Annotated in this window: 111 protein-coding genes and 1 tRNA gene (1 of these 112 cut by a window edge); 76 read left to right on the top strand and 36 right to left on the bottom strand. The window is 59.5% G+C overall.

From position 1 onward, the window contains the following. The 3 genes in view from AD663_RS22280 to AD663_RS22270 are tightly spaced (at most 1 nt apart) and all read left to right on the top strand, a layout consistent with a single transcriptional unit that may run on beyond the window. Positions 1–349: the 3' portion of a helix-turn-helix domain-containing protein gene (locus tag AD663_RS22280; protein ID WP_172680628.1), read on the top strand. The gene continues 491 nt to the left of window position 1, outside the view; 349 of the gene's 840 nt are visible here — the last part of the coding sequence; its start codon lies off the left edge, out of view; it ends in the stop codon at positions 347–349. Further along, the gene (locus AD663_RS22275) at positions 349–2,751 is read left to right on the top strand and encodes a 7TM-DISM domain-containing protein (RefSeq protein ID WP_053214546.1); all 2,403 of its coding nucleotides are present in this window, start codon (positions 349–351) and stop codon (positions 2,749–2,751) included. The genes AD663_RS22280 and AD663_RS22275 overlap by 1 nt, the downstream gene beginning before the upstream one ends. Before the next feature lies 1 nt (position 2,752). After that, entirely contained in the window at positions 2,753–5,110 is a 2,358-nt protein-coding gene (locus AD663_RS22270; RefSeq protein WP_053214545.1) for a TonB-dependent receptor, read from the top strand. Here the strand turns inward: AD663_RS22270 and AD663_RS22265 are convergent. The 3 genes from AD663_RS22265 to AD663_RS22255 form a co-directional block, all read right to left on the bottom strand. Beyond that, on the bottom strand, positions 5,094–6,179 hold the full coding sequence (locus AD663_RS22265) for a sensor domain-containing diguanylate cyclase (protein ID WP_053214544.1): 1,086 nt from the start codon (positions 6,177–6,179) through the stop codon (positions 5,094–5,096). The two genes, AD663_RS22270 and AD663_RS22265, sit on opposite strands and share 17 nt — an antisense overlap. Before the next feature lie 363 nt (positions 6,180–6,542). Further along, complete coding sequence (locus tag AD663_RS22260) at positions 6,543–6,773, bottom strand: hypothetical protein (protein WP_003185221.1); 231 nt, start codon at positions 6,771–6,773, stop codon at positions 6,543–6,545. Next, positions 6,770–7,963: a colicin E3/pyocin S6 family cytotoxin gene (locus tag AD663_RS22255; protein WP_053214543.1), complete on the bottom strand. Its 1,194-nt coding sequence runs from the start codon at positions 7,961–7,963 to the stop codon at positions 6,770–6,772. Before AD663_RS22255 ends, AD663_RS22260 begins: the two co-directional genes overlap by 4 nt. 450 nt (positions 7,964–8,413) lie before the next feature. On the opposite strand from AD663_RS22255, the gene AD663_RS22250 reads away from it, so the two are divergent. Further along, a complete protein-coding gene (locus AD663_RS22250) occupies positions 8,414–8,662 on the top strand; it encodes a DUF6124 family protein (protein ID WP_256217235.1) in 249 nt (82 codons plus the stop codon). Positions 8,663–8,740: 78 nt separating this feature from the next. Here AD663_RS22250 and AD663_RS22245 read toward each other — a convergent pair whose 3' ends face one another. Next, positions 8,741–10,141, bottom strand: a complete 1,401-nt coding sequence (locus AD663_RS22245; protein WP_053214541.1) for an RICIN domain-containing protein — start codon at positions 10,139–10,141, stop codon at positions 8,741–8,743. A 451-nt stretch (positions 10,142–10,592) separates the two neighbouring features. Between AD663_RS22245 and AD663_RS22240 the strand changes: the two genes are divergently transcribed. The 3 genes from AD663_RS22240 (at position 10,593) to AD663_RS22230 (ending at position 11,741) form a co-directional block, all read left to right on the top strand. Further along, positions 10,593–11,075, top strand: a complete 483-nt coding sequence (locus tag AD663_RS22240) for a hypothetical protein (protein WP_003185212.1) — start codon at positions 10,593–10,595, stop codon at positions 11,073–11,075. A gap of 4 nt (positions 11,076–11,079) precedes the next feature. Next, the gene (locus AD663_RS22235; protein ID WP_003185210.1) at positions 11,080–11,313 is read left to right on the top strand and encodes a hypothetical protein; all 234 of its coding nucleotides are present in this window, start codon (positions 11,080–11,082) and stop codon (positions 11,311–11,313) included. A 197-nt stretch (positions 11,314–11,510) separates the two neighbouring features. Beyond that, the gene (locus AD663_RS22230; RefSeq protein WP_033046261.1) at positions 11,511–11,741 is read left to right on the top strand and encodes a DUF6429 family protein; all 231 of its coding nucleotides are present in this window, start codon (positions 11,511–11,513) and stop codon (positions 11,739–11,741) included. Positions 11,742–11,759: 18 nt separating this feature from the next. Here the strand turns inward: AD663_RS22230 and AD663_RS22225 are convergent, their stop codons facing one another. The 3 genes from AD663_RS22225 to AD663_RS22215 form a co-directional block, all read right to left on the bottom strand. Beyond that, complete coding sequence (locus AD663_RS22225; RefSeq protein ID WP_003185208.1) at positions 11,760–12,026, bottom strand: Rho-binding antiterminator; 267 nt, start codon at positions 12,024–12,026, stop codon at positions 11,760–11,762. 83 nt (positions 12,027–12,109) lie between these two features. Beyond that, the gene (locus AD663_RS22220) at positions 12,110–12,997 is read right to left on the bottom strand and encodes a dihydrodipicolinate synthase family protein (RefSeq protein ID WP_003185206.1); all 888 of its coding nucleotides are present in this window, start codon (positions 12,995–12,997) and stop codon (positions 12,110–12,112) included. A gap of 19 nt (positions 12,998–13,016) precedes the next feature. After that, the gene (locus tag AD663_RS22215; RefSeq protein WP_003185204.1) at positions 13,017–13,799 is read right to left on the bottom strand and encodes an aldolase; all 783 of its coding nucleotides are present in this window, start codon (positions 13,797–13,799) and stop codon (positions 13,017–13,019) included. Positions 13,800–13,949: 150 nt separating this feature from the next. Between AD663_RS22215 and AD663_RS22210 the strand changes: the two genes are divergently transcribed. The 5 genes from AD663_RS22210 (at position 13,950) to AD663_RS22190 (ending at position 19,316) form a co-directional block, all read left to right on the top strand. Then, positions 13,950–14,516 carry a helix-turn-helix domain-containing protein gene (locus AD663_RS22210; RefSeq protein ID WP_003185202.1) on the top strand — a complete coding sequence of 189 codons (567 nt, stop codon included), beginning with the start codon at positions 13,950–13,952 and terminating at the stop codon, positions 14,514–14,516. A gap of 509 nt (positions 14,517–15,025) precedes the next feature. After that, positions 15,026–15,385: a DUF6124 family protein gene (locus AD663_RS22205; protein WP_033046259.1), complete on the top strand. Its 360-nt coding sequence runs from the start codon at positions 15,026–15,028 to the stop codon at positions 15,383–15,385. Between the two features lie 237 nt (positions 15,386–15,622). Beyond that, positions 15,623–17,185 (top strand): ATP-dependent endonuclease, encoded by a 1,563-nt coding sequence (locus AD663_RS22200; protein ID WP_003185201.1) that lies wholly within the window; start codon positions 15,623–15,625, stop codon positions 17,183–17,185. Next, complete coding sequence (locus AD663_RS22195) at positions 17,170–18,204, top strand: AAA family ATPase (protein ID WP_003185199.1); 1,035 nt, start codon at positions 17,170–17,172, stop codon at positions 18,202–18,204. The genes AD663_RS22200 and AD663_RS22195 overlap by 16 nt, the downstream gene beginning before the upstream one ends. A gap of 431 nt (positions 18,205–18,635) precedes the next feature. After that, the gene (locus tag AD663_RS22190) at positions 18,636–19,316 is read left to right on the top strand and encodes a hypothetical protein (protein ID WP_003185196.1); all 681 of its coding nucleotides are present in this window, start codon (positions 18,636–18,638) and stop codon (positions 19,314–19,316) included. A gap of 233 nt (positions 19,317–19,549) precedes the next feature. On the opposite strand, the gene AD663_RS29000 is transcribed toward AD663_RS22190, so the two are convergent. From AD663_RS29000 to AD663_RS28650, 3 genes are all read right to left on the bottom strand, one after another. Beyond that, positions 19,550–20,170, bottom strand: a complete 621-nt coding sequence (locus AD663_RS29000; protein ID WP_157062736.1) for a hypothetical protein — start codon at positions 20,168–20,170, stop codon at positions 19,550–19,552. Between the two features lie 114 nt (positions 20,171–20,284). Then, positions 20,285–21,289, bottom strand: a complete 1,005-nt coding sequence (locus AD663_RS22185) for a DUF2806 domain-containing protein (protein WP_003185193.1) — start codon at positions 21,287–21,289, stop codon at positions 20,285–20,287. A 96-nt stretch (positions 21,290–21,385) separates the two neighbouring features. Then, on the bottom strand, positions 21,386–22,885 hold the full coding sequence (locus AD663_RS28650; protein ID WP_003185192.1) for an SIR2 family protein: 1,500 nt from the start codon (positions 22,883–22,885) through the stop codon (positions 21,386–21,388). A 356-nt stretch (positions 22,886–23,241) separates the two neighbouring features. Here AD663_RS28650 and AD663_RS22180 point away from each other — a divergent pair, with 356 nt between their 5' ends. Both AD663_RS22180 and AD663_RS29670 read left to right on the top strand, forming a co-directional pair. Then, the gene (locus AD663_RS22180; protein ID WP_003185191.1) at positions 23,242–23,436 is read left to right on the top strand and encodes a hypothetical protein; all 195 of its coding nucleotides are present in this window, start codon (positions 23,242–23,244) and stop codon (positions 23,434–23,436) included. Beyond that, positions 23,433–23,759, top strand: a complete 327-nt coding sequence (locus AD663_RS29670) for a low molecular weight protein tyrosine phosphatase family protein (protein WP_003185190.1) — start codon at positions 23,433–23,435, stop codon at positions 23,757–23,759. Before AD663_RS22180 ends, AD663_RS29670 begins: the two co-directional genes overlap by 4 nt. 83 nt (positions 23,760–23,842) lie before the next feature. Here the strand turns inward: AD663_RS29670 and AD663_RS22170 are convergent, their stop codons facing one another. Together AD663_RS22170 and AD663_RS22165 are read right to left on the bottom strand one after the other, a co-directional pair. Next, positions 23,843–24,646 carry a hypothetical protein gene (locus AD663_RS22170; RefSeq protein ID WP_152632820.1) on the bottom strand — a complete coding sequence of 268 codons (804 nt, stop codon included), beginning with the start codon at positions 24,644–24,646 and terminating at the stop codon, positions 23,843–23,845. A gap of 45 nt (positions 24,647–24,691) precedes the next feature. Beyond that, on the bottom strand, positions 24,692–25,180 hold the full coding sequence (locus AD663_RS22165; RefSeq protein ID WP_053214540.1) for a hypothetical protein: 489 nt from the start codon (positions 25,178–25,180) through the stop codon (positions 24,692–24,694). A 55-nt stretch (positions 25,181–25,235) separates the two neighbouring features. Here AD663_RS22165 and AD663_RS22160 point away from each other — a divergent pair, with 55 nt between their 5' ends. Continuing rightward, positions 25,236–25,697, top strand: coding sequence for a hypothetical protein (locus AD663_RS22160; protein WP_003185184.1), 462 nt, complete (start codon positions 25,236–25,238; stop codon positions 25,695–25,697). A gap of 108 nt (positions 25,698–25,805) precedes the next feature. Here AD663_RS22160 and AD663_RS22155 read toward each other — a convergent pair whose 3' ends face one another. Together AD663_RS22155 and AD663_RS22150 are read right to left on the bottom strand one after the other, a co-directional pair. After that, a complete protein-coding gene (locus tag AD663_RS22155; RefSeq protein ID WP_003185181.1) occupies positions 25,806–26,135 on the bottom strand; it encodes a hypothetical protein in 330 nt (109 codons plus the stop codon). A 374-nt stretch (positions 26,136–26,509) separates the two neighbouring features. Beyond that, positions 26,510–26,594 (bottom strand) — tRNA-Leu (locus AD663_RS22150). A gap of 108 nt (positions 26,595–26,702) precedes the next feature. Between AD663_RS22150 and queA the strand changes: the two genes are divergently transcribed. The 6 genes from queA to AD663_RS22120 all read left to right on the top strand — a co-directional run bounded on the left by queA (position 26,703) and on the right by AD663_RS22120 (position 32,785). Next, positions 26,703–27,752, top strand: coding sequence for a tRNA preQ1(34) S-adenosylmethionine ribosyltransferase-isomerase QueA (gene queA, locus AD663_RS22145; protein WP_003185179.1), 1,050 nt, complete (start codon positions 26,703–26,705; stop codon positions 27,750–27,752). A 14-nt stretch (positions 27,753–27,766) separates the two neighbouring features. After that, positions 27,767–28,882, top strand: coding sequence for a tRNA guanosine(34) transglycosylase Tgt (gene tgt, locus AD663_RS22140; protein ID WP_172680631.1), 1,116 nt, complete (start codon positions 27,767–27,769; stop codon positions 28,880–28,882). Between the two features lie 43 nt (positions 28,883–28,925). Further along, a complete protein-coding gene (gene yajC, locus AD663_RS22135) occupies positions 28,926–29,261 on the top strand; it encodes a preprotein translocase subunit YajC (RefSeq protein ID WP_053214538.1) in 336 nt (111 codons plus the stop codon). Between the two features lie 65 nt (positions 29,262–29,326). Further along, entirely contained in the window at positions 29,327–31,195 is a 1,869-nt protein-coding gene (gene secD, locus AD663_RS22130) for a protein translocase subunit SecD (RefSeq protein ID WP_053214537.1), read from the top strand. A gap of 9 nt (positions 31,196–31,204) precedes the next feature. Further along, positions 31,205–32,119 carry a protein translocase subunit SecF gene (secF, locus tag AD663_RS22125; RefSeq protein WP_003185169.1) on the top strand — a complete coding sequence of 305 codons (915 nt, stop codon included), beginning with the start codon at positions 31,205–31,207 and terminating at the stop codon, positions 32,117–32,119. A gap of 117 nt (positions 32,120–32,236) precedes the next feature. After that, entirely contained in the window at positions 32,237–32,785 is a 549-nt protein-coding gene (locus AD663_RS22120; protein WP_003185167.1) for a glycine zipper 2TM domain-containing protein, read from the top strand. A gap of 303 nt (positions 32,786–33,088) precedes the next feature. Here AD663_RS22120 and suhB read toward each other — a convergent pair whose 3' ends face one another. Continuing rightward, the gene (suhB, locus tag AD663_RS22115) at positions 33,089–33,907 is read right to left on the bottom strand and encodes an inositol-phosphate phosphatase (RefSeq protein WP_003185165.1); all 819 of its coding nucleotides are present in this window, start codon (positions 33,905–33,907) and stop codon (positions 33,089–33,091) included. Between the two features lie 144 nt (positions 33,908–34,051). Between suhB and trmJ the strand changes: the two genes are divergently transcribed. The 22 genes from trmJ to AD663_RS22005 all read left to right on the top strand — a co-directional run bounded on the left by trmJ (position 34,052) and on the right by AD663_RS22005 (position 53,426). After that, on the top strand, positions 34,052–34,822 hold the full coding sequence (gene trmJ / locus AD663_RS22110; protein WP_003185164.1) for a tRNA (cytosine(32)/uridine(32)-2'-O)-methyltransferase TrmJ: 771 nt from the start codon (positions 34,052–34,054) through the stop codon (positions 34,820–34,822). A gap of 1 nt (position 34,823) precedes the next feature. Beyond that, on the top strand, positions 34,824–35,600 hold the full coding sequence (gene cysE, locus AD663_RS22105; protein ID WP_003185162.1) for a serine O-acetyltransferase: 777 nt from the start codon (positions 34,824–34,826) through the stop codon (positions 35,598–35,600). 268 nt (positions 35,601–35,868) lie between these two features. Continuing rightward, the gene (gene iscR / locus AD663_RS22100; RefSeq protein ID WP_003185160.1) at positions 35,869–36,360 is read left to right on the top strand and encodes a Fe-S cluster assembly transcriptional regulator IscR; all 492 of its coding nucleotides are present in this window, start codon (positions 35,869–35,871) and stop codon (positions 36,358–36,360) included. Between the two features lie 50 nt (positions 36,361–36,410). Continuing rightward, complete coding sequence (locus AD663_RS22095; protein ID WP_003185159.1) at positions 36,411–37,625, top strand: IscS subfamily cysteine desulfurase; 1,215 nt, start codon at positions 36,411–36,413, stop codon at positions 37,623–37,625. Positions 37,626–37,668: 43 nt separating this feature from the next. Then, positions 37,669–38,055, top strand: coding sequence for a Fe-S cluster assembly scaffold IscU (gene iscU, locus AD663_RS22090; RefSeq protein ID WP_003185157.1), 387 nt, complete (start codon positions 37,669–37,671; stop codon positions 38,053–38,055). 24 nt (positions 38,056–38,079) lie between these two features. After that, entirely contained in the window at positions 38,080–38,403 is a 324-nt protein-coding gene (gene iscA, locus AD663_RS22085; protein WP_003185155.1) for an iron-sulfur cluster assembly protein IscA, read from the top strand. Between the two features lie 8 nt (positions 38,404–38,411). Continuing rightward, entirely contained in the window at positions 38,412–38,933 is a 522-nt protein-coding gene (gene hscB, locus AD663_RS22080; protein ID WP_003185153.1) for a co-chaperone HscB, read from the top strand. 50 nt (positions 38,934–38,983) lie between these two features. Further along, positions 38,984–40,846 carry a Fe-S protein assembly chaperone HscA gene (gene hscA / locus AD663_RS22075; RefSeq protein ID WP_053214536.1) on the top strand — a complete coding sequence of 621 codons (1,863 nt, stop codon included), beginning with the start codon at positions 38,984–38,986 and terminating at the stop codon, positions 40,844–40,846. Positions 40,847–40,849: 3 nt separating this feature from the next. Then, positions 40,850–41,191, top strand: coding sequence for an ISC system 2Fe-2S type ferredoxin (gene fdx, locus AD663_RS22070; RefSeq protein WP_003185149.1), 342 nt, complete (start codon positions 40,850–40,852; stop codon positions 41,189–41,191). A 13-nt stretch (positions 41,192–41,204) separates the two neighbouring features. Then, complete coding sequence (iscX, locus tag AD663_RS22065; protein ID WP_053214535.1) at positions 41,205–41,405, top strand: Fe-S cluster assembly protein IscX; 201 nt, start codon at positions 41,205–41,207, stop codon at positions 41,403–41,405. 88 nt (positions 41,406–41,493) lie between these two features. Beyond that, positions 41,494–41,919 carry a nucleoside-diphosphate kinase gene (gene ndk, locus AD663_RS22060; protein WP_053214534.1) on the top strand — a complete coding sequence of 142 codons (426 nt, stop codon included), beginning with the start codon at positions 41,494–41,496 and terminating at the stop codon, positions 41,917–41,919. Positions 41,920–41,947: 28 nt separating this feature from the next. After that, positions 41,948–43,096 carry a 23S rRNA (adenine(2503)-C(2))-methyltransferase RlmN gene (gene rlmN, locus AD663_RS22055; protein WP_053214533.1) on the top strand — a complete coding sequence of 383 codons (1,149 nt, stop codon included), beginning with the start codon at positions 41,948–41,950 and terminating at the stop codon, positions 43,094–43,096. Between the two features lie 12 nt (positions 43,097–43,108). After that, positions 43,109–43,867: a type IV pilus biogenesis/stability protein PilW gene (gene pilW, locus AD663_RS22050; RefSeq protein WP_003185139.1), complete on the top strand. Its 759-nt coding sequence runs from the start codon at positions 43,109–43,111 to the stop codon at positions 43,865–43,867. After that, positions 43,867–44,892 carry a RodZ family helix-turn-helix domain-containing protein gene (locus AD663_RS22045; protein ID WP_053214532.1) on the top strand — a complete coding sequence of 342 codons (1,026 nt, stop codon included), beginning with the start codon at positions 43,867–43,869 and terminating at the stop codon, positions 44,890–44,892. The genes pilW and AD663_RS22045 overlap by 1 nt, the downstream gene beginning before the upstream one ends. Positions 44,893–44,895: 3 nt before the next feature. Continuing rightward, the gene (gene ispG / locus AD663_RS22040; RefSeq protein WP_003185136.1) at positions 44,896–46,005 is read left to right on the top strand and encodes a flavodoxin-dependent (E)-4-hydroxy-3-methylbut-2-enyl-diphosphate synthase; all 1,110 of its coding nucleotides are present in this window, start codon (positions 44,896–44,898) and stop codon (positions 46,003–46,005) included. Positions 46,006–46,027: 22 nt separating this feature from the next. After that, on the top strand, positions 46,028–47,317 hold the full coding sequence (hisS, locus tag AD663_RS22035) for a histidine--tRNA ligase (protein WP_003185126.1): 1,290 nt from the start codon (positions 46,028–46,030) through the stop codon (positions 47,315–47,317). Between the two features lie 40 nt (positions 47,318–47,357). Beyond that, a complete protein-coding gene (locus tag AD663_RS22030) occupies positions 47,358–47,999 on the top strand; it encodes a tetratricopeptide repeat protein (RefSeq protein WP_003185125.1) in 642 nt (213 codons plus the stop codon). After that, positions 47,992–49,143: an outer membrane protein assembly factor BamB gene (bamB, locus tag AD663_RS22025; protein WP_003185123.1), complete on the top strand. Its 1,152-nt coding sequence runs from the start codon at positions 47,992–47,994 to the stop codon at positions 49,141–49,143. Before AD663_RS22030 ends, bamB begins: the two co-directional genes overlap by 8 nt. Before the next feature lie 133 nt (positions 49,144–49,276). Further along, positions 49,277–50,749 carry a ribosome biogenesis GTPase Der gene (der, locus tag AD663_RS22020; RefSeq protein WP_003185121.1) on the top strand — a complete coding sequence of 491 codons (1,473 nt, stop codon included), beginning with the start codon at positions 49,277–49,279 and terminating at the stop codon, positions 50,747–50,749. 270 nt (positions 50,750–51,019) lie between these two features. Then, a complete protein-coding gene (locus tag AD663_RS22015) occupies positions 51,020–52,168 on the top strand; it encodes a pyridoxal phosphate-dependent aminotransferase (protein WP_053214531.1) in 1,149 nt (382 codons plus the stop codon). Further along, the gene (locus AD663_RS22010; protein WP_053214530.1) at positions 52,156–52,947 is read left to right on the top strand and encodes an amidohydrolase; all 792 of its coding nucleotides are present in this window, start codon (positions 52,156–52,158) and stop codon (positions 52,945–52,947) included. Before AD663_RS22015 ends, AD663_RS22010 begins: the two co-directional genes overlap by 13 nt. A gap of 68 nt (positions 52,948–53,015) precedes the next feature. Continuing rightward, positions 53,016–53,426, top strand: coding sequence for a hypothetical protein (locus AD663_RS22005; protein WP_003185115.1), 411 nt, complete (start codon positions 53,016–53,018; stop codon positions 53,424–53,426). Between the two features lie 187 nt (positions 53,427–53,613). Here AD663_RS22005 and leuA read toward each other — a convergent pair whose 3' ends face one another. From leuA to xseA, 3 genes are all read right to left on the bottom strand, one after another. Next, the gene (leuA, locus tag AD663_RS22000; protein WP_003185113.1) at positions 53,614–55,293 is read right to left on the bottom strand and encodes a 2-isopropylmalate synthase; all 1,680 of its coding nucleotides are present in this window, start codon (positions 55,291–55,293) and stop codon (positions 53,614–53,616) included. A 456-nt stretch (positions 55,294–55,749) separates the two neighbouring features. Next, complete coding sequence (locus tag AD663_RS21995; RefSeq protein ID WP_003185112.1) at positions 55,750–56,571, bottom strand: peptidoglycan DD-metalloendopeptidase family protein; 822 nt, start codon at positions 56,569–56,571, stop codon at positions 55,750–55,752. Between the two features lie 3 nt (positions 56,572–56,574). Next, complete coding sequence (xseA, locus tag AD663_RS21990) at positions 56,575–57,954, bottom strand: exodeoxyribonuclease VII large subunit (protein ID WP_053214529.1); 1,380 nt, start codon at positions 57,952–57,954, stop codon at positions 56,575–56,577. A gap of 256 nt (positions 57,955–58,210) precedes the next feature. Here xseA and AD663_RS21985 point away from each other — a divergent pair, with 256 nt between their 5' ends. The 9 genes from AD663_RS21985 to tadA all read left to right on the top strand — a co-directional run bounded on the left by AD663_RS21985 (position 58,211) and on the right by tadA (position 66,844). Then, positions 58,211–58,978 (top strand): sulfite exporter TauE/SafE family protein, encoded by a 768-nt coding sequence (locus AD663_RS21985; protein WP_003185107.1) that lies wholly within the window; start codon positions 58,211–58,213, stop codon positions 58,976–58,978. 66 nt (positions 58,979–59,044) lie between these two features. Then, entirely contained in the window at positions 59,045–59,593 is a 549-nt protein-coding gene (locus tag AD663_RS21980; protein ID WP_053214528.1) for a hypothetical protein, read from the top strand. Positions 59,594–59,846: 253 nt separating this feature from the next. Beyond that, positions 59,847–61,316: an IMP dehydrogenase gene (guaB, locus tag AD663_RS21975; protein WP_003185102.1), complete on the top strand. Its 1,470-nt coding sequence runs from the start codon at positions 59,847–59,849 to the stop codon at positions 61,314–61,316. A 79-nt stretch (positions 61,317–61,395) separates the two neighbouring features. After that, positions 61,396–62,973, top strand: coding sequence for a glutamine-hydrolyzing GMP synthase (gene guaA, locus AD663_RS21970; RefSeq protein WP_003185099.1), 1,578 nt, complete (start codon positions 61,396–61,398; stop codon positions 62,971–62,973). Positions 62,974–63,363: 390 nt separating this feature from the next. Then, a complete protein-coding gene (locus AD663_RS29440; RefSeq protein ID WP_083455192.1) occupies positions 63,364–63,639 on the top strand; it encodes a hypothetical protein in 276 nt (91 codons plus the stop codon). Positions 63,640–63,643: 4 nt separating this feature from the next. Then, positions 63,644–64,168, top strand: a complete 525-nt coding sequence (locus AD663_RS21965; protein ID WP_003185097.1) for an AlpA family transcriptional regulator — start codon at positions 63,644–63,646, stop codon at positions 64,166–64,168. 219 nt (positions 64,169–64,387) lie between these two features. Then, positions 64,388–64,780, top strand: a complete 393-nt coding sequence (locus tag AD663_RS21960; protein ID WP_003185096.1) for a DUF6632 domain-containing protein — start codon at positions 64,388–64,390, stop codon at positions 64,778–64,780. 190 nt (positions 64,781–64,970) lie between these two features. Continuing rightward, the gene (locus AD663_RS21955; RefSeq protein ID WP_003185095.1) at positions 64,971–66,347 is read left to right on the top strand and encodes a multicopper oxidase family protein; all 1,377 of its coding nucleotides are present in this window, start codon (positions 64,971–64,973) and stop codon (positions 66,345–66,347) included. After that, on the top strand, positions 66,347–66,844 hold the full coding sequence (gene tadA, locus AD663_RS21950) for a tRNA adenosine(34) deaminase TadA (protein WP_053214527.1): 498 nt from the start codon (positions 66,347–66,349) through the stop codon (positions 66,842–66,844). The genes AD663_RS21955 and tadA overlap by 1 nt, the downstream gene beginning before the upstream one ends. Before the next feature lie 32 nt (positions 66,845–66,876). On the opposite strand, the gene cmoB is transcribed toward tadA, so the two are convergent. The 7 genes from cmoB to AD663_RS21915 form a co-directional block, all read right to left on the bottom strand. After that, positions 66,877–67,833: a tRNA 5-methoxyuridine(34)/uridine 5-oxyacetic acid(34) synthase CmoB gene (gene cmoB, locus AD663_RS21945; protein ID WP_053214526.1), complete on the bottom strand. Its 957-nt coding sequence runs from the start codon at positions 67,831–67,833 to the stop codon at positions 66,877–66,879. Beyond that, positions 67,830–68,573, bottom strand: a complete 744-nt coding sequence (cmoA, locus tag AD663_RS21940; protein ID WP_053214525.1) for a carboxy-S-adenosyl-L-methionine synthase CmoA — start codon at positions 68,571–68,573, stop codon at positions 67,830–67,832. Before cmoA ends, cmoB begins: the two co-directional genes overlap by 4 nt. A gap of 141 nt (positions 68,574–68,714) precedes the next feature. Further along, entirely contained in the window at positions 68,715–69,107 is a 393-nt protein-coding gene (locus tag AD663_RS21935; RefSeq protein ID WP_003185085.1) for a protease inhibitor I42 family protein, read from the bottom strand. Between the two features lie 208 nt (positions 69,108–69,315). Further along, entirely contained in the window at positions 69,316–71,730 is a 2,415-nt protein-coding gene (gene lon, locus AD663_RS21930) for an endopeptidase La (protein ID WP_053214524.1), read from the bottom strand. 146 nt (positions 71,731–71,876) lie between these two features. Next, positions 71,877–73,190, bottom strand: a complete 1,314-nt coding sequence (locus AD663_RS21925) for an MFS transporter (protein WP_003185081.1) — start codon at positions 73,188–73,190, stop codon at positions 71,877–71,879. A gap of 280 nt (positions 73,191–73,470) precedes the next feature. Beyond that, entirely contained in the window at positions 73,471–74,712 is a 1,242-nt protein-coding gene (locus AD663_RS21920; protein WP_003185079.1) for a transporter associated domain-containing protein, read from the bottom strand. A 12-nt stretch (positions 74,713–74,724) separates the two neighbouring features. Beyond that, positions 74,725–75,537 (bottom strand): inner membrane protein YpjD, encoded by an 813-nt coding sequence (locus AD663_RS21915; RefSeq protein WP_003185078.1) that lies wholly within the window; start codon positions 75,535–75,537, stop codon positions 74,725–74,727. Positions 75,538–75,733: 196 nt separating this feature from the next. Between AD663_RS21915 and ffh the strand changes: the two genes are divergently transcribed. The 11 genes from ffh (at position 75,734) to AD663_RS21855 (ending at position 86,291) form a co-directional block, all read left to right on the top strand. After that, positions 75,734–77,110, top strand: coding sequence for a signal recognition particle protein (gene ffh / locus AD663_RS21910; protein WP_003185075.1), 1,377 nt, complete (start codon positions 75,734–75,736; stop codon positions 77,108–77,110). Between the two features lie 250 nt (positions 77,111–77,360). Next, positions 77,361–77,612: a 30S ribosomal protein S16 gene (gene rpsP, locus AD663_RS21905; RefSeq protein ID WP_003185073.1), complete on the top strand. Its 252-nt coding sequence runs from the start codon at positions 77,361–77,363 to the stop codon at positions 77,610–77,612. Positions 77,613–77,617: 5 nt separating this feature from the next. Continuing rightward, positions 77,618–78,154 (top strand): ribosome maturation factor RimM, encoded by a 537-nt coding sequence (gene rimM, locus AD663_RS21900; protein ID WP_003185069.1) that lies wholly within the window; start codon positions 77,618–77,620, stop codon positions 78,152–78,154. Further along, on the top strand, positions 78,136–78,909 hold the full coding sequence (gene trmD, locus AD663_RS21895) for a tRNA (guanosine(37)-N1)-methyltransferase TrmD (protein ID WP_170845966.1): 774 nt from the start codon (positions 78,136–78,138) through the stop codon (positions 78,907–78,909). The genes rimM and trmD overlap by 19 nt, the downstream gene beginning before the upstream one ends. A gap of 45 nt (positions 78,910–78,954) precedes the next feature. After that, positions 78,955–79,305, top strand: a complete 351-nt coding sequence (gene rplS, locus AD663_RS21890; protein ID WP_003175895.1) for a 50S ribosomal protein L19 — start codon at positions 78,955–78,957, stop codon at positions 79,303–79,305. A 134-nt stretch (positions 79,306–79,439) separates the two neighbouring features. After that, positions 79,440–80,336 (top strand): site-specific tyrosine recombinase XerD, encoded by an 897-nt coding sequence (gene xerD / locus AD663_RS21885; RefSeq protein ID WP_003185064.1) that lies wholly within the window; start codon positions 79,440–79,442, stop codon positions 80,334–80,336. Between the two features lie 308 nt (positions 80,337–80,644). After that, a complete protein-coding gene (dsbC, locus tag AD663_RS21875) occupies positions 80,645–81,376 on the top strand; it encodes a bifunctional protein-disulfide isomerase/oxidoreductase DsbC (protein ID WP_003185063.1) in 732 nt (243 codons plus the stop codon). A 131-nt stretch (positions 81,377–81,507) separates the two neighbouring features. After that, positions 81,508–82,812, top strand: coding sequence for a homoserine dehydrogenase (locus tag AD663_RS21870; RefSeq protein ID WP_003185061.1), 1,305 nt, complete (start codon positions 81,508–81,510; stop codon positions 82,810–82,812). A 104-nt stretch (positions 82,813–82,916) separates the two neighbouring features. Further along, the gene (gene thrC / locus AD663_RS21865) at positions 82,917–84,326 is read left to right on the top strand and encodes a threonine synthase (protein WP_003185059.1); all 1,410 of its coding nucleotides are present in this window, start codon (positions 82,917–82,919) and stop codon (positions 84,324–84,326) included. A 120-nt stretch (positions 84,327–84,446) separates the two neighbouring features. Further along, a complete protein-coding gene (locus tag AD663_RS21860) occupies positions 84,447–85,817 on the top strand; it encodes a transporter substrate-binding domain-containing protein (RefSeq protein WP_003185058.1) in 1,371 nt (456 codons plus the stop codon). A gap of 186 nt (positions 85,818–86,003) precedes the next feature. Beyond that, complete coding sequence (locus AD663_RS21855; RefSeq protein ID WP_033046253.1) at positions 86,004–86,291, top strand: DUF3509 domain-containing protein; 288 nt, start codon at positions 86,004–86,006, stop codon at positions 86,289–86,291. Positions 86,292–86,622: 331 nt separating this feature from the next. Here the strand turns inward: AD663_RS21855 and AD663_RS21850 are convergent, their stop codons facing one another. Further along, positions 86,623–87,822, bottom strand: coding sequence for a CaiB/BaiF CoA-transferase family protein (locus tag AD663_RS21850; RefSeq protein ID WP_003185054.1), 1,200 nt, complete (start codon positions 87,820–87,822; stop codon positions 86,623–86,625). Positions 87,823–87,969: 147 nt separating this feature from the next. Here AD663_RS21850 and AD663_RS21845 point away from each other — a divergent pair, with 147 nt between their 5' ends. The 3 genes from AD663_RS21845 (at position 87,970) to AD663_RS21835 (ending at position 91,598) form a co-directional block, all read left to right on the top strand. Beyond that, positions 87,970–88,512 (top strand): YaeQ family protein, encoded by a 543-nt coding sequence (locus AD663_RS21845; protein WP_003185052.1) that lies wholly within the window; start codon positions 87,970–87,972, stop codon positions 88,510–88,512. 63 nt (positions 88,513–88,575) lie between these two features. Further along, entirely contained in the window at positions 88,576–90,285 is a 1,710-nt protein-coding gene (gene recJ, locus AD663_RS21840) for a single-stranded-DNA-specific exonuclease RecJ (protein WP_003185050.1), read from the top strand. A 206-nt stretch (positions 90,286–90,491) separates the two neighbouring features. After that, positions 90,492–91,598, top strand: a complete 1,107-nt coding sequence (locus tag AD663_RS21835) for an NADH:flavin oxidoreductase/NADH oxidase (RefSeq protein ID WP_003185048.1) — start codon at positions 90,492–90,494, stop codon at positions 91,596–91,598. 409 nt (positions 91,599–92,007) lie between these two features. Here AD663_RS21835 and AD663_RS21830 read toward each other — a convergent pair whose 3' ends face one another. Continuing rightward, positions 92,008–93,633 carry a glucan biosynthesis protein D gene (locus AD663_RS21830; RefSeq protein ID WP_003185045.1) on the bottom strand — a complete coding sequence of 542 codons (1,626 nt, stop codon included), beginning with the start codon at positions 93,631–93,633 and terminating at the stop codon, positions 92,008–92,010. A 363-nt stretch (positions 93,634–93,996) separates the two neighbouring features. Here AD663_RS21830 and AD663_RS21825 point away from each other — a divergent pair, with 363 nt between their 5' ends. Then, positions 93,997–94,182, top strand: coding sequence for a hypothetical protein (locus tag AD663_RS21825; protein ID WP_003185042.1), 186 nt, complete (start codon positions 93,997–93,999; stop codon positions 94,180–94,182). 42 nt (positions 94,183–94,224) lie between these two features. On the opposite strand, the gene AD663_RS21820 is transcribed toward AD663_RS21825, so the two are convergent. The 9 genes from AD663_RS21820 to AD663_RS21780 form a co-directional block, all read right to left on the bottom strand. Further along, positions 94,225–94,524, bottom strand: a complete 300-nt coding sequence (locus AD663_RS21820) for a type II toxin-antitoxin system RelE/ParE family toxin (RefSeq protein ID WP_003185040.1) — start codon at positions 94,522–94,524, stop codon at positions 94,225–94,227. Beyond that, positions 94,487–94,750, bottom strand: coding sequence for a CopG family ribbon-helix-helix protein (locus AD663_RS21815; RefSeq protein WP_003185038.1), 264 nt, complete (start codon positions 94,748–94,750; stop codon positions 94,487–94,489). Before AD663_RS21815 ends, AD663_RS21820 begins: the two co-directional genes overlap by 38 nt. Positions 94,751–94,896: 146 nt before the next feature. Then, positions 94,897–96,321 (bottom strand): gamma-aminobutyraldehyde dehydrogenase, encoded by a 1,425-nt coding sequence (locus AD663_RS21810; protein WP_053214523.1) that lies wholly within the window; start codon positions 96,319–96,321, stop codon positions 94,897–94,899. 145 nt (positions 96,322–96,466) lie between these two features. After that, positions 96,467–97,291 carry an ABC transporter permease gene (locus AD663_RS21805; protein WP_003185034.1) on the bottom strand — a complete coding sequence of 275 codons (825 nt, stop codon included), beginning with the start codon at positions 97,289–97,291 and terminating at the stop codon, positions 96,467–96,469. Then, the gene (locus AD663_RS21800; RefSeq protein ID WP_053214522.1) at positions 97,281–98,228 is read right to left on the bottom strand and encodes an ABC transporter permease; all 948 of its coding nucleotides are present in this window, start codon (positions 98,226–98,228) and stop codon (positions 97,281–97,283) included. Before AD663_RS21800 ends, AD663_RS21805 begins: the two co-directional genes overlap by 11 nt. A 1-nt stretch (position 98,229) precedes the next feature. Beyond that, the gene (locus AD663_RS21795) at positions 98,230–99,267 is read right to left on the bottom strand and encodes an ABC transporter ATP-binding protein (protein ID WP_053214521.1); all 1,038 of its coding nucleotides are present in this window, start codon (positions 99,265–99,267) and stop codon (positions 98,230–98,232) included. 229 nt (positions 99,268–99,496) lie between these two features. Continuing rightward, the gene (gene ydcS / locus AD663_RS21790) at positions 99,497–100,648 is read right to left on the bottom strand and encodes a putative ABC transporter substrate-binding protein YdcS (RefSeq protein ID WP_003185029.1); all 1,152 of its coding nucleotides are present in this window, start codon (positions 100,646–100,648) and stop codon (positions 99,497–99,499) included. Positions 100,649–100,770: 122 nt separating this feature from the next. Then, positions 100,771–102,228: a gamma-aminobutyraldehyde dehydrogenase gene (locus AD663_RS21785; protein WP_053214520.1), complete on the bottom strand. Its 1,458-nt coding sequence runs from the start codon at positions 102,226–102,228 to the stop codon at positions 100,771–100,773. 101 nt (positions 102,229–102,329) lie between these two features. Further along, positions 102,330–103,244, bottom strand: coding sequence for a LysR family transcriptional regulator (locus AD663_RS21780; RefSeq protein ID WP_053214519.1), 915 nt, complete (start codon positions 103,242–103,244; stop codon positions 102,330–102,332). A 179-nt stretch (positions 103,245–103,423) separates the two neighbouring features. Between AD663_RS21780 and AD663_RS21775 the strand changes: the two genes are divergently transcribed. The 9 genes from AD663_RS21775 to AD663_RS21730 form a co-directional block, all read left to right on the top strand. Then, entirely contained in the window at positions 103,424–104,146 is a 723-nt protein-coding gene (locus tag AD663_RS21775; RefSeq protein WP_053214518.1) for a tellurite resistance TerB family protein, read from the top strand. A 170-nt stretch (positions 104,147–104,316) separates the two neighbouring features. Further along, positions 104,317–105,939 (top strand): methyl-accepting chemotaxis protein, encoded by a 1,623-nt coding sequence (locus AD663_RS21770; RefSeq protein WP_003185021.1) that lies wholly within the window; start codon positions 104,317–104,319, stop codon positions 105,937–105,939. Continuing rightward, entirely contained in the window at positions 105,939–106,475 is a 537-nt protein-coding gene (locus AD663_RS21765) for a chemotaxis protein CheW (RefSeq protein ID WP_053214517.1), read from the top strand. The genes AD663_RS21770 and AD663_RS21765 overlap by 1 nt, the downstream gene beginning before the upstream one ends. Beyond that, positions 106,472–107,761 (top strand): protein-glutamate O-methyltransferase CheR, encoded by a 1,290-nt coding sequence (locus AD663_RS21760; RefSeq protein WP_053214516.1) that lies wholly within the window; start codon positions 106,472–106,474, stop codon positions 107,759–107,761. Before AD663_RS21765 ends, AD663_RS21760 begins: the two co-directional genes overlap by 4 nt. Further along, positions 107,758–108,429 (top strand): chemotaxis protein CheW, encoded by a 672-nt coding sequence (locus tag AD663_RS21755; protein ID WP_003185014.1) that lies wholly within the window; start codon positions 107,758–107,760, stop codon positions 108,427–108,429. The genes AD663_RS21760 and AD663_RS21755 overlap by 4 nt, the downstream gene beginning before the upstream one ends. Further along, positions 108,426–110,696: a hybrid sensor histidine kinase/response regulator gene (locus tag AD663_RS21750; protein ID WP_003185011.1), complete on the top strand. Its 2,271-nt coding sequence runs from the start codon at positions 108,426–108,428 to the stop codon at positions 110,694–110,696. Before AD663_RS21755 ends, AD663_RS21750 begins: the two co-directional genes overlap by 4 nt. After that, positions 110,693–111,703, top strand: a complete 1,011-nt coding sequence (locus AD663_RS21745; RefSeq protein ID WP_003185010.1) for a chemotaxis response regulator protein-glutamate methylesterase — start codon at positions 110,693–110,695, stop codon at positions 111,701–111,703. The genes AD663_RS21750 and AD663_RS21745 overlap by 4 nt, the downstream gene beginning before the upstream one ends. A 45-nt stretch (positions 111,704–111,748) precedes the next feature. Further along, positions 111,749–112,750 (top strand): PleD family two-component system response regulator, encoded by a 1,002-nt coding sequence (locus AD663_RS21740; protein WP_003185009.1) that lies wholly within the window; start codon positions 111,749–111,751, stop codon positions 112,748–112,750. Positions 112,751–113,030: 280 nt separating this feature from the next. Further along, a partial coding sequence (locus tag AD663_RS21730) for a transposase (protein ID WP_157062735.1) occupies positions 113,031–113,479 on the top strand: 449 nt, incomplete at its 3' end.

The following is a 113,479-nucleotide window of genomic DNA, read 5'->3' as shown; positions in this document are numbered from 1 at the left end:
GATCGTGCTGCGCGCCGCGATGCGGCTCATTGAACAGCACCTCGATGACATGCCGTCCCTGGTCCAGCTTGCGCAAAAAGTCGGTACCCATGAGAAACGTCTCTCACGGATCTTCCGCGAATTCCTGGGCCTGACCGTGTTCGCCTATATCCGCGATGCGCGGCTGCGTCGCGGTCAGGAATTGCTCTGCGAAAGCGCCATGAGCGTGCAGGACGTCGCCGAACTGATCGGTTTTCGCAGTGCCTGCAACTTCACCACGGCCTTTCGCCAGCGAATCGGCATGACGCCCAGCCAGTTTCGCCAGCAGACCCTTGGCATCGCTGATGCAGAGTCGGCCGGGCGCGTCTGATGCGGCTTCTACAGGTTCTATTACTGGCGATGGCGTTGTTATCCACAGGCCTGCTGCGGGCGGCGCCTGTGGATATCTGCCAGTCTGAATACCTCGACGTGATGCCGGCGATACGGATTTTCGAGGACGTCGAGGCAAAGTCGAGCCTGGCAGAAATCGCGCAGCTGCCCGAAACGCGATTCCACGCCGCAACGCCGAGTTGGCCGTCACAAGGCTATAGCCGCTCGGCCTTCTGGTTGAAACTGCAATTCACTAATTCCAGCGCTGCGACCTGTTCGCGTTTGCTGGTAGTCGGGGCGCCGCGCCTCGAAGACGTCCGCGTCTATCAGTTTGCCGACGGGCGCTGGCGTGATGCCCATGCCGGCGGCGCCCATCCCCTGGCCGACTGGCCGCAGCCGGCGGCGCGGCAACCGGCGTTCCCGGTCTCGCTGGCGGCAGGACAGAGCGCCACGGTGTACGTCCGGGTGACGAGCCATTTCCAGATGCTGCTGGAGCCGGAACTGTGGTCCGAACCGGCGCTGCTGCGCAGTCAGCAACGGACTTACCTGAGCGATGGGCTCACCCTGGGCATTGTCCTGCTGGTGGTCCCGTTCGGCTTCATTGTGGGCTGGATCTTGCGCTCCCGGTTGCTGAGCGTGAATGCCGGCGCGGTGCTGAGTTATATCCTGCTGACCTGCATCCTCAACGGCTACCTGATCTACTGGCCCAGCGTGCTGGGCTGGACCCGCGAGCTGCTGACGTGCGCCAGCGCGGTCTCGTTCGTGTTGTTCCTGGCCTACATGCGCGTGCTGCTGCAGGTTTCCCGGCTGCCCAGAATCGTTGGCTGGAGCTACTGGCTGCCGCTGTTGGGCTGTGTCCTTGGCCGACTCTGGTGGTTGAAGGTCGATCCTATCCAGGGCGCGCAGTGGGTCCAGCTGTCCTTGATGAGTTTCTACGGCGTGCTCCTCGCCACGCTGTTCATGGCCTGGCGCAGACGGCTCGCTTATCACTGGATGGCCTGGCTGGTGCCGGGGTTGTTGTTCGCGCAATTGCTGATGCGGCTGTTTTTCCCCCAGGAGCAATTGCCCTGGCAGTCGCCGCAAAGCAAATACAGCTTGTCCTCGACCCTGCCGGGCGTGGCGTTTCTGGTGTGCACGCTGATCATGGAAGTCAGCCGCAGCCGCCATCGCGAAAAGCATGCCCTATCCAGCCTCGAACAACAGCGCCAAGCCGAGCAGGAACGCCTGGAAAGCACCGTGGCCCTGCGCACCACCCAGTTGCGAGAATCGCTTGCGGCGCGCAGTGCATTGATGGCGCGGATCAGCCATGACCTGCGCTCGCCGCTCGTGCGCATCATCGACTACGCGCGCCTGCTGCACGCCGGGCCCAACCGCGACTACCAGGCCACCATCGAGCGCAATGCCCGCCAGCAACTGGAGCTGATCGATGAGATGCTCGAATTCTCCCGTGGCGAGCTGGAACAGATGCAACTGACCCTCGCGCCGGGTTACCTCTACGGCTTTCTCCAAGAGATCGCCGATGAGGCAAGTTTTCTCGCTGCGCGCCAGGGCAACACCTTCGAGGCGGTGCTGGCGGATGATCTGCCGCCGCTCGTGGAGGCCGATTTCAAACGCCTCCGACAGGTCCTCATGAACCTCTTGGCCAATGCGGCGAAATTCACTCGCAACGGCCAGATTGGTTTCGAAGTGAGCGCGACTCCGGGGGCGACGCCTGAAACCGTCGGGCTGCGCTTCAGCGTGATCGACACCGGCATCGGCATCGATCCGCAAGAATTCGAACAACTGCTGCAACCGTTCCGCCGCGGCCGCAATGCGCAGCGCTACGAAGGCAGCGGGCTGGGCTTGTCCATCGTCACCCAACTGCTGGAGCGCATGAACAGCCGGCTGGAACCGCAAACCGCCGAGGGGGGCGGCAGCCATTTCAGTTTCAGCCTGCAATTGATCTGCGCCCAGGAACACGACCTTGAAATCGGCATCGTCGATAACCATGCCGCGCCGTTTGATGGCCAAGGCAAGCATGTCCTGCTGGTGGACGACATCGAGCAGAACAGCGAATGGCTCTACGACCTGCTGGCCGGTTATGGGTTTGACGTGAGCATGGTGGCGAACGGTGAAGACGCCTTGGCCTGCCTGGCGCAGCAGCCGGTCGACCTGCTGATCAGCGACCAGATGATGCCCGGCATGGATGGCTGGGAACTGCTGCGCAATGTGCGCGAGCGCTGGCGCCATCTTCCGGTGATGCTGTATTCCGCCGTCCCGGCACGCAGGCCGGAAGGCTACCCAAAAGACCTGGCATTCGATGCGGTACTGCTCAAGCCCGCCGATAGCCGCGAATTGCTGGCCAGGGTCAAGACGCTGGCTTGCTCGGATACGTTGCACCGCGCGATGGCTCGGGAGCAATAGCATGTCGGGGATGGGTTACCGGCTGCTCTGGCTCGGCAGCCTTTCGGCGTTGCCTTGGATGTCTGTTGCCGCGCTAGAGCAACCGCCGTCCGCGCCAAACGTCATCGCCCTCGACGCAACCACCGTCACCGCTCGCCGCCGCGAGGAAGACCCGCAGCACGTGCCGATCCCGATCAACGTCCTCTACGGCGAGCAGTTGGACGAGGCCGGCCTGCACACGCTTCAAGACATCCAGCAACGGGTGCCCGGCTTGGTCGTGTCCGGCCATGACGCCCGTTATGCCGGCTTCGGCCTGCGCGGGTTCGGCGCGACCGCCTACAACGAAGGTCTGGAAGGCAGCGTCGGCACTTACGTCGACGGCGTTTACCAGGCGCGCCAGGGCATGGCCTTCACCGAGTTGATGGACATCGAGCGCATCGAAGTGCTGCGCGGGCCGCAAGGCACCTTGTTTGGCAAGAACACCACGGCGGGCGCGCTGAACATCATCACCCGTCCACCGACGTTTCAACCCGAGGCCAACCTCGAAGCCAGTTACGGTGAGCGCGGTTTGCGCGAATATCGCGGAACGATTTCCGGGGCGCTGCGGGACGACGTGCTTGCCGGACGACTCAATGTTTTTGACCGCGCCTCCGATGGCTCGGTGGAAAACCTGCAAGACGGCGCCCGCCTCGGCGACGCCGACAGCCAAGGTTTGCGCGGGCAGCTGCTGTGGACGCCGAACCCGGATTTCAGCGCGCGCCTGATCGCCGACTATGCCGAGCAAAACGAGGCCGGCAACGTGCTGCTGGTCAATCACTACAGCCAGCAAACCCGCCAGCGCGCCAAATTCCTTGGCTATCCGCTGGCGGAGCCCGACCCTTACAAACGGGAGACGCGCATCGACGCGCCGGGGCGCCCGCAAACCCTGCAGAACGGTGTCTCGCTGGAATTGAACTGGGACCTGGACGAGGCGATGCGCTTCACCAGCATCACCGCCTACCGCGACTGGGACTACCGCGCCACCCGCGACGGCGACAGCACCGCGCTTTCCGTGGCGCAGTCCGAGACGGAACTGGCGCACCGGCAATTCAGCCAGGAATGGCGCCTGTCCGGCACCGCCGGTTCGTCCATCGATTATGTCGCCGGGCTCTATTACCTGCGCCAACAGCTCGACCGCGACATCGACGCCGAATTCGGCAAGGACGCCGCGCCCTGGTTTGTCGGTGATCAACTGGAGCAACTGAAGAAACTGGGCATCAACATCACCGATCCGAGCCAGGTGCCGGCCATGCTGCTGGACGGCGCCCGGCAACATTACGGCGGCGAGCAGAAGGGCGACAGCCGGGCAGTCTTCGGCCAGATCTCCTGGCGCCCCATCGACCCCCTCGAACTCACTGGCGGCCTGCGCTACAGCCAAGAGCGCAAGGACGGCTGGGTCTCCCGCGACGTCAGCAACCTCGCACCTTTGACCGGACTGCCGCCGGTTTTCCAGGCGGGCGGCCAACTGCTACGCGACATCGCCCTCGGCGCAAGCTATTACCGCGACGACTCGATTGCAGAAGACAACGTCTCCGGCCTGCTCAGCGCCGGCTACCGCTTCAGCGATGCCGTGATGGGTTACGTCAGTTGGTCGCGGGGCTACAAGGCCGGCGGCATCAACTTCGACGTGGTCGGCCCGTTCACCGCGCCGACCTTCGAGCCGGAGCGCGCTACGTCGCTGGAACTGGGCATGAAGACGCGCTTCTGGAATGACCGTGCGCTGCTCGACCTCGCCGTCTACCAGACCGACGTCGACAACTACCAAGCGCTGACCTACAGCCCGCCAACGTCGGTGTTCGCGCCACCGCTGCGGGACAACCTGATCAACGTCGGCAAAGTCCGCCTGCGCGGCATCGAACTGGATTCGGCCTGGCAACTCACCTCGCAACTCACCGGGCGCCTCGGCCTGGCCTGGAGCGATGCCCGCTACCGGAGCTTCCCCAACGCCCCATGCCCACCGGCCTCGGGCCAATGGACCTGCGACCTCAGCGGCGACCGGGTCTACAACGCGCCAGAATGGAACCTCAGCAGCGGCCTCGACCACACCCACCCGTTGCCCTACGGCTTGGAGGCCTACAGCGGCGTCGACTACAGCTTCCGGAGCGGTTACTACGGCACCCTCGAAGGCGGCGAAGGCAGTTATCAACCCAGCTACGGCCTCACCAATCTGCGCCTGGGCCTGCGCAGCCAGGACCGTGCGTGGGAAGTCGAAGGCTGGGTGCGCAACGTCTTCGACCGTCAGTACATCACTGCCGTCTATTCACTGCTCGGCGCCGGCGACTACGGTGTCATGACCGGCAACGAACGAACCGTCGGCACCACCGTCAGGCTTCGTTATTGACCGAAAGACAGCGGGTCGGACAAAACGCCAAGCGATTACCACCGGCCTTTTTCGACAGGTACATCGCCTGATCCGCCTTGCTGATCAGTCCATCGACCTCCAGCCCATGCTCCGGAAAAAACGCCACGCCGATACTCGCAGCGATCTCCACCGTTTGCGCACCAATCAAAATCGGCGCATTCGCCGCCGCCAGCATCCGCTTGAGCAAAGGCTCGCTGTCCTCCGCCTCCTGCAAACCCACCAACGCCGCGACAAACTCATCCCCGCCCAGCCGCGCCAACGTATCGCTCTCGCGCAGCGTCGCATTGATCCGCGCTGCGACGATCTGCAACACCCGGTCCCCCCAGTCATGCCCATAACTGTCGTTCAACGCCTTGAACCCATCCAGGTCAATAAACGCGATGGCCACCTTATGCTGATGAATCCGCGCCTTGCCCAACGCCTGACGCATGCGCTCGGCCAACAGCAAGCGATTGGGCAATTGCGTGAGCGCGTCATACCGGGCATCCCGCTCCAACAACTGCAGGCGCTGCTTCATCTGCGTCATGTCGCTGAGCAGCGCCACATAATGCTGAACATTGCCGTGCCGGTCGTGCACCGCACTGATGCTGATCCGCGACGTCATCTCCCGGCCATCCTTATGGTTGCTTTGAATCTCACCGGACCAATGCCCGTGGAAATCCAGCGCAATTTTCATCGGCCCATAAAACGCCGCGAGCCGACGCACCATGCGATGGGCATTCAGTTCGCGGCCTTTTATTTCTTCTGGCGCGTAACCGGTGAGGCGGGTGAAAGCCTCGTTCACGGCGATGACCCGGCCGAATGGGTCGACCAGCATGATGCCTTCGCGGGCGTGGCTGAACACAGTAGCGGCCAGCTCTGGGCACACAGTGTTGAGGCGACGGTCCAGGGCGCCTTCGTCGCGGGTGGCCGGCCAGGTGTTGGAATCGAAGCCTTGCCGGGCCAGATAGCGGACCAGGGAAGAGAGCGTCCGGTGCAGGCGGAGTAGGGCATTCGTGGCGAGCCTGGAATTGAGGCAATAGCTGCGAATGAAGGTGCGTAGGTTCATGGGGTTTATAGGGTGCTGGCGGTAAGGGGCGGGCTAGCGAAGTGGACATTATCGGGGTACGGATTGGCCGGGGACTTTGCTGGAGCGGATGGGAGCTTTGCGGGAAGGGATGGAACTGAAAGATTTTTATGCCGGGTCTGTCAGGCGTTGGACGGCCAGACTCACGAGCCGACGTCGCCTTGCGCCATTACCTACAACTACGCCAGAATCCGCCGGCTTGTGCGCCTTGGGTTGCATCGGTAGTTTGGGTTCGGTCACTGCTCATCAGTGATCGGGTTTAGTCGCTCGCCGAGTTAAGTCGCACAAAGCGTCATCTCTTATTCGAAGAAAGTTTGCTTGCGCGATCGTGTTTAATACTTATGCCTATTCAATACAAACGATCTGAATGATTCGGTTATCACCGCCAAAGCGTGTTTGTGTCCACTCTTCTATCGTCTTTATCTGCGGTGGCAACAAATCATAGACAAAGCAAAAATCCTCAGGCTCTGTCCAACCCATAAGCGCAGCCAACTGGTCCATATAGGCGTCTGGGACTTCTACTGTCTGTATTAATTCTTCCGTTGTCATATCAAAAACTTCAACAATCGGCTTCATTTTTCTACTTTCCTTATCGGGTTAGCGGGTTTGGTTTGTTCGCCAGTTATCGGGTCATACTCACCCAGATGTTGACCTTGTTTTGTGTATAGCTCTACAGCGCCGTGCTGTGAGTCCCATTCATAAATCTTGCCTTTACGGTCCTTCCATCTTCGACGTTTAACGCCGCCGCCACGTACAAACGTTTTGGATGGGGCAATTTTAGCGTCTGGAAACGCAGGAAGCAGTGACGGGGGGGTGTAGTACTTGTGATCCCCCGGAACACTCAAAACCACATAAACCGGCCGAACCCCCGAATCCGCCGGAAACACCAGAATGAAATCCCTGTACTCCGGCGGATAGATCGGGTCGACGATGATGCTGTCGGCCATCGGCGTCGGCGGATAGATCCAAATTGGCGGTGCCTGGGGCGCCGCTTCCAGGGCGGGAATACCGAGGGTGTCGGACGGGTTGGTGGCCGGGGTCCAGATCAGTTCGATGCCATCACCCAGGTCGGCGATGAAGTGATCGGCGCGGGGGGTGAATTGGACAACATCGACCATTTCCCAATCGGGATGCTGGCCAGTGTAGAAACCGTAGCCCTTGAGGCTGCCGTCTGCCTGCTGCTCGATGCTCAAGCGCATGCGGCTGCGGGCTTGCTTGATGTCGCGTAGCTGGTCTTCGCTGTAAAGCGCGCTGTCGCCCAGGCTGGACGGCCAGAGCAGGGCGACAATACCTGTCAGCATGGCCGCGCCTACGGTGCCGCCCGCAGCGGCAGCCGTGGAAGTTGCCGAACCGCCCAGCGCGAGCCTGCTCAAGGTAACGGGTACCGTGGCAGCGCCGATCTGCTTGAGGGGAATCGTGCCGGATGAGTCGGCGCTCCGGCCGCCGAGCCACATGAGGTCGCCGTACTGCTTGACCAGATCTGCCGGGACGTAGCCGTTGGGGTTGCTGTAATCGATGATGCCGTTGGGGAGCTTGCAGCTTTTGGCGAACACGCTTCCGGTCACGCTGGATAACGGCTTGCTATCCACCGTGGCCCAGCGCGCCTGTTCGTAGGCTGCTTGGCGGGCAAGCATGGCTTCATAAGCCCGCTGCCGGGCGTCGCGCTCGGCCAGTTCGCTGGCGGTCATGTCCCGATAAGTGACGTAGTGCCCGTCACCACCGGATGGGTTTCGGACCTGAGGGATGTCTTTTTTGCGCGTCGCCACGTCGTGAGTCTCGTCCAGTGAGTGCGGTACAGACGCTAACGCGGGAAGAGAGGGGCGCGATGTAGGAGGTTTCTTGGAGTGGTCGTTCCGGTTTCCTGAATATAGGTAGGGCTGGATGTTGAGGGGCGGAGCAATTAAAACGTCAGATGGGGCTGTCAGTCATTGGGCAACCGCAATTCGCCAGCCGACGTCGCCTTGCGCCTTTGCCTACAACTACGCCAGAATCCGCCGGCTTGTTCGCCTCGGGCTGCATCGGTAGTTTGGGACCTGTCACTGCTCATCAGTGATTGGGTTTAGTCGCGAGATGGTTTCAGCATCACTTACAGGAACCTAAGTAGATGGCGAAAGTTACTCCGAATCCTCCTGATACAGACGAACACGTCTTCCGCTCCCACTCCGCCCGCAACAAAAAAAATCGACGACGCTGCCACGCGAGCTTTGGATTTCTATTTGAAGTCCAAGCCTAAAAGCGAAACGTCTGACAATCCCAACACCATTTTCCGCATTGCTGCTGATGTTGATTCTGAATGTTTGCTTGCGAATCTCAGTGATAGCTTGGCTTCGGCAAACGCGATGATCAGTGATTTGGCGTTTGATCTTGAAGGACCGCGGCGGCATGTGGCGTTGAGGATTTTGCAGGTGATTGAGTTGAGTGAGCCGTTGGCGAATCGGGCGCTGGATATTGTTGTGGTGAGGTAGCGCTCAGCTGCCGTTGTAAAATAAAAAGGTCTTGCTTAACAAGACCTTTTTTCAAATAAATCCCTCTGTTTTGCTTCTTTAAGAGGGATCGGTTGTTTCTAGCTGGAAGACCCAAAGCTGATCTGGAAAGCTACCAGAGTATAAGCCGAACACGCCATTGGTATTGTAATAAAGGTTAGGCATGCCTTTTTGGATGCCCAGTTTGTTCTTTATATACACGCCGGCGAGTTCAGGGTCGGTGCTGAATTCCCATACCTGGTCGGGGCTATGCTCGTAAGCATTGTATTCCATTGAACAGGTGGCCAATTCACTGTCGTTGTCGTTCCAATAAAAAGTGAGGTATGAGTTATACGCGACGCTGCATATTTTCAGATCCCCATCAAGGTTTTTTATATAAAATAGTTGGTTGTTTTGGTCGGTGTCCGCGATATAGGCTTTTCCTGCGTCGCTGATGGTAATATATTTTCCTGTTTGCGCATTCATAATCCTAAAGGTCACCCCCTCAGGAATGTTTTCTGCGTTGACGGTGAACGTCTGTATAGTGAAGTGTTGGTCGGGATAGTCTGGATTATAGACGCCAATGCCAGCATTGTTGTTGGCAAAAAGGTTCAGACCGGTGGCACTGTTTTTTATCGTGACCACCTCCGGATTCTTACTTATTTCCGTAATGTCCCAATGTTGGTCCTCATAGTCCGCATACCCTAACGGATACAAACCGACTTTGTTGTTGCTTGAGGAGTAATCTGTCAGCCATTTTTGCGCATAGACATTCAGTATCTTTATTTCTCTAGTATCGTTGCCGTGTTCTGGCTGAATAGACCAATAGGAAGGATATTCCAATGGGTTGTAGGGCTCGGAGTGATCCAAAATCTCAACGCCTTCTTTGTCTGGAGTCGCGGACAAGTACCCAGATGAATTGCAGGCGCGGACAAACATAGTGTCCGCATAGGCAGACAGATTCGGCTTGACATACAGCGGCTCAGAGTTGTAAGGAGGCGTGATCTGACCCTTGTCATGCTCAAGATGTAGATACCAGATTTTATGGCTATGATCCAACTTGTATATTGGGTCGAGCGTCGCATAAACAACCAAGTCCGAGCTGCCGTAGACCCCTTCTTTTTTTGCACCAAAATAAGCGTCGGCGTCGGGGTTGGTGTTCTTTACCTTAAATATTCCCGATAGCTGTGATACGGCCCAGCCCAAAATTGAACCGGCAGCCGCTCCGCTTCCTCCTTCATCCCAGTCCGCGGAGTCGAATCCCAAATCATCGAGTTGTTGTACATAATCACCAGAGAACTGTTCCCACTGGCTAAGATTGATAGCATCTCCGGGGCCTTTAACCCTTGTAGAAAACCAAATTAAACAAGCATGAGCCGTTTGTGTATCGTTGGCAGCCAGTTCAAGCGTAGGGCCTGCAAGTGCGTAGAAGGTTACCGGAAACGGACAGGCATTACGTACTTTCATTCTTCCCCAGGTCATACTTAACTACTCCTTGTTGTGAAAAATTCCATAAAATCAAGTTACATGGCCCTGCCTTTGTAAATAAGGCTTTATTAATCCTGATGGGCAGTGCCACGGAACTACTGATTCATAACAACCGATCAAGGCGGTTTTCAGGTATGTGTGTCACCTAGTGTTCGAAGCGAACGATTTCTCTTGATCTCAACCTAGTTGAAGGTGTTTGTTTACGCAAATTGTTGAGGTGAGGTAGGCCACGCTGGGGAAAATGTCATTCAGCCGTAAAGGGGAGCTCAGCAGCCCATTTTTGAGGGGTTCAATGAGACCTGGGGCGGCGATCTGGGCGGGCGGCTGTCATCTTGCGCCGGATGGCATAGGAGCAGGCCTGTGAGGCGGTGCCGACGTCCATTGCGAAAAGCCCATCAGCTAAGACAAACTCCCCGTCTTTCCAGACTCGATAAGGATGCGAGCATTGAAATTTGAAAACGGACAGTTTTCCAGCAGCCATGGAATTATCTTCAGCGTATCGCGCTTCACCTTGTCAGCCGATGAACGGGGTAGCCTCAGGGAGCTGCATTTTGGTGAAGCTAAAGCCGCCCACTATGAAGTGAGCAACCGGGTGGTAGAGCTCTACGACAAGATGCTTGCCAAGGATTTACCCTGCCAAATGATGGTCGGGATCTCCAAACCCTTGACCCGGCAGCAGGGGGATTTACTCAACGCCCAACGAATGAGTATCGCCAACCTCACCAGCGGTGTTTTCGCCGCAGCGGCAGGTAAGTTCATGCCCGCCGCAGTCATCCCTGTGGGATGGGCCGTCCGCGAGTTCACGCTAGGCAAGTTGCCGACCTACCACGCCGGTGATGTCATCGTCAGTCTGGATGCGCAGGTCAGCGGTGGCATCGGTCCGCAACACTCCGGATCCTCCATGATCATCAAGACTCAGGGCGGCTAGGACGATGAACGAATATGGCCTATACGCATTGGCGTACGCAGTGTTCCTGCTGTTGTTTTTCTATATGAAATCCTACAGCCTCAGGAAATGGCTAGGCATTGCCCTGGTCGCCCTGGGGTTCGCGAGTATTTTTGCGCTGCCGTCTTTCATCGCCGGTTTTGACCTGGGTATCGTCTCGACCAGTGCAATTGGCATTGGAGCGGCACTGTTTTTTAGCCGGGGCCGGTATGGGGCGTGAACCATTGGCGCTGGACCAAGTGGGTGAGGCGGTGCCGACCTAGGCACTCTCAGTTGGATCTCATGAACCCGTGCCGTCATGGAACAATCCCCTTGCGCCAGATAGCTGAACTCTCTGCTTATCTTTGATCAGATAGGAGTCAAGGGACGTTGATGTTGATTCGGCGTTACCAGCTAAGCACGAGTGGAGTAGCGACCATGGATTACGACGACAAGTTGATAGAGGAAGCTGTGCTTGCCTTGTTGGCAGCCTTCAGCTCCGACGACGGCAACGCCTGGAAAGGTTTCGACTTCGAGGTCATGAACCGATTGCATGAACAAGGCCTCATCAGCAATCCGGTAAACAGGAACAAATCGATCTGGTTGACGACTGAAGGGTTGGAGCGAGGTCGGCAGCTTGCCGACAAGTTGTTTGGGACAGAGCGTTGAGGGGCGCGTCTGAACGGATTACCCACTCGCCAGCACAACCCGGCCAAACCGGGCGTTATGATCCTGCGGCCTAATCGCCAATAACTGATCGAGGCGAATCTCCAGGCGACCGTCCGCAGTTTCCACGTCAAAAAACTCCTCCCGGGTGGAGGCGGTGCGCGTGGTGATCGCGCGGGCTGTCAGGCGTTGGCCGTCAGTCAGTTCGATGTCCAGCGTGTAGCCGTACAGGCAGGCAATCTCAAGGTAATCATGCAGGTCGCAGTTCAACGGTTGATAGGTCTTCATCTCAAGTGGCCCCAATGGCGCGACCGGACAGGTTAGGGCACCACCTGTCCGTCGCAAAGTTAGAACACAGCGCCCTTCGCAAATCAGAGCAGTTGTTTCAACATCGTCTGCAGTTGCTTGTTACGGGCGTCATCCAGCGGGAACACCGGCAGGCGCGGATCGCCGACTTCCAGGCCAAGAATGCGCAAGCCGGCCTTGGTGGTGGCGGGCAAACCGCCCTTGAGGATGAAATCCAGCAGCGGCAATTGACGATAGAACAACGCCCGGGCCAGGCTCAGATCGTTTGCCAGCACGGCTGCGTAAAGGTCGAGGTTGAGCTGCGGGATCAGGTTCGACGCGGCGGTGCACCAACCCTTGGCGCCGGCCGCGAAGGCTTCCAGCGCCAGTGGGTTGCAACCGTTGTAGAACGGCACCTGGCCCTCGCCCAGCAATTGCAGCTTGTGCATGCGCTGAATGTCGCCGGTGCTTTCCTTGACCATGGTGACGTTATCCACCGCGTTGAAAATCCGCAGGATCAGCTCCACCGGCATGTCGATGCCGCTGGTGGCGGGGTTGTTGTACAGCATGATGGGCAGGTCGATGCTCGCACCGATGGCTTGGTAGTGCGCCAGGATTTCCGCCTCGCTCAGTTTCCAGTACGAGGCCGGCAACACCATCACGACATCGGCGCCCTTCGCCTGGGCAAAACGCGCACGGCGCACCGCCTTGGCGGTGGTCAGGTCCGACACGCTGACCACGGTCGGCACCCGGCCGGCGACGCGGGCAATACTGAACTCGCTGACCTGGTCCCACTCGGCGTCGCTCAGGTAGGCGCCTTCGCCGGTGCTGCCCAGGGGCGCGATGGCATGCACGCCGCTGTCGATCAGACAGTCGATGGACCGGCCCAGTGCGTCCAGGTCCAAGCCCTGGCCGTCGGTGGAGAAGGGCGTGACGGTGTAGCCGATGATGCCGTGGATGTTGGGGGTAGACATGGCGTCGCTCCTAATGGGTTCAGTTCAGGCAATCGGCGTGTTGACGCAGGTTCTGCCGGGCGTAGTAGTTGAAAGCGGCCGCGTGACGCTTGGGGCGGGCGATCCAGTCGTGGGCTTCGCGACCCAGGTGAGGCAGGATCGGCTTCACCTCGCCGGCGGCCATGGCCAGCAATTGCAGCTTCGCGGCGCGTTCGATCAGTTGAGCGATGTTGCAGGCTTCTTCCACGGTGGCACCGGTGGACAACTGGCCGTGGTGAGAAAGCAGGATGGCGCGCTTGTCACCCAGGGCCCCGGCGATCAATTCGCCTTCCTCGTTGCCAACGGGCACGCCCGGCCAGCCCTCCAGAAAGGCGCAGTCTTCGTACAGCGGGCAGAGGTCCATGTGGGAAATCTGCAGTGGCACTTCCAACATCGACAGCGCGGCGATGTGGGTCGGGTGGGTGTGAATGATGCAATTCACATCCGCCCGGGCGCGGTAGACCCAGGTGTGAAAGCGGTTGGCCGGGTTGGGCATGCCGTGGCCCTCCAGCACCTCAAGGTCTTCATTGACCAGCAACAGGTTGCCGGCGGTGATTTCATCGAAGCCCAGGCCCAATTGCTGGGTGTAATAAGTGCCAGGTTGCGGCCCACGCGCGGTAATCTGCCCCGCCAGCCCTGAGTCGTGACCGTTCTCGAACAGGATGCGGCAGGTCAGGGCCAGCTTTTGTCGTACAGTCCACGTATTATCCGGCAGTGTTTTCTGCATCTGATTAACAGCATGCTGGACCAACTGGTCCTTGGGCGTCGCCAGTGTCTTGCTCATACCCGTTCTCCTGATTCGCTCTTTGACCGTTCTTGATCCGCGTCATGGAAGCTATGAAAGGAAGGTGCTAATGACACTAAATAGACTATATGACACAAAGTGTCATTTGCAATCGCAGATTGTCCGTTTCTCTGGAAATGTTGGTTACCTATGTCCATTCGCTTGAAATTGCTCAGGAAAAAACTCGGCATGACACTGGACGTCCTGGCCGAAAAAACCGGGATGACCAAGAGCTACCTGTCCAAGGTGGAGCGGGGCTTGAGCACCCCCTCCATCGCCACGGCGCTCAAGCTCGCCAAGGCCCTGAGCGTGAAAGTCGAGGAGCTGTTCTCCGAAGAAAGCGTCTCCCTCGACAGCTACAGCCTGGTGCGCAGCGAAGACCGCCAATCCCTCGCGGCGAGCAGCGGCAGCTCCGAATACGCGGTATTGGCCCACCAAGTGTCCGAGCGCAGCCTGCTGCCCTTCATCCTTTATCCAGCGGCCGAATTCACCGCGCATCACGCGTTCAAGGAACACACCGGAGAGGAGTTCCTGTTCGTGCACGAGGGCCAGGTGGAAGTGGACTTCATGAACGAACGCGTGCTGCTGAACCGTGGCGATGCCTTGCATTTCAATGCGCAGAAACCCCATCGCCTGCGTTCGGTGGGCGACGTCCAAGCGCAGTTGCTGGTGGTGGTCCACAGCGATGAGTCGTCGGAGAGGGGCGAGGGTGCCTAGCGGCTCCAATCGCAATGCCATCCAGGAAACCAACGTGGCGAGGGAGCTTGCTCCCGCTGGACTGCGAAGCAGTCCCCTCCAATGACCGCCTCGCCACAGATCTTCCGACAGCCTCAACTGAACGGCATCAAGCATCTGCTCGGCCCAGTCGAATGGCATCTGTCAGTAAAGACCGACAGACACCGGCGACGAAGGCTCGCCAAGCCACAGCGCCTTGCGCCTTTGCCTACAACTACGCCAGAATCCGCCGGCTTGTGCGCCTTGGGTTGCGTCGGTAGTTTTGGACCTGTCACTGATGGTCAGTGATCGGGTTTAGCAGCTCGCCGAGTTAAGTCGCACAACGCGTCCATCAGACAGGAATCCCCATTCCTGCACTTGATGGTGGCTGTGCGCAGGGCGTCCTCGGACGCGCCGATTTCTTAACTCGTCGGTCTGCTAACCTGCGTACAGCTGCCTCCCAATTCGTTTAGCAGCGAACGGGTCGTGGCCTCAACCAGAGAGTTAAGACCATGGTCAAAATTACACCGAATCCTCCAGTTACAGACGAACCCACATCCCGTGCCCAGTCTGCCCGCAACAAAAAGCTCGACGACGCTGCCACCCGCGCGTTGGATTACTACCTGAAACCCAAGCCTAAGGGCGAAACGTCTGACAAGTCCGACTCTATTTTTCGGATTGATCCAGAGGTTGATTCTGAGTGTTTGCTTGCGAATCTCAGTGAGAACCTGGCTTCGGCGAATGCCATGATCAGTGATTTGGCGTTTGATCTGGATGGGTCGCGGCGGCATGTTGCGTTGGGGATTTTGCAGGTGATTGAGGTGAGTGAGCTGTTGGCGAATCGGGCTTTGGATATTGTTGAGGTGAGGTAGGGCTGCAGCTACGTGCCGCCCGGATTAAAAAAGGTCTTGCCCGGCAAGGCCTTTTTTTTGTGCTTGAAGGGCGCTTAACGCTCCCATAAATCCTAGGTCTCGAATAGCTATGCTGTTTCATACATCTGAGCTTTCATCTGCTAGCAGGGGTATGACAATTTCTATAACGCAGCAGTGGCGTTTTGCTGCTATACCTCAGTCGATCATTCGGCGCGTTGGTAATAGGAGTTCAGCGGCATGCACACCATAAGGAAAGTGGTAATTCAGAACTTTAAAAAATTCAAAACACTCACACTCGATTTCGAGCCTGGGAAGAATGTTCTGATTGGCAACAATGAGGCAGGAAAAAGCAGCATTTTGCTCGCTCTAGATCTCGCGCTAGGCGGGAGCCGCAACCGCATTGAAGCTCTGGGGGCAGAAACACTGCTCAATAAGGACTCGGTGAACACCTTCCTTGCTGGGGAGAAGAGCCTGGAGAACCTACCTGAGTTGATAGTCGACGTTTTCCTAGAGGAAGGTGATGACGAAGGCCTCTATGGAACCAATAATGCCCAGCAGCGCCAGACTGACGGTCTGCGCATGATCCTTGCGGTTATGGTCGAGTATGGCGAGGCTGTACAAGTGATCTTGGCTGACGCTCAACCAAACTTCCCTTTCGAATATTACGCGGTGCGGTTTGAAACGTTCGCCGGCAGGCCCTACGCAGCATTCAACCGACCCATTAAACACATGATGCTAGATGGTTCACGTATCGATGGCGACTACGCATCTCGTGAATACACCCGAGCTGTGTACGCTTTCAACGCCCCCGTGGAAGACCGCTATAAGCTTGAAAATCTGTATCGCCAAGGTAAGCATGCGTTTACAGGACAGCATCTGGCAGCGCTTAACGCTGACCTTCCTGCGTATCAGTTTGACGTACGTACTAGCGTCCGGTCGAATTTGGAAAGCGACCTAATTATTACTGAAGACAATATTCCGCTTGAGAACCACGGGAAGGGACGGCAGTGTTTCATCAAGACCGAGTTTGCGCTGAGCAAGCACAAACAAGGAGGCTTAGATGTAATGCTATTAGAGGAGCCTGAGAACCATCTCAGCCATTCATCCATGAAAGCACTCGTCGCCAAGCTAGCGGAGAACGAAAGCACACAGCTTTTCATAGCAACCCACAGCAGCCATATTTGCTCAAGACTTGATCTTCGGCATGCCCTTTTGATCGGCCCGAACGCAGTTGCTGGCTCACTTAAAGCTCTATCAACCGAGACCGCAGAATTTTTCATGAAGGCTCCGGACAATAATGTTCTAGAGTTCGCGCTTTCGAAGAAGGTGATCTTGGTTGAAGGTGATGCCGAATTCATCCTTGTGGAGGAGTTCTATAAGCAATGTACAAAAGGGCGTCTACCGCATGTCGATGATGTCCACATAATTTCTATTGGCGGCACCAGTTTCAAAAGGTACATGGAGCTCGCTAACCTGCTTGGAGTTCGAGTCGCAGCCATACGAGACAACGACAAGAGCTATCAGAAAAACTGTGTAGAAAACTACGTCGACTTCGCTTCGGACAATGCCAAAGTCTTTGCCGATAGAGACGATGAACGTTCAACCTTCGAAATAGGATTGCACAACGATAACGTGGAAACCTGCAAGACTGTTTTCGGGCCTGGACGAAAAACCCTTTCGCCCTTGGAATACATGCTAGCCAACAAGGCAGAAGCTGCATTTGAGCTGCTCAAGGGCAAGCCCGGTGAGCTCACCGTTCCAGCCTATATTGTGGAGGCAATCAAATGGATAAACGAGTGATGTTCGCTGTAGCAGGATCAGGTAAGACAACCTTGCTGGTGCACCGCCTGAGCTTAGAGAAACGAGCACTAATTGTCACCTACACGGACAACAACTATCGGCACTTGCGTAATAGCATCATCAAACGGTTCGGTCATGTCCCCAAAAACATAAATCTCCTAAGTTATTTCACATTCCTCCATAGCTTCTGCTATCGCCCGTTGCTGCAGGTGCACTTGGAAACTCGAGGGATCAGTTTTCGAACACCACCCCCCCGTACATTGAAACTCAAGCGCGATGATATGGCTTACTACGCTAGTAAAAGCGGAAGCTTATATCACGGCCGCTTAGCAAAGCTTGTTGAGTCCGCAGGGGCAATTCCTGACGTGATAGCGCGAATGGAGCGCTTTTACGATGAATTTTATGTCGACGAGATTCAAGACCTAGCAGGCCATGACTTCAATCTGCTGATGGCGTTGGCGAAAGCCAAGATTGAAATGCTGTTTGTGGGAGATTTTTATCAGCATACCTTCGACACTAGCCGTGATGGAAATGTGAACAGCTCTCTACACGCTGAAATCGGAAAGTACGAAAGACATTTTCAAAAGGCGGGTATCATCATCGACAAAGAAACATTGAGTCGAAGTTGGAGATGCGGCGTGACCGTGTGCGATTTTATCCGTGCGAATCTGGGGATTGATATGCGGTCACAGTATACCTATGAAACGGACATCATATCTCTGGCCAATCAAGCGGATGCTAATGCCGTGCACGCGGACGCCAGCGTCGTAAAGCTGTTCTATCAAGAGCATTACAAATACGGATGCGTGTCTAACAACTGGGGCGCAAGTAAGGGGCTAGATCACTATAACGATGTGTGCGTTGTGCTGGGTGCTACTCATTGGAAGAACTACGAAAAACTTTCGCTTGGTGAACTCCCTCCACAGACCAAAAACAAACTTTATGTTGCAATTTCACGGACGCGTGGGAAGCTGTACTTAGTACCTGAAAGGCTATTCAAATCGTTCAAAACTGTTTAAGTCGGATCGCGAGGGTTCGGATGTGAAACCTAAAAAGCATCGAATTTGTTTCTTTGGTTGAAAATAATCTGTTCTAGTTTTTGTTTGCTAAGGTTGTTAGTTTTGTTGTTGTGGTTAAATTTGAGTGTGTGGGGGGCTCGTTGCTAGCTTATTGTTTTGCCTAATGTATGAAGAATTGCTCCAGATGTTAAGCTCCACGATATGCAGTGGCTGTCGTGCCACTATCAAACTTGGCTGTTAAGTTCAACCGTTAATGATCAAGATCCTTAGTTGATTGCTGTGGCATGACGAGTTGCAGCCGCCCGAAAACTAATTCTGGACTGGTTCCGCTATCGAGTACTTGTGCTTTTTGACCGATATAAGCAATCATACAAGCTCAACAATAGCTGGAGCTCGGCAGGGTCCAGCCGTGCTCCTATAAGGTGGAAGGTATGGTATTTAGCCCGTTCAACGCAGAAGACCTAGCAGCTGCGGCGGTCGATGCTCTGAAAATGCGGGGCGACGCACGCGCAATCGCCGTGGTCGTCGCGGGTGATTGCAAAGTTGATCTATCAGGCTCGGATTTTGGGATTAATTATTGGCAGTTTTTAATTTCGCTACCCGTACAACTTTTCTATGCAATGTCAGACGACGAGCGTAAGGCAACAGAAGCCTCTATAGCTGAGGTGATTATTCCTTTCTATTCCACAACTCCGAATGACTCTTCAGAAGGAGTAATTATTGCCCCTAGGGTAGGGGAGGCGGTATATGGGTGGCGTGAAGAGGCTATGCGTTACGTGAAGGGGGATGGGGTAACAAACCAAGGTAGAGTGCGTAGCGATAATATTGCCTCACAGCAACATCAGGGGCTACTCTTTCGGTCACAAGCAGAAGTCACGCTTTTCAAGGCACTAACTAAAGCTCGGCTTCCAGTAGCACCTCTTCCAGTATTTGTTCGGATAGGAAATACTTATAATCGACTCGAGCCTGATTTTGTAGTGATTTATAAAGGGCTAACTTTTGTTGTTGAAGTTGACGGAGATACTTACCACGCTGAGTTGCCTGCAGAGGCGGACAAGCGTTTAGTCCCATTGACATATGAGGGGGTAGAAGTAAGGAGATTAGGGCAGTAGAGCTAGGCTCGGATGCTCAGGCGGACTCAGTCGTAAGAGAGTTGATCGATTTTATGGCTCGGCGTAAAGCATCCCGCTGAGCAGGCCTACACCAAAGGTTTTAATGATTAAGAAAGGAAGTTTTAAATCCCCTTCTACTTTTAATTAATGCATAATTGCACTGCTCAATGTTGTAAGGGAGTAGCGAAAATAAAAAGCATATTTATTGAGGGTTTATGTGCTCATTAAAAAAGTCATTCTTTTTTGTTTAACCTGGCTCGGACATCGGCTGGTAGAGGATCGAGCCATTCAATTTTATTTGTCTCTGAATTTAAATGAACTAGAATTATTCCATTCGACGATTCGCTTTTTGTAATCTCGCTTTCAGCTGCCGAGTTTTCAGTTAAATGATAGTCGCGGATAAAGTCAATAAATTTTTCTATGGTTTTGTCGTAATTAGAGTTCCCATTACTTTTTTCTAATAAAAGCTTCAGGGTGTGGTTGTCTTTTCCTTCTGCTACAACAGAAAAAGCCATGGAGTATGGATTTTTCTTATCGGATTTGCCCTGTGTACTCAGGATCGTTGGTTCGATCCTCGGTTGGTTTAATGTTCTCTTGGTTAATCGTTGTATGGATTTTTTTAGTATGTGGTAATGGTCTTTTCCCATTTCCTTTAAAAATTCCTCGAAGTATGCTTTTCCAATAAATAGTATTATAGTTGTTGGGACTAGCCACTCTATTGCAGCATAGGGGGCCGGAGCTGGTCTGGTCTCAATATCAAAAACTAACGCCGGATGGGATATTTCTGAAGCGAAATCGTCAAATATTGCGGTCTCTATCTGGCTAATATGAGATATTCCGATTGTTGGGCGCATGATTTGCTCTTCATTAAGATGTTTAAATTAAGTGGGAGGCGGGTGGGTCTATTATTGGACAGTAAGTTTGTCTTTTTTGCGAGGTGATGATTCTATTATAATTTTATATGGTGTCTACCCGATTTTTACGCCATTTGTATAAAAGGTCGATGTGCCATCCTCAGTGTAATCGGCAATCATTACATTGAACCCTTCCGTAACCAAGTGCGTACCAATTTTATGAAGATATTCGATGTTGTCGTCCAATCGGCCTACAGATATTATTTGCTCTCCAAGGGCTGTTGCTCGGTATCCGCGTAGTTTGATGATTTTATTTTCAGTATGCCTGGCGACTAAACACTTCTTGGATGCTCTTAAAATGCGCACCCATCCATCATTTGATTTTTGCGTAGATGTATTATTTACTAGCCCGCCTGCGCTCACACCGGACAGAACTCCAAGGTTCTCTAGCTCAAGCAGCTCATCAAAAGTAATAAGCTCTACCGTTCCTCCTTCCCAGATTAAACCCTCCACCACTAGGCTTGATAGCCGCTCAATTAGTTTTGCCTCGGTTGGAGATAAGTTTCTTAAGAAGTCGAGGCTCCGAAGTGAGTATCTCCCAGGTGATTTAATCTCGCTGACTAACAGTCTGCCCCAAAGCTCTTGCATGTCATTTAAGGAAACATCTCCCACGTAGTCGCGCCACCTAAATAACCAATCCGTGTCAACTTTGCTCAGGGGCGGTTCTTGTCCATCATCGATTACGGCTTGTTCAGCATGCAAAACTGCTTTGGTAACATTAATCTCTTTTCTCAGGGCATTTATGATTTGTTGTTTTTCGGATGCGTGCGCCAGCGTTTCAAGATTTAGAGTGGGTTCCGTACGAACTAGAAGATCATTATTTTCCTTCTTTTCCATGAAGCTTATTTTTAAAGAGAAATCAGATAGATCCTTATGTCCACTTTGGATTTCTTTCACTTCGCGTTCAGCTTGAGCCAAAACCAACATCTCAGCTCGTCGAACCTCGATGTTCGCTACCCCTTCGCGACGTACTAGGCTCGGCCTAAAGATTGCACCGATGCCTTTTTCTGAAAGTGTTTCCCATATTCGAATGATTAATTTTTCACCCGGGATTTCCATGTCGCATCCTTTAGATATAGTTGCTATGTTTTTATGGTTATTTCGATAGGTCTAGGTTTATATCGCCTTGATAGTTAGTGCTACAGGCGCCTGAGATTACGAGGATGTTGATTTCGCAGGCGGCGGAGTGAATGGAATAAGAGGCTCCTGGAGTGAGGCTATACTAGGAAGTGCAGTAATCGAGCCGCTTTCCCCCGATAATAGAGGTGGTAGTGGGGGAGCGACGAGCACCTCTACTGATGTAAGTAGGGGATTCAGTAATAAAACAACATGATGCCAGCCTTTGCTTTGTGCATAAATTTTTAGCTCTCGTAACTGCCGTTTCGATAGATTGTTTTTTCTGTAATCCCAGGTCTTACCTGCTGCATGGGACTGACCGCTCTTTTTTCCAATGAATGGAGCTTGTCTGTTCAACGCGTGTGCTAGTTTATGAAATAGCGCCGGAGGCATATGGGCGTCGCCATAGGTTTCCAAAATATCAAGTACTATAGTCAAGCCCTGCGCGTAGCCTTGAAAAGCGCCGTACCCAGCTGATCTTTCGAAAGTTTTATCAATGCACTTCTCAAAAAAAGGTATAAAGCCATCGATTATTGGTGAATAATTGCTGTTGTTGACAAATGAAAGCGTTGTTTCTCTGAAATTTTTCTCATCAATAAAATTAATTACGGCGTCTTGCGGAGATTTAACCATCAGATCGCGAATGCTATGTAGCTTCCTAATTAATTCATCTTGAAATTGTCTCCGTTGGACGACAATTGGCATTAGCTCTTCGAAGAATCCTGCCAAGCCGGAAACCTCTAAAATTGTAGCTCCGTTATATCCTCGGTAAGGATCACTTTTTGGAGTGTTAACCCGAACTATCTGAATAGTCTCATTGGGGTAGCTCTTGATAACTTCGTCAAATACATTTTTTGACCAATCAAAAGCAGTTAAAACATTGTCATCACCTAGTCCATAACCTAAAAGTACTGTTGTAGATTCCTTTAGTGTCAGAGCTAGCTTTATCTGGCGATATTCATTAGGCCTGAACAGTGCGGTATAGTCTTCACGGCAAAGTACAATCTTATCCGGGTACGTACGTACGCCATGAAGATGATAGACGGGTGTGCGTCCCTTGGGGAAAACCAGTGGCTGATCCGGCCCGATTGTAATGGACTCGCCCGGCAGCAAACTCTCTATGACTAAATCGTAGTTAGTAGTTATCACCCAGGCGGGAGACAATTTGCTAATATGGTCAGCGTATACGGTTTTTTTCTGATCCGTTGGGTACCAGCAAGTCAGCTCGGCAACCTTTTCTTTCAAGGAAGACATGCTGCTTGTAATCGATAGTCCTTTTGCTTCTGAATGTTTTCGGCAAATAGAAGAGGCTATCTCCGGATAGCCCGTGCCAATTAAATTGGGATTGTCAAAATCAAATTCTATTTCAAGCTCTGTTGTAGCCTTCTGCAATAATTGCCCCCATGAAAGAGCCTCTTCACCAACTAGTTCTTTAGAAAATCCCGCGCCTATGAACAGGCATAAATTTCCATATATGCTTGATTCTGAAATGTGGGCCAGTAACTGCTGGCGGGTTGGTCCTTCAGGAAGCTCGAACATAATTCACTCCTTTGCAATTATATTTCGATCCTATACAAATTTAGGCTAGTCTCCAACCCCCTTTCATTGGCTTTTGGGTGGGAGGAGAAGCGCTTGAAAATTGCTGGTTGACCCTTGCTCTTCACTTCAGAGCGAGAAAAGCTGAATAAAACGGCTCCCTGAGCAGAGAAGAGGGGGCGCATTTATTTATTTTGCAATAGATCGGCACCGTTTCCTTTACCTTTATCCTGAAACGACAGCCGTTAGGATCCTCTATCCAAACCCGCCCACACTAGCCACAACCCCAATTCACGCTTACCATCCCACCACCTCGTATTACCGCGGCTGCTGAACCCGGTACTCACGAGGAAACAACCATGGAAAGAACCCGTAGCTGGAGACGCGCGCAATCGCGCAAGCACAATGGGCGCGAAGCGATTAGCCCGCAGGACTTCAAACCAGAAAAGAACTGGAAGCTGATCTACACCCGTGCGGACAAGCTGCACCGAGCGCGTCAGCTCGGTATGAGCTATCCCATCCGCACCACCCGCCATCTGTTGGATCAAGAGTGACTAATCTCCTGTTCGTTTGCAGTCGTAACCAATGGCGTAGCCCTACCGGGGAGGCGATCTGGCGTCGGCGCCCTGGTTTCGGTGCTCGTTCGGCGGGCACCAGCCCCAATGCACGCAAGCCTATCGGCCCAGCGGATATCCGGTGGGCCGATGTCATATTTGTGATGGAGCGCAAGCACGAGCATCGTCTACGGGCAGAGTACGCTCGGCTGCTTGAGCACAAGCGGCTGCATGTTCTGGATATTCCTGATGACTATCGCTTCATGGATCCTGAGCTAGTGGACATGCTTGAGCAGGCGGTGACGTCATACCTGTGTACTTGAGCATTCAGGGCAATCTTCACGAGCTGCTCCTTTCCTCAATGGCTAGGTGAAACGGTCACCGGTAGAAGGTTGATCCCGCCGTATTACCCCCGTTTGAGAAGCTTGGATACGCGTGTCGCAGCGAACCATGCAAATTGGCCGAAACCGACCAGCAAGCGCCTCAGTACCCGGAAACACTGTCCCAGCCGATACCGTGCAGCCCTAAGAACGCGACGCCTATCAGCCGCAGACCGTGCATCAATCAAGCACAGCTTGGTAGTCGCCAAGGCCACTTTTGCTCCGACCGCCACAGCGACAGCAAGGAAATACAGCCAACGCTGATTCTTGGCTTTGTCATGTTGGCTGACTAGCGCCGACAACTGCTTCAAGGAAGGCTTGGCACCGGCGAGCCAGGGAATGATGCATTCGCTGGCCAAGGCTACGGTGTGGCTGCTGATATTTTTGTCCACAAGTCCCGGCGGACCATCAGGATTGACCGAGCAATAGCCGCGGGGGACGTACTCGCAGGTGCTGGAGAGGGGCGATGAGCGCGAGATGGCATTAGAAAGGTACTTCACGGGGCACAGCCGTTGGTTGTACTCGTTGATCTCTGTGCGAATGGCGATCACGTCCTCATCGCTTAGGGTTCTTCTATTCGCGGCGTAGAACCCTTTGGAGTCGTCCGGTGCGTAATCCATGAAGTAGCTGGCTTCACCTTCTTTGATGTGAGTAAAGGTCCACTGTGAATCGCTGCTCCACTGGCACGACTTCAGGCTACCCAAGCCATTGGCCTTACAGTAATCATCGTAGCGCCTGATTTGGCTCAACAGGAACGCGCTGGCGTCCTGGATGCTCGCTGTCGCCTCCTTCAGCAGTGCGGTGTCTTCATTGGCGCCATTGTCCGCCACAAAGAACACCGCTGCGACCAATGCCAGCGGAAACCAGAAGTGATCTTAGAGCTGTCGGAAGCGTTCGGTGAGGTTGAGGTTGTCATAAACAAGAACCATGACACCCCATCCGGTGAGGGCGCAAAGCATCAACAGGGGAATCAGCCCGACTTCGCTGCCCAGCTTCCCAACGCCGTTGATGGTGTAACGGATGGGCAGGTAATTGATGATTGGGAAAAGGCCCAGGCAGTTCAACACACCGGGTAGGAACAAGAGCGCGAAGAAGATGAACACGCCTCGCTTTTTGCTCACGGTAAAGGCCGCTGCTGCCAGCAAGGGAATCAGCAGCAGTGACAGCATCATCAGATAGCCAAGTGTGATCACCATGGCTTCATCGGGCGACCAGTAAGTTCCGGTGATTTGCCCGGCGTCGTTACGCCCGGTGAAGGTCGATGATACGACGCCAAGACCTTCCAGGATCTGGTGCAGGTTGTAGGCAGCGCCGTGGAGAAATTTTACGTAAGGGTAGAAAAAATCCCCTATTGAAATTGACATCTATTTGAGTCCTTCAATTTTTTAGTCATTCCGTGGTTACGTAGAAGAGCTGTGGATGAAATGGCTTGCATCCGGTTTAGGCGCGCAGACAGACGACGAGTTCGTCTTCGCCGTGGAAGATTGTTACAGGTCCTCGTTGCTTTGCGGTGCGCGGTTGGGAACCTTTTCGCTCCCCGTCTCTTTACCTCTAGGATTTCAGATGACACTGACAGATTTGCAACAGCTATCCGCATCTCAGAACGAACTGGTTCTTCCTTACGTGCAAGCGATGAAAGCATTGGAGCTTCTGGAGTCAGCGGGAGCATCGCTGTTGGGGTGGGAAGGTTGGCTGCGCTACCCGGACCGCAGGTTAGGGCATTCGTCCCTGCATCAAGGTGTCGATACTTCAAAGCTCAATCCGTCGGAAGCGTATCGTTTGGCTAGGGACACTATTTGTATTTCGCAAAAGGAATACGAGTCCACGTCCGCGATGGCCGATGTTCAGTTGCTTTTCTGCATTACGGTAAGTGGTTTGTAACTGGGGATCGACTCTTTACGTGCCCGAACGATCAGAAATCCTGTGTTTGGCGAGGCCTGGGAGGTTATTGAAAGCGACGGCCTCCCATGAAGCTCCATGGGCCTCTCCTCATTGGATATCTTTTAGATAATCCCTAAGTGCTATGAGGGGAGCGTCAAGCTGCTTCATTGCCCGAGCAGCGCCGAAATCCGCCGCCAAGCGACTCAGTTCCCGCCCCAAGATCGTATTGCTTCCCCCAATCGCCTCCAGCGCCAAGTCCAAGCAGTGCTGCACTTTCGCCTGGATAGCTTGGATGTCTTCTCTGCGCACCAACAACCCAAAAACCTCCCGATCACACCCGCCCATCAACGGATCATCCCGCAGAATCGGACTATGCCCCTCCGTCTCATAAGCCAGCTTCAGCGAGTAAAGAGCGACCGTTTCCAGTAGCAATTCCATGGGGTGAAGTCCTTTGTCAGCGGGTGAGGAGGGGCGGTGGGTCAACTGGGCGTTGCAAGGCGGAGCATCGGTGGGGGCTGTGACATTTTTGTGAGCGCTTTGCGCTCAAGCGGGAGCAAGCTCCCTCGCCCCGGGTTCTTCCTTGCTCCCAGGTTCTTCCTTACCACTCGCTCTTCCTCACCATGAGGTTGGGTATTCTGGGGCCGCTTCGCGGCCCAGCGGGGATAAATCCCCTCGCCACAAAGGGGAGCGGTGATTTATCCCCCCCACCACAAAAGCGGGTGGGGGATTGGTTGGGATCTGCGTTAGCCGCGAAAAACTACTTTCCTGCAGGCGAAAAAAAAGACCTTGAATTTCAAGGTCTTTCTTTAAGATGGTGCCCCGAGGGAGACTCGAACTCCCACTCCTTTCGAAAACGGATTTTGAATCCGCCGCGTCTACCAATTCCGCCATCAGGGCTCAATGGCGGCGAAGTATAGAGAGGTGCCTACCGTTGGTCAATCACGTTTCATGGTGAATTTTTGATAATTCCGCTAGACTTTCCGGCCCTGCTAGACGAACCCCATCATGCGTGTTGCTGACTTTACCTTCGAACTCCCGGATTCGCTGATCGCTCGCCACCCTCTGGCCGAGCGTCGCGCCAGTCGACTGTTGACCCTGGACGGGGTCAGCGGTGCCATGGCTCACCGTCAATTCACTGATTTGCTTGAGCATTTGCGCCCGGGCGATTTGATGGTGTTCAACAATACCCGGGTGATTCCGGCGCGGTTGTTTGGCCAGAAGGCCTCCGGCGGCAAGCTGGAGATTCTGGTGGAGCGGGTGCTGGACAGTCATCGTGTGCTGGCCCATGTGCGCTCCAGCAAGTCGCCCAAGCCGGGTTCGTCGATCCTCATCGACGGCGGCGGCGAGGCGGTGATGGTGGCGCGGCATGATGCGTTGTTCGAGCTGGAGTTTGCCGAAGAGGTGTTGCCGCTGCTCGACCGTGTCGGGCATATGCCGTTGCCTCCTTATATAGATCGTCCGGACGAAGGTTCGGACCGCGAGCGTTATCAGACCGTGTACGCCGAACGCCTGGGGGCGGTGGCGGCGCCGACGGCGGGGCTGCATTTTGATCAGCCGTTGCTGGATGCGATTGCCGCCAAGGGCGTGGAGACCGCGTTCGTGACGCTGCACGTCGGCGCTGGCACGTTCCAGCCGGTGCGGGTCGAGCGCATCGAAGACCACCACATGCACAACGAATGGCTCGAAGTCAGCCAGGAAGTGGTCGATGCAGTGGCGGCTTGTCGCGCGCGTGGCGGTCGGGTGGTGGCGGTGGGGACCACCAGCGTGCGTTCCTTGGAAAGCGCCGCCCGCGATGGCGTGCTCAAGCCGTTCAGTGGCGACACCGATATCTTTATCTACCCGGGCCGGCCGTTTCATGTGGTCGATGCCCTGGTCACCAATTTTCATTTGCCCGAATCCACGCTGTTGATGCTGGTTTCGGCGTTCGCCGGTTATCCCGAAGCCATGGCCGCCTACAAGGCCGCCGTCGAGCATGGATACCGCTTTTTCAGCTACGGTGATGCGATGTTCATCACCCGTAACCCCGCGCCACGCGGACCCGAGGAAACAGTATGAGTCGCACCTGTCGCATGTCCTTCGAGTTGCTCGCCACCGATGGCAAGGCTCGTCGCGGTCGTCTGACCTTCCCCCGCGGTACGGTGGAAACCCCCGCGTTCATGCCGGTGGGCACCTACGGCACGGTCAAGGGTATGCTGCCACGGGACATCGTCGCGACCGGCGCGGAGATCATCCTCGGCAACACCTTCCACCTGTGGTTGCGCCCGGGCACCGAGGTGATCAAGGCCCACGGTGACTTGCACGATTTCATGCAGTGGAAAGGCCCGATCCTGACCGACTCCGGCGGTTTCCAGGTGTTCAGCCTCGGTGCGATGCGCAAGATCAAGGAGGAGGGCGTGACCTTCGCCTCGCCGGTGGATGGCGCCAAGGTGTTCATGGGGCCGGAAGAGTCGATGCAGGTGCAGCGCGACCTGGGCTCGGACATTGTGATGATCTTCGACGAATGCACGCCGTACCCGGCCGATGAAGACGTGGCGCGGGTGTCCATGGAGCTGTCGTTGCGCTGGGCCCAGCGCTCCAAGAACGCCCATGCCGACAACACGGCGGCGCTGTTCGGCATCGTCCAGGGCGGCATGCACCAGGACCTGCGCATGCGTTCCCTTGAAGGCTTGGACAAGATCGGCTTCGACGGCCTGGCCATCGGCGGTTTGTCGGTGGGCGAGCCCAAGCATGAAATGATCAAGGTGCTCGATTACCTGCCGGGCCAGATGCCCGCTGACAAACCTCGTTACCTTATGGGCGTTGGCAAACCGGAAGATCTGGTTGAGGGTGTGCGCCGCGGGGTGGACATGTTCGATTGCGTGATGCCAACCCGTAATGCCCGCAATGGGCATCTGTTCATCGACACGGGCGTGCTGAAGATCCGTAACGCGTTCCATCGCCATGATGATTCGCCGCTGGATCCGACCTGCGACTGCTACACGTGCCAGAACTTCTCCCGTGCTTATCTGCATCATTTGGACAAGTGCGGCGAAATGCTGGGTAGCATGTTGAATACCATCCACAATTTGCGCCATTACCAGGTGCTTATGGCTGGTTTGCGCGAGGCTATTCAACAGGGTACATTGGCCGCCTTTGTCGAGGCCTTCTATGCCAAGCGCGGGTTGCCTGTTCCGCCCTTGGACTGAGTTTTCCGATCCCTAGATTCAATACTTGCAACTGGAGTGCTAAATGAGCTTTTTTATCTCTAATGCCATGGCTGACGCGGCTGCACCTGCTGCCGGTCCTATGGGCGGCGGTTTCGAGTGGATTTTCCTGGTCGGCTTCCTGGTGATCTTCTACCTGATGATCTGGCGTCCACAGGCCAAGCGCGCCAAAGAGCAGAAGAATCTGCTGGGCAGCCTGCAGAAGGGCGACGAAGTGGTCACCACCGGCGGCATCGCTGGCAAGATCACCAAAGTGGCCGATGACTTCGTGGTACTGGAAGTGTCCGACACTGTTGAAATGAAGTTCCAGAAGGGCGCTATCGCGGCCACGCTGCCAAAAGGCACGCTGAAAGCGATCTAAGGTTTCAAACTTCTATTCAATCGACGGGGCGCGCAAGGCGCCCCGCGTCATAAGCGGGCGGCGTGATGCTGAACAAATACCCTCTGTGGAAATATGTACTGATCCTGGCGGTGCTGGCGGTCGGTCTGATTTATTCCGCTCCCAATCTTTACCCGGATGACCCGGCCATTCAGGTCAGTGGCGCAAGCACTGCGCTGCAGGTCACCCAGGCTGACCTGGACCGTTCGAGCGCTGCGCTCAAGGCCGCCGGGATCGAAGTCAAGGCTGCAACCATCGCCGAAAACGGCAAGGGTGGCCTGTTGCGCCTGGTCAAGGCTGAAGACCAGCTGCCGGCCAAGGACGTGGTGCGCAAAACCATGGGCGACGATTACGTCGTAGCCTTGAACCTGGCCCAGACCACTCCGCAATGGCTGCGCAAGCTCGGCGCGCACCCGATGAAGCTGGGCCTGGACTTGTCCGGCGGTGTGCACTTCCTGCTGGAAGTGGACATGGAAAAAGCCCTCGACGCGCGGATGAAAGTCTACGAAGGCGACGTCAAGAGCCTGTTGCGCAAAGAGCGCGTGCGTTATCGCAGCCTGCCGCAACTCGACGGTGCCATTCAGCTGGGCTTCAGCGATACCGATACCCGCGAGCAGGCCCGCAGCCTGATCCGCAAGAACTTCAACGATTTCGATGTTGTGCCGGCCGACCTCAATGGTCAGGCGGTGCTGCGTCTGGCGATGACCCCGGCCAAGCTGGCGGAAATCCGTGAATACTCCATCAAGCAGAACTTGACCACGGTGCGTAACCGCGTCAACGAGCTGGGTGTGGCCGAGCCAATCGTGCAGCGCCAGGGCGCCAACCGCATCGTGGTTGAGCTGCCAGGCGTGCAAGACACCGCCGAAGCCAAGCGTATCCTCGGCAAGACCGCCAACCTGGAATTCCGCCTCGGCGCTGAGCCGGGTGCTTCCAAGGCCACGACCGAAAGCTTCGAGTTCCGCGAGGGCAATCGCCCGGCGGCGCAGATCGAGCGCGGCCTGATCATTACCGGTGACCAGGTGACCGACGCCAAGGCCGGCTTCGATGAGCAGGGTCGTCCGCAGGTGAACATTCGCCTGGATGGCCACGGCGGCGAGCTGATGAGCCGCGCCACGCGCAGCAACGTCGGTCGCAGCATGGCGGTGATCTTTATCGAGCAGAAGCCGACTACCACCTACACCAAGCAAGTGGTCGACGGTGTCGAGAAAGACGTCGCGGTGCAGACCTTCAAGGAAGAGAAGAAGATCATCAGCCTGGCGACCATCCAGTCGCCGTTGGGCAGCCAGTTCCGCATCACCGGCCTGAACGGCCAGGGTGAATCCTCGGAACTGGCCCTGCTGCTGCGTGCCGGTGGCCTGGCTGCACCGATGTACTTCGCTGAAGAGCGCACCATCGGCCCGAGCCTGGGTGCCGACAACATCACCAAGGGTATCGATGCGTCGTTGTGGGGCATGCTGTTCGTCTCGCTGTTCATCATCGCCATCTACCGCTTCTTCGGCATCATCGCCACCGTCGCGCTGGCGGTGAACATGGTGATGCTGTTGGCCCTGATGTCGCTGCTGGGCGCTACGCTGACCCTGCCGGGTATCGCCGGTATCGTGTTGACCATGGGTATGGCGGTGGACGCCAACGTGCTGATCTTCTCGCGGATACGTGAAGAGATCGCCGCGGGCATGACGATTCAACGTGCGATCAACGAAGGCTTCGGCCGGGCATTCACCGCGATTCTCGACGCCAACCTGACCACGTTGCTGGTCGGCGGGATTCTCTTCGCCATGGGCACCGGCCCGGTCAAGGGCTTCGCAGTGACCATGTCCCTCGGGATCTTTACCTCGATGTTCACAGCCATCATGGTGACCCGCGCAATGGTCAACCTGATCTTTGGCGGTCGTGACTTCAAGAAGTTGTGGATTTAAGGGGCTGCCATGTTACGTACAATCAACTTCATGGGCGTTCGCAACGTTGCGTTCGGCGTCACATTGTTCCTTACTGTGCTGGCGTTGTTCAGCTGGTTCCACAAGGGCCTGAACTACGGCCTGGACTTCACCGGCGGTACGCTCATCGAGCTGACCTACGAGCGTCCGGCCGATGTCACCAAGGTGCGTGAGCAGCTGGCGACCTCGGGCTACAGCGATGCCATCGTGCAGAGCTTCGGTGCGACCACCGACCTGCTGGTGCGCATGCCGGGTGAAGACCCGCAGCTGGGTCACCAGGTAGCCGAGGCCTTGCAGAAGGCTGGCGGCGACAACCCGGCAAAGGTCAAGCGCGTCGAGTTCGTCGGCCCGCAAGTGGGTGAAGAACTGCGCGACCAGGGCGGCCTCGGCATGCTGATGGCGCTGGGCGGCATCCTGATCTACCTGGCCTTCCGCTTTCAGTGGAAGTTCGCGGTGGGCGCCATCGTTTCGCTGATCCACGACGTGATCGTGACCGTGGGCATCCTGTCGTTCTTCCAGATCACCTTCGACTTGACGGTGCTGGCGGCGGTGTTGGCGATCATCGGTTACTCGCTCAACGACACCATCGTGGTGTTCGACCGGGTGCGCGAGAACTTCCGTGTGCTGCGCAAGGCGTCCTTGATCGAGAACATCAACATCTCGACCACCCAGACCCTGCTGCGGACCATGGCGACGTCGATCTCTACCCTGCTGGCGATCGCGGCGCTGCTGTTCTTTGGCGGCGACAACCTGTTCGGCTTCTCCGTCGCGCTGTTCATCGGTGTATTGGCGGGTACCTACTCGTCGATCTATATCGCCAACGTTGTGTTGATCTGGCTGAACCTGAGCACTGAGGATCTGATTCCTCCTGCAGCCGTGGAGACAGAGGTGGACGACCGTCCGTAAGGCCTGTTGCTCCTTCCGTCACTGCTGAAAAGGCGCGAGTTGAACTCGCGCCTTTTTTTATGCTCCAAGGCTGGGAGAAGCGCGGATTAATCCGCTTGTGATGCCCTGGAGGTTCAAGTGAACAAATCGATGCTGGTTGGTGCGGTATTGGGTGCTGTCGGTGTAACAGCCGGTGGTGCGGTCGCCACCTACAGCTTGGTAAAAAGTGGCCCTGAGTCTGCGCAAGTACTGGCCGTGGAGCCGGTCAAGACTCAAATCAAGACTCCGCGTGAGGTGTGCAAGGACGTCACCGTGACCCGGCAGAAGCCAGTCCAGGACCAGCACCAGATCGCCGGCACCGTGATCGGCGCCCTGGCCGGTGGCCTGTTGGGCAACCAGGTCGGTGGCGGCACCGGCAAGAAAATCGCCACCGTGGCGGGTGCGGCCGGCGGCGGTTATGCCGGTAACAAGATTCAGGAAGGGATGCAGGAGCGCGACACTTACACCACGACCCAAACGCGCTGCAACACCGTCAATGACATCAGCGACAAGGTTGTAGGCTACGACGTTCGCTACATGCTCGACGGCAAAGAAGGCAAGGTCCGCATGGACCGCGACCCGGGCAACCAAATCCCGGTGAACAAAGAAGGCCAACTGATCCTGGGCCAGAACGAACCGGCTCAGTAATCCAACCGCTAAAAAGAAGCACCCTTCGGGGTGCTTTTTTTGTGCTCGGATTTCGGACATCCCCCCATCCTTGTGGGAGCGGGCTTGCCCGCGAAAGCGGGGGTTCAGCTTGCCTCGATGTTCTTGGATGTAATCCATTGTGGCGAGGGAGCTTGCTCCCGCTCGGTTGCACAGCGACCGTAAAATCTTGGGGCCGCTACGCAGCCCAGCGGGAGCAAGCTCCCTCGCCACAGGTTGTTTAGTGGTGTAATCGCAGGCATAAAAAAAGCACCCCGAAAGGTGCTTTTTCTGTAGCCGAGTTGCTTAGCGCTTCAGCGAAGCCGGCAAATGCGGCTGGATGGCGGTAAGTACAGCCTTGAAGCATTTGGTGTTACCGGCAACGATGTGGCCCTTTTCAAGGAAGTCGTGACCGCCGGTGAAGTCGCTCACCAAGCCGCCGGCTTCCTGGATCAGCAGGGCGCCTGCAGCCATGTCCCATTCGGACAGGCCCGATTCCCAAAATGCATCGAAACGACCCGCAGCCACATAAGCCAAGTCCAGGCTGGCGGCACCGGCGCGGCGGATGCCGGCGGTTTGGCCGACCAGCGCGCGGAACATGCCCAGGTAGTTGTCCAGGTTATCCATCTGGTCATCACGGAACGGGAAGCCAGTGCCCAGCAGGGCACCGTCCAGGCTGGTACGGCCGCTGACGCGCAGGCGACGACCGTTCAACTGGGCGCCACGGCCACGGCTGGCGGTGAATTCTTCCTGGCGAACCGGGTCCAGCACAACGGCGTGTTCCAGGCGACCACGGTATTTGCAGGCGATGCTGACAGCGAAGTGAGGGATGCCGCGCAGGAAGTTGGTGGTGCCGTCCAGCGGATCGATGATCCACAGGTATTCTTCGCCTTCGATGCCGGTACCGGCGTGCATGCCAGTCTCTTCACCGAGGATGGAGTGGTTCGGGTAAGCCTTGCGCAGGGCGTCGACGATTTTTTGCTCGGCGGCGCGATCAACCTCGGACACGTAGTCCTTGGCGTCTTTTTCATCGACCTTGATGGTATCCAGGCGCTCGATGGAGCGGAAGATCAGTTCACTGGCGCTGCGGGCGGCGCGCAGCGCGATATTCAGCATGGGCTGCATGGATGTGTCACCTAAGGTTGTTAAAGAAAGCCGCGCATTCTATCAGAAAGTTTTCCGAGGAGAAGGTTGGTGTTCGCTTTCATAGCTTAACGGTAGGTGCTTATGTAAGATTTGCTCCCTTTATCGTGTTCGAGAGCGCCTCCCTTGTTGCAGAACATTCGTGTCGTCCTGGTCAATACCAGCCATCCGGGTAACATCGGCGGAGCGGCGCGGGCCATGAAGAACATGGGCCTGTCGCGCCTGGTGCTGGTCGAACCGCGCTTGTTTCCTCATCACGAGGCTGACGCCCGGGCTTCCGGTGCCGGTGACATCCTGGCCAATGCCCAGGTCGTCGCCACCCTGGAAGACGCCTTGGTGGGGTGCAACCTGGTGCTCGGCACCAGCGCCCGCGACCGCCGTATCCCCTGGCCGCTGCTCGATCCCCGCGAATGCGGCACCAAAGTGGTCGAGGAGGCCGCGCAAGGTTTTGAGATCGCCCTGGTGTTCGGTCGTGAAGATTCCGGCCTGACCAACGACGAGCTGCAGCGATGTCACTTTCACGTGCATATCCCTTCCGATCCCGAGTTCAGTTCCTTGAACCTCGGGGCGGCGGTGCAGGTGTTGAGCTATGAAGTGCGCATGGCTTGGCTGGCAGCCGAAGGCAAGCCCAGCAAAGTCGAAAAAACCGAGGTCACGTCGCCGCGCAGTGAGACACTGGCGACCATGGACGAGTTGGAACGATTCTTTGAACACCTGGAACAGACCCTGGTGGACATCGAATTCCTCGACCCGGAAAAGCCGCGGCACTTGATGGCGCGCCTGCGTCGGTTGTACGGACGAAGCTCGGTCAGCCGGGCGGAGATGAATATATTGCGCGGCATCCTCACGGAAACCCAGAAGGCGGCCCGTGGCGAGCTGATTAAGCGGAAGAAATAAAATGTTCGAACGTTTGCGTGAAGATATCCAAAGCGTTTTCCATCGTGACCCGGCGGCGCGCAATGCCTTTGAAGTGCTGACCTGCTATCCGGGTATGCACGCGATCTGGATCCATCGCCTGTCTGGCGCCTTGTGGAATATGGGCTGGAAGTGGCTGGCGCGGCTGGTCTCGAACTTCGGTCGCTGGCTGACCGGTATCGAGATTCATCCAGGCGCCAAGGTCGGTCGTCGGTTCTTCATTGATCATGGCATGGGCATCGTCATTGGCGAAACCGCCGAAATTGGCGACGACGTGACCCTGTACCAGGGCGTGACCCTCGGCGGCACCAGTTGGAACAAAGGCAAGCGCCACCCGACCCTGGAAGACGGTGTGGTGGTGGGCGCGGGCGCCAAGGTGCTCGGTCCGTTCACCGTCGGCGCTGGGGCGAAAGTCGGTTCCAATGCCGTGGTCACCAAGGCTGTGCCGCCCGGCGCGACCGTGGTGGGCATTCCGGGGCGAATCATTGTCAAGTCCGATGATGAGCAAGACGCCCGGCGCAAGGCCATGGCCGAGAAAATCGGCTTCGATGCCTACGGTGTTGGCGAAGACATGCCCGACCCGGTCGCTCGCGCCATCAATCAGTTGCTCGATCACCTGCAGGCCGTCGATGGGCGTTTGGAGGGGATGTGCGGCGCCCTGAAGGACTTGGGCAGTAATTACTGCGCCAAGGACTTGCCTGAGCTGCGCGAAGAAGACTTTGCGTGTGTGAAGGACAAGGATGAAAGCCAGGCCAGCTGAAACCCTGCTGGCCTCATCGCGAGCAAGCTCGCTCCCACATTGGATCTGCGTCGTACATGAGTTGTGTTCTCGCCAGAGATCCCTGTGGGAGCGGGCTTGCCCGCGAAGAACGATAACGCGGTATAGCTGGTCGTTAGTCGCCTACCTTTGATATCATGCGCGCGCTCTTTCGCGGGTAAACCCGAGTAATGCGCTAGGTCTTATACTTGACTTAAATACTCGGGAATTGCATACTCGCCTCCATTCCGAAACTCCGTGGTAATTGTCCATGCGACTGACTACAAAAGGCCGATACGCCGTGACCGCGATGCTGGATCTTGCATTGCATGCGCAGCACGGGCCGGTGTCCCTGGCCGATATCTCCGAGCGCCAGGGCATTTCCCTGTCTTACCTTGAACAGCTGTTCGCCAAGCTGCGCCGCAGCAACCTGGTCTCCAGCGTTCGCGGTCCCGGTGGCGGCTACCAGCTGTCGCGTGACATGCAAGGCATCCAGGTCGCCCAGGTGATCGATGCCGTAAACGAATCGGTCGATGCGACCAAATGCCAGGGCCTTGGCGACTGCCATGGCGGCGATACTTGCCTGACCCACCACTTGTGGTGCGACCTCAGCCTGCAGATCCACGAATTTCTAAGCGGTATCAGCTTGGCTGACCTTGTAACTCGCCGTGAGGTGCAAGAAGTAGCCCAGCGTCAGGACCAGCGCCGTTGCAACAGCAAGGCGCCGCACCTGGACAAGATTGAAGCGTCCGCCGTCGAATGACTGCCGCAGAGCAAGCGGAACGCCAGCCAGCCTGATTTAGGAGAGAGTCCATGAAATTGCCGATTTACCTTGATTACTCTGCGACCACCCCGGTTGATCCGCGTGTCGCGCAAAAAATGAGCGAATGCCTGCTGGTCGACGGGAACTTCGGTAACCCGGCGTCCCGCTCCCACGTATTTGGCTGGAAGGCTGAAGAGTCGGTCGAAAACGCTCGTCGCCAAGTCGCTGACCTGGTCAACGCCGACCCGCGTGAAATCGTCTGGACCTCTGGTGCCACCGAGTCCGACAACCTGGCCATCAAGGGTGTCGCGCACTTCTACCACACCAAGGGCAAGCACCTGATCACCTCCAAGGTCGAGCACAAGGCTGTCCTGGACACCATGCGCCAACTGGAGCGTGAAGGCTTCGAAGTCACCTACATCGAGCCGGGCGAAGACGGCCTGATCACCCCAGCCATGATCGAAGCCGCGCTGCGCGACGATACGATCCTGGTTTCGATCATGCACGTGAACAACGAAATCGGCACCATCAACGACATCGAAGCCATTGGCGAGCTGACCCGCTCCAAAGGCGTCCTGTTCCACGTCGATGCGGCCCAGTCCACTGGCAAGGTCGACATCGACCTGTCCAAGCTCAAAGTCGACCTGATGTCGTTCTCGGCACACAAGACCTACGGCCCTAAAGGCATCGGCGCGTTGTACGTGAGCCGCAAGCCGCGTGTTCGCATCGAAGCGACCATGCACGGTGGCGGTCACGAACGTGGCATGCGTTCCGGCACCCTGGCGACCCACCAGATCGTCGGCATGGGCGAAGCCTTCCGCGTAGCCAAGGAAGACATGGCTGCCGAAAACGTGCGCATCAAGGCCTTGAGCGACCGTTTCTTCAAGCAGGTCGAGCACCTCGAAGAGCTCTACGTCAACGGCAGCATGATCGCCCGCGTACCGCACAACCTGAACCTGAGCTTCAACTACGTTGAAGGCGAGTCGCTGATCATGGCGCTCAAGGATCTGGCCGTGTCGTCCGGTTCGGCCTGCACCTCGGCATCGCTGGAGCCTTCCTACGTATTGCGCGCCCTGGGCCGCAACGACGAATTGGCGCACAGTTCGATCCGCTTCACCTTCGGCCGCTTCACCACCGAAGAAGAAATCGATTACGCCGCGCAGAAAGTCTGCGAGGCCGTTACCAAGCTGCGCGCTCTGTCGCCGCTGTGGGACATGTACAAAGACGGCGTCGACATTTCGAAAATCGAATGGGCGGCGCACTGAGAAGTCGCCACCAGAGCGACTCCACTGATGAGGATTGAAGCAAATGGCATATAGCGAAAAGGTCATCGACCACTACGAGAACCCGCGCAACGTCGGCAAGATGGACGCGCAGGATCCTGATGTCGGCACCGGCATGGTCGGCGCCCCGGCGTGCGGCGACGTGATGCGCCTGCAGATCAAGGTCAACGAGCAAGGCATCATCGAAGACGCCAAGTTCAAGACCTACGGCTGCGGTTCCGCCATTGCGTCCAGCTCCCTGGCCACCGAGTGGATGAAGGGCAAGACCCTTGATGAAGCCGAAACCATCAAGAACACCCAGCTGGCCGAAGAACTGGCCCTGCCGCCAGTGAAGATCCACTGCTCGGTACTCGCTGAAGACGCCATCAAGGCTGCCGTTCGCGATTACAAGCAGAAGAAAGGCTTGATCTGATCCGCGTAACGGTAAGGAGTTTCCATGGCTATCCAGATGACAGAAGCGGCAGCTAACCATATCCAGCGCTCCCTTGCAGGGCGCGGCAAGGGCGAGGGTATCCGCCTGGGTGTTCGCACCACGGGCTGCTCTGGCCTTGCCTATGTGCTGGAATTCGTCGACGAAGTGGGCGAAGACGATCAGGTATTCGAAAGTCATGGTCAGAAAGTGATCATCGACCCGAAAAGCCTGACGTACCTGGACGGCACTGAACTGGATTTCGTCAAGGAAGGGTTGAACGAAGGCTTCAAGTTCAACAACCCCAACGTGCGCGGTGAATGTGGCTGCGGCGAAAGCTTCAACATCTGAGGCAGCTTGTGGGTACTCCTTGTCATTTTGCGTTGTTCCAGTTGCAGCCTGCTTTCCAGCTGGACCTCGACCAGTTGTCGGCGCGTTACCTGGAATTGGCCCGTGGTGTCCACCCGGACCGTTTTGCCGATGCCTCCGAAGCTGAGCAGCGGCGGGCGCTTGAGCAGTCGGCGAACCTCAACGAGGCCTACCAGACACTCAAGCACCCGGCCAAGCGCGCGCGCTACCTGCTCGCCATCAGCGGTCATGAGTTGCCTCTGGAGGTCACGGTCCACGATCCCGAGTTTCTTTTGCAGCAGATGCAATGGCGCGAAGAACTCGAGGACCTGCAGGACAGCGCCGACCTGGCCGGTGTCGCGGTATTCAAGCGGCGCTTGAAAGACGCCCAGCAAGAACTGAACGAAAGCTTCGCAGCCTGCTGGAACGATGCCGCGCAACGCGAACAGGCCGAACGCCTGATGCGGCGCATGCAGTTCCTCGACAAGCTCACCTACGAAGTGCGCCAGCTCGAAGAGCGCCTCGACGATTAACCCAGTGCCGCTCCGGTCGCACGCCTGATTACAGATAAGTCCTGATTACGATGGCCCTACTGCAGATCGCCGAACCCGGCCAAAGTCCACAACCGCACCAGCGTCGCCTGGCTGTCGGGATCGACTTGGGTACTACCAATTCCCTGGTCGCTGCCTTGCGCAGCGGTCTTTCCGAACCGCTGGCCGATGAGCGCGGGCAGGTGATCCTGCCGTCCGCCGTGCGCTATCACGCCGATCGCGTCGAAGTGGGCGAGTCGGCCAAGCTGGCCGCCGCCACCGACCCGTTGAACACCATTGTCTCGGTCAAGCGCTTGATGGGTCGTGGTCTGTCCGACGTCAAGCAATTGGGCGAGCAACTGCCGTACCGCTTCGTCGGCGGCGAATCCCACATGCCGTTCATCGAAACCGTCCAGGGCCCGAAAAGCCCGGTGGAAGTGTCGGCAGACATCCTCAAAGTCTTGCGTCAGCGCGCCGAAGCGGCATTGGGTGGCGAACTGGTCGGCGCGGTCATCACCGTCCCGGCCTATTTCGACGACGCCCAGCGTCAAGCCACCAAGGACGCGGCGAAGCTGGCCGGCCTCAATGTACTGCGCCTGCTCAACGAGCCGACCGCTGCTGCCGTGGCGTATGGCCTGGACCAGCACGCTGAAGGCCTGGTTGCCATCTACGACCTGGGCGGCGGTACTTTCGATATTTCCATCCTGCGCCTGACTGGCGGCGTCTTCGAAGTCCTGGCCACCGGCGGCGACAGCGCCCTGGGCGGCGATGACTTCGACCATGCCATTGCCGGCTGGATCATCGAACAAGCGGGCCTGTCCGCCGATCTCGATCCGGGTGCCCAGCGTCACTTGCTGCAAACCGCCTGTGCCGCCAAGGAAGCGCTGACCGATGCCGCGACCGTCGAAGTGGCCTACGGTGATTGGAAAGCCTCACTGACGCGCGAAGCGTTCGATGCGCTGATCGAGCCGATGGTCGCCCGCAGCCTCAAGGCTTGCCGCCGTGCGGTACGTGATTCAGGCGTTGAGCTCGAAGATGTTAAAGCGGTGGTCATGGTTGGCGGTTCGACCCGTGTGCCGCGCGTTCGTGAAGCTGTTGCCGAAGCCTTTGGTCGCCAGCCGCTGACCGAAATCGACCCGGACCAGGTGGTCGCCATTGGCGCGGCGATCCAGGCCGATACCCTGGCCGGCAACAAGCGCGAGGGCGGCGAACTGCTGCTGCTCGACGTGATTCCGTTGTCCTTGGGTCTGGAAACCATGGGCGGCCTGATGGAGAAGGTGATCCCGCGCAACACCACCATCCCCGTTGCCCGCGCCCAAGACTTCACCACCTATAAAGACGGCCAGTCGGCCATGATGATTCACGTGCTGCAAGGCGAGCGTGAGCTGATCAGCGACTGCCGTTCCCTGGCCCGCTTCGAATTGCGTGGCATCCCGGCCATGGTCGCTGGCGCGGCGAAAATTCGCGTGACCTTCCAGGTCGATGCCGACGGTTTGCTCAATGTCTCCGCCCGCGAGCTGGGTTCGGGCGTCGAGGCGAGCATCCAGGTCAAGCCGTCCTACGGCCTGACCGATGGTGAAATCGCCAAGATGCTCAAGGATTCGTTCCAGCATGCCAATGACGACAAGGTCGCTCGCGTGCTGCGTGAGCAGCAGGTCGACGCCCAGCGCCTGGTCGAAGCCGTGCAAGGGGCTCTTGAAGCCGACGGCGAGCGCTTGCTGGATGCCGAAGAACGCATGGTCATCGAGCTGCAGATGCAAGAACTGTCCGAATTGATCAAAGGCACCGATGGCTATGCCATCGAGCAGCAGACCAAGCGTCTGTCGCAGGTCACCGATGCCTTTGCTGCCCGCCGCCTGGACTCGACGGTTAAATCCGCCCTGGCGGGGCGCAACCTGAATGAAATCGAGGAATAACTGATGCCGCAGATCATTTTTCTGCCACACGCCGAGCACTGCCCGGACGGTATGGTGGTAGAGGCCGAAACCGGCAAGTCCATTCTCGAAGTGGCCCACGACAATCACATCGAGATCGAGAGCGCCTGTGGCGGCGTCTGTGCCTGCACCACGTGCCACTGCGTTATCCGTGAGGGTTTCGATTCGCTGAACGAGGCCGATGAGCTGGAAGAGGACTATCTTGATAAGGCGTGGGGCCTGGAGCCGACGTCGCGCCTGACGTGCCAGGCCAAGGTTGGCACCGAAGACCTCGTCGTCGAAATCCCGAAATATTCGCTTAACCATGCGGCCGAAGCGCCGCACTGATGGTGACACTGTCATGAGCTATGGTTGGAATGATGTACAGCGCATCGCTGAAGAATTGGCCGAAGCGAAGCCGGACGTGAATCCGCTGACTGTGAATTTTGTCGATTTGCAGCGCTGGATTATGGAGCTACCCGATTTCGACAATGCCTCTGGCCGTTGTGGCGAGAAGGTCTTGGAAGCGGTCCAGACGCTCTGGATCGACGAAATCGACTGATCGACCTGGCAGGTTAGGCAATACCCCTGAACCCGCGTATAATTCGCGGGTTTAATTTTTCGCAAATTACCGTTTCTGGAGTTACACCATGGCTGTTCAACGTACTTTCTCCATCATCAAGCCTGACGCCGTTGCTAAAAACGTGATCGGCAAGATCGTTACCCGTTTCGAAGACGCTGGCCTGCGCGTTGTAGCTTCGAAAATGAAGCAACTGTCCAAAGCCGAAGCCGAAGGCTTCTACGCTGAGCACAGCGAGCGCGGTTTCTTCGGTGAACTGATTGCCTTCATGACTTCCGGTCCGGTTGTCGTTCAGGTGCTGGAAGGCGAAAACGCCATCGCTCGCAACCGTGAGCTGATGGGCGCTACCAACCCTAAAGAAGCCGCTGCCGGCACCATCCGTGCTGACTTCGCCGAGTCCATCGACGCCAACGCCGTTCACGGTTCGGATTCCGAAGCCGCTGCTGCCCGCGAAATCGCTTACTTTTTCGCTGCTACTGAAGTAACCGCTCGCTAAGCATTGGCTTAAGAGCGAAGGTGAATCCATGACTACATCGACTGTTAAAACCAACCTGCTGGGGCTTACCCAACAGGAAATGGAAAAATTCTTCGACTCAATCGGGGAGAAGCGTTTCCGTGCCGGCCAGGTGATGAAATGGATTCACCACTTTGGCGTCGACGATTTCGACGCCATGACGAACGTCAGCAAGGCCTTGCGTGAAAAGCTCAAGGCTGTTGCTGAAATTCGTGGTCCCGAAGTGGTCAGCGAGGACATTTCCAGCGACGGCACCCGTAAGTGGGTGGTGCGCGTGGCGTCCGGCAGCTGCGTCGAGACCGTGTACATTCCCCAGGGCAAACGCGGCACTTTGTGCGTTTCGTCCCAGGCAGGCTGTGCCCTGGATTGCAGTTTCTGCTCCACCGGCAAGCAAGGCTTCAATAGCAACCTCACCGCCGCCGAAGTGATCGGCCAAGTGTGGATTGCCAACAAATCCTTTGGCAGCGTCCCGGCGACCGTCGACCGTGCCATCACCAACGTGGTGATGATGGGCATGGGTGAGCCGCTGCTGAACTTTGACAACGTCATCGCGGCCATGCACCTGATGATGGATGACCTGGGCTACGGCATCTCCAAGCGCCGGGTGACCTTGTCCACCTCGGGCGTGGTGCCGATGATCGATGAGCTGGCCAAGCACATCGACGTCTCCCTGGCGTTGTCGCTGCACGCACCCAATGACGCATTGCGTAACCAATTGGTGCCGATCAACAAGAAGTATCCGCTTAAGATGCTGCTCGAGTCGTGCCAGCGCTACATGTCGTCCCTGGGCGAAAAACGTGTGCTGACAATCGAGTACACCTTGCTCAAGGATGTGAACGACAAGGTCGAGCACGCAGTCGAGATGATCGAACTGCTCAAGAACATCCCATGCAAGATCAACCTGATCCCGTTCAACCCGTTCCCGCATTCCGGCTACGAGCGTCCGAGCAACAACGCGATTCGTCGCTTCCAGGATCAGCTTCACCACGCTGGCTTCAACGTCACCGTGCGTACCACTCGCGGCGAAGACATCGATGCCGCATGTGGCCAATTGGTAGGACAGGTGCTGGATCGCACCCGTCGCAGCGAACGCTACATTGCCGTGCGTGAATTGAACGCCTCCGACGATGCGGTGCAAAACGCTGCGAACAGTCACTAAGAGAGGAACTCTATGTCCCTGCGCTTCGCGCTCGTTTTGCTGTTAGCCGGCCTTTGTTCCGGTTGTGTCCTGTCGGGTGACTACAACCCGATGAAGACCAGCAAGGGGCGCGACGAGGCACGTGTGGCCTATGTGCAATTGGGCATTGGCTACCTGCAACAGGGCATGACCGAGCGGGCCAAGGTCCCGCTCAAGAAAGCCCTGGAGCTGGACAGTTCCGACCCGGATGCCAACGCGGCCCTGGCGTTGGTGTTCCAGGCGGAGATGGAACCCGAGCTGGCCGACGAGCACTTTCGCAAGGCGCTGTCCGGTCGGCCGCAAGATGCACGGATCCTGAACAACTACGGCAGTTTTCTTTTCGAGCAGAAACGCTACAAGGACGCCTACGAGCGTTTCGAGCAGGCTGCCGCCGATACCCTTTATCCTGAGCGTTCGCGGGTTTTCGAGAACCTTGGCATGACGGCTGCGCAGCTCGGCCAGCGTGACCTGGCGCGCCAGCAGTTGGAAAAGGCACTACGGCTCAACCGTCAGCAACCGCGAGCCTTGCTGGAAATGGCTGAGTTGTCTTACGAAGACAGGCATTATGTGCCCGCGCGCGACTACTACGAGCGTTTTAGCCTGCTGAGTGAGCAAAATGCACGTAGTCTATTGCTCGGTGTTCGGTTGGCACACGTGTTTGAAGATCGCGACAAGGCTGCAAGTTATGGCCTGCAACTCAAAAGACTCTATCCCGGTACGCCGGAATATCAGCAATACCTGTCGGAGCAATGATGAAAGCGGCGCATCCCGAAGTTGTAGCAGCGACTCGCGTAAACCCCGGTGAGACCCTGCGTCAAGCCCGCGAAAGCAATGGTTGGTCGCTGGCCGAAGTGGCCCTCAAGCTCAATCTCACCGTGACTTCCCTGAGCAATCTGGAAGCGGGCGCGTTCGATAAACTGCCGGGGCATACCTTCGCCCGGGGCTACATCCGCGCCTATGCCAAATTGCTTGGCATGGACCAGACCGTCCTGGTCCAGCAATTCGACCAGTACACCGGTTCCGACGCCCAAGGCAGCAGCGTGCACAGCCTGGGTCGCATCGAAGAGCCGGTGCGGGTTTCCCACACCATTTTGCGGATCGTCAGCCTATTGTTGCTGATCGGTGTGATTGGCGGCGGTTTTGTCTGGTGGCAAGACCAGGCTTCCTTGCGCAACAAGGAACCGGTCGCCATGAACCCTGAGCATGTCGAAGTCGAAGGCGCGGACGGCACTACCCAGATTCATCCGCTGGACGAGCCGGAAGACCAGGCTGTAGTCGAAGGCCAGGCCGAAGGCGAAACCGCGCTGGCGCTGCCTCAAGGCCAGGACGATGCGGACGCCGAAGGGGGCGCTGAGCCGGCTGTTCCTGCTCCCGCGCCGACCGCGCCAGCTGCCCCGGCCACAGGCGGAGCACCGATTGCCGCTGCACCTGCCGCGCCGAGCACACCAGCGCCGGCTGCGCCTGCTACCCACGCCGCTCCAGTCGCGCCGACAGCCCCCGCCGCTCCTGCAGCTCCGGCTCCGGCGCCAGTCGCGGGTGAAGGCCAGGTACAGATTCAGTTTGTTGCCGACTGCTGGACGCAGGTCACCGATGGCAACGGCAAAGTGCTGTTCAGTGGCCTCAAGCGCAAGGGCGACAGCACCACCATCAATGGCAAGCCGCCATTTGCTGTACGCCTGGGTTACGCCCGTGGCGCGCAGGTCAGCTACAACGGCCAGCCGGTCGACATCGCTCCGTTCACCAGTGGCGAGACCGCTCGCCTGAAGTTGGGTCAATAAGTCATGCACGGCGAATCTCCAATCAAGCGTCGCGAATCCCGGAAGATCTGGGTCGGTAACGTGCCTGTCGGCGGCGATGCGCCTATCGCTGTGCAGAGCATGACCAACAGCGACACCAACGACGTGGCCGCCACGGTCGCTCAGATTAACCGCCTGGAGGCCGCCGGTGTCGACATCGTGCGGGTTTCCGTGCCGGACATGGACGCTGCCGAGGCGTTCGGCAAGATCAAGCAATTGGTCAAGGTCCCCTTGGTGGCCGACATCCACTTCGACTACCGCATTGCCTTGCGCGTGGCCGAGCTGGGTGTGGATTGCCTGCGTATCAACCCGGGCAACATAGGCCGCGAAGACCGCGTACGCGCCGTGGTGGATGCCGCCCGTGACCGGGGCATTCCGATCCGTATCGGCGTGAACGCCGGTTCCCTGGAAAAAGACCTGCAAAAGAAATACGGCGAACCGACCCCCGCGGCGCTGGTAGAGTCGGCCCTGCGCCACGTCGAGCACCTCGAACGCCTGAATTTCCAGGACTTCAAGGTCAGCGTGAAGGCTTCCGACGTGTTCATGGCGGTGGAAGCCTACCGTCTGTTGGCCAAGGAAATCGTTCAGCCGTTGCACTTGGGCATCACTGAAGCCGGTGGGTTGCGCTCGGGTACGGTGAAATCTGCCGTCGGCCTCGGTATGCTGCTCGCCGAAGGGATTGGCGATACCATCCGCATCTCGTTGGCGGCTGATCCGGTCGAGGAAGTGAAAGTCGGCTACGACATCCTCAAGTCCCTGCACCTGCGTTCCCGTGGGATCAACTTCATCGCCTGCCCGAGCTGCTCGCGGCAGAACTTCGATGTGGTCAAGACCATGAACGAGCTGGAAGGGCGCCTTGAGGACCTGCTGGTGCCGCTGGATGTCGCGGTGATCGGTTGCGTGGTCAACGGGCCGGGCGAAGCCAAGGAGGCCCATATTGGCCTGACTGGCGGTACGCCGAACCTGATTTACATCGACGGCAAGCCGTCGCAGAAACTGACGAATGACAATCTGGTGGATGAGCTGGAACGGCTGATCCGCCAGAAAGCGGCCGAAAAGGTCGAAGCCGACGCAGCGGTCATCGCGCGCGGCTGATCGAACGAATTAAGGAAATTTTGTGAGCAAGTCTCTGCAAGCCATTCGTGGCATGAACGACATCCTGCCCGAGCAGACGCCCCTGTGGCGCTATTTCGAAGGCACCGTGGCGCGTTTGCTGGATAACTACGGTTACCGGCAGATCCGCATGCCCATCGTCGAATTCACCGAACTGTTCAAGCGCTCCATTGGTGAAGTGACCGACATCGTCGAAAAGGAGATGTACACCTTCGACGACCGCAACGGTGACTCCCTGACCCTGCGCCCTGAAGGCACGGCGGCCTGCGTGCGTGCAGTGCTCGAGCATGGCATCACAGGCGGCGGCCAGGTGCAGAAACTCTGGTACGTCGGCCCGATGTTCCGTCACGAACGCCCGCAGAAAGGCCGTTATCGCCAGTTCCACCAGATCGGTCTCGAAGTGTTCAACCTCGACGGCCCGGACATCGATGCCGAGCTGATCGTCATGACCTGGCGCCTGTGGGGCGAGCTGGGTCTTCGCGATGCGGTCAAGCTCGAGCTCAACAGCCTGGGCACCAGCGAATCCCGTGGGCGCTACCGTGAAGCGTTGGTGGAGTTTCTCTCCGCGCACCTGGACAAGCTGGACGAAGACAGCCAGCGCCGTCTGAAGACCAACCCACTGCGCGTGCTCGACACCAAGAATGCCGACACCCAAGCGGTGCTGGTCGACGCCCCGAAAATGGCCGACTACCTCGACGACGAATCCCGCGCGCATTTCGAAGGGTTGAAGGCGCGCCTGGATGCCGTCGGCATTCCCTACGTGATCAACCCCAAGTTGGTTCGTGGCCTGGATTACTACAGCAAGACTGTTTTCGAATGGGTCACCGACAAGCTCGGTGCCCAGGGCACTGTGTGCGCCGGCGGCCGTTACGACGGGCTGGTGGAGCAGATGGGCGGCAAGCCGACTCCAGGCGTGGGCTTTGCCATGGGCATCGAGCGCCTGGTGTTGATGCTCGAAGCCTTGGACAAGGTTCCGCAAGAGCTGTCCCGTCAAGTCGACGTCTACCTGTGCGCTTTTGGTGAGGCCGCCGAACTGGCAGCCTTGTCATTGAGCGAGCGGATCCGCGACCAGTTGCCCAACCTGCGCCTGCAAATCAATGCCGGCGGTGGAAGCTTCAAGAGCCAGTTCAAGAAAGCCGACAAGAGCGGTGCGCTGTACGCACTGATCCTGGGTGACGACGAACTGGCCCAACAAGTGGTAGGTTTCAAACCCCTGCGTGGCCAGGGCGAACAACAAAGTATTGCCTGGGATGTGCTTGCTGCACACCTGGCCACCTGCGTCGTGCAGGGTTGAAGCTGTCGAACAGCCGATTTAGCGATTAAGGAGTATTGGGGTGTCGAGTACCGAAGATGAACAGCTGGCGGATTTGAAGGACTGGTGGACGCGCAACGGCAAGCCGCTGGTCACTGGCGGCCTGTTGGCGCTGGTCATCGTGTTCGGCTGGCAGGCCTACCAGAAATACCAGAGCAGCCAGTCGCAAGGCGCCTCGGCGCTTTACCAGCAATTGCTGGAAACCACGCTGACTCCCGACGGCAAGCCTGACGCTGCCCGTGTGGCGGACCTGGCCGGCAAGCTCGACAAGGAATTCGGCGGCACCGCCTATGCGCAATACGGTCGCCTGTTCGTGGCCAAGGTTGCGGTGGATAGCGGCAAGCTGGATGACGCGGCCACCGAACTCAAAGGCATCGTCGACAAGCCGGCCAACCCAACCTTGGGCGAAGTGGCGCGTCAGCGCCTGGCACAGGTGTTGGCGGCTCAGAACAAGACCGAAGACGCGTTGAAGCTGCTCGACGGTGATGCCGACAAGGCGTTCCTGGCGACCCGCGAAGAACTCAAGGGCGACCTGCTGGTACAGCTGGGCCGCGCCGATGAGGCCCATGCGGCCTACCAGAAAGCGAAGGCTGCGCTGTCGGATGAAGCCGCGGTCGGTGGCCTGCAAATCAAGCTCGACGACCTGGCCAAAGGGGATGCGTGACGTGATCCGTTGGAAACATGCAGCATTGCTGGCCCTGGCCATTCTGGCCGCGGGTTGCAGCAGCAACAGCAAAAAAGAACTGCCTCCGGCCGAACTGACCGACTTCAAAGAAGAAGTCGTGCTGCAGAAGCAGTGGAGCCGTTCCATTGGCGATGGCCAGGGTGAGACCTACAACATGCTGGTGCCGGCTATTGATGGCGACACCATCTATGCAGGCGACGTCACGGGCGTGGTCATGGCGATGGATCGCAGCAATGGCGACGTGAAGTGGAAGAAAGATCTCGAACTGCCTGTTTCCGGCGCCGTTGGCGTGGGTTACGGGCTGGTCATGATCGGCACGCTCAAGGGTGAGATCGTCGCCCTGGACGCAAGCAGCGGTGAAGAGAAATGGCGCGCCCGCGTGACCAGTGAAGTCCTCGCACCGCCAGCCACCAATGGCGATGTGGTCGTGGTCCAGACCCAGGACGACCGCCTGATCGGCCTGGATGCCGCCACCGGCAATCAGCGCTGGTTGTACGACAGCACCCCGGCGGTACTGACCCTGCGTGGCACCAGTGCGCCGATCGTCACCAACCGCCTCGCGGTGGCTGGCCTGTCGACCGGTAAAGTGGTCGCCCTGGATATTTCTAACGGCGTACCGGTCTGGGAGCAACGGGTAGCGGTCCCACAAGGTCGTTCGGAACTGGAACGTGTGGTCGACATCGACGGCGGCCTGTTGCTGTCCGGCGGTACACTGTATGTCGCCAGCTACCAGGGTCGCGTCGCGGCGCTGGACCTGGAAAGCGGTCGTCCGCTGTGGCAGCGCGATGCGTCCAGCTACGCCGGTGTCGCCCAGGGTTTTGGCAGCGTCTACGTGAGCCTGTCCTCGGGCACGGTTGAAGGCGTCGACGAGCGCTCCACTACTGCTTTGTGGAGCAACGACTCCCTGGCCCGTCGTCAACTGTCGGCCCCGGAAGTGTTTTCCAGCTACGTGGCAGTGGGTGACCTGGAAGGTTACCTGCACCTGCTCAGTCAGGTGGACGGCCGTTTCGTCGGCCGCGAGCGCATCGACAGCGACGGCCTGCGGGCTCGTCCGCTGGTGGCGGGCAACATGATTTATGTATATGGCAACAGCGGCAAACTGGAAGCCCTGACCATCAAGTAAGACTATGCTTGGGGCTAATCCCCCAAGCGGCCTTGTTCACAAGGTTTGCAGGGCTTGCACAGACTGCCCCGAGCACCAGCCGCTGCCTCGCAGCGGCTTTTGTATTTTCTGAAATAACGAAGTGGAGAGCCGCATGGTTCCCGTAATCGCCCTGGTGGGCCGACCGAACGTCGGCAAGTCCACCTTGTTCAACCGCCTGACCAGGACTCGCGACGCCATTGTCGGCGACTTGTCCGGTCTGACCCGTGATCGCCAATACGGTGAGGCCAAGTGGCAAGGGCGTACCTATATTCTGGTCGATACCGGCGGCATCTCCGGTGATGAACACGGCATGGACGAAAAAATGGCCGAGCAGTCGCTGCTTGCCATCGAAGAAGCCGATGTGGTGCTGTTCCTGGTAGACGCCAAGGCCGGTTTTACCGCCGCCGACCAGATGATCGCCGAGCATTTGCGCAAGCGTAACAAGCGTTCCTACGTGGTCGCCAACAAGGTCGACAACATCGACCCGGACATGGCTCGCGCCGAATTCGCACCGTTGGGCATGGGCCAGGCGATCCCGATCGCCGGTGCCCACGGGCGTGGCATCACCCAGATGCTGGAAATCGCTCTGGAGAGCTTCCCCAAAGACGACGCGGAAGAGCCGGAAGACGGCGAAGAAGAGATCGTTGCCGAAGGCGAGGAAGCCAAGCGCATTCCGGGCCCAAGCGAAAAGGACGGGATCAAGATCGCGATCATCGGCCGCCCGAACGTGGGCAAGTCGACGTTGGTCAACCGCATGCTCGGCGAAGACCGGGTCATCGTGTACGACCAGCCCGGCACCACCCGTGACAGCATCTACATTCCTTTCGAGCGTAACGAAGAGAAGTACACGCTGATCGACACCGCCGGTGTGCGTAAGCGCGGAAAGATCCACGAAGAAGTTGAAAAGTTCTCCGTGGTCAAGACCCTGCAGGCGATCAAAGACGCCAACGTGGTGATCTTCGTGATGGACGCCCGCGAGGGCGTGGTCGACCACGACCTGAACCTGCTGGGCTTCGCTCTGGAGGCCGGTCGTGCATTGGTCATCGCGATCAACAAGTGGGACGGCATGACGCCGAGCGAGCGGGATTTCGTGAAGGTCGAATTGCAGCGCCGGCTGTTCTTCGTCGACTTCGCCGACATCCACTTCATCTCGGCCCTGCACGGCACGGGCGTGGGCAACCTCTACGCGTCGGTGCAGAACTCGTTCAAGTCGGCGGTCACCCGCTGGCCGACCAACCGCCTGACCCAGATCCTGGAAGACGCCGTTGGCGAGCACGCGCCACCAATGGTCAACAACCGTCGGATCAAGCTGCGCTATGCCCACTTGGGCGGTGCCAACCCGCCGATTATCGTGATCCACGGTAACCAGATCGAGAAGGTGCCCAAGTCGTATGTTCGTTACTTGGAAAACACTTATCGCCGCGTCCTGAAGCTGGTCGGCACGCCGATCCGCATTGAATTCAAGGGCGGCGAGAACCCGTACGAAGGCAACAAGAACACGCTCACCGACCGCCAGGTCAACAAGAAGCGCCGCTTGATGTCGCACCACAAGAAGGCCGACAAGAAGCGCCGCGACAAGCGCTGATTCAATACCTGTTGCCCGCAAGCTTGTGTGGCGAGGGAGCTTGCTCCCGCTGGGGTGCGAAGCGCCCCCCAGATGTCTCTGCCCCCGCAGTGCATCAGGCACAACCCAGGGGCTGCTGCGCAGCCCAGCGGGAGCAAGCTCCCTCGCCACGGTCGTTCGGCGACATGAAAAGGGTGCCCTTGGTGGCACCCTTTTTCATGCCCGGTGATTGGGCTATCCTCGATCTCTCCCGCGCCGCACCAGAGCCGGGTGCAGCGCAGGGAACCCCGCATGATCACCAGCAAGTTGCCGAATGTTGGCATTACTATCTTCACCCAGATGTCCCAGCTCGCTGCGCAGACCGGCGCGCTGAACCTGTCCCAGGGATTTCCCGACTTCGATGGCCCGCAGGCTCTGCGCGATGCGGTTGGCCGGCACATCGCCCAGGGCCATAACCAGTATTCGCCGATGACCGGTTTGCCGGCCCTGCGTCAGCAGATCGCGGCGAAAATCAGCCGTAGCTATGGCGCCACGGTTGATGCCGATCAGGAAGTCACCGTGACGCCCGGCGCGACCCAGGCGATTTTCTGTGCCATCGCGGCGGTGGTGCACAGCGGCGACGAAGTGATCGTATTTGACCCTTGCTATGACAGCTACGAGCCGGCGGTGCAATTGGCCGGCGGGCGCTGCGTGCATGTGCAACTGGGCCTGGGTGATTTCGCCATCGATTTCCAAAAGCTCGGTGAGGCCCTGAGCCCACGCACGCGCATGATCATCCTCAACACGCCGCACAACCCCAGCGGAGCCTTGATCAGCCATGCCGAACTGGATCAACTGGCGGCGCTGATTCGCGACAGGGACATCTACCTGATCAGCGACGAAGTCTATGAACACTTGGTGTTTGACGGCGTGTCCCATGCCAGCGTGCTGGCCCACGAGGAGCTGTATCGACGGGCTTTCGTGGTCAGCTCGTTCGGCAAGACCTACCACGTCACCGGCTGGAAAACCGGCTACGTGGTGGCGCCGCCGGCCCTGACGACTGAACTGCGCAAGGTGCACCAGTACGTCAGCTTCTGCGGTGTGACACCGTTGCAGTACGCCCTGGCCGACTACATGGCCGAGCATCCGGAGCACGTCGAGGCGCTGCCGGATTTCTACCAGGCCAAGCGCGACCTGTTCTGTGATCTGCTGGCCCCGTCGCGGTTCAGCTTCACACGGGTGGCCGGTACCTATTTCCAACTGGTGGATTACTCGCAAATCCGTCCGGACTTGAATGATGTCGATATGGCGGTCTGGATGACCCGCGAGCACGGTGTGGCGACGATCCCGGTCTCGGTCTTCTACCAGAACCCTCCGCAGGGCCAGCGCCTGGTGCGCCTGTGCTTTGCCAAGCGTGAGGAGACGCTGCGCGAAGCGGCGGAGAAACTATGCGTGATCTGAGTACGCTGCCCAACCTTAACGTCGCCCTGATCCAGACCACCCTGGCCTGGCATGACCGCCGGGCTAACCTGGAACATTTCGAAGCGCTGCTGGAGCAGGCACGCGGGGCCGACCTGATCGTTCTGCCGGAAATGTTCACCACCGGTTTCTCCATGGAATCGCAGACCCTGGCGGAGCCGGAAAACGGCCCGACACGCCAATGGCTCAAGGCCCAGGCCGCGAAGCTGGACGCGGTAATCACCGGCAGCGTAATCATCCAGGCGGCTGACGGCAGCCATCGCAATCGCCTGCTTTGGGCGCGGCCAGACGGTGAAGTGCTGCATTACGACAAGCGTCATCTGTTTCGCATGGCGGGGGAGCATAACCATTACACACCAGGCGAGCGCCAGGTGTTGTTCGAGCTCAAGGGCTGGCGAATCCGCCCGCTGATTTGCTACGACCTGCGCTTCCCGGTCTGGAGCCGCGATGCGGAGGACACCGATCTGTTGCTCTATACCGCCAACTGGCCCGGGGCGCGACGTCTGCACTGGAACCGGCTACTGCCGGCCCGAGCCATCGAAAACCTGTGCTACGTGGCGGCGGTGAACCGCGTCGGCACCGACGGCAAGGGCTTCGCCTACACCGGTGACAGCCAGGTACTGGATTTTCAGGGCGAGACATTGCTCAGCGCCGGGGAGGCAGACGGTGTGTTCACGGTGTGTTTGAGTGCGGCGGACCTGGCGGCGTATCGCACGCGGTTTCCGGCGAACCTGGATGCCGACAGCTTCGAATTCATCTGATTGAAACGATTCAGCCCTCAAGAAGGGCTAGGGTGTGCCGATAAACAGTCAGCCAAGGAGGAGTCCATATGACCACAATCAGTGCAACCACCCTAAACCCTTACCTGCCATCGTCCCCTAATATCTCGCTCAAGGGAGCCGCCGAGACACCCGCGTCGGCTACCAGCCCAACGGTATCGTTGGGTATCACCGAAGAAAAAGACGATGACAAGCTTCCTGAAGCGACGGGTGTCAGTTCGGGCGGCAGCAACAAAGAAACCATCGATGAGCTGAAAAAACAGATCGAGCAGACCGAAAAGTTATTGGCTCAGCAGCAGGCCCAGTTGGCCCGGATTCAAAACAGCCGGATGGCGGAGGAGCAAAAGAGCCAGCAGGCCATGGCTCTGCAAAATCAGATCATGGGTACCCAGGCGACGTTGATGACCCTGCGAGGGGCACTGTTGCAGGCCATGACCGTTTCGATCGATACCCATGCCTGAAGTTTGCGCTGCCTGATAGACCGCTATCGCGAGCGAGCTCGCTCCCACAATGGGTCTGTGTCCACCAGAAATCCCCTGTGGGAGCGAGCTTGCTCGCGAAGAGGCCGGACCAGGCAGCATAAATATTCAGCCAAACAAAAAGGCCCCAGGGTTCACACCCCAGGGCCTTTTGCATTTTAGCCGTGGATCAAGCCGCTTTGGCTTCCGGCTGGCTCAGCGAGCGGTTCAGCGCGCTGAACAGCGCCTTGAAGCTCGCCGTGGTGATGTTTTCATCGATGCCCACGCCGTGCACCGCACGCTCGCCGTTGACTCGCAGTTCGATGTACGCCGCCGCCTTGGCGTTGGTACCTGCGCCGATGGCGTGTTCGTTATAATCCATGATCTCCACCGGAATTGGCAGGCCGGCCACCAGCGCCTCCAGCGCGCCGTTGCCCTTGCCGCGCCAGTGCAGGTTGGTCTCGCCCTGGCCCTTGCTGGCGACTTCCACTTCCACGGCGCTGTTGCCGTTTTCTTCCTGCAGGCGATGGCTGACCAGCGCGTACGGGGTATTGGCTTGCAGATACTCGCGCTGCAGCAAGGCATGGATCTGCTGGGCAGTCATTTCCAGGCCGAGGCGGTCGGTTTCGCGCTGCACCACCTGGCTGAATTCGATTTGCATGCGACGCGGCAGGCTGATGCCGTATTCCTGTTCCAGCAGGTAGGCAATGCCACCCTTGCCGGACTGGCTGTTGACGCGAATCACTGCCTCGTAGCTGCGACCGATGTCGGCCGGGTCGATTGGCAGGTACGGCACTTCCCACAGGCCTTCCGATTTCTGCTGGGAGAAGCCCTTGCGAATCGCGTCCTGGTGCGAACCGGAGAATGCGGTGTGGACCAGGTCACCAACGTACGGATGCCGCGGGTGCACCGGGATCTGGTTGCATTCCTCGACGACTTTACGCACGCCGTCGATGTCGGAAAAGTCCAGCCCGGGATTGATGCCCTGGGTGTAGAGGTTCAGCGCCACGGTCACCAAGTCGACGTTACCGGTGCGCTCGCCGTTGCCGAACAGGCAGCCTTCGACGCGGTCGGCGCCGGCCATCAGGCCCAGTTCGGTAGCAGCGACACCGGTGCCACGGTCGTTGTGGGTGTGCAGGCTGATGAGCACGCTGTCACGACGGGTGATGTTGCGGTGGAACCACTCGATCTGATCGGCATAGATGTTCGGGGTAGCGACTTCCACGGTGGCCGGCAGGTTGAGGATCACCTTGCGCTCGGGCGTCGGGTTCCAGACTTCAATCACCGCGTCGCAGACTTCCTTGGCGAATTCCAGTTCGGTGGCGCTGAAGGTTTCCGGCGAGTACTCGAACTGCCACTGGGTTTCGGGCTGCTGCGCCGCGTATTTGACGAACAGCTTGGCCGCGTTCACCGCGATTTCCTTCACGCCTTCCTTGTCCTGGTTGAACACGATGCGGCGGAACGAAGGGCAGGTGGCGTTATAAAGGTGGACGATGGCTTTTTTCGCACCGCGCAGCGATTCGAACGTACGGGCGATCAGGTCTTCACGGGCCTGGGTCAGCACTTGGATAGTGGTGTCGTCCGGGATGTGGCCTTCTTCGATGAGGGTGCGCACGAAATCGAAGTCAGTCTGCGAAGCGGCTGGGAACGACGCTTCGATTTCTTTCACGCCCACCGCGACGAGGGTTTTCCAGAAACGGAGCTTCTTCACCGCGTCCATCGGCTCGATCAGCGATTGGTTGCCGTCACGCAGGTCGGAACTGCACCAGATCGGCGCGGCGGTGATGGTCTTCGACGGCCAGGTGCGATCCGGCAGGTTGATGGTTGGGAAGGCGCGATATTTCGAAGACGGGTCTTTGAGCATGCTCATCGGGGGAATCCTTATTGTCGTGGCCGGAAAAAGGCGGCCTGCCGGTGGTTCGAATGGGGTGGCTTACAGCCTGGACGAGGTGCCGCGATTCAGCCTGGCAGTCGTGCGCTGACGAGGCACAGACTGCGGTGCTGGCGAAGCTGAATGAGGGTATGAGAGGTTTTCATGCTTCAACCCTAACCGCGCGGGAAGAGGATCGCAAGCAGTCGGAAAAAATTGAGAGAAGTTCTGCTTTTAGGCGAGCTTGCGAGATTTAATCGCGTGACTATGCGGTATTTGTAGTTTTATTGCGTCGATGCTTGTCACTCGGCAATCCATGACGAAGAGTTCCGATGCCGCTGGCCCTTTCGCGAGCAAGCCCGCTCCCACAGGGGAATGTGGACGATTTCAAAATCAACGCTGTACCTGTGGGAGCGGGCTTGCTCGCGAAGAGGCCGGTAGCCTCACCGCAAAAGCTCAGGGTTGAAACGCCCCGATAAAAATCGCCGGATCCACCCGCGCATCGTTCAGGCTGATGTTCCAATGCATGTGCGGCCCGGTCGCCCGGCCCGTGGAACCGACCTTGCCCACCACGGTACCTCGGGCCAGTTGCTGGCCGACCTTCACGTCAATCTTCGACATGTGGCAGAACATGCTGATAAAGCCTTGTCCATGGTCGACGAACACGGTGTTGCCGTTGAAAAAATAATTACCGATCAGGATCACCTTGCCCGCTGCCGGGGTCTTGATCGGTGTGCCCGCGGGCACGGCGAAGTCCAGTCCGGCGTGGGGGTTGCGCTCTTCGCCGTTGAAGAACCGGCGCACGCCGAACTTGCTCGACAGCGGGCCGTTGACCGGTTTGTCGAGCAGCAGGTTGCTGGGAATGTTTGGGCTGAAGCTGCGGTAGGCCTTCAGTTGCACGGCCAGTTCGGCGTCGATGCGCTTGAGGTCCGCCGGGTTCGGGTTGACCTGGCGTTTGTCCTTCAGCGTGATGTGCTGCTCGGGGTACTTTTTATAGCCGACCACGAATGGCTGGGTCGTTGCGCCGCTGCTGATTTGCTGGGTGCCAGGCTGGACCGTCAGGGGAATGCCGACGATTGCCAGCCAGTTGTCCTGTTCCTTGACCACCAGCACCGGTTTGCCTTGGTAGGTGGCTTTTGGCGGCTGGGCCGCACGGCCCAGGTCCACCACGGCCACGCCGCCGGGCACCGGTTTGTTCAACAGGCGGCTGATGTAACTGTCGGCGTGGGCGTTGAAGGTCAGGCACAGCAGGAGCAACGGAGCGAGAAATCGCGGCATGAATCAATCCAGTAGAGAAAGGGTGACCGGCGTCAGGTGGTTATCTTCGACCCGTACCAGCAGCTCACCTTCGCCGAGCTTGGCGGTCAGGCGCTGGCCGGTCTGGGTTTGCCCCGCGTTGCGGATCGCATGCCCACGCTCGTCGAGCAAAATGCTGTAGCCCCGGCCAAGGGTCGCCAGGGGGCTGACGATGTGCAGGGTCTGCATTTGGTTATGCAATTGCACGCGCCGCGCTTTCAGGCCTTCGCGCATGGCCCGGGGCAGCCGTTCGGCGAGGCTGTCCAGGCGATGGCGTAGCAGGGCCAGTTGCCGGCCTGGATGTTGCCCGGCCAGGCGGGTTTCCAGGCGGATCAGGCGTTCGCGGCGGGTATTGAGGTTGCGCTCGAAGGCCCGACGCAGGCGCATGTCCAGGTCGTCGAGGCGCTGGGCTTGCTGGCGCAGGCGCTCGCCGGGATGACGCAGGCGCCGAGTCAGGCCTTCGAGGCGCAGTTGATCGCGCATGAGGCGGTCGCGCATGCGCATCACCAGTCGGCGATGCAGGCTCTCGACCCGGCGCACCAGATCGCCGGCGTCCGGTGCCAGCAGTTCAGCGGCGGCGGACGGGGTGGGGGCGCGCACGTCGGCGACAAAGTCGCTGATGGATACGTCGGTTTCATGGCCCACAGCGCTGACGATTGGCGTGACGCAGGCATCCACCGCCCGGGCCACGGCTTCTTCGTTGAAGCACCACAAGTCTTCCAGCGAACCGCCGCCCCGGGCCAGGATCAGCGCATCGAAACCCCGGGCGTCCGCCAGCTTCAGGGCGCGGACGATCTGCGCGGTGGCTTCGCGGCCTTGCACGGCGGTAGGAATCAATGTCAGGGAAATCTGCGGCGCGCGGCGGCGGAACACGCTGATGATGTCGCGGATCACCGCGCCGGTGGGCGAGCTGATGATGCCGATGCGTTGTGGATGGGCCGGCAGCGGCACTTTGCGCTCGGCACTGAACAGGCCCTCTGCGCTGAGCTTTTCCTTCAACGCATCGAAGGCCAGGCGCAGGGCGCCGTCGCCTGCCGGCTCCACGGTGTCGAGAATCAGTTGATAGTCGCCGCGGCCTTCGAACAGCGAGACCTTGCCGCGTACCTTCACCGCCAACCCGTCTTTCAAGGCCTGGCGCACCCGTGCGGCGTTCTGGCGGAACAACGCGCAACGCACCTGGGCGCCGCTGTCCTTGAGGGTGAAATAGACGTGGCCGGAGGCCGGGCGGGCAAGGTTGGAGATCTCGCCCTCGACCCAGATGTTGCTGAACACGTCCTCGAGCAACACCCGCGCGCGGCCGTTGAGCTGGCTGACAGTCAGGACCTCGCGGTCCAGGCCCAGTCGGGCAAAGGGATCTTTAATCATGGGCGGCATGATAAGGGCATTTGTGGCTGAATCTCTATGTGTACAGACAAATCCCCCTGTGCATTTCCTATCAGACCGAGTCTCCCCTTTCGCGAGCAAGCCCGCTCCCACAGGTACAGCATCAATCTTGAGATCGCTGATATCCCTTGTGGGAGCGGGCTTGCTCGCGAAGGCGATACGTCTATGACCACAAGTGCTGGAAGTAACCCCCTGCATCTGGCTAAAGTCCCCGCTCTCCTCATCAAGGAAGTGCCGGATGAATCTTCTGTCGTGGTTGGGCCAGTGGGCATTCGCGCCCACGGAGTGGCTGGTGATCGGCTTGGCCATTACCCTGGCCTACATTGTGTTTGGCATTGCCGGGTTCGGCACGGCGCTGGTGGCCGCGCCGGTTCTGCTGCTGTTCATGCCATTGTCGAAAATCGTCCCGCTGCTGGTGCTGCTGGATTTCGTCGCGGCCTTCGGCAATTTGTTGCCGTCGCGTCGGGACGTATCCCGGCCCGAGCTGCTGCGGTTGCTGCCGTGCATGGCGGTGGGTTGCACACTGGGGGTGATTTTCCTGCTCAACCTCAAGTCCGACCTGTTGTTGCTATTGATGGGCGTGTTCATCAGCAGTTATGCAATCTATAGCCTGTTGATAAAAAAACGACCGGCACAGCTGTCATCCCTCTGGGCGTTGCCGATGGGCACGGTGGGCGGCATGTTCGGGGCGCTGTTCGGCAGTGGCGGCTTTTTATATGCCATCTACTTGAACAGCCGCCTGCCCAAGGAACCGGCGCGGGCCACGCAAAGTGCCCTAATCAGTTGCAGCACCGTGGTGCGCTTGAGCCTGTTCATCATCGCGGGCGTGTACGCCGAGCTACCCTTGTTGGTACTGGCGCTGTGTTTGTTGCCGGCCATGGCGCTGGGACTGTGGGTGGGCCGTCGCCTGACCATGCGGATGTCGCGGGAGGCATTCGTGCGATTGGTGACCTGGCTGGTGCTCGCCAGCGGCATTGCCCTGATCGGGCGCTATCTGAGCGCTTGACCTGGCTTGACCAGGGATTAAGCTGCCGGCCATTAATAGCCCTGCACGGGAACATCCAGGTTCGCCATGAATTCGCAAAGCATCATCGTTCCGAAAATTTCCACCTTGCCTGTCCACGAGCCTCGGGCCCGGGCGATCGTGCGTTGGCTGGTGCGCAAGAACATTGTCGAGGAACAACTGACCACTTGTGGGCGCACCGGCAATCGCATGGCTCACGCCATTGCGCCCGGCGCGAAGGCGGTGGTCCTGCATCCCGAAGCCTTGCCGTTCGGCGAGGCGATCAATGGCCTGGAGATCATCACCAAGCGCTGCATCTATACGCCGGCCAAGGGCTTTCTCGAAGAAGCCGGCTGTGCCGAGTGCCGCAAGGAAGTCGGCGAGGCGCTGTTCGAAAGTCTGGAAGACTGGATGCCGGCCCGCACCGACAACTTCACGTGCCCCGAGTGCGGGCACGAAGACGACATCAATGGCTTCCTGTTTCTTCAACCTTGCGGGTTTTCCAACCTGGGGTTCATCTTCAACAACTGGTTGGAGGCGGGGTTCAAGCAGGACTTTGTCGATGAATTCGCCGATTGGCTGGATCAGCCGGTGAGTTGGGTGAAGGTGGAGTTGTAGGTGAGGAGGCATGCGGTCCCGTGGCGAGGGAGCTTGCTCCCGCTCGGTTGCGCAGCAACTGCCAAAAACCGGGGCCGCTTCGCAGCCCAGCGGGAGCAAGCTCCCTCGCCACAGGGGTTCTGTGTTGTATGAGAAGTAAGGTGATTAGCCCCGTCAATCAGCCCGCCAATAATAGACAGAGTTTTACATTGAGCCAGACGGGGTGCATGAGTATAATGGCGCGCTTCCATTTTCCCGCTCGGGAGCCCCCGCGATGCTGCGTATCAGCCAAGAAGCTCTGACCTTCGACGACATTCTCCTAGTGCCCGGTTATTCCGAGGTACTGCCTAACGAAGTCAGTCTTAAAACCCGTCTCACCCGTGGCATCGAACTGAATATCCCGCTGGTTTCCGCAGCCATGGATACCGTGACCGAAGCCCGTCTGGCCATTGCCATGGCCCAGGAAGGCGGCATCGGGATCATCCACAAGAACATGACCATCGAACAGCAGGCCGCCGAAGTGCGCAAGGTCAAGCGGTTCGAGGCTGGCGTGGTCAAGGACCCGATCACCATCGAGGCTGACGCCACGGTTCGCGATCTGTTCGAACTGACCCGCATGCACAACATCTCCGGCGTTCCGGTGCTGCACGATGGCGACCTGGTCGGCATCGTCACCTCCCGCGACGTGCGTTTCGAGAATCGCCTGGATGCCACCGTCCGCCAAGTGATGACGCCTAAAGAGCGCCTGGTCACGGTCAAGGAAGGCACCAGCAAGGACGACGTTCGCGAGTTGCTGCACAAGCACCGCATCGAGCGCGTGCTGATCGTCGACGATAAATTCGCCCTCAAGGGCATGATGACCGTCAACGACATCGAAAAAGCCAAGGCCTACCCGCTGGCCAGCAAGGACGACCAGGGTCGCCTGCGCGTCGGCGCTGCGGTCGGTACTGGCAAGGACACCGGTGACCGCGTCGCGGCCCTGGTCAATGCCGGCGTTGACGTGGTGGTGGTCGACACGGCCCACGGTCACTCCAAAGGCGTGATCGACCGCGTTCGCTGGGTCAAGCAGAACTTCCCTGACGTGCAGGTGATCGGCGGCAACATCGCCACCGGCGCGGCCGCCAAGGCCCTGGCCGACGCCGGCGCCGATGCGGTCAAGGTCGGTATCGGCCCAGGCTCGATCTGCACCACCCGCATCGTTGCCGGTGTCGGTGTTCCACAGATCAGCGCCATCGCCAACGTCGCCGCCGCCCTTGAAGGCACTGGCGTGCCGTTGATCGCCGACGGCGGTATCCGCTTCTCCGGTGACCTGTCCAAGGCCATCGTTGCCGGTGCCTACTGCGTGATGATGGGCTCGATGTTCGCCGGTACCGAAGAGGCCCCGGGCGAGATCGAACTGTTCCAGGGCCGCAGCTACAAGGCTTATCGCGGCATGGGTTCGCTGGGCGCCATGTCCCAGGCACAGGGCTCTTCCGACCGTTACTTCCAGGACTCCTCCGCGGGTGCCGAGAAGCTGGTGCCGGAAGGCATCGAAGGTCGCGTGCCGTACAAAGGCACCCTGAGCGCCATCATCCATCAGCTGATGGGCGGCCTGCGTTCTTCCATGGGCTACACCGGCAGCGCCGACATCGAAGAAATGCGCACCAAGCCGGAATTCGTGCGTATCACCGGTGCCGGCATGGCCGAGTCCCATGTCCACGACGTGCAGATCACCAAGGAAGCGCCGAACTACCGTGTAGGTTAAGGCTTCCAGCAAAACGTTAATCACCGGGGCTGTTCATTCAGCCCCGAGTTGTTTCTGATTCACTACATGAGAATGAGTCATGGCCCTCGACATTCACGCTCACCGCATCCTGATCCTCGACTTTGGTTCCCAGTACACCCAACTGATCGCCCGCCGCGTGCGTGAAATCGGCGTGTATTGCGAATTGCATCCGTTCGACATGGATGACGAAGCGATTCGCGAATTCGCGCCTAAAGGCGTCATCCTCGCCGGCGGCCCTGAGTCCGTGCACGAAGCCAACAGCCCGCGTTGCCCACAAGCCGTGTTCGACCTGGGCGTGCCGGTCTTCGGTATCTGCTACGGCATGCAGACCATGGCTGAACAGCTGGGCGGCAAGGTCGAAGGCTCCGAACTGCGTGAGTTCGGTTATGCCCGCGTTGATGTCGTCGGCAAGAGCCGTCTGCTGGACGGTATCGAAGACCACATCGACGCTGACGGCCTGTTCGGCCTCGACGTGTGGATGAGCCACGGTGACAAGGTCACCAAGATGCCGGAAGACTTCCACATCCTGGCCAGCACCCCAAGCTGCCCGATTGCCGGGATGTTCAGTGATGAACGTCGCTACTACGGCGTGCAGTTCCACCCTGAAGTGACCCACACCAAGCAGGGCGGCCGCATCCTGTCGCGCTTCATCCTCGACATCTGCCAGTGCGAAGCCCTGTGGACCCCGTCGAAAATCGCTGAAGACGCCATCGCCCAGGTACGCGCCCAGGTTGGCACCGACAACGTGCTGCTGGGCCTGTCCGGTGGCGTGGACTCCTCGGTGGTCGCTGCGCTGCTGCACAAGGCCATCGGCGATCAGCTGACCTGCGTCTTCGTCGACAACGGCCTGCTGCGCTTGCACGAAGGCGAGCAAGTAATGGCCATGTTCGCCGAGAACATGGGCGTCAAAGTGATCCGCGCCAACGCCGAAGAGCAGTTCCTGAACAACCTGGCCGGCGAGTCCGACCCAGAGAAGAAACGCAAGATCATCGGCCGTACCTTCATCGACGTGTTCGATGCCGAATCCTGCAAGCTGGACAACATCAAATACCTGGCCCAGGGCACGATCTACCCAGACGTGATCGAGTCGGCCGGTGCCAAGAGCGGCAAGGCCCACGTGATCAAGTCCCACCACAACGTGGGTGGCCTGCCGGAAGAAATGAACCTCAAGCTGGTCGAGCCGCTGCGCGAACTGTTCAAGGACGAGGTTCGCCGCCTCGGCCTTGAGCTGGGCCTGCCGTATGACATGGTCTACCGTCACCCATTCCCAGGCCCGGGCCTGGGCGTGCGGATCCTCGGTGAAGTGAAAAAGGAATACGCCGACCTGCTGCGTCGCGCCGACCACATCTTCATCGAAGAACTGCGCAAGGCCGACTGGTACCACAAGGTCAGCCAGGCGTTCGTCGTCTTCCAACCGGTGAAATCCGTCGGCGTGGTCGGCGATGGCCGTCGCTACGCCTGGGTCGTGGCCCTGCGCGCCGTGGAAACCATCGACTTCATGACCGCTCGCTGGGCGCACCTACCGTACGAGCTGCTGGAGACCGTATCCGGGCGCATCATCAACGAAATCGAAGGCATCTCCCGCGTCACGTATGACGTGTCGAGCAAGCCGCCGGCGACGATTGAGTGGGAATGATCCAGGCCTGAAAATCGGGACCGCTGACGGTCGTTATTGGCTCCGGCGCCTGCCTTGATCAAAAGCCCTGTGGATAACCCCCACAGGGCTTTTTTCATTTTTGCTGGCCAATTCCAAGCTCCATCAGACCTCCAACCGCAATGGCATACCGTGACAGTGATGGGAAGAGTGGTGCCGTCACCTTTCGCTACGATTACCCGCCTTGAGGCGCACCAGGACGGGCTTATCATCGGCGCAACCCTATGGGCATTTCACCGGCATGGTTAACGGAGATTTGTCACGTGCCAATCAATTTCGCCTTTTTGAGACGCTGCCGGGTTCGGCTGCTCGAAAGGAGGGTTGGTTGTCATTTGACAACTCTGCGGGTCATGCGAATACTGGAGTTCACGGATGATTCGTCCAACGCACCCGAAGAAAGAAATCGAAGAAGTGCTCAGGCATGCCGAAGGGCACGGATGGCGCATTGTGGTAGGTGGCGGCCACGCATGGGGACGGGTTTATTGCCCGTACAAAGATGTGGAGTGCCGTTGTGGTGAGTTCTGCATCACATCGATATGGAGCACCCCGAAAAGCCCTGGCAACCACGCGCGAGCGTTGCGACGCGTTGTAGACAACTGCTCGACGCATCGCAATCGGCGCGATGCGGATTACGATGCTAAGGAATAGAACAATGGAATTTACCTTTACGTTGAAATATCAGCTCGCTGACGATGGCGATGCCATGGCTGAACTGGTCGAACGGCTGGGCGAAGCGGGCTGCGACGATGCCTTGGTAGGCACCGGGCAGCCGGGACGACTGGCGCTTGAGTTCACTCGGGATGCTCCCGATGCGGTTAAGGCCGTGCTTAGCGCTTTGGCCGATGTCCGGCGCGCGGTGCCGTCGGCCAGATTGATCGAGGTCGCTCCTGATCTGGTTGGGCTGACCGACGTAGCGGAGATCGTAGGCGTATCTCGGCAGAACATGCGCAAGTTGATGTTGGCACATCCAGGCAGCTTTCCGACGCCCGTGCATGAGGGGAGTGCATCGATTTGGCACTTGGCAGACGTTTTGACTTGGCTGCAGGCCAGGGGTAGCTATTCGCTCACCAAAAGCGTGTTGGATGTGGCCCGGGTGGCCTTGCAGGTCAACATTGCGAAAGAAGGCCGACGCTTCCCTGACATGGCCCTCAAAGAGCTGGACGCTTTGGTTGGGTAACATTCACTGAGTGGAATTCCGACAATATGGACGTGCCAAGCTATGGGCGAGCCTGGGCGAGGAAAACCTGGTTTCGTTCGGAGGGGGTAGTAAGGGCTTTAGCCAAAATACCGTCAGGTCGACTGGCGGTTCCGGTTGATAGCGTATATCTCTGGAAAGCCTCCTATACTCACTGGCGCCCGGCTACGGCGATCATTACGCCGCAAATAGGAGTCTGCCATGAACGACACCCAACGACTCGCCGCCTTGCGTATTGTTTTGATCGTCGTAGGCCTGATCGCCGTGCTTGCAATCTGGCCGTTGATGATTTTGTGGCCGTCCGGCTGGGCGTGGCACAGCGGTCATTCGCAGTATCCGCTGATGATCGTCGGCATCTACGCGACACTCGGCGTGTTCCTGCTGATGGCGTCGCGCGATCCGATGAAACATTTGAGCCTGATCTGGTTCACCGTGTGGTCGAGCATCGTGCACGGTGTGATCATGGCTGTGCAGTCCTTTGGCGTCGAGATGGACGGGACGAGTCATGTTGGCCATCTGGTGGGCGATGTGCCTGCGTTGTTTGTCGTGGCGGCAGCGTTGGCGTTCTTCACGCCGCGGCGCAGTCAGGCGTAACCCGCGGATGGAACTGATTCCGCCGAGACGCTTGGATGTGCACAAAAAGGCCCTGTGGATAACTTCCCCAGGGCTTTTTCATTTTGTTTTTTTCATTTTCGCTGGCCTTACTGTTTCTCATCTGCGGGTGTATCGTATTCGCCTTTTGCGGGCCCACCGGTTCGCCGCGGATTCAATAGGTGGTTGCGTCATGTCCTTTACCCGTCGCCAAATACTCGGTGGCCTGGCTGGTCTTGTTGTCGTGGGTGTCGGGGCGGGGGGCGCGTCTCGGTATTGGTTGGGGAAAATGGCCGACTCCAACGCCGGTCATGACTACCAATTGATCGCCGCGCCGCTGGACGTCGAGTTGGTGGCCGGGCACAAGACCCAGGCCTGGGCATTCGGCCCGTCGGCGCCTGGGACCGAGCTGCGGGTGCGCCAGGGTGAGTGGTTGCGGGTACGCTTCATCAATCATCTGCCGGTCGCCACTACCATTCACTGGCACGGCATCCGCTTGCCGCTGGAGATGGACGGCGTGCCGTATGTCTCGCAATTGCCAGTGTTGCCAGGCGAGTATTTCGATTACAAGTTCCGCGTGCCGGACGCCGGCAGCTATTGGTATCACCCCCACGTCAACAGCAGCGAAGAGCTCGGGCGTGGCCTCGTGGGGCCGCTGATCGTCGAGGAGCGCGAGCCCACCGGCTTCAAATACGAGCAGACCCTGAGCCTCAAGAGCTGGCATGTGGATGAACAAGGCCAGTTCGTGGAGTTCAGTATCCCCCGTGAAGCGGCCCGTGGCGGTACGGCCGGGCGGCTGGCGACCATCAACGGTGTACCGGAGGCGGTGATCGACTTGCCGGCCGGGCAGATCACCCGGGTGCGCCTGCTCAACCTGGACAACACGTTGACCTATCGTCTCAACATTCCAGGCGTCGAAGCGCAGATCTATGCGTTGGACGGCAACCCCATCGAGCCGCGTCCGCTGGGCAAGGAATACTGGCTGGGCCCGGGCATGCGCATTTGCCTGGCGATCAAGGCTCCGCCCGCCGGCGAGGAGCTGTCGCTGCGCAACGGTCCGGTGCGCCTGGGGACCCTGCGTTCGGTGCCTAACAGTGATGCACCGAGCCCATGGCCGCCGGCGCTGCCGCCCAATCCGGTGTCCGAGCCGGACCTGGCCAATGCCGAGAAACTCAACTTCAATTTCGAATGGGTCGGTTCGGTGTCGGTCAATGTCGATAACGGCAAGCCGCCGAGCCTATGGCAGATCAATGGCAAAGCCTGGGACATCACCGACAAGACCTGCGCCGACCGGCCAATCGCTACGCTGAAGAAAGGCCAGAGCTACATTTTTGAATTGAAGAACATGACCCAGTACCAGCATCCGATCCACTTGCACGGCATGAGCTTCAAGGTGATCGCGTCGAACCGGCATAAAGTCGTGCCGTATTTCACCGACACCTACCTGCTGGGCAAGAATGAGCGCGCGCAGGTGGCATTGGTGGCAGATAATCCTGGGGTATGGATGTTCCATTGCCATGTGATCGACCACATGGAAACCGGCCTGATGGCCGCCATCGAGGTGGCATGATGCGCCAGATTCGTCCCACGCGGATCATCGACCGCAGCCGTGACCAGGATTTCATGCGCGAGGCATTGGCCCTTGCCGCACAAGGCGCCGCCTTGGGCGAAGTACCGGTGGGCGCGGTGCTGGTGCAGGACGGCGAGATCATCGGACGCGGCTTCAACTGCCCGATCAGCGGCCACGACCCCAGCGCCCATGCGGAAATGGTCGCTATCCGCGCCGCCGCCCAGGCCGTGAGCAACTATCGCCTGCCCGGCAGCACTCTTTATGTGACGCTGGAACCCTGCAGCATGTGCGCCGGCCTCATCGTCCATTCGCGCATCGCCCGTGTGGTTTACGGTGCCCTGGAGCCAAAGGCCGGCATCGTGCAGAGCCAGGGCGATTTTTTCAGCCAGGGGTTCCTGAATCATCGAGTGATATTCGAGGGTGGGGTGTTGGCCGAGGAGTGCAGCGCGATGCTGAGTGAGTTCTTCAAGGCCCGAAGAGCCAAATCCGCAGACTAAACATTGAGCCCTTGTGGGAGCGCTTGGGCTATTTATTTGCGCGTCACAATCACCGCCCGCATCGGCGCGGGCAGTCCTTCGATGGTTTTGCTGTGGTCGTCGGGGTCGAGGAAGTCGCTGAGCGACTGATATTTCATCCACTCGGTGCTGCGCTGTTCTTCCACGGTGGTGAGGCTTACGTCCACGCAACGCACATCGCTGAACCCGGCGCGGCGCAGCCAGCGTTCCAGGGCTGGGACCGAGGGCAGGAACCAGACGTTGCGCATCTGCGCATAACGATCCTCTGGTACCAGTACCTGATTTTCGTCACCTTCGATCACCAGGGTTTCCAGCACCAGTTCGCCGCCCTTGACCAGGCAATCCTTGAGCGCCAGCAAATGCTCGATCGGTGAACGGCGGTGGTAAAACACGCCCATGGAGAACACCGTGTCGAACCCTTCCAGCTCTGCTGGCAAGGCCTCGAACGGAAACGGCAAGTGCCAGGCGTTAGGCTGCGCGAGGTAGCGTTGTACCGCCTGGAACTGGCAGAAGAACAGCCAGTTCGGATCGACGCCAATCACGGTGTCGGCCCCGGCGCCGAGCATCCGCCACATGTAATAGCCATTGCCACAGCCCACATCGAGAATGCGCTTGCCCTTGAGATCCAGATGGGGCGCCACGCGCGACCATTTCCAATCCGAGCGCCACTCAGTGTCCACATGCACGCCAAACAGGTCGAACGGCCCTTTGCGCCATGGCGACAGGCCCATCAACGCGGCACGCATTTGCGCCCGGTTTTCGTCGGAACAATCGGTGTCGAGCGTCAGGCCGTTCAGCAGATCGACTTCGCTCGGTTGCAGCACCGGCAGCGCATCGAGCGCGCTTTGCCAGCGCTCCAGGTCGCCATGACCCTTTTCCATTTTGCTGTCGAGTTGCGCCTGTAGCGTCGTGGCCCAATCGGCCAATGGTGTGCCGGCCAAATGGCGGGCGAGGGGAGACAGATCGATCATGGCAGGGCAATCAACGAGGCGAAGTTAAGACACTGGAACCACGGCACGACTTTGGAGAACCCGGCGGCCAGCAGGCGTTCGCGGTGTTCTTCGAGACTGTCGGGCTTCATGACGTTTTCGATGGCGCTGCGTTTCTGGGCAATTTCCAGTTCGCTGTAGCCGTTGGCGCGCTTGAATGCAACGTGCAGTTCGGTGAGCAACGCGTGCTCCTGAGCATCGTTGAAGCGCAGCTTCTCCGAAAGAATCAGCGCGCCGCCCGGCAACAGGGCCTGACGGATACGGCTCAACAGTGCGGTGCGCTGGTCCGGTGCGATGAATTGCAAGGTGAAATTCAGCGCCACCACCGAGGCCGGCTGGAAAGTCAGGGCGAGGATGTCGCCTTCGATGACTTCCACGGGGAGCAATTCCTGGAACATCGAGTCCTGGCCGTTGAGGTATTCCCGGCAGCGCTCGACCATGGCCGCCGAGTTATCCACAGCGATTACGCGGCAGCCGTCGGTGCGCACATGGCGACGCAGCGCCTGGGTCACCGCGCCCAGGGACGACCCCAGGTCGTAGAGCACGCTGTTGGGCTGGGCGAATTGCGCAGCGAGCACCCCGAGGTTCTCGACAATGGTCGGGTAGCCCGGCACCGAACGCTTGATCATGTCCGGAAACACCCGCACCACGTCCTCATTGAAGGCAAAGTCAGGCACTTGGGCCAGGGGTTGGGCGAATAGGCGATCGGGCTCTTTGCTCACGGCGGTTCCAGCGGCATGGGTGGTGAAAAGGCCGGCATTTTAACTAAAAAACCTGTGGGAGCGAGCCTGCTCGCGATTGCGATGGTTCAGCCCGACGTAATGGTGCGCCAGCGGGAAATTCGAGGACAGTCAATCCGACATTTAATCCACCGAAATGGCGCAATCGAAGGTTTCCACTGGTGGCACTTCCGGTGCCCAGGGCTGTTGATAGGTGAGGCGCAGGCGGCCGGTGCCGGCGGCAAACGCCTGGAAGCGCCAGGTCGAGACCCCGGCGGCGCCAACGATACCGGCATCTTCCGGGTTGCGGTATACCTCTGGCCCCAAGCCTTTCAACACACCTCCCGCTGAATCCTGGATCGCCCAGCGATAACCGGTGGTGGGGTTGCTGGGTAAGCTCAGGATCAGATTTTGCCCATTATTGAGCCGTACCGGGCACTGGCTGAGTTTTTCCACGGTCACGTTGTGTTTCGGTTGCGTGGCGCAAGCGCTCAGCAGCGCGAGGCTGAAGGGGACGAGCAGGCGGGTGAGGGACATACGGGCTCCGGCATTCACGACGAACGGCGAGCATAACCGAAGATGCTACTGGGTGTGTCAGATGGGCAGGCGTTGATGCTAAGAACGCCATCGCAAGCAGGCTCGCTCCCACGGGGTTGGTGTGGATCATACATTCTGTGGAACGACACCAATCCACTGTGGGAGCGAGCCTGCTCGCGATGAGGCCCGTCCAGACGCTACGGGATGATCAGAACAACACCTTGGCCACATCCGCAAAGCGCTTGGCAAAATGCACCGTCACGCCTTCCTTGAGGTAGTCCGGCAGTTCTTCGAAGTTGCCCCGGTTGGCTTCCGGCAGGATCAGTTCGTTGATCTTCTGCCGCCGCGCCGCGATGACTTTCTCCCGCACCCCACCAATTGGCAGGACATGCCCGGTAAGGGTCAGTTCGCCGGTCATGGCCACGCCTTTTTTCGGCGGCTGGTTGCGCGCAAGGGACAGCAAGGCGCTGGCCATGGTGACCCCGGCGCTCGGGCCGTCCTTGGGCGTGGCGCCTTCCGGTACGTGAAGGTGAACGAACGCCTCGTCAAAGAACTTCGGGTCGCCGCCAAACTGCTTCAGGTGCGAGCTGACGTAGCTGTGGGCGATCTCCGCCGACTCCTTCATCACTTCGCCCAGTTGGCCGGTCAGCTTGAAGCCGCGGTTGAGGGTGTGGATGCGTGTCGCTTCGATCGGCAAGGTCGCGCCACCCATGCTGGTCCAGGCCAGGCCGGTAATCACCCCGACGCCGGACAGCACTTGCTCGTTGCGGAACACCGGTTTGCCCAGGGAAGCCTCGAGGTCCTTGGGGCCAAGCTTGATCACCGCTTTCGGCTCGTCGATCAGCTTCATCACCGCCTTGCGCACCAGTTTGCCGAGCTGTTTCTCCAGTTGTCGCACGCCGGCCTCACGGGCGTAACCGTCGATCAGTGCCTTGAGGGCGCTGTCGTTGATGGTCAGGCTGCCTTTGGACACGCCGGCCTTGGCCAGTTGCTTGGGCCATAAGTGACGCTTGGCGATGGCGACTTTTTCTTCGGTGATATAGCCCGACAGGCGAATCACTTCCATCCGGTCCAGCAATGGGCCGGGAATAGAGTCCAGGGTGTTGGCGGTGCAGACGAAGAGCACTTTCGACAGATCCAGGCGCAGGTCCAGGTAATGATCGAGAAACTCGACGTTCTGTTCCGGGTCGAGGGTCTCCAGCAGTGCCGAAGCCGGGTCGCCCTGGTAGCTCTGGCCCATCTTGTCGATCTCGTCGAGCATGATCACCGGGTTCATGACCTCGACATCCTTGAGCGCCTGCACCAACTTGCCCGGCTGCGCGCCGATGTAGGTGCGCCGGTGGCCCTTGATCTCGGCTTCGTCGCGCATGCCGCCGACGCTGAATCGGTAGAACGGCCGCCCCAGGGATTCGGCGATGGACTTGCCGACGCTGGTCTTGCCCACGCCCGGCGGCCCCACCAGCAGCACGATGGAGCCGCTGATCTCGCCTTTATAGGCGCCGACGGCAAGGAATTCGAGGATACGGTCCTTGATGTCGTCCAACCCGGCGTGGTGTTGATCGAGCACCTTGCGCGCATGCTTGAGGTCAAGTTTGTCCTGGCCATACACGCCCCACGGCACCGAGGTCGCCCAATCCAGATAATTGCGGGTGACGGCGTATTCCGGCGAGCCGGTTTCCAGGATCGACAGCTTGTTCATTTCCTCTTCGATGCGTTTCTGCGCCTGGGACGACAGCACCTTGCCTTCCAGGCGCTGCTCGAACTGTTCGAGATCGGCGCTGCGGTCGTCCTTGGTCAGCCCCAGTTCCTGCTGGATGACCTTGAGTTGCTCCTTGAGGAAGAATTGGCGCTGATGTTCGCCAATCTTGTTGTTGACCTCGGCAGAAATCTCTTTTTGCAGGCGCGCGACTTCGACTTCCTTACGCAGCATCGGCAGGACTTTTTCCATGCGCTTGAGCATCGGGACGCAGTCGAGCACTTCCTGCAACTCGCTGCCGGTGGCAGAAGTGAGTGCAGCGGCAAAATCGGTCAGCGGCGATGGATCGTTGGGGCTGAAGCGGTTGAGGTAGTTCTTCAGCTCTTCGCTGTACAGCGGATTGAGTGGCAGCAGTTCCTTGATCGCATTGATCAACGCCATGCCGTAGGCCTTGACCTCATCGGTCGGTTCGCTCGGCTGGTGCGGGTATTCGACTTCCACCAGGTACGGAGGGCGATGGTGCTTGAGCCAGGTGCGGATCCGCACGCGGGTCAGGCCCTGGGCGACGAATTGCAGCTTGCCGCCTTCGCGGCTGGCGTGATGGACCTTGACCAGCGTGCCGTACAGCGGCAGCGCCGAGGTATCGAAATGACGCGGGTCTTCCTGGGGCGTGTCCATGAAAAACAGCGCCAGGGAATGGTGTTCGGACTTGGCCACCAGTTCCAGGGTTTCGGCCCACGGTTCTTCATTGACGATAACCGGCAGCACTTGGGCCGGGAAGAACGGGCGGTTGTGGATGGGGATGATGTAGACCTTGTCCGGCAGGTTCTGGCCGGGCAGGGCCAGGCCGGTGCCGGAGGAGGTGTGTTCGATGTGTTCGGAGTCAGCGTAATCGTTCGTGGCTTCAGTAGAGTGCTGGTCGCTCATGGGGCACCTGCGCAATGGAGTATGGGTCTTAGATGGGGCAGGTGGGGGGTGGTTTCAATGGGGGGCGTTGTTAGCTGGTGTTTCATGGATCGGCGTTCAGGCGCCCGACAGGTTTGATCGGGCCTGTCGCCAGGCCCGATCAATGTTCAGGCGACCCTGTTCAGGTCGTTGTGGCGTGTTTCTTTCAGGCAGAGTACCGCAATGACGCTGAGCAGCGCGGCTGCCGATACGTAGCCGCCGACGTAGCCCAAGCCGCCCATGGCCACCAGCTTCTGGGCGAAGAACGGCGCGGCCGAGGCACCGACGATACCGCCCAGGTTATAGGCTGCCGAAGCACCGGTATAACGTACATGGGTTGGAAACAGCTCTGGTAGCAAGGCGCCCATGGGGGCGAAGGTCACGCCCATCAGGAACAGCTCGATGCACAGGAACAGCGCCACACTGGTGGTCGAACCCTGTGTCAGTAGAGGCTCCATGGCGAAACCGGAGGCAATCGCCAGCACGCCTCCGGTGATCAGCACCGGTTTACGTCCGAAGCGGTCGCTCGCCCAGGCTGACAGGGGTGTGGCGGCGGCCATGAACAACACGGCAAAGCACAGCAGGGCCAAAAACGTCTCGCGGCTGTAGCCGAGGGTGGACACCCCGTAGCTCAGGGAAAACACTGTCGAAATGTAGAACAGCGCGTAACACACCACCATCGCCGCTGCGCCCAGCAAGGTCGGTGCCCAGTACTGGCTGAACAGCTCGACCAACGGCACCTTCACCCGCTCCTGACGGGCCATGGCGTTGGCGAACACCGGCGTTTCGTGGAGCTTGAGCCTTACATAAAGGCCGACAATCACCAGCACGGCGCTCAGCAGGAACGGAATCCGCCAGCCCCATGAGCGAAATTGCTCGTCGTCCAGGGTCATGGCCAGGGTCAGGAACAGCCCGTTGGCCGCCAAGAAACCGATGGAAGGACCCAGTTGCGGGAACATGCCGAACCAGGCGCGCTTGCCTTTGGGCGCGTTCTCGGTGGCGAGCAGCGCCGCTCCGCCCCATTCTCCACCGAGCCCCAGGCCTTGGCCGAAACGCAGCAGGCACAAGAGGATCGGCGCCCAGGCGCCAATACTGGCGTAGCCCGGCAGCACGCCGATGAGGGTGGTGCACACGCCCATCAGTAACAGGGATGCTACCAACGTGGATTTGCGCCCGATCCGGTCACCGAAATGACCGAACAACGCAGAACCCAGCGGGCGAGCGAGAAAAGCGATGCCGAACGTCAGAAAGGACGACAGCATCTGCGCCGTTCCCGAGGTTTGGGGAAAGAACACCGGCCCGATCACCAGGGCGGCAGCCGTGGCATAGACGTAGAAGTCGTAGAACTCGATGGCGGTGCCGATGAAACTCGCGGTCGCCACGCGGGTGGCGGAGTTGGTCGGCTGGGCAGGCACAGCGTCGTTGTAGGTGGTGGTTGTCATGCGGTTATCCCTGACAGTCAATGTGCTCCGTTGGAGCGAATTATTATGGTCGAACACCCAGGGATGTGGGTCGGTGTCCTGTCGCTGTTTCAGGTAGGAACAGTCGCAGGCCTGAGGCGGATTTTGCCGGTGGTCTGGCCGGAACCGGCTGAGTGCGGGGTAAGCACAGGGTTCGGGCGGGGCTGGATAAGCGGCTTGAGTATAGGAAGGGGGCTAACGATTCGACAAGTGAGCTGTTGCACAATATCGACGCTTGCACAAAACCCGGTGGAGAGGGAGCTTAGAGAACGGTGGGCACCGAACTGTTATGCCACGCCAGCACTTGGCTGACACGGTTGTCCACGGTCTCGATGATTTCCAGGCGATAGCGACCGATTTTCAGGCATACCGGGCTTTCCGGGATGGTTTCCAGCGCTTCGGTCACCAGCCCGTTGAGGGTCTTGGGTCCGTCGCAGGGCAGGTGCCAGCCCAGGGTCCGGTTCAGTTCGCGGATCGACGCCGCGCCATCGATCATCAGGCGGCCGTCAGGCTGGGGATGGACGTGGGGGTTGTCCAGGCTGTGCTCGCTTTCGAACTCGCCGACGATTTCTTCGAGAATGTCTTCCAGGGTGACGATACCCAGCACTTCGCCGTATTCGTCCACCACCATGCCCAGGCGCCGCTGCTGTTTGTGGAAGTTCAGTAATTGCAGCTGCAGTGGTGTGCTTTCGGGCACGAAATAAGGTTCGTGGGAGGCGGCCAGCAAGGCTTCCTTGGTCAGGCTCGCGTCGGCGAGCAAATGACGGATCTGGCGGGTGTTGAGTACCGCTTCGACCTGGTTGATGTCGCTGTGGAACACCGGCAGGCGGGTGCGGCGGTTCAGGCGCAGCTGTTCGATGATGTCGCCAATGGGGTCGTCGAGGTTGATCCCGTCCACCTCGCTGCGGGGCACGAGGATGTCATTGACGGTGATGTTGTCCAGGGCGTGAATGCCGGAAATCGGATGCAGGCGACTGCTGTTGTGCTCGTATTCATGCTCGCCGCGCGGCGGTGCGGGCATTTCGTCATCGCTCTGTTGCACCACGCTGGCCTTGCGGGCAAATGGACGCAGCAATAGCTGGCTGATGCCATTGAGTAGCCAGGCAAGCGGGTAAAGAATTTTCAGCGGTATCCCAAGCAAGGTATTGCCCAGTGCCAGCACCGCGTCGGGCTGGCGGGTAGCGAGGGTGCGCGGCAGGTAGTCGGCGAACACCAGCAGGGCTGCGCTGGTGCCGAGCCAGGCGATCCACGGGCCGTTCTCCAGCCAGGTAAAAATCGCCAATAATGTGCCGATCACCACGGCCAGGGCGCGACACAGGGTATTGCACAGGATCAGGCTGGCCGGCGGAAAGCTCAGTGTTGCCAGCGGCTTGTCACTGGCGCGTGAGGCCGTTCGATGGGCCAGCAGGTGTTGCCGGGCGGCTTCGATGGCAGTGAACAGGGCTGACCAGAGGACCAGGACCACCAACACGGCGAACAGCGGTGCCACGGGCAACGTAGCCATCAAAGCCGTCCGTCACACATGCAGAATGTATTCGCGGACGAGCTTGCTGCCGAAATACGCAAGCATCAGCAGGCAGAAGCCGGCCAGGGTCCAGCGAATTGCCTTGTGGCCACGCCAGCCGAGACGGTTGCGGCCCCACAGCAGCACGCTGAACACCACCCATGCCAGGCAGGCCAGCAGGGTTTTATGCACAAGGTGCTGGGCGAACAGGTTTTCGACGAACAGCCAGCCAGAGATCAACGACAGCGACAACAGGGTCCAGCCGGCCCAGAGGAAGCCGAACAGCAGGCTTTCCATGGTTTGCAACGGCGGGAAATTGCGAATCAGCCCCGACGGGTGCTTGTTCTTGAGTTGGTGGTCCTGCACCAGCAGCAGCAACGCCTGGAATACCGCGATGGTGAACAGGCCGTAGGCCAGGATCGACAGCAGGATATGGGCGAGGATGCCCGGCTCCTCGTCGATGATCTGCACCGTGCCCGAGGGCGCGAACTGCGCGAGCAGCACCGTCGCCAGCCCGAGCGGGAAGAGCAGTACCAGCAGGTTTTCCACCGGAATGCGCGAGCAGGCCAGCAGCGTCAGGGCGATCACGGCCACCGCGATCAGGCTGGCGGCGTTGAAAAAATCCAGGCCCAGGCCGATCGGTGTCATCAAGTGTGTATAAAGGCTGGCCGCGTGGCCAAGCACGGCCAGCACGCCAAGCGTGACCAGCAGGCGTTTGTTCGCCTTGGCGCCGGTGGCCAGGCGGGTGCCCTGATAGAGGGTCGCAGCGGCGTAGAGACAAGCGGCGGCGATGGTGGCAAGCAAGCTGGGTGACAAGGGGAGCATAAATCCTGTTAGGCAGGCCCGAAAGGCGCTGAGTTTGGCATAGAACCGCCTCAGCACGAAAGACCACTGCAAGGTGTACGTAGCACGCTTCTTCGCTATAATCCGCGACCTGCCCACGCCGCAGGCTCGCCGAGCACATTTTTCACGGTCTGGGCCGCCATTATCCCGGTCTTATCTGGGCCTGAAAGGATCGCGCATGTTTGAAAACCTAACCGACCGTCTCTCGCAGACGCTGCGCCATGTTACCGGCAAGGCGAAACTGACCGAGGACAACATCAAAGACACCCTGCGCGAAGTGCGCATGGCGTTGCTCGAAGCCGACGTCGCCCTGCCGGTGGTCAAGGACTTCGTCAATTCGGTCAAGGAACGCGCCGTCGGCACTGAAGTGTCGCGCAGCCTGACGCCGGGCCAGGCGTTCGTGAAAATCGTCCAGGCCGAGCTCGAAAGCCTGATGGGCGCCGCCAACGAAGACCTCAACCTGAGCGCCGTGCCACCTGCCGTGGTGTTGATGGCCGGCCTGCAAGGTGCGGGCAAGACCACCACCGTCGGTAAGCTGGCGCGCTTGCTCAAGGAGCGCAAGAAGAAGTCGGTGATGGTGGTGTCTGCGGACATCTACCGCCCGGCGGCGATCAAGCAGCTGGAAACCCTGGCCAACGACATCGGCGTGACGTTCTTCCCGTCCGACCTGAGCCAGAAGCCGGTGGACATCGCCCAGGCGGCTATTAAGGAAGCGAAGCTCAAGTTCATCGACGTGGTCATTGTCGATACCGCCGGTCGCCTGCACATCGATGAAGAGATGATGGGCGAGATCAAGGCGCTGCATGCCGCGATCAATCCGGTGGAAACCCTGTTCGTGGTCGACGCCATGACCGGCCAGGACGCGGCCAACACCGCCAAGGCCTTCGGTGATGCCCTGCCGCTGACCGGCGTGATCCTGACCAAGGTCGACGGCGATGCCCGTGGCGGTGCCGCACTGTCGGTCCGCGCCATCACCGGCAAGCCGATCAAGTTCATCGGTATGGGCGAGAAGAGCGAAGCGCTCGAGCCGTTCCACCCCGAGCGTATCGCCTCGCGTATCCTGGGCATGGGCGACGTGCTCAGCCTGATCGAGCAGGCCGAACAGACCCTCGACAAGGACAAGGCCGACAAACTGGCCAAGAAGCTGAAGAAGGGCAAGGGCTTCGATCTCGAGGATTTCCGCGACCAGTTGCAACAAATGAAGAACATGGGCGGCCTCGGCGGCCTCATGGACAAACTGCCGAACATCGGCGGCGTGAACCTGGCGCAGATGGGCAACGCCCAGGGCGCGGCTGAAAAGCAGTTCAAGCAGATGGAAGCCATCATCAACTCCATGACCCCGGCCGAGCGCCGCGACCCTGATTTGATCAGTGGTTCGCGCAAGCGCCGTATCGCCATGGGGTCGGGCACCCAGGTGCAGGACATCGGTCGCTTGATCAAGCAGCACAAGCAGATGCAGAAGATGATGAAGAAATTCTCCGCCAAGGGCGGGATGGCCAAGATGATGCGCGGCATGGGCGGCATGTTGCCCGGCGGCGGCATGCCGAAAATGTAAAGAATCTGCGCCGGCTGTCATGCCGGCGTTGCCCCGCACGGATGCGGGGATCTCCAGCAAACCCGTGCTGCACGGGAGCTGACCTGCCGTTTTCATGACGGCTCTATGGCAAATCTTGATTGCATGGCGCCAGGCGCCGGAAAAAGACATTTGCAAAAGTCCGGATATTCCTTAGAATATGCGGCCTTTCGGGCACCTATGCCCGCTGTGCATTTAGATTTGCAGCACCGACTACAGGAACGATGTTCACATGCTAACAATCCGTCTTGCCCTTGGCGGCTCCAAAAAGCGCCCGTTTTACCACCTGACCGTAACCGACAGCCGCAATCCGCGTGACGGTTCCCACAAGGAACAGGTTGGTTTCTTCAACCCTGTTGCCCGTGGTCAGGAAATCCGTCTGTCCGTGAACCAAGAGCGCGTAGCCTACTGGCTGAGCGTTGGTGCACAACCTTCTGAGCGCGTTGCTCAGTTGTTGAAGGAATCGGCTAAGGCTGCGGCCTGAGCAATATGAACGCGACGCCAAAAGATGCTGATGATTTGATCGTTGTTGGCAAGATTTATTCTGTTCATGGCGTTCGCGGCGAAGTGAAGGTGTATTCCTTTACTGATCCGATCAAAAACCTGTTGGACTACAAAACCTGGACGCTCAAGCGCGAAGGCAGCGTGAAACAGGTTGAGCTGGTCAGCGGACGTGGGAACGACAAGTTCCTGGTCGCAAAGCTCAAGGACCTCGATGATCGTGAAGAAGCGCGTCTTCTGGCCGGTTACGAGATCTGCGTGCCACGCAACCTGTTCCCTGAACTGACCGACGGCGAGTACTACTGGTACGAGCTTGTAGGTCTGAAGGTCATCGACCACCTCGGGCAATTGCTCGGGAAAATCGATCACCTGCTCGAGACCGGTTCGAACGATGTCATGGTGGTCAAGCCTTGCATCGGCAGCCTGGATGATCGCGAACGCCTGTTGCCCTATACCGAGCAATGCGTGTTGGCCGTCGACCTCGAGGCTGGCGAGATGAAGGTGGAATGGGATGCGGATTTCTAAACGTGGCTAATTTGCGCGTTGAAGTCATCACATTGTTTCCTGAGATGTTTTCCGCCATCAGCGAGTACGGCATAACCAGCCGCGCGGTGAAACAGGAGCTGTTGCAGCTCACCTGTTGGAATCCGCGGGACTACACCACGGATCGACATCACACTGTGGACGATCGCCCGTTTGGCGGTGGTCCGGGCATGGTGATGAAGATCAAGCCCCTGGAAGATGCGCTGGTTCAGGCCAGGACTGCAGCCGGGGAGGGTGCGAAGGTGATCTACCTGTCGCCCCAAGGCCGCCAACTGACTCAGTCGGCGGTACGCGAGCTGGCGAATTCGGATGCATTGATCCTGATTGCCGGCCGTTATGAAGGCATTGACGAGCGTTTCATTGAAGCTCATGTCGATGAAGAGTGGTCGATTGGCGACTATGTACTGTCTGGCGGCGAGCTGCCGGCGATGGTCCTGATCGATGCGGTTACACGACTGCTGCCTGGAGCTTTAGGGCATGCAGATTCCGCCGAGGAAGATTCCTTTACGGATGGTCTGCTGGATTGCCCGCACTACACCCGACCGGAGGTGTATGCGGATCAGCGTGTTCCCGACGTGTTGCTAAGTGGCAATCACGCGCACATCCGGCGTTGGCGTTTACAGCAGTCCCTTGGTCGGACCTATGAACGACGCGCCGATCTTCTGGAAAGCCGCTCGCTTTCTGGAGAAGAGAAGAAGCTGCTCGAGGAATACATCCGCGAGCGGGACGATAGTTAACAACGTATCGATGGTAAGTCCGACGACTTGCCTTAGGAGCACAGCATGACTAACAAAATCATCCTTGCACTCGAAGCAGAGCAGATGACCAAAGAAATCCCTACCTTTGCCCCGGGCGACACCATTGTCGTTCAGGTGAAAGTGAAGGAAGGCGACCGTTCGCGTCTGCAAGCGTTCGAAGGCGTTGTTATCGCCAAGCGTAACCGCGGCGTAAACAGTGCATTCACTGTTCGTAAAATCTCCAACGGTGTTGGCGTAGAGCGTACTTTCCAGACCTACAGCCCGCAAATCGACAGCATGGCAGTGAAACGTCGCGGTGACGTGCGTAAAGCCAAGCTGTACTACCTGCGTGACCTGTCCGGTAAAGCAGCTCGCATCAAGGAAAAACTGGCTTAAGTCCAGCTTCCGATGCAAAAAAAAGCAGCCTGCGGGCTGCTTTTTTGTTGCCTGCGATTTGGTCTTTGCGCACCCTGCCTGCTTTCGCTGTCCGTTTTCGATGCCGTGTGCACCGGCATCCTTCGTGAGTTTTTATGCCAGCCATCGATCATCCCCTGATAGACCAGTTCCTCGACGCCCTGTGGTTGGAAAAAGGCCTGTCCGATAACACCCGCGGTGCCTATCGCAGCGATCTGGCGCTGTTCAATGGCTGGTTGCAGGAAAAAAACCTGGAACTGGTCAATGCCGGGCGTGAGTTGATTCTCGATCACCTGGCGTGGCGCCTGGAGCAGAACTACAAGCCTCGCTCGACTGCGCGATTTCTCTCCGGCTTGCGTGGGTTTTACCGTTATTTGCTGCGGGAAAAACTCATCGCCGTGGATCCGACCCTGCGGGTGGAAATGCCGCAACTGGGGCGCCCGCTGCCCAAATCCCTGTCGGAAGCCGATGTCGAGGCGTTGCTGGCGGCGCCGGACCTCAGCGAAGCCATCGGCCAGCGCGACCGGGCCATGTTGGAGGTTTTGTATGCCTGCGGCCTGCGTGTCACCGAGTTGATCAGCCTGACGCTGGAGCAGGTCAACCTGCGCCAGGGCGTGCTGCGGGTGATGGGCAAGGGCAGCAAGGAGCGCCTGGTGCCGATGGGGGAAGAGGCGATCGTCTGGGTCGAACGTTATATGCGCGACGCCCGCCACGAACTGCTGGGTGGGCGCCCCAGCGATGTATTGTTCCCCAGCCTGCGCGGCGAGCAGATGACCCGCCAGACCTTCTGGCATCGCATCAAGCACCAGGCCAAGGTCGCCGGCATCAACAAGTCCCTTTCGCCCCACACCCTGCGCCATGCCTTCGCCACACACCTGCTCAACCACGGCGCCGACCTGCGGGTGGTGCAGATGTTGCTCGGCCACAGCGACCTGTCCACCACCCAGATCTACACCCATGTCGCCCGGGCGCGGTTGCAGGACTTGCACGCCAAGCATCATCCGCGTGGCTAGGCGGTGCATCGCTTTTTGTGGCGAGGGAGCTTGCTCCCGCTCGACTGCGCAGCAGTCGCTCATGGAACACCCCCGTTTTTCTGGAGGTTCGTGGTGTCAGGCTCCAGGGCCGCTACGCGCCCCAGCGGGAGCAAGCTCCCTCGCCACCAAGTTCCTGGGCCTCGTGCATTGGGTGCTGTCTTGCGTCAGCGACATTCGGCCACGCGGACCTTATGTGGTAGGCTTTGCCGGTTTGCACAGTGGGCGGCTGGAACCCGATTCTGCGGGTCGGCGTTTCCCCGTCCCATTTGTTCGCCTCAGGAGTTCCCATGCGTTTGATCCAGATGTTCACCGCCGCCGCCATCGCGTTGGCCAGTACTTTTGCCATCGCCGACGACGCGGCGGACAAGGCTATCCGCAAGAGCCTGGAAAACCTTCAGCTCGAAGTGCCCATCGAAACCATCTCGGCCAGCCCCATGGCCGGCCTGTATGAGGTCAAGCTCAAGGGCAGCCGCGTGCTTTACGCCAGCGCCGACGGCCAGTACATCGTCCAGGGCAACCTGTTCGAGCTCAAGGACGGCAAGCCGGTCAACCTCACCGAAATGACCGAGCGCCAGGGCATTTCCAAGTTGATCAACGGCATTCCAGTCGCTGAAACCGTGGTCTATCCGGCAGTGGGCGAAACCAAGTCCCACATCACCGTGTTCACCGACACCACCTGCCCGTATTGCCACAAGCTGCACGCCGAAGTGCCGGAGCTGAACAAGCGCGGCATCGAAGTGCGTTATGTTGCGTTCCCGCGCCAGGGCCTTGGCTCGCCGGGTGACGAGCAATTGCAGGCGGTCTGGTGCTCCAAGGACAAGAAAGCGGCCATGGACAAGATGGTTGACGGCAAGGAAATCAAGGCCGCCAAATGCGAGAACCCGGTTTCCAAGCAGTTCGCCCTCGGCCAGTCGATTGGTGTGAACGGTACGCCGGCCATCGTATTGGCTGACGGTCAGGTGATACCGGGCTATCAGCCGGCGCCACAAGTCGCCAAACTGGCCCTTGGCGCGAAATGATCATGGGCGATCCGCTTTTGAAGATCACGGCTCGGCGAAACCTTCGTCGGGCCGTTAAACACAAAGTCGCGTAGCTGCGCGGCTGTATTTCACGGCCGACCTTGCGTCGGCCGTTTCATGGGGAGTCAAGAGTGAATCCGGTCAAAGTAGGCATCTGTGGGTTAGGTACCGTCGGTGGCGGCACCTTCAACGTACTTCAGCGTAACGGCGAGGAAATTGCTCGTCGTGCCGGGCGTGGGATCGAAGTGGCACAAATTGCCATGCGCACGCCAAAGCCTCAGTTCCAAACGACCGGTATTGCGATTACCAACGATGTATTCGAAGTGGCCACGAACCCTGAGATCGACATCGTCATAGAGCTGGTCGGCGGCTACACCGTCGCCCGCGAGCTGGTACTCAAGGCCATCGAGAATGGCAAGCATGTGGTCACCGCGAACAAGGCGCTTATCGCTGTTCACGGTAATGAGATTTTCGCCAAGGCCCGCGAGAAGGGCGTGATCGTGGCTTTCGAAGCCGCCGTGGCCGGTGGCATCCCGGTGATCAAGGCGATCCGCGAAGGCCTGTCGGCCAACCGCATCAACTGGGTGGCCGGGATCATCAACGGCACCGGCAACTTCATCCTCACCGAGATGCGCGAGAAGGGTCGCACCTTCGAAGACGTTCTTGCCGAAGCCCAGGCCCTGGGCTACGCAGAGGCTGATCCGACGTTCGACGTGGAAGGCATCGACGCGGCACACAAGCTGACGATCCTGGCGTCCATTGCGTTCGGCATTCCGTTGCAGTTCGACAAGGCCTACACCGAAGGCATCACCAAACTGACCACCGCCGACGTGAACTACGCCGAAGCCCTGGGCTACCGCATCAAGCACCTGGGCGTGGCGCGCAGCACCGCCAGTGGCATCGAATTGCGCGTGCACCCGACATTGATCCCGGCCGACCGCCTGATCGCCAACGTCAACGGCGTGATGAACGCGGTGATGGTCAACGGTGATGCCTCCGGCTCGACGCTGTTCTACGGCGCCGGTGCAGGCATGGAACCGACGGCCTCTTCGGTGATTGCCGACCTGGTGGACGTGGTTCGCGCCATGACCTCGGACCCGGAAAATCGTGTGCCGCACCTGGCCTTCCAGCCGGACTCGTTGTCGGCTCACCCGATTCTTCCGATCGAAGCGTGCGAAAGCTCCTACTACCTGCGCATCCAGGCCAAGGACCATCCCGGCGTACTGGCCCAGGTGGCGAGTATTCTCTCGGAACGCGGCATCAACATCGAGTCGATCATGCAAAAGGAAGTCGAGGAACACGACGGCCTGGTACCGATGATCCTGCTGACCCACCGTGTGGTCGAGCAGCGCATCAATGACGCGATCACAGCGCTGGAGGCCCTGCAGGGCGTTGTTGGCCCAGTGGTCCGGATCCGCGTCGAACATTTGAACTAACGCAGCTACAAGCTACAAGCTACGAGCCACAAGTCAGAAGCCACCTCGCTTTTACTTGCAGCTTGTAGCTTACAGCTCGCAGCTCAAACCGAAGGTTTGCCCCTATGCGCTATATCAGCACCCGCGGCCAGGCACCGGCCCTGAATTTCGAAGATGTCCTCCTGGCCGGCCTGGCCACGGACGGCGGTCTTTATGTGCCGGAAAACCTGCCGCGCTTCACTCAGGAAGAAATCGCCTCCTGGGCCGGCCTGCCGTACCACGAGCTGGCGTTCCGGGTCATGCGCCCGTTCGTCACCGGCAGCATCCCGGACGCCGATTTCAAAAAGATTCTGGAAGAGACCTATGGTGTCTTTTCCCACGACGCCATCGCACCGCTGCGCCAGCTCAACGGTAACGAATGGGTGATGGAGCTGTTCCACGGCCCGACCCTGGCGTTCAAGGACTTTGCCCTGCAATTGCTGGGTCGCTTGTTGGACTACGTGCTGCAAAAGCGCGGCGAGCGTGTGGTGATCGTCGGTGCAACATCTGGCGACACCGGTTCGGCCGCCATCGAAGGCTGCAAGCACTGCGAGAACGTCGACATTTTCATCCTGCACCCGCACAACCGCGTTTCGGAAGTGCAGCGTCGGCAGATGACGACGATTTTCGGCGAGAACATCCATAACATCGCCATCGAAGGCAACTTCGATGACTGCCAGGAAATGGTCAAGGCCAGTTTCGCTGACCAGGGCTTCCTCAAGGGCACGCGGCTGGTGGCAGTGAACTCGATCAACTGGGCGCGGATCATGGCCCAGATTGTCTATTACTTCCATGCGGCCCTGCAGCTGGGCGGCCCGGCCCGTTCCGTGTCGTTCTCGGTGCCTACCGGCAACTTCGGCGATATCTTCGCCGGTTACCTGGCGCGCAACATGGGGCTGCCGATCAACCAATTGATCGTCGCCACCAACCGCAACGACATCCTGCACCGCTTCATGAGCGGCAACCAGTACGTCAAGGAAACGCTGCACGCCACGCTGTCGCCGTCGATGGACATCATGGTGTCGTCGAACTTCGAGCGCCTGCTGTTCGACCTGCACGGTCGCAACGGTGCGGCGATTGCCGGCCTGATGGACAGCTTCAAGCAAGGCGGTGGTTTCAGCGTCGAGCCTGAGCGCTGGACCGAAGCGCGCAAGCTGTTCGACTCCCTGGCGGTGGATGATGCGCAGACGTGCGAAACCATCGCCGAGGTCTTCGAGCAAAGCGGTGAACTGCTCGATCCGCACACGGCCATCGGCGTCAGGGCCGCTCGTGAATGCCGTCGCAGCCTGGACATCCCGATGGTGATCCTGGGCACGGCTCATCCGGTCAAGTTTCCGGAAGCAGTGGAGCAAGCGGGCGTAGGAAAAGCGCTTGAACTACCAGCACATCTTTCTGATTTGTTTGAGCGAGATGAGCGTTGCACCGTGTTGCCCAACGACCTGAAAGCCGTGCAGGCCTTTGTCAGTCAGCATGGCAACCGCGGCAAGCCGCTCTGAGCGCTGAAACCTGTCACATTTTGAAGCCCGTCTCCTGACGGGCTTTCTTGTTTCTGCATGCCAAACTGATCGGGTTTTCGCCCTTGGAGGCACGGGCGAGTCATCTCGAAGGAAGTGCAGATGTTGCTTTTTATCAAATGCAAACCAGCGCTGGGCTGGGTGATGTTCCTGGTCCTGATGCACTGGGCGCAGGGAGGAGGTGCAGCTCCATTGGTGGCCCTGGAATCGCCGCCATTGGAATCTGGCGAACCGCTGGCGCTGGATGCCGGGGAAGTGAAGTGGATCAAAGAGAACCCACATGTGATCGTGGCGTCGATGCAGTTTCCGTTGTACCTGTTCAAGAATGAAACCGGGCAGTGGGACGGGCTGAACCATGACATTCTTCAGCGCATCGGGCAGATGACCGGTCTTGCGTTCGTGCATCGGGAGTCGTTCTCCCCCGACCAGTTGCTGACGATGCTGGAGAATGGCGAGGCCGATATGACGACCCTGCTGGCGATGAACGATGAACGCCGGAACTTTCTCCATTTCAGCCATGCCTTTGGCGGGTCCGGCTGGGTATTTGTCGGTCGTGATGGGGAGTCGGCCCTCCATTCGCTGGAGCAATTGGAAGGCAAGGTCCTGGCATTGCCGGTGCGGCATGCGCTGGAGGCGGAAATCAGGCGCGACTACCCGGCCATCGAACTGCGCACGGTCAAGACCTATGGGGAAGCGCGGGCGCTGGTAGAAAGCCGTGAGGCCCACGCCACCATTGAAAATGAGACGGGCGTGCACCTGCATCCGGCGGGACAACTGCAAGTAGGAACGAGCCTTGAGGGCAAGTGGGAACCGGACTATCTGGCTGTGCGCCAAGACCTGACACCCTTGCTCAGTATCTTGAATAAAGCACTCGAGGCATTCCCTGCCGAGGAGATGCGTACGCTGCGCGCCAAGTGGATGTCGGGTATCGTCCCGACCCAGCCGCCTTCGCTTTGGCAGCGGATGTCCCAATGGGGCTACTGGTGCGTGACCGTGGTCGTATTGTTCGGGTTATTGTCACTCTTGTGGAACCGGCGCCTGCAAGCCCAGGTCGATCAGCGCCTCAAGGCCGAGACCGTCCTCAAGGACCAACTGATGCTTCAGAGGGCGCTGATGGATGCCATTCCCGATCCGATATTCATTCGTGACCTGGAAGGGCGCCTGATCATGTGCAACAAAAGCTACGAGGAACAGTTTGCGACCCGCTTTGAAAAACTGCGCGGTACGCGGCTGACCGATTGCGCGGGGTTTCCCCCGGCCACCGCCGAGCTGTTGCATGGGGAGGTGATGGAACAACTGCGAACCGGCCAGTCCCGATTCGCCGATCGGCAATTGATGTTCAGCAGTGGATTACGGGAAATCTATCACTGGTCGGTGCCCTTCTACGGGGCCGACGGGCAGTTGCGCGGCCTGTTGGGAGGCTGGGCCGATGTCGGGCGCCGCTGGCGTCGTTCCGACCGATTCCTGGCCTGACGCAGGCATTCGCTACGAAACTGCATCCTGCGAAGGCGGTTGTTTGCCTGTCATATTGCACGCGCATGCTCGGTTGTACGGGTTCGATGTGTATCGGTTCGGTGCGCTGACGAACTTTCTGCTGCGGCCCACGGTCACTTACTGTGTACATGCAGTTGTTTTTTCAGACTATTGAAGGGTGAGCGAATGGAAAGTATCAGCCTATTGCTGGGTGAGGCTTTGAGCCCGTATCAGGTCACGCTGACCCCCTCCGTTGCTAAGGGCCAATGTCTGGTGACGCTCAGGAATGCCGCTGGGGCCATCGTGGTCGAGCGCGTATTCAATCAGGCCCAATTGAGCGACAAGCGACAATTGACGGACGTAGTCGATGGCCTGCATCGCGATGTGCTGATTGCCGAGGGTCGTCTGGAACCCTGTGTAATTGCGGCGCTGCGCAACCTGGCGGGCGACAAGGTCATGACCGCGGCGAATTGACTGCGGTTTGCTGGGAACCTTCCTACGCCTTAGTGAGTCAGACCTTTTACCAACAAGAGCAAGCATTGTGCTCCGGTGCTTGTCGCTTGTTGTACTGACCTGAAAAGTGGTCACGTTTAACCCCGAGTTGTCTCCCCACTTCTCGGGGTTTCTTTTTGTCCGGCGTTCAGGATTACCTCGCGCTCAAACTACTGAGCGGCGTTGAGTTTTTGTGGGAGCGAGCCTGCTCGCGATAGCGTCGGGACAGTCGAGTTGATGTTGCCTGACGCACCGCAATCGCGAGCAGGCTCGCTCCCACAGTGGATATGCGACGCAGATCTTATGGTGGGCATCAAATAGCCCCGTCGGTGCGCAGCTTGGCGATCTGCTGTGGATCGTAGCCAAGCTCGCCGAGTACCTGTGCGGTGTGTTCCCCCAGCGCCGGCCCGACCCATTCGGAAGTCCCTGGTGTGTCAGAAAGTTTCGGGACGATGCCCGGCATCTTGAACGCCTTGCCGTCCGGCAGCTTGGCCTGTAGGAACATTTCACGGGCGAGGAACTGTGGGTCGCTGAACATATCTTCGGCGCTGAAGATCCGACTGGCGGGTACGCCGGCCTGGTTCAACTGCTCTATGACGGCATCGAGTGGCAGCGAGTTGACCCAGCGATCGATGACGCCATACAGCTCGTCGCGCCGGCTGTCGCGGCCGTCGTTGCTTGCCAACTGCGGGTCACTGGCCAAGTCGTCACGGCCGATGATCTGCATGAAGCGCTTGAAGATCGCGTCGCCGTTGGCGCCAATTTGCACATGCTTGCCGTCGGCGCTGGTGTGGATCGACGACGGAGTGATACCAGGCATGATGTTGCCGGTGCGCTCGCGGATGAAGCCGAACACGTCGAACTCCGGCACCATGCTTTCCATCATGGCGAAGATCGCTTCGTACAAGGCCACATCCACTACTTGCCCGGTTCCGCCGTTGACCTCGCGGTGACGCAAGGCCATGAGTGCGCCAATCACGCCCCAGAGGGCGGCGATGGAGTCGCCGATGGAGATGCCAGTGCGCACGGGCGGCCGATCTTCAAACCCGGTGATGTAGCGCAGGCCGCCCATGGATTCGCCCACCGCACCAAACCCGGGCTGGTCCTTCATCGGCCCGGTCTGGCCAAAGCCTGAAAGCCGCACCATGACCAGCTTCGGGTTCAGCGCGTGGAGGACATCCCAGCCCAGGCCGAGCTTTTCCAGCACGCCGGGGCGAAAATTCTCGATCAGGATGTCGGCTTCGCCAATCAGCTGTTTCAGGATCGCCAGGCCTTGCGGGTGTTTCAGGTTCAGGGTCAGGGATTTCTTGTTGCGGGCCTGGACGAACCACCACAAGGAAGTGCCTTCATACAACTTGCGCCACTTGCGCAGCGGATCGCCGCCGTCGGGGGATTCGACCTTGATCACCTCGGCACCGAATTCACCGCAGATGCGCGAGGCAAAAGGCCCGGCGATCAAGGTGCCGAGTTCGATGACTTTGACGCCCGCAAGGGGTTTGGCAGTTAGCGACATGACAGATCCTGTAGGACAAAAGCGAAACGAGTAGAGCGTTTTATCATAGGCCGCTGTCAGTCGCCGCAGGTTGATGGTCGGCAATTCGTGGATTGCCCGCGTCATCGGTTAGACTTGCCGCCTTTCCTCGTATCAAGAAGCCCGTTCATGGCCCAGCCGTCCACGACCTACAAGTTTGAACTGAACCTCACCGACCTCGACCGCAATGTGTATGAGAATGTGAAGCAGACCATTGCCCGTCATCCGTCGGAAACCGAGGAGCGCATGACCGTGCGCCTGTTGGCCTATGCCTTCTGGTACAACGAGCTGCTGGCATTCGGCCGTGGTCTGTCAGACGTCGATGAACCTGCTCTGTGGGAAAAAAGTCTGGACGACCGTGTGCTGCATTGGATCGAAGTCGGCCAGCCCGATGCCGATCGCCTGACCTGGTGCTCGCGCCGCACCGAGCGCACCAGCCTGTTGGCCTATGGCAGCCTGCGGGTATGGGAAGGCAAGGTGATTCCAGCGGTGAAGAATCTGAAAAACGTCAACATCGCCGCCGTGCCCCAGGACGTGCTGGAAATCCTGGCCCAGGACATGCCGCGTGTGATCAAGTGGGACGTGATGATCAGCGAGGGTACTATTTTCGTGACTGATGATCGTGGCCAGCATGAAGTCCAGTTGCAATGGCTGCTGGGCGAGCGTGGTTGAGCTGCCGCCCCGGCACTTAATGAGCTGCACAATTAAATTTTTCAGAGAAATGTCCGTCCCCCCATGCGCATAGAACCCCGCCAACTGCCCGACACCCTGCCATTTCTCGGTGACCTGCCGCCGCTGTTGACCCGCCTGTATGCGGCGCGCGGCGTGCAGTCCGAGGCTGAACTGGACAAGAGCCTGGCGCGCTTGATTCCTTATCAGCAGCTCAAGGGCATCGACGCGGCGGTGGACCTGCTGGTGGTCGCGCTGGAGCAGCGTCAGCGGATCCTGATCGTCGGTGACTTCGATGCCGACGGCGCGACGGCGAGCACCGTGGGCATGCTGGGCCTGCGCTTGCTGGGTGCGGCCCATGTCGACTATCTGGTGCCTAACCGTTTCGAATACGGCTACGGACTGACGCCGGAAATCGTCGAAGTCGCGCTGACCCGCGAGCCACAGTTGCTGATTACCGTGGATAACGGCATTTCCAGCGTGGAAGGCGTGGCGGCGGCGAAAGCGGCGGGGCTCAAGGTGCTGGTCACCGACCACCACTTGCCGGGCCTCGAATTGCCGGCGGCCGATGCCATCGTCAATCCGAACCAGCCGGGCTGTGATTTCCCGAGCAAGGCGCTGGCGGGTGTCGGGGTGATTTTTTACGTGCTGATGGCGCTGCGGGCGCGTCTGCGCAGCCTGGGCTGGTACGCCAGCAAACCCCAGCCGAACATCGGCGAGCTGCTCGATCTGGTGGCCCTGGGCAGCGTCGCCGACGTGGTCCCGCTGGACGCCAATAACCGGATCCTGGTGCACCAGGGGCTGGAACGGATTCGCGCGGGACGGGCCCGTCCCGGTATCAAGGCAATTCTGGAAGTGGCCAAGCGCGATCATTCGCGTATCACGTCCACCGACCTCGGGTTCATCCTCGGCCCGCGCCTGAACGCGGCAGGGCGCCTGGATGACATGAGCCTGGGCATCGAATGCCTGCTCACCGATGACGTGGCCCTGGCGCGGGAGATGGCCGCGCAACTGGACGGCATGAACCAGGACCGCAAATCCATCGAGCAAGGCATGCAGCGCGAGGCCTTGGCCCAGCTCAAGGACCTGCCGGTGGAGTCGATGCCATTCGGCTTGTGCCTGTTCGATCCGCAGTGGCACCAAGGCGTGATCGGGATCCTCGCCTCGCGTATGAAAGAGCGCTATTTCCGGCCGACCATTGCCTTTGCCGATGCTGGCGACGGCCTGCTCAAGGGCTCGGGTCGCTCGGTAGCGGGGTTTCATATTCGTGACGCGTTGAGCGTAGTGGCGGCGCAGCATCCGACCCTGATCAGCAAATACGGAGGTCACGCCATGGCGGCGGGGCTGACGTTGCCGGAAGCTAACTTTCCCTTGTTCGCCGAAGCGTTCGACGCGGAAGTGCGTCGGCAGATGCGCGAAGAGGACCTGACCGGGCGGCTGTTGTCGGACGGCACGTTGGCGGTGGAGGAATTTCACCTGGAGCTGGCCCGGGCGTTGCGCCATGCCGGACCCTGGGGCCAGCATTTCCCGGAACCGATGTTCCACGGCGTGTTCCAGCTGGTCGAACAGCGCGTGGTCGGCGAACGGCACCTGAAGGTAGTCCTCAAGAGCGAATGCGGCTCGGTGAAGCTCGATGGCATTGCCTTCGGCATTGACCGCGATATCTGGCCAAACCCAACCGTGCGTTGGGTCGAATTGGCCTACAAGCTCGACCTCAACGAATTCCGCGGCCAGGAAACGGTGCAGTTGATGATTGCCCATATCGAACCGCGTTAAGCGCAGAATCTCGTCACGATGTCGGTTTTTAACTTCTGAACCCTTCCTCCTCCCAGGTTGTCGACTAGGCTCTAAGCACTGGTTGATAGCCCTTGTGACGTCTTGTCGAATTTCATTGCCCGCGGGGGCGGGTGTTGCACCTTTTGTCACTCGTCGACTTTTCAAACAGAACCCTGGAGCCTGCCCACTGATTCGAGAGGTGCCCCATGAGTCTGCTGCTGGAACCCTATACGCTTCGTCAATTGACCCTGCCCAATCGCATCGCGGTGTCGCCGATGTGCCAGTATTCGAGCGCCGACGGCCTGGCTAACGACTGGCATCTGGTGCACCTTGGCAGCCGCGCCGTAGGCGGCGCCGGCCTGGTGTTCACCGAAGCCACCGCCGTCACCGCCGACGGCCGTATCACCGCCCAGGACCTTGGGCTGTGGAACGACGAGCAGATCGAACCCTTGCAACGCATCACCCGCTTCATCACTGCCCAAGGGGCCGTGCCGGGTATTCAGCTGGCTCATGCCGGGCGCAAGGCCAGTACCTGGCGACCCTGGCTGGGCAAGCATGGCAGCGTGAAACCTGCGGACGGCGGCTGGGTTCCGGTCGGTCCATCACCCATTGCCTTCGATCCGCAACACACCCAGCCGGTCCAATTGGACGAAGGGCAGATCGCCGACGTGGTCCAGGCCTTCGTCGATTCGGCCAAGCGTGCCCTGACGGCTGGCTTCAAAGTGGTCGAGGTCCACGCCGCTCACGGCTACTTGCTGCATCAGTTCCTGTCTCCCCTGAGCAACCAGCGGCGCGATCAATACGGCGGCTCGTTCGAGAACCGCATCCGCCTGGTCCTGCAAGTCACCGAGGCGGTGCGAGCCGTATGGCCTGACGAATTGCCGGTGTTCGTGCGCGTCTCTGCCACCGACTGGGTCGAGGACGGCTGGAACCCGGATGAAACCGTAGAGCTGGCACGGCGATTCCGGGCCTTGGGGGTGGACTTGATCGATGTGTCGTCGGGCGGAACCGCGGCCAACGCCGAGATTCCCACTGGCCCGGGCTACCAGACGCGCTTTGCCGAACGGGTGCGCAAGGAGTCGGAAATCGCCACTGGCACCGTCGGCATGATTACCGAACCGGCCCAGGCCGAGCACATCTTGCGAACTTGCCAGGCCGATATCATTTTCCTGGCGCGGGAGTTGCTGCGTGATCCCTACTGGCCCCTGCACGCCGATGATGATTTGGGTGGACGCAAGGCCACGTGGCCGGCGCAATACCAACGGGCGACGCATCGGGACCAGCCGATTCATGAGTCTGATTTGCGCGATTGAGCAAGGCATAAAACAAAAAGCCCCGGCCGTGTTGGCCGTAATGCTGTTCACTTAAGGCAATCGACAACCCGTGGCGAGGGAGCTTGCTCCCGCTGGGCCGCGAAGCGGCCCCAAAACCTGCCAAATGCGGAGCATCAGACACACCGCACCCGCCGGTTTACGACTGCTTCGCAGCCGAGCGGGAGCAAGCTCCCTCGCCACAGGTCCATCATCCTTCTTAGATGAACAGCATTACGGTCGTGTTGGCCGGGGCTTTTGTTTGTCTGAAATCTATGGTGCTTATACTGCCGTCTTCGCGGGCAAGCCCGCTCCCACAGGGAACGGCGTCGAACACAAATTCTGTGAACGACACAAATTCACTGTGGGAGCGGGCTTGCTCGCGAAGGCGTCATTCCTGACGCCGCGGGACTTAGGGATACTTGCGTTTATCCGGCGCCGGCGGGAAGTACTGGTACAACCAGGTCTCGCTCAAGGTGCGCTCCTTGCTACGAATGAACAGGCGCATCTGCACCGGGTCCACGCGATCGTCCGTCGGGTACCAGTCGAACGTGATGCGGTAGCCCTTGATCTCATCGAGCACCAGCACGTTGAAGTCCTTCACTTCGCCGTGGGAGCAGGTCACCACCGGTTCGATGCCGGTGCCGGGCGGCAGTTGGTCGAGGCCGCCGCCGCTGAAGTCCACGGCGAAACGCCGCGCCCAGACGGTCGGGTAATGCTCGCCAGGTGCCCAGCCTTCGATGAAACCGCCCATGCCCGAACGGGTCGCATCGACATGCGCCAGGTCCGTGCTGACCGGAGGCAGGGCGCTCCAGTAGAGCTTGTAGCCGTAGTTCAGCGACTCACCGGCGGCAACCGGTTTCTTCGGTGTCCAGAACGCAACGATGTTGTCCAGGGTTTCGCCGGTGGTAGGGATTTCCAGCAGATCGACAGAGCCTTCGCCCCAGGCCGTCGTCGGTTCGACCCACAGGCTTGGACGCTTGCTGTACCAGTCCACGGTGTCCTGGTAGCTGGCAAAGTCATGGTCGGTCTGCACCAGGCCGAAGCCTTTCGGGTCCTTGTCGGCGAAGGCGTTGAACTGCAAGGTGGCGGGGTTGTTCAGCGGACGGCAGACCCACTCGCCGTTGCCGCGCCACATGGCCAACCGGTCGGAGTCGTGGATTTGCGGATGAATGGTGTCGCACATGCGCCGCTCGACGGTGCCGCAACTGAACATGCTGGTCATCGGGGCGATCCCGAGCTGCTCGATGGCGGTGCGGGCGTTGACGTGGGCGTCGATCTCCATGACCACCCGGGTCGGCTGGCAATCGATGTCAAAACGATAGGCACCCGTGGCGCTGGGGGAATCGAGCAGGGCGTAGACCACGAAGCGGGTGCTGTTCTTGTCCGGGGTTTCGAACCAGAACTTGGTGAAGTCCGGGAATTCCTCACGCTTTTTGGCGTAGGTGTCGATGGCCAATCCGCGAGCGGACAAACCGTACTGGCCGCTGGCGTCCACGGCGCGGAAATAACTGGCCCCCAGGAACGAAACGATGTCGTGCCGATCCAGCTCCGGTGCCTTGAATGCACGGAAACCCGAGAACCCCAGGTCACCGGTCAACTGCGAGGTGTTGACGGTGGTTTTCTCGTAGTTGAACAACTCCGGGCGGAAGTGCACCTCACGGGCCATACGGGTTTTCGGATCGACGCTGTACATGCGCACCGGCTGCTTGAAGCCCATGCCGACGTGGAAAAACTGCACGTCCAGCTGGCCATCGAGCTTGTTCCACAAGGAGTGGTTGGCGTCGTAGCGGATCGCGTTGAATTGCAGGGGTGACATCTGGGCGAGGGTCGGTGGCAAGACTTGCTTGGTGTCGACGTAGCGGCTCGCGGCCAGTTGCCGGGCCTGGTCTTTCAGGTCATCGAAATCGAAGGGACGGGCCTGGCCGTCGGCAGTCTGGTCAGCGGCCCAGGCACGTGCGGCCATGAGCCCGGAGGCCGATAGACCGGTGTAGGCGGCGAAGGCCATGGAGGCCTTGAGCAGATTCCTGCGGTGCATAAATACAACCTTTCTCGAAACAATCCCAAGCCGATCCTGGCAACAGAGACTGGTAAAGGAGTTCGGACATGCCTTTGGCCAAACGCGACGGACGTTAGAACAGATGCCTGAGAGCTGGATCGGTTCACCAAAGCGCAAAATCTTAGGGGATAACCAGGCTGGAGGGAGAATGAAAAGCGTGCCTTGGTTAAATTTTCTTACAGTTCTTTCTTTTTTTATGCCCATTTCAGCGTTTTTTGACTAATTACTCTAAAACTCTCTTTTCACGCTATGAATCCTCCCTATTCTTAAGCGTGTCAGGCAATTCAACCCGCATTCAGACGCCGCTATCAGGTCGATTAGACGTAAAGAAGGACAACGCTCATGACAAAAATACAGGGCATTACCCAAATACTGGGGCTCTTTCCAGGCCTGGACAATGCGCGCAGGACAAAGCGGCTCAGCCTGGAGGAGATGAGGCTGGTGGAGCGCTATCGGGAGCTGTCGGAAAACGACCGGATCGCCATGCGTTATCTGGTGGATGCAATGAGGAGTGTTTCGAGGTTTTGAATAATCGTTTTGGGCGGCCGGGCAGATGGTCACTGGCCGCAATTATTCCGTGGACCAGTCCTGGGAGCGTTCGCTGCGTTGATGCAGTATGCGCAAGACCTGCAATTGCCCATGCATGAGCCGGTAAGGCGCAACGAACGGATAACGTGTCAACACCAGCTCCCGAATATCGGGAACGACAGAAGGACGGCCAGAGCCTGGAAAGCGCTGCAGTTGTCGCAGCGTTTCCAGAATGGTGGTGATGACATTGTCAGCGCCTTCCGTACCGATGGCGGTTTGGTAGTGTTCATAAATCGAGTCGAGGTCACTCTGTGCTTTGTCGGTCAGTACGATGCTCGGCACGCTTTGCCCACTTAGCCTTCACGGCATCCAGGTCGGTCAGATTTCCAGCATCGGCATCGACTATGCCTTCGCTGATGGCTTGTAGATGCCAGGACTCGGCTTCCACATATCGAACCAATGCACGCTTGAGGTGGTATTGACGGTCGCGGTCGGTGGCGGCAGCCAACAAATCCAGCTGCTGGGCCAGACCTTCTTCCACGCGAAAGGATAAAACGGGCGAGGCCATGGCAATCTCCTGGGGTGTATACGTTGTAGACACCCTAGGTGCTGCCGGGATTTCCGTCAACCGGCGAGCGCGCACCGATAGACGAAAACCTTAGCAGCACCCACACAGGGCTACCGCGAGCATGTGTTGCCAGTGTTGTCTTGTCCTCAATGCTTGAACATCACATGCCGCACCACCGTGTAATCCTCCAACCCATACATCGACATGTCCTTGCCATAACCGGAGCGTTTCTGACCGCCATGGGGCATTTCGCTGACAAGCATGAAGTGCGTGTTCACCCAGGTACAGCCGTACTGTAGGCGCGCGGACAAGCGATGGGCGCGGCCGATGTCAGCGGTCCACACCGATGAGGCCAGGCCGTAATCCGAATCGTTGGCCCAGCCCAGCACTTGGGCTTCGTCGAGAAATGGCGTGACGGACACCACCGGCCCGAACACTTCCCGGCGGACGATTTCATCATCCTGTTGAGCGTCGGCCAGTACCGTCGGTTCGAAGAAGAACCCATTGCCGTCCACCGCCTTGCCGCCGGTGATCAGGCGGATATGCGGCTGGGCGATGGCTCGTTCGACGAAGCCTGCCACGCGGTCGCGATGTTGCGCCGTGATCAGCGGGCCCATTTCGGTATCCGGCGCGTTTTGCAGGCCGTACTTGATGCTGCCCACCGCCGCGCCGAGTTTTTCGACGAACTGGTCGTAGATGCCTTGTTGGGCATAGATGCGGCAGGCGGCGGTGCAGTCCTGGCCCGCGTTGTAGAAACCGAAGGTGCGGATGCCCTCAACCGCCGCGTCGATGTCGGCGTCGTCGAAAATAATCACCGGGGCCTTGCCGCCCAGTTCCATGTGCGTGCGCTTGACGCTGTCGGCGGTGCTGGAAATGATGTTCGAGCCGGTGGCGATGGAGCCAGTGAGCGACACCATGCGCACTTTCGGGTGCGTGACCAGCGGCTGCCCGACGGTCTGCCCACGACCGAACACCACATTGAGCACGCCGGCGGGGAAGATTTCCGACGCCAGTTCCGCCAGGCGCAACGCCGTCAGCGGCGTTTGCTCCGACGGCTTGAGTACCACGGTGTTACCAGCGGCCAGAGCCGGGGCGATTTTCCAGGCGACCATCATCAAGGGGTAGTTCCACGGCGCAATCGAGGCGATCACGCCTACCGGATCGCGGCGGATCATCGAGGTGTGCCCCGGCAGGTATTCGCCGCTGGCCGAGCCGTTCATGCAGCGGCTGGCACCGGCAAAAAAGCGGAAGACGTCGGCGATGGCCGGGATCTCGTCGTTCAGTGCGGCGCTCAGCGGCTTGCCGCAGTTATCGGATTCCAGCTTCGCCAGTTCTTCACCATGGGCTTCGATGGCGTCGGCCAGTTTAAGCAACAACAGGGAGCGGTCCTTGGGCGCAACCTGCGACCAGCTGTCGAAAGCGCTGTCGGCCGCGCGCACGGCGGCGTCGACCTGGGCTTCGCTGGCTTCGTTGATTTCCACCAGCACCCTGCCGAGCGCGGGGTTGAACACGGCCTGGGCAGGGCCTTCGCCGTTTACCAAGTGGCCGTTGATCAGCAGTTTGGTTTGCATATCCATTTCCTCTCGAATCTTGTTTGTGGTCTGGGTGGGAGCGGGCTTGCTCGCGAATGCGGTGTGTCATCCAACATCTGCACCGTCTGACACGCCGCTTTCGAGCAAGCCCGCTCCCACAGGGGATCCGGTTCCACCGTGGTATTTATTTCCCCCCACTACCGGCCACGCTTTCACCGCCACGGGTCAGGTAATAGGCGCCCAATATCGGCAGCATCGTCACGATCATCACCAGCATCGCCACGACATTGGTCACCGGCACGTCGCGAGGGCGGCTGAGCTGGTTGAGCAGCCAGAGCGGCAGGGTGCGTTCGTGGCCGGCGGTGAAGGTGGTGACGATGATCTCGTCGAACGACAGGGCAAACGCCAGCATCCCGCCAGCCAACAACGCCGAGCCGAGATTGGGCAGGATGATGTAGCGGAAGGTCTGCCAGCCATCGGCTCCCAAATCCATCGACGCCTCGATCAGGCTGTGGGACGTACGGCGAAGGCGGGCGATGACGTTGTTGTAGACGATCACCACGCAAAAGGTCGCGTGTCCGATGACGATCGTCAGCATCCCGGGTTCGATCCCCAGGGACTTGAACGTCGCCAATAGAGCAATGCCGGTGATGATGCCTGGTAGCGCAATCGGCAGGATCAGCATCAGTGAAATGCCTTGTTTGCCGAAAAAATCGCGGCGGTACAGCGCCGCCGAAGCCAGTGTGCCGAGCACCATGGCGATCAGCGTGGCAATGGCTGCGATTTGCAACGACAGTTTGATCGCCTCCAGTACGTCCGGGCGCGAGAAGGCGACGCTGAACCACTTCAAGGTCAGGCCCTTGGGCGGAAAGCTGAACGCCGCGTCCTCGGTGTTGAAGGCATAGAGGAAGATGATCAGGATCGGGAAGTGCAAAAACACCAGCCCGCCCCACGCTGCGATGCGCAGTCCCCAGGACGCGCGCCCTTGGGATGAAGAGTCAGAGTGCATCGAAAGCCCCCAGGCGCTTGACGATAGACAGGTAGATGGCGATCAGCACGATGGGTACCAGGGTGAACGCCGCGGCCATGGGCATGTTGCCGATGGCGCCTTGCTGGGCGTAGACCATGCTGCCGACGAAGTAGCCCGGCGGGCCCACCAGTTGAGGCACGATGAAATCCCCCAGGGTCAGCGAAAACGTGAAGATCGAACCGGCGGCGATGCCCGGCACTGACAGTGGCAGGATCACTTGCATGAAGGTCTGGCGCGGCCTGGCACCCAGGTCGGCCGAGGCTTGCAGCAGCGACGGCGGCAGGCGCTCCAGGGAGGCCTGGATCGGCAGGATCATGAACGGCAGCCAGATGTAGACAAACACCAGGAAGCGTCCCAGGTGAGAAGTGGAAAGCGTGCTGCCGCCGACCCCGGGAATCTCCAGCACGAACTGCAGCACTGGACCCAGCCCCAAGTGCTGGACAAACCACTGCGCCACGCCGCCCTTGGCCAACAGCAGTGTCCAGGCATAGGCCTTGACGATGTAGCTGGCCCACATTGGCAGCATGACTGCGATGTAGAAGAACGCCTTGGTCTTGCCGCTGGTATAGCACGCCATGTAATAGGCAATCGGGAACGCGACCACGGCGCTGGCGATGGACACGACGATGGCCATGCTCAACGTGCGCAGGATGATGTCGAAATTCGAGGGCTGGAACAGCGCCGCGAAATTCGCCAGGGTCAGGTCCGGCGTGACCGCCATGGTGAAGTCGTCGAAGGTGTAGAAACCTTGCCACAGCAAGGTCAGCAGCGAACCCAGGTAGATCGCGCCGAACCAGATCAGCGGCGGCACCAGCAGCATCGACAGGTACAGGTTGGGCCGACGGTACAGCAGGTTGGAAAGCCTGCGCAGCGACGATCCCGATGCCGGTGTCGGGTTAATGGCCAGGGTGCTCATCTCACACCTCACCGGCGACGGTGTCGTGCAGCGGGATCATGGCTTCACGCGCCCAGCGCACGCTCAGTTGCTGACCGGTCTGGTGCTGGGCGCCGTTGTCGATCCAATGGGTATTGGCCTGGCTGAGGTTCAGGGTCTGGCCGTTTTCGAGTTTCAACTCGTAGCGCGTGGCGCTGCCTTGGTACTGGATATCGTGAAGCAGGCCGCGGACCTCGATTTCGTGACCGGCCAACGAGCCTTCGGCGAAACGCACGTGTTCCGGGCGGATCGAGAACGGCTGTGGATAACCGCTCAATTGCCGGGCCAGTTCGCCACGAATCACGTTGGAGGTGCCGACGAATTCGGCGACAAAAGTCGTCGCCGGCTTCATGTACAAGTTGCGCGGTGTATCGACCTGTTCGATGCGGCCCTTGTTGAACACTGCCACGCGGTCGGACATCGATAACGCTTCGGTCTGGTCGTGGGTGACGAAGATGAAGGTGATGCCCAGTTGCCGTTGCAGCTTCTTCAGCTCGCCCTGCATCTGTTCACGCAGCTTAAGGTCAAGGGCGCCCAAGGGCTCATCCAGTAACAGCACTCGTGGACGATTGACCAGCGCCCGGGCCAGGGCCACGCGCTGGCGCTGGCCGCCGGACAGTTGCACCGGCTTGCGCTCGCCGTAGCCGCCCAGGGCGACCATTTCCAGCGCTTCGTTGGCGCGCTGGATACGCTCGGCCTTGGCGACGCCTTTGACTTTCAGACCGTAGGCGACGTTGTCGCGCACATTCATGTGTGGGAAGAGGGCGTAGTCCTGGAACACTGTATTGACGTCGCGCTGATAGGGCGGCAACCCGGCGGCTTCTTCGCCGTGGATGCGGATCGAGCCGGCGCTGGGCTGTTCGAACCCGGCGATCAGGCGCAGGCAGGTGGTCTTGCCTGAACCAGAGGGGCCCAGCATGGAAAAGAACTCGCCGTCCTGGATATCGATGGAAACCCGGTCAACGGCTTTCACTTCGCCGAACTGACGGGAAACGTGAGTGAATTGGACTGCAAGTGTCATGGTGCGGTGCTCCAAAAAGCGGGGCGGCTATGAAATATCAACTTTGGAACGCGGTCCCGTGGCGAGGGAGCTTGCTCCCGCTGGCGTGCGCAGCACGCCCAAAACAGATCGACGCGGTATTGCCTGACCCACCGCATCGGCTGGTCTTGGGGTGGCTGCGCCCCCCAGCGGGAGCAAGCTCCCTCGCCACAGGGCTAATCATGTCCCCGGTCCAAGCAGTTGCTGGGGTTTAGCGCCCACCCATAATCGCAATGTAGTCCTGGGTCCAGCGGCTATACGGAACGAACTTGCCGCCCTCGGCCTGCGGGGTTTTCCAGAAGGCGATCTTGTCGAACTGGTCGAAGCCATTGGTCTTGCAACCCTCGGCGCCCAGCAGCTCGCTGCCTTTGCACGCCGCTGGCACGGCGGGCAGGGAACCGAACCACGCGGCCACGTCGCCCTGGACTTTCGGTTGCAGCGACCAGTCCATCCATTTGTACGCGCAGTTGGGGTGCTTGGCCTCGGCGTGGAGCATCGTGGTGTCGGCCCAGCCAGTGGCGCCTTCTTTTGGAATGGTGGACGCGATCGGTTGTTTCTCGTTGACCAGGCCGTTGACCTGGTACGGCCAGGCGCCGGACGCCACCACGCCTTCGTTCTTGAAATCGCTCATCTGCACAGTGGTGTCGTGCCAGTAGCGGTGGATCAACGGCTGCTGGGCCCGCAGCAATTCCAATACGGCCTTGTATTGCGCTTCGTCGAGTTGGTACGGGTCCTTGATGCCCAGTTCCGGCTTGGCGGTCTTGAGGTACAGCGCCGCGTCGGCGATGTAGATCGGGCCATCGTAGGCTTGCACGCGTCCCTTGTTCGGCTTGCCGTCAGGCAGGTTCTGAGCGCTGAACAATACGCTCCAACTGGTCGGTGCCTGCTTGAATACGTCGGTGTTGTACATCAGCACGTTCGGGCCCCACTGGTACGGGGTGCCATAAGTCTGCTGGTTGACCACGTACCAGGGTGCATCCTTGAGGCGCGTGTCGAGGTTCTTCCAGTTGGGGATCAGCGCGGTGTTGATCGGTTGTACACGCTTGCCGGCAATCAGTCGCAGGGAGGCATCGCCCGAGGCGGTGACCAGGTCATAGCCGCCCTTGGTCATCAGGCTGACCATTTCATCGGAGGTGGCGGCGGTTTTCACGTTGACCTTGCAACCGGTGTCCTTTTCGAAACCTGTTACCCAATCGTAGGCCTTGTCGCTTTCGCCTCGTTCGATGTAGCCCGGCCAGGCAACGATGTCCAATTGGCCTTCGCCGGCGCCAATGGCCTTGGGCGGTTCGGCGGCCTGGAGGCTGACGCTGGTCAGCAGCGCCGTGGTGATAGCGCTGAGCAATGCGGTCTTGTGCGCGTACATGGAAATCCCTCTTGCTTTAATTGTGGTAGGGCAGTTGAGAGGCGTGTCGCTGATTGTTGTTTTAGCTTAGCTGCAAGCCATGCACTGCTGTTGCTTGCAGCTTGCAGCTTGCAGCTTGCCGCTCAAAACTCCCGGCTATGCCGGGCCATGATGTGGCGCACCACGCTGTAATCCTGGAGCGAATCACTGGACAGGTCCTTGCCGTAGCCCGAGCGTTTCAGGCCGCCATGGGGCATTTCGCTGACCAGCATGAAATGGCTGTTGATCCAGGTGCAGCCGTATTGCAGCCGCGCCGCCACCTGCATCGCCTTGTCCAGGTTCTGCGTCCACACCGAGGACGCCAGGCCGTATTCGGAATCGTTGGCCCAGTCCACCGCCTGGCTGAGTTCATCGAAGCGGGTCACCGTGACGACGGGGCCGAACACCTCGCGCTGGACGATCTCGTCGCTTTGCTTGCAGCCGGCCAGCAGCGTGGGTTGATAGAAAAACCCAGCGCCGGAATGCACCGCCGCGCCGGTGATGCGCTCGATGTGGGGCTGGCCGAGGGCGCGCTCGACGAAACTGGCGACGCGGTCACGCTGGCGAACGCTGATCAGCGGGCCGATTTCATTGTCGGCATCGCGCTTGCCGGCAAAGCGCAGGCTGCTGACCGCCGCGCCGAGCTCGGCCACCAACCGGTCGTGAATCCCACCCTGAGCGTAGATCCGGCAAGCCGCGGTGCAATCCTGCCCGGCGTTGTAATAGCCATAGGTGCGCACGCCCTCGACCACGGCTTGGAGGTCGGCGTCGTTGCATACGATTACCGGCGCCTTGCCGCCCAGTTCCAGGTGCGTTCGCTTGAGGGTTTTCGCCGCCGCCTGGAGAATCTTCTGCCCGGTGACGATGTCGCCGGTCAGCGAGACCATGCGTACTTTGGGATGGCTGACCAAATGGCTGCCGACCCCTTCGCCGCCTCCGCAAATGATATTGATAACGCCCCGCGGCAGAATCCCGGCCAAGACCGGCACCAGCGCCAGGATCGACAAGGGCGTGTGTTCCGACGGCTTGAACACCAGCGTGTTGCCGGCGGCCAGGGCCGGGGCGATTTTCCAGGCGGCCATCATGATCGGGTAATTCCACGGCGCGATGGACGCCACCACGCCAATCGGATCGCGGCGCACCATGCTGGTGTAGCCAGGCAGGTATTCACCGCTAAGCTGGCCGGTCTGGCAGCGCACGGCACCGGCGAAGAAACGGAACACGTCCACGGTGGCGCTCAGGTCATCCTGGCGCGCCAGATGCAAAGGTTTGCCGCAGTTCAGGGATTCGAGGCGGGCCAAGTAGTCCGCGTTTTTTTCGATGGCGGCGGCAATCTCCAGCAACAGGTTCGAACGTTGTTGCGGCGTGGTCCGCGACCATTCGTCAAATGCGCGGTGGGCTGCGAGGATTGCAGCTTCCACCTGTTCGATGCTGGCTTCGGCGATATGAGCGAGTACTTCGCCGGTGGCCGGGTTGAGAATGGGCTCGACAACCCCCTCACCGGATACGAGTTCGCCGTCGATCAGCAACGCGGTGCACAACGGGGTCTGCGTGCCAGCCATTTTTATAAGTCTCAGTTTGAAGCACAGAACCATGGGATGCCTGAGAGACTAGTGCTCAGCCTCAAGGCCGACAAATTCTAAATACTCAAGGCTGCATTCGATTAAATCGATGGCTTGCGTCCGCCCGGCGGTTGTTCCCGGGCTACCGTCAGGAACGGATCGACCAGGGCTGGCCGCGCCGTGCCTCGGCGCCATGCCAGGCCGACGTCAAGGGTCTGGCTGAGGTCGGCAATCGGGCGCGCCTCGATGATGTCGCCCTCCAGTGACCAGGGGCGGTACGTCATGTCCGGCTGGATCGATACCCCGAGGCCTGCGGCCACCAGGCTGCGCACCGCTTCGGTCGAGGCGGTACGCAGCGTGATCTTCGGTTGCAGCCCGGCGCCGCGCCACAAACGCTGGGCGTTGCGGTCCATTTCATCGACGTTCAGCTGGATCAGCGGCTCGCGGGCCACATCTGCCAGGTTGATGCTGTCGTGTTCCAGCAACGGATGCTGGGCCGGCAGCCACAAGCGGTGGGGCGAGTGAGTCAGTACCTCGGTCTGCAAGGCGTGGCGATCTTCCAGGTTGGAGAGGATCAGCACCCCGACGTCGATTTCACCACTGACCAGCAAATGCTCGATGTACGGCCGCTCATCCTCCATCACGCGGATTTCCACATTGGGGTAGGCCCGCTGGAAACGGGTCAGCAGGTCCGCCAGGTAATAACCGGCAACCAGGCTGGTGACGCCGATGATGACGTGGCCGGCCACTTGGTCGGTGCTCTGTTGCAGGCTGCGCTTGGCATTGTCGACGGTGGCCAGGATCAAATGGGCCTGGCGCAGGAATTGATGCCCCTGGTGAGTCAGGGTCATGCCCTTGGCGTGGCGGTTGAACAGACTGACGCCGATTTCCTGCTCCAACTGCTGGATGGCCAGGGTCAAGGTGGACTGGGAAATGAAAACCGCCTGTGCGGCGGAGGAGATCGAGCCGGTCTCGGCCACAGCGATGAAATGACGGATCTGACGCAGGGTCATCATTGGACGAATACCCGGTGGGCTGTTTTTATCGATGTGCAGGAGTGTATATCGTTTTTTCTGTGGGGCTGGTGATACGCGAGGCAACATCTCGAAGCAATCTCGTCATGGCTGACGGGGCACTTTCGATCCAGGCTGGTGACCTTAATGATCCGGTCAACCCGAATGCGTGGAGGCAGCACATGAACACCCGTGGATTACTCGATCAGCTACTCAAGTCCGGTCAGGAAATGTTGCAGAACAAGGCTGGCGGTTCCCAGGGCAAGCCGTCCGCTGGTTTGGGCGAGTTGCTTGGCGGCTCCGGTAATCCGGGGGGCAACCTGGGCGGCTTGCTGTCCGGCGCGGGTGGCGGGGCATTGGCCGCTGGCGCCATGGGGCTGTTGCTGGGCAACAAGAAAGCCCGCAATTTCGGCGGCAAGGCGCTGGCTTATGGTGGCCTGGCTGCCTTGGGCGTGATCGCCTACAAAGCCTATGGCAACTGGCAGGCCCAACAGGGCGGTGGCCAAACAACCGAACCGCAGACCCTGGACCGCGTTCCGGCGGCGCAGGTCGAGCAGCACAGCCAAGCGATCCTCAAGGCATTGGTGGCGGCCGCCAAGGCTGATGGCCATGTCGACGAGCGTGAGCGGCAGCTGATCGAAGGCGAATTCACCAAGCTCGATAACGACCAGGAACTGCAGCGCTGGCTGCACGCCGAGCTCAACAAACCCCTTGACCCCATCGACGTCGCTCGCGCCGCCAGTACCCCGGAAATCGCCGCTGAAATGTATGTTGCCAGCGTGATGCTGGTGGACGAGGAAAACTTCATGGAAAAATCCTACCTCGATGAGCTGGCGCGCCAGCTCAAGCTGGAGCCGGGATTGAAGGCCGAGTTGGAGAAGCAGGTGCGGCAGGCAACACCGTAGAGCCGCCCTGACCTCGGCGGTTTGTGCCCTTTACTGGAATTGGGGCTGATGCAAATCCCCACAGGTACTCCATTGCTCCAACTGGCTCAAAATCCTCCGCCACCGCCATGCAGACGCCACGCCGCCCTCGGCTATACTCCCCAGCATTTTCAAGTGCCCGAGGTTTTACTGTGAAGAACTGGACATTGCGCCAACGCATCCTGGCGAGTTTTGCGGTGATCATCGCCATCATGCTGCTGATGGTTGTTGTCTCGTTTTCGCGGTTGCTAAAGATCCAGGACAGTGAGGAGAGGGTCCGGGCCGATGCGGTGCCGGGGGTGTATTACAGCTCCATGATTCGCGGTGGCTGGGTCGACAGCTACGTGCTGACCCAACAGATCGTCGGCCTTTCGGGCAACCATGAAATCACCGCCGAGGACAAGACCCGCTTCCAGGGCTTCGAGCAGCACCTGCGCGAAGAAATACAGAATTATCAACAGCTGATCCAGAACCCTGCCGACCAGGCGTCTTTCGACGAGTTCGAAAATAATCATCAAGCATTCAACCTGGCCATGGCGAAGGTCCTGGACTTGTATCAGCGCAAGGATTACGAAGGGGCGCGGCTGGCCTTGGAAAAGGAACTGACGCCAGCGTGGATCGGCGGTCGTCAGCATCTGAACCACATCATCGAGCGCAATCGCGAACTGGCCGAAAGCGCCACCCAGACCATCGACGACGCGGTGACGGCGGCAAAGGTCGCCATGGGTCTGTCGTTTCTTGTCGCGCTGATTGTCGCCCTGCTCTGCGGGCTGTTGCTGATGCGCGCGATCATGGCGCCGATGAACCGTATCGTGGAGATTCTCGAGGTCATGCGCAGCGGCGACCTGAGCGGGCGCCTGAACTTGGCACGCAAAGATGAATTCGGCGCAGTGGAGACAGGCTTCAACGACATGATGGCCGAACTGACTTCGCTGGTGTCCCAGGCCCAGCGTTCCTCGGTGCAAGTCACCACCTCGGTGACCGAAATCGCCGCCACCTCCCGCGAGCAACAGGCCACGGCCACCGAAACCGCTGCCACCACCACCGAGATCGGCGCGACGTCCCGGGAAATCGCCGCGACTTCCCGGGACCTGGTGCGCACCATGACCGAGGTTTCCACCGCCGCCGACCAAGCCTCGGTGGCCGCCGGCTCCGGCCAGCAAGGCCTGGCGCGCATGGAAGAAACCATGCATTCGGTGATGGGCGCCGCCGACCTGGTGAACGCCAAGCTGGCGATCCTCAACGAGAAGGCCGGTAACATCAACCAAGTCGTGGTCACCATCGTCAAGGTGGCCGACCAGACCAACCTGTTGTCGCTCAACGCTGCCATCGAGGCCGAAAAGGCCGGGGAATATGGTCGCGGATTCGCGGTAGTCGCCACGGAAGTACGGCGCCTGGCTGACCAGACGGCCGTGGCCACGTATGACATCGAGCAAATGGTGCGCGAGATCCAGTCCGCCGTGTCGGCGGGGGTCATGGGCATGGACAAGTTCTCTGAAGAAGTGCGCCGCGGCATGTTCGAGGTGCAGCAGGTCGGCGAGCAGCTGTCGCAGATCATCCATCAGGTCCAGGCCTTGGCGCCGCGGGTGTTGATGGTCAACGAGGGCATGCAGGCCCAGGCCACCGGTGCCGAGCAGATCAACCACGCCCTGGTGCAACTGGGCGATGCCAGCAGCCAGACCGTGGAATCCCTGCGCCAGGCCAGTTCCGCCATTGACGAACTGAGCCAGGTAGCCGTGGGGCTGCGCGGTGGCGTCTCGCGTTTCAAAGTCTGATGGCTGAATCAGAGACCCCGCGTGGCATGACCTCGACGGCCCGCCAGCCGCTGTTCCTGGTGTTTCGCATCGGTAACGAGCGTTACGCCCTGCTGGCCACCGACGTGGTGGAGGTATTGCCGCGCCTGCCCCTCAAGCCGATCGCGCGGGCGCCGTCCTGGGTGGCCGGCGTTTTTGCCTGGCGCGGGGTGGTGGTGCCGGTGATCGACCTGTGCGCGCTGACCTTCGGCCAGAATGCCGAGGCTCGCACCAGTACGCGGCTGGTGCTGGTGAACTACCAGCCCGACGCGCAGCAGGCGAGGCAAGTGCTGGGACTGATCCTGGAACAGGCCACTGACACCCTGCGCTGCGATCCGGCGCAATTCCAGCCGTATGGCCTCGACAATCGGCAGGCGCCGTACCTGGGCCCGGTGCGCGAGGATGCGCAGGGGCTGCTGCAATGGGTGCGGGTCAATGACCTGCTCGACGAGTCGGTCCGCGCCGTGTTGTTTCCCACACCCGGGCTGGACATCGATGACCTCGGGGCCCGGCCATGAGCAATGACCAGCGCTTTTTCGATTTCCTCAAAGAACGCATCGGCCTGGACGTGACCTCCGTCGGTTCAGCCATCATCGAGCGGGCCGTGCGCCAACGCATCATCGCTGTGCCCGGGCGAACCGCCGACGACTACTGGCAATCGCTGCAGCATTCGGGGCAGGAACAGCAAGCGCTGATCGAAGCGGTGATCGTCCCGGAGACCTGGTTCTTCCGTTACCCTGAATCTTTCGCGACCCTCGCCCGGCTGGCCGGCAAGCGACTCGCCGAGATCAAGCACCTGCGCGCTTTGCGCATCCTCAGCTTGCCGTGTTCCACCGGTGAGGAACCGTACTCCATTGCCATGGCCTTGCTCGACGCAGGGCTGGGCGCCCATCAATTCAAAGTCGAGGGGCTGGACGTCAGCCCGCTGTCGGTTGAACGGGCCAAGGCTGCGCGTTATGGCCGCAATTCTTTCCGTGGTGCTGACCTTGCCTTTCGCGAACGGCATTTCGAGGCCGAAGACGAGGGCTATCGCCTCAGCGAGCGGGTGCGCGAGCAAGTGCGCCTGCAAGTGGGCAACCTGCTGGATCCGGCCTTGCTGGTGAATGAAGCACCTTACGATTTCGTGTTCTGCCGCAACCTGCTGATTTACTTCGACCAGCCGACCCAGCAGCAGGTGTTCGAGGTGCTCAAGCGCCTGACCCACCAGGATGGCGTACTGTTTATCGGCCCCGCCGAGGGCAGTTTGCTCGGGCGCCTGGGCATGCGCTCGATCGGGGCTGCCCAGTCGTTCGCCTTCAGTCGCCAGGGCGCCCCCGAACCACAGCCGTTGCCGACCTCGCTACCAACCTTGCTACCCACGTTGATGCCGGCCCCGCTGCCGGTTCGCCAAGTGCTGCCCCAAACTGTCGCCCCGGTGATCCGCCCCCTGCCGTTTTCCCAGGCCCGGCCCGCGGTTGCCCAAGCCAAGGGCGGCGACGCGGCCGCGTTACTGGCGCAGATCGCCGCCCTGGCCAACAGCGGCAAGAGCGCCGAGGCCCGTGCGGCCTGCGAACAGTACTTGCGTAGCCATGCGCCAGCGGCCCAGGTGTTTTATTGGCTGGGGTTGCTCAGCGACATGGCCGGTAGCGCGCTCGAGGCCCAAGGGTTTTATCGCAAGGCGCTTTATCTTGAACCGCAACACGCCGAGGCCCTGGTGCATCTGGCGGCGCTGCTGGCTTCCCAGGGAGACGCGGCCGGAGCCCGTCGATTGCAGGAACGCGCTGCCCGTAGCGAGCGCACCGCAGACAGTGAGCGTAAACGATGAGCGGTTCGGCTTTTTACAAGGTCACCCATGACGATGCCGAGGCAATCGACGATTGCTGGAACCGCATCGGCGTGCATGGCGACAAATCGTGTGAACGACTGACCGAGCATATCCACTGCCGCAATTGCCCGGTGTATTCGGCGGCCGCCACCCGCCTGCTCGACCGGTATGCCCTGCAACAGGATGACCGGGACCTGGTCGGTGCCCCGCTGGACACCGACATCGCCACGCGCTCATTGCTGATGTTCCGCCTCGGCGAAGAGTGGCTGGCCTTGACCACCCGCAGCTTGGTGGAGGTCGCGCCGTTGCAGCCGATCCATTCGTTACCTCACCAACGTTCGCGGGCCTTGCTCGGCGTGGCGAACGTGCGCGGGGCGTTGGTGGCCTGCCTGTCGCTGGTGGAATTGTTGGACCTGGAGCCCGGCGCGCCGGCGGTTCCCGGTGGGCGAATCATGCCGCGCATGTTGATCGTCGCGGCCAAGGGCGGGCCGGTGGTGGTGCCGGTGGACGAGGTGGACGGCATCCATGCCATCGACGAACGGATCCTGGCGAGCGCTTCGCCGTCAGCGGGCAAGTACACTCGCGGTGTGTTGCCCTACAAGGGCCGCAGCTTGCGCTGGCTGGACGAAGAACAGCTGCTGTCCGCCGTGTCCCGGAGCCTGTCATGACGCCCGATCAGATGCGCGATGCCTCGTTGCTGGAACTGTTCAGCCTGGAAGCCGAAGCCCAGGTCCAAGTGCTGAGCACCGGCCTGCTGGCCCTGGAGCGTGATCCGACCCAGGCCGAGTACCTTGAGTCGTGCATGCGCGCGGCCCACTCGCTAAAAGGCGCGGCGCGCATCGTCGGGGTGGACGCCGGCGTCAGCGTGGCCCATGTCATGGAAGATTGCCTGGTCAGTGCCCAGGAAGGCCGCCTGGTGCTGGGTGCCGTTCACATCGATGCCTTGCTGCAAGGCACGGACCTGCTGACGCGCATCGCCACGCCGGGCAACGACATTGGCGCTGCGGATATCGATGCATACGTGGCGCTGATGGGGCGACTGCTCGACCCTGAGGCCGCCCAGGCTTCGGCCGCAGCGCCGCCGGCAATCGAGATGCCCGTCGAAACCGCTCCTGTCGAATTGCCCGAACTGGGACCTGCCGCGCCCATCGAGCCGACGCCCAAGGCCAAGGCTAAACGGGTCACCGAAGGCGGCGAACGGGTCCTGCGGGTCACGGCTGAACGCCTCAACAGCCTGCTCGACCTGTCGAGCAAATCCTTGGTGGAAACCCAGCGCCTCAAGCCCTGGCTGGCAGCGATGCAACGCCTCAAGCGTCAGCAAGGCAACGGCCTGCGTGCCCTTGAAGAGCTGAACGTGCACCTCAAGGATCACGCTCTGAGCCTGCAGGCCCAGGAAGCCCTTGGCGATGCGCGCCGCTTGCTGGCCGAAACCCAGCAACTGCTGGCGCTCAAGACCGCCGAGCTGGATGAGTTCGCCTGGCAGGCCAGCCAGCGGGCGCAGGTGCTGTATGACACGGCGCTGGCCTGTCGCATGCGGCCGTTTGCCGATGTGCTCAGCGGCCAGGTCCGCATGGTCCGTGATCTCGGTCGCAGCCTGGGCAAGCAGGTCCGCCTGGAGATCGAGGGCGAAAAAACCCAGGTCGACCGCGACGTGCTGGAAAAGCTCGAGGCGCCGCTGACCCATTTACTGCGCAATGCCGTGGACCATGGCATCGAAACCCCGGAACAGCGCCAACTGGCCGGCAAGCCCGCCGAAGGCCTGATCCGCCTGCGGGCTTCCCATCAGGCTGGCCTGCTGGTGCTCGAACTGGTGGACGACGGTGCCGGCGTGGATCTGGAACGGGTCCGCCGCAGCATCGTCGAGCGCGGCCTTTCGCCAGCGCAAACCGCTGCCAGCCTGAGCGAAGAGGAACTGCTGACATTCCTGTTCCTGCCCGGTTTCAGCCTGCGAGACAAAGTCACCGAGGTATCCGGTCGCGGCGTCGGCCTGGACGCCGTCCAGCATATGGTCCGGCAGTTGCGCGGGGCCGTGGTGCTGGAGCAGACGGCGGGCGGGGGCAGTCGTTTCCATCTCGAAGTGCCGCTGACCCTGTCGGTGGTGCGCAGCCTGGTGGTGGAAGTCGGCGGCGAGGCGTATGCCTTTCCCCTGGCCCACATCGAACGCATGTGCGACCTGGCGCCCGACGACATCGTGCAGGTCGAAGGCCGCCAGCATTTCTGGCACGAGGGCCGGCATATCGGGCTGGTCGCCGCCAGCCAATTGCTCAATCGCCCGGCGACGCAGAACAACAGCCACACCCTCAAGGTCGTGGTCATTCGCGAGCGCGAATCGATCTATGGGGTCGCGGTGGAACGCTTCATTGGCGAGCGCACATTGGTGGTCCTGCCTTTGGACGAGCGCCTGGGCAAGGTCCAGGATATTTCCGCCGGAGCCTTGCTGGACGACGGCTCGGTGGTGTTGATTGTCGACGTCGAGGACCTGCTGCGGTCGGTGGACAAGCTGCTCGATACCGGGCGCCTGGAACGCATTGCCCGGCAGAACCAGGCCCAGGCTCCGCGCAAGCGGATCCTGGTGGTGGATGACTCGCTGACCGTGCGCGAGCTGCAACGCAAGCTGCTGCTCAATCGCGGCTACGAGGTGGCCGTGGCGGTGGATGGCATGGATGGATGGAACGCATTGCGCTCGGAGGATTTCGATTTGCTGATTACCGATATCGACATGCCGCGCATGGATGGCATCGAGCTGGTGTCGCTGTTGCGACGCGACAACCGTTTGCAATCGCTGCCGGTGATGGTGGTGTCCTATAAGGACCGCGAAGAAGACCGTCGCCGTGGCCTGGACGCGGGGGCCGACTATTATCTAGCGAAGGCGAGTTTCCACGACGACGCCTTGCTCGACGCTGTAGTCGAATTGATCGGGGGAGCCCGCGCTTGAAGATCGCCATCGTCAATGACATGCCCCTGGCGGTCGAGGCCCTGCGCCGTGCCCTGGCGTTCGAGCCGGCGCATCAACTGGTCTGGGTGGCCGCCAACGGGGCCGAGGCGGTGCAGCGCTGCGCCGAGTACACCCCGGACCTGATCCTGATGGACCTGTTCATGCCGATCATGGATGGCGTGGAGGCTACACGGCGGATCATGGCCGATACGCCCTGCGCGATTGTCATCGTCACCGGTGACAGCCAACAGAACGTCCATCGGGTGTTCGAGGCCATGGGCCATGGCGCCCTGGATGTGGTCGATACGCCGGCCCTGGGCGTCGGTAATCCAGCGGACGCGGCGGCGCCCCTGCTGCGCAAGATCACCAACATCGGCTGGCTGATCGGCGAGCGCAACAGGCGGGAACGACCCGCTGCGACGACGCAGCGTGCGGCGGTGTCGCGAAATAGCCTGGTGGCCATCGGATCGTCGGCGGGCGGGCCGGCGGCGCTGGAGGTGCTGTTGAAAGCCCTGCCGCGTGATTTTGCCCCGGCCATTGTGCTGGTCCAGCATGTCGACGAGGTGTTCGCCGCAGGCATGGCCGAGTGGCTGGGCAGTGCGTCGGGCCACAGGGTCCGCCTGGCCCGGCACGGCGAGACGCCGCAGAGCGGCACGGTGTTGCTGGCCGGGACCAATCACCATCTACGTTTGTTGAAGGACGGTACCTTGGCCTACACCGCCGAGCCGGTGAATGAAATCTACCGGCCCTCCATCGACGTTTTTTTCGAAAGCGTCGCCCATTTCTGGAGCGGTGACGCGGTGGGTGTATTGCTCACCGGCATGGGCCGCGACGGGGCACAAGGGCTTAAGCTGATGCGCCAACAGGGTTGGGAGACCATCGCCCAGGACCAGCGCAGCAGCGCGGTGTATGGCATGCCCAAGGCAGCCGCCGCCATCGACGCCGCCGTTCATATTCTTGGCCTGGACGATATCGCGCCACGGTTGTTGGAGATATTTAGCAAATGATGAACCCCGGCGACCTCGGCCCAGGCCGTACTCAGGTAAGCACCCATGAATGATCTGCAGCTCGACGGCTTCAAGAACGATGAGAATGCCGCCATGGTCCTGCTCGTCGACGACCAGGCGATGATCGGCGAGGCGGTGCGGCGCGGGCTGTCGAATGAAGAAAACATCGACTTCCACTTTTGCTCCGATCCCCACCAGGCCATCGCCCACGCGATCCGGATCAAGCCGACGGTGATTCTCCAGGACCTGGTAATGCCCGGCCTCGACGGCCTGAGCCTGGTGCGCGAGTACCGTAACCATCCGGCCACCCGCGATATCCCGATCATTGTCCTGTCCACCAAGGAGGACCCGCTGATCAAGAGCGCGGCCTTCGCCGCCGGGGCCAACGATTACCTGGTCAAGTTGCCGGACAACATCGAACTGGTGGCGCGCATCCGCTATCACTCGCGCTCCTACATGATGCTGTTGCAGCGCGACGCGGCCTATCGCGCGCTGCGGGTCAGCCAGCAGCAGTTGCTCGACACCAACCTGGTGCTGCAACGGCTGATGAACTCCGATGGCTTGACCGGGCTGTCCAATCGCCGGCACTTCGACGAATACCTGGAGCTGGAGTGGCGCAGGGCGATGCGCGACCAGAGCCAACTGTCGCTGTTGATGATCGACGTGGACTACTTCAAGTCCTATAACGACAACTTCGGTCACTTGGAGGGCGACGAAGCCCTGCGCAAGGTGGCCGGGGCGATCCGTGATGCGTGCAGTCGCCCCTCCGACTTGCCGGCCCGCTACGGTGGCGAAGAATTTGCCTTGGTATTGCCCAGCACCTCGCCTGGCGGTGCCCGGTTGATGGCTGAAAAGCTGCGCCAGAGCGTCGTCGCCCTGAAGATTCCCCACACCACACCCGATGGCGGCGAGAGCCTGACCATCAGCATCGGCGTCTCGACCATCACGCCGCAGCCGGGCGGCGATAGTCGGCAGCTGATCTCGGCGGCGGACAAAGGGCTGTACCTGGCCAAGCACAATGGACGTAACCGGGTGGGCTTCGAATGACCTTCGGTCGATGATGATGCTTTTGTGGCGAGGGAGATCCCGCCGCGTCTTCGACGCTGCGCTGTCGCGCAGCAAACAGTTCATCGTAAATTGGAAGAACGCGCGCGGGGCAAAGGCCGTAACCAGCACTGGTGTGTCAGCACCCGAGAGGGAGAGTGACCTGCACGGTATCGGCGTGGAGTCGTTGATGGCACGGCCAGGCCGTGACCTCGTATAAGAGAGTGAATCCTTTCGCCACCGTGTACCCCGCGCGCGTCATTCAATCCTGCGAGGAATTGCCATGGCGCGCAAGAACCAAAAGCGTTTTGAGATTATTCATCACCACTGTGCCGGTATTGACGTGGGAAGCCGTGAGCATTGGGTCGCTGTAAACCCAGAGCAGTACGATCCTGCTGTCCGTCAATTCTCCACGTTTACCGACGATTTGATCGCACTGGCCGACTGGCTCCAGTCGTTGAACATCAGTGTCGTGGCCATGGAGGCGACGGGCGTTTACTGGATTCCGCTTTTCGAAGTGCTGGATGCGCGTGGCTTTGAGGTTTATCTGGTTAACTCACGTGCTACGCGGCAGACCTCTGGGCGCAAATCCGATGTGCTTGATTGCCAGTGGATCTGGCAACTCATGACGCACGGCCTGCTCAGCGGCGCTTTTCGCCCTTCTGATGAGATCTGTTCGATGCGTTCGTTGGTCCGCCAGCGCGCCAATAAAGTCTGCGACCAACGAACGCA

It is taken from the genome of Pseudomonas sp. Q12-87, assembly GCF_001269755.1.
In the GTDB taxonomy this organism is placed as follows: Bacteria; Pseudomonadota; Gammaproteobacteria; order Pseudomonadales; family Pseudomonadaceae; genus Aquipseudomonas; species Aquipseudomonas fluorescens_S.
This window is presented reverse-complemented; position numbering and strand designations above follow the sequence as displayed.

What these genes read in the sequence shown, in the direction of transcription:
- AD663_RS22275 (WP_053214546.1), top strand. Translation starts at nt 349, where the DNA reads ATGCGGCTTCTACAGGTTCTATTACTGGCGATGGCGTTGTTATCCACA.
- AD663_RS22270 (WP_053214545.1), top strand. Translation starts at nt 2,753, where the DNA reads ATGTCGGGGATGGGTTACCGGCTGCTCTGGCTCGGCAGCCTTTCGGCG.
- AD663_RS22265 (WP_053214544.1), bottom strand. Translation starts at nt 6,179, where the DNA reads ATGAACCTACGCACCTTCATTCGCAGCTATTGCCTCAATTCCAGGCTC.
- AD663_RS22260 (WP_003185221.1), bottom strand. Translation starts at nt 6,773, where the DNA reads ATGAAGCCGATTGTTGAAGTTTTTGATATGACAACGGAAGAATTAATA.
- AD663_RS22245 (WP_053214541.1), bottom strand. Translation starts at nt 10,141, where the DNA reads ATGACCTGGGGAAGAATGAAAGTACGTAATGCCTGTCCGTTTCCGGTA.
- AD663_RS22235 (WP_003185210.1), top strand. Translation starts at nt 11,080, where the DNA reads ATGAACGAATATGGCCTATACGCATTGGCGTACGCAGTGTTCCTGCTG.
- AD663_RS22230 (WP_033046261.1), top strand. Translation starts at nt 11,511, where the DNA reads ATGGATTACGACGACAAGTTGATAGAGGAAGCTGTGCTTGCCTTGTTG.
- AD663_RS22225 (WP_003185208.1), bottom strand. Translation starts at nt 12,026, where the DNA reads ATGAAGACCTATCAACCGTTGAACTGCGACCTGCATGATTACCTTGAG.
- AD663_RS22220 (WP_003185206.1), bottom strand. Translation starts at nt 12,997, where the DNA reads ATGTCTACCCCCAACATCCACGGCATCATCGGCTACACCGTCACGCCC.
- AD663_RS22215 (WP_003185204.1), bottom strand. Translation starts at nt 13,799, where the DNA reads ATGAGCAAGACACTGGCGACGCCCAAGGACCAGTTGGTCCAGCATGCT.
- AD663_RS22210 (WP_003185202.1), top strand. Translation starts at nt 13,950, where the DNA reads ATGTCCATTCGCTTGAAATTGCTCAGGAAAAAACTCGGCATGACACTG.
- AD663_RS22205 (WP_033046259.1), top strand. Translation starts at nt 15,026, where the DNA reads ATGGTCAAAATTACACCGAATCCTCCAGTTACAGACGAACCCACATCC.
- AD663_RS22200 (WP_003185201.1), top strand. Translation starts at nt 15,623, where the DNA reads ATGCACACCATAAGGAAAGTGGTAATTCAGAACTTTAAAAAATTCAAA.
- AD663_RS22195 (WP_003185199.1), top strand. Translation starts at nt 17,170, where the DNA reads ATGGATAAACGAGTGATGTTCGCTGTAGCAGGATCAGGTAAGACAACC.
- AD663_RS22190 (WP_003185196.1), top strand. Translation starts at nt 18,636, where the DNA reads ATGGTATTTAGCCCGTTCAACGCAGAAGACCTAGCAGCTGCGGCGGTC.
- AD663_RS29000 (WP_157062736.1), bottom strand. Translation starts at nt 20,170, where the DNA reads ATGCGCCCAACAATCGGAATATCTCATATTAGCCAGATAGAGACCGCA.
- AD663_RS22185 (WP_003185193.1), bottom strand. Translation starts at nt 21,289, where the DNA reads ATGGAAATCCCGGGTGAAAAATTAATCATTCGAATATGGGAAACACTT.
- AD663_RS28650 (WP_003185192.1), bottom strand. Translation starts at nt 22,885, where the DNA reads ATGTTCGAGCTTCCTGAAGGACCAACCCGCCAGCAGTTACTGGCCCAC.
- AD663_RS22180 (WP_003185191.1), top strand. Translation starts at nt 23,242, where the DNA reads ATGGAAAGAACCCGTAGCTGGAGACGCGCGCAATCGCGCAAGCACAAT.
- AD663_RS22165 (WP_053214540.1), bottom strand. Translation starts at nt 25,180, where the DNA reads ATGTCAATTTCAATAGGGGATTTTTTCTACCCTTACGTAAAATTTCTC.
- AD663_RS22160 (WP_003185184.1), top strand. Translation starts at nt 25,236, where the DNA reads ATGAAATGGCTTGCATCCGGTTTAGGCGCGCAGACAGACGACGAGTTC.
- AD663_RS22155 (WP_003185181.1), bottom strand. Translation starts at nt 26,135, where the DNA reads ATGGAATTGCTACTGGAAACGGTCGCTCTTTACTCGCTGAAGCTGGCT.
- queA (WP_003185179.1), top strand. Translation starts at nt 26,703, where the DNA reads ATGCGTGTTGCTGACTTTACCTTCGAACTCCCGGATTCGCTGATCGCT.
- tgt (WP_172680631.1), top strand. Translation starts at nt 27,767, where the DNA reads ATGTCCTTCGAGTTGCTCGCCACCGATGGCAAGGCTCGTCGCGGTCGT.
- yajC (WP_053214538.1), top strand. Translation starts at nt 28,926, where the DNA reads ATGAGCTTTTTTATCTCTAATGCCATGGCTGACGCGGCTGCACCTGCT.
- secD (WP_053214537.1), top strand. Translation starts at nt 29,327, where the DNA reads ATGCTGAACAAATACCCTCTGTGGAAATATGTACTGATCCTGGCGGTG.
- secF (WP_003185169.1), top strand. Translation starts at nt 31,205, where the DNA reads ATGTTACGTACAATCAACTTCATGGGCGTTCGCAACGTTGCGTTCGGC.
- suhB (WP_003185165.1), bottom strand. Translation starts at nt 33,907, where the DNA reads ATGCAGCCCATGCTGAATATCGCGCTGCGCGCCGCCCGCAGCGCCAGT.
- cysE (WP_003185162.1), top strand. Translation starts at nt 34,824, where the DNA reads ATGTTCGAACGTTTGCGTGAAGATATCCAAAGCGTTTTCCATCGTGAC.
- iscR (WP_003185160.1), top strand. Translation starts at nt 35,869, where the DNA reads ATGCGACTGACTACAAAAGGCCGATACGCCGTGACCGCGATGCTGGAT.
- AD663_RS22095 (WP_003185159.1), top strand. Translation starts at nt 36,411, where the DNA reads ATGAAATTGCCGATTTACCTTGATTACTCTGCGACCACCCCGGTTGAT.
- iscU (WP_003185157.1), top strand. Translation starts at nt 37,669, where the DNA reads ATGGCATATAGCGAAAAGGTCATCGACCACTACGAGAACCCGCGCAAC.
- iscA (WP_003185155.1), top strand. Translation starts at nt 38,080, where the DNA reads ATGGCTATCCAGATGACAGAAGCGGCAGCTAACCATATCCAGCGCTCC.
- hscA (WP_053214536.1), top strand. Translation starts at nt 38,984, where the DNA reads ATGGCCCTACTGCAGATCGCCGAACCCGGCCAAAGTCCACAACCGCAC.
- fdx (WP_003185149.1), top strand. Translation starts at nt 40,850, where the DNA reads ATGCCGCAGATCATTTTTCTGCCACACGCCGAGCACTGCCCGGACGGT.
- iscX (WP_053214535.1), top strand. Translation starts at nt 41,205, where the DNA reads ATGAGCTATGGTTGGAATGATGTACAGCGCATCGCTGAAGAATTGGCC.
- ndk (WP_053214534.1), top strand. Translation starts at nt 41,494, where the DNA reads ATGGCTGTTCAACGTACTTTCTCCATCATCAAGCCTGACGCCGTTGCT.
- rlmN (WP_053214533.1), top strand. Translation starts at nt 41,948, where the DNA reads ATGACTACATCGACTGTTAAAACCAACCTGCTGGGGCTTACCCAACAG.
- pilW (WP_003185139.1), top strand. Translation starts at nt 43,109, where the DNA reads ATGTCCCTGCGCTTCGCGCTCGTTTTGCTGTTAGCCGGCCTTTGTTCC.
- AD663_RS22045 (WP_053214532.1), top strand. Translation starts at nt 43,867, where the DNA reads ATGAAAGCGGCGCATCCCGAAGTTGTAGCAGCGACTCGCGTAAACCCC.
- ispG (WP_003185136.1), top strand. Translation starts at nt 44,896, where the DNA reads ATGCACGGCGAATCTCCAATCAAGCGTCGCGAATCCCGGAAGATCTGG.
- bamB (WP_003185123.1), top strand. Translation starts at nt 47,992, where the DNA reads ATGCGTGACGTGATCCGTTGGAAACATGCAGCATTGCTGGCCCTGGCC.
- der (WP_003185121.1), top strand. Translation starts at nt 49,277, where the DNA reads ATGGTTCCCGTAATCGCCCTGGTGGGCCGACCGAACGTCGGCAAGTCC.
- AD663_RS22015 (WP_053214531.1), top strand. Translation starts at nt 51,020, where the DNA reads ATGATCACCAGCAAGTTGCCGAATGTTGGCATTACTATCTTCACCCAG.
- AD663_RS22010 (WP_053214530.1), top strand. Translation starts at nt 52,156, where the DNA reads ATGCGTGATCTGAGTACGCTGCCCAACCTTAACGTCGCCCTGATCCAG.
- AD663_RS22005 (WP_003185115.1), top strand. Translation starts at nt 53,016, where the DNA reads ATGACCACAATCAGTGCAACCACCCTAAACCCTTACCTGCCATCGTCC.
- leuA (WP_003185113.1), bottom strand. Translation starts at nt 55,293, where the DNA reads ATGAGCATGCTCAAAGACCCGTCTTCGAAATATCGCGCCTTCCCAACC.
- AD663_RS21995 (WP_003185112.1), bottom strand. Translation starts at nt 56,571, where the DNA reads ATGCCGCGATTTCTCGCTCCGTTGCTCCTGCTGTGCCTGACCTTCAAC.
- xseA (WP_053214529.1), bottom strand. Translation starts at nt 57,954, where the DNA reads ATGATTAAAGATCCCTTTGCCCGACTGGGCCTGGACCGCGAGGTCCTG.
- AD663_RS21985 (WP_003185107.1), top strand. Translation starts at nt 58,211, where the DNA reads ATGAATCTTCTGTCGTGGTTGGGCCAGTGGGCATTCGCGCCCACGGAG.
- AD663_RS21980 (WP_053214528.1), top strand. Translation starts at nt 59,045, where the DNA reads ATGAATTCGCAAAGCATCATCGTTCCGAAAATTTCCACCTTGCCTGTC.
- guaB (WP_003185102.1), top strand. Translation starts at nt 59,847, where the DNA reads ATGCTGCGTATCAGCCAAGAAGCTCTGACCTTCGACGACATTCTCCTA.
- guaA (WP_003185099.1), top strand. Translation starts at nt 61,396, where the DNA reads ATGGCCCTCGACATTCACGCTCACCGCATCCTGATCCTCGACTTTGGT.
- AD663_RS29440 (WP_083455192.1), top strand. Translation starts at nt 63,364, where the DNA reads ATGATTCGTCCAACGCACCCGAAGAAAGAAATCGAAGAAGTGCTCAGG.
- AD663_RS21965 (WP_003185097.1), top strand. Translation starts at nt 63,644, where the DNA reads ATGGAATTTACCTTTACGTTGAAATATCAGCTCGCTGACGATGGCGAT.
- AD663_RS21960 (WP_003185096.1), top strand. Translation starts at nt 64,388, where the DNA reads ATGAACGACACCCAACGACTCGCCGCCTTGCGTATTGTTTTGATCGTC.
- AD663_RS21955 (WP_003185095.1), top strand. Translation starts at nt 64,971, where the DNA reads ATGTCCTTTACCCGTCGCCAAATACTCGGTGGCCTGGCTGGTCTTGTT.
- tadA (WP_053214527.1), top strand. Translation starts at nt 66,347, where the DNA reads ATGCGCCAGATTCGTCCCACGCGGATCATCGACCGCAGCCGTGACCAG.
- cmoB (WP_053214526.1), bottom strand. Translation starts at nt 67,833, where the DNA reads ATGATCGATCTGTCTCCCCTCGCCCGCCATTTGGCCGGCACACCATTG.
- AD663_RS21935 (WP_003185085.1), bottom strand. Translation starts at nt 69,107, where the DNA reads ATGTCCCTCACCCGCCTGCTCGTCCCCTTCAGCCTCGCGCTGCTGAGC.
- lon (WP_053214524.1), bottom strand. Translation starts at nt 71,730, where the DNA reads ATGAGCGACCAGCACTCTACTGAAGCCACGAACGATTACGCTGACTCC.
- AD663_RS21925 (WP_003185081.1), bottom strand. Translation starts at nt 73,190, where the DNA reads ATGACAACCACCACCTACAACGACGCTGTGCCTGCCCAGCCGACCAAC.
- AD663_RS21920 (WP_003185079.1), bottom strand. Translation starts at nt 74,712, where the DNA reads ATGGCTACGTTGCCCGTGGCACCGCTGTTCGCCGTGTTGGTGGTCCTG.
- AD663_RS21915 (WP_003185078.1), bottom strand. Translation starts at nt 75,537, where the DNA reads ATGCTCCCCTTGTCACCCAGCTTGCTTGCCACCATCGCCGCCGCTTGT.
- ffh (WP_003185075.1), top strand. Translation starts at nt 75,734, where the DNA reads ATGTTTGAAAACCTAACCGACCGTCTCTCGCAGACGCTGCGCCATGTT.
- rpsP (WP_003185073.1), top strand. Translation starts at nt 77,361, where the DNA reads ATGCTAACAATCCGTCTTGCCCTTGGCGGCTCCAAAAAGCGCCCGTTT.
- rimM (WP_003185069.1), top strand. Translation starts at nt 77,618, where the DNA reads ATGAACGCGACGCCAAAAGATGCTGATGATTTGATCGTTGTTGGCAAG.
- trmD (WP_170845966.1), top strand. Translation starts at nt 78,136, where the DNA reads ATGGGATGCGGATTTCTAAACGTGGCTAATTTGCGCGTTGAAGTCATC.
- rplS (WP_003175895.1), top strand. Translation starts at nt 78,955, where the DNA reads ATGACTAACAAAATCATCCTTGCACTCGAAGCAGAGCAGATGACCAAA.
- xerD (WP_003185064.1), top strand. Translation starts at nt 79,440, where the DNA reads ATGCCAGCCATCGATCATCCCCTGATAGACCAGTTCCTCGACGCCCTG.
- dsbC (WP_003185063.1), top strand. Translation starts at nt 80,645, where the DNA reads ATGCGTTTGATCCAGATGTTCACCGCCGCCGCCATCGCGTTGGCCAGT.
- thrC (WP_003185059.1), top strand. Translation starts at nt 82,917, where the DNA reads ATGCGCTATATCAGCACCCGCGGCCAGGCACCGGCCCTGAATTTCGAA.
- AD663_RS21860 (WP_003185058.1), top strand. Translation starts at nt 84,447, where the DNA reads ATGTTGCTTTTTATCAAATGCAAACCAGCGCTGGGCTGGGTGATGTTC.
- AD663_RS21855 (WP_033046253.1), top strand. Translation starts at nt 86,004, where the DNA reads ATGGAAAGTATCAGCCTATTGCTGGGTGAGGCTTTGAGCCCGTATCAG.
- AD663_RS21850 (WP_003185054.1), bottom strand. Translation starts at nt 87,822, where the DNA reads ATGTCGCTAACTGCCAAACCCCTTGCGGGCGTCAAAGTCATCGAACTC.
- AD663_RS21845 (WP_003185052.1), top strand. Translation starts at nt 87,970, where the DNA reads ATGGCCCAGCCGTCCACGACCTACAAGTTTGAACTGAACCTCACCGAC.
- recJ (WP_003185050.1), top strand. Translation starts at nt 88,576, where the DNA reads ATGCGCATAGAACCCCGCCAACTGCCCGACACCCTGCCATTTCTCGGT.
- AD663_RS21835 (WP_003185048.1), top strand. Translation starts at nt 90,492, where the DNA reads ATGAGTCTGCTGCTGGAACCCTATACGCTTCGTCAATTGACCCTGCCC.
- AD663_RS21830 (WP_003185045.1), bottom strand. Translation starts at nt 93,633, where the DNA reads ATGCACCGCAGGAATCTGCTCAAGGCCTCCATGGCCTTCGCCGCCTAC.
- AD663_RS21825 (WP_003185042.1), top strand. Translation starts at nt 93,997, where the DNA reads ATGACAAAAATACAGGGCATTACCCAAATACTGGGGCTCTTTCCAGGC.
- AD663_RS21815 (WP_003185038.1), bottom strand. Translation starts at nt 94,750, where the DNA reads ATGGCCTCGCCCGTTTTATCCTTTCGCGTGGAAGAAGGTCTGGCCCAG.
- AD663_RS21810 (WP_053214523.1), bottom strand. Translation starts at nt 96,321, where the DNA reads ATGCAAACCAAACTGCTGATCAACGGCCACTTGGTAAACGGCGAAGGC.
- AD663_RS21805 (WP_003185034.1), bottom strand. Translation starts at nt 97,291, where the DNA reads ATGCACTCTGACTCTTCATCCCAAGGGCGCGCGTCCTGGGGACTGCGC.
- AD663_RS21800 (WP_053214522.1), bottom strand. Translation starts at nt 98,228, where the DNA reads ATGAGCACCCTGGCCATTAACCCGACACCGGCATCGGGATCGTCGCTG.
- AD663_RS21795 (WP_053214521.1), bottom strand. Translation starts at nt 99,267, where the DNA reads ATGACACTTGCAGTCCAATTCACTCACGTTTCCCGTCAGTTCGGCGAA.
- ydcS (WP_003185029.1), bottom strand. Translation starts at nt 100,648, where the DNA reads ATGTACGCGCACAAGACCGCATTGCTCAGCGCTATCACCACGGCGCTG.
- AD663_RS21785 (WP_053214520.1), bottom strand. Translation starts at nt 102,228, where the DNA reads ATGGCTGGCACGCAGACCCCGTTGTGCACCGCGTTGCTGATCGACGGC.
- AD663_RS21780 (WP_053214519.1), bottom strand. Translation starts at nt 103,244, where the DNA reads ATGATGACCCTGCGTCAGATCCGTCATTTCATCGCTGTGGCCGAGACC.
- AD663_RS21775 (WP_053214518.1), top strand. Translation starts at nt 103,424, where the DNA reads ATGAACACCCGTGGATTACTCGATCAGCTACTCAAGTCCGGTCAGGAA.
- AD663_RS21765 (WP_053214517.1), top strand. Translation starts at nt 105,939, where the DNA reads ATGGCTGAATCAGAGACCCCGCGTGGCATGACCTCGACGGCCCGCCAG.
- AD663_RS21760 (WP_053214516.1), top strand. Translation starts at nt 106,472, where the DNA reads ATGAGCAATGACCAGCGCTTTTTCGATTTCCTCAAAGAACGCATCGGC.
- AD663_RS21755 (WP_003185014.1), top strand. Translation starts at nt 107,758, where the DNA reads ATGAGCGGTTCGGCTTTTTACAAGGTCACCCATGACGATGCCGAGGCA.
- AD663_RS21750 (WP_003185011.1), top strand. Translation starts at nt 108,426, where the DNA reads ATGACGCCCGATCAGATGCGCGATGCCTCGTTGCTGGAACTGTTCAGC.
- AD663_RS21740 (WP_003185009.1), top strand. Translation starts at nt 111,749, where the DNA reads ATGAATGATCTGCAGCTCGACGGCTTCAAGAACGATGAGAATGCCGCC.